This window comes from Sphingobacteriaceae bacterium GW460-11-11-14-LB5, assembly GCA_002151545.1.
Lineage (GTDB): Bacteria > Bacteroidota > Bacteroidia > Sphingobacteriales > Sphingobacteriaceae > Pedobacter.
In genome coordinates, this window is the sequence record CP021237.1 from 5,017,419 (window position 1) to 5,132,761 (window position 115,343).

94 protein-coding genes and 1 pseudogene (2 of these 95 cut by a window edge) are annotated in these 115,343 nt (G+C 42.3%); 50 read left to right on the forward strand and 45 right to left on the reverse strand.

The window, feature by feature from the left end; all coding sequences use genetic code 11:
• The 3 genes from CA265_20310 to CA265_20320 all read right to left on the reverse strand — a co-directional run.
• Positions 1 to 2,622: the 5' portion of a SusC/RagA family TonB-linked outer membrane protein gene (locus CA265_20310; protein ARS41869.1), read on the reverse strand. The gene continues 546 nt to the left of window position 1, outside the view; 2,622 of the gene's 3,168 nt are visible here — the first part of the coding sequence; the start codon lies at positions 2,620 to 2,622; its stop codon lies beyond the left edge, outside the window.
• 630 nt (positions 2,623 to 3,252) lie between these two features.
• Positions 3,253 to 4,737, reverse strand: a complete 1,485-nt coding sequence (locus tag CA265_20315; GenBank protein ID ARS41870.1) for a hypothetical protein — start codon at positions 4,735 to 4,737, stop codon at positions 3,253 to 3,255.
• Between the two features lie 17 nt (positions 4,738 to 4,754).
• The gene (locus CA265_20320; protein ID ARS41871.1) at positions 4,755 to 7,688 is read right to left on the reverse strand and encodes a hypothetical protein; all 2,934 of its coding nucleotides are present in this window, start codon (positions 7,686 to 7,688) and stop codon (positions 4,755 to 4,757) included.
• Between the two features lie 603 nt (positions 7,689 to 8,291).
• On the opposite strand from CA265_20320, the pseudogene CA265_20325 reads away from it, so the two are divergent.
• Positions 8,292 to 9,066 (forward strand): annotated as a pseudogene (locus CA265_20325) (hypothetical protein).
• A gap of 211 nt (positions 9,067 to 9,277) precedes the next feature.
• On the opposite strand, the gene CA265_20330 reads toward CA265_20325, so the two are convergent.
• From CA265_20330 to CA265_20340, 3 genes are all read right to left on the reverse strand, one after another.
• Positions 9,278 to 10,753, reverse strand: coding sequence for a SusD/RagB family nutrient-binding outer membrane lipoprotein (locus CA265_20330; protein ID ARS41872.1), 1,476 nt, complete (start codon positions 10,751 to 10,753; stop codon positions 9,278 to 9,280).
• Between the two features lie 11 nt (positions 10,754 to 10,764).
• Entirely contained in the window at positions 10,765 to 13,980 is a 3,216-nt protein-coding gene (locus CA265_20335; protein ID ARS41873.1) for a SusC/RagA family TonB-linked outer membrane protein, read from the reverse strand.
• A 173-nt stretch (positions 13,981 to 14,153) separates the two neighbouring features.
• Positions 14,154 to 16,649 carry a zinc carboxypeptidase gene (locus CA265_20340; GenBank protein ID ARS41874.1) on the reverse strand — a complete coding sequence of 832 codons (2,496 nt, stop codon included), beginning with the start codon at positions 16,647 to 16,649 and terminating at the stop codon, positions 14,154 to 14,156.
• A gap of 87 nt (positions 16,650 to 16,736) precedes the next feature.
• Between CA265_20340 and CA265_20345 the strand changes: the two genes are divergently transcribed.
• Positions 16,737 to 18,035 carry a UDP-N-acetylmuramoyl-tripeptide--D-alanyl-D-alanine ligase gene (locus tag CA265_20345; GenBank protein ID ARS43074.1) on the forward strand — a complete coding sequence of 433 codons (1,299 nt, stop codon included), beginning with the start codon at positions 16,737 to 16,739 and terminating at the stop codon, positions 18,033 to 18,035.
• A gap of 27 nt (positions 18,036 to 18,062) precedes the next feature.
• Here the strand turns inward: CA265_20345 and CA265_20350 are convergent, their stop codons facing one another.
• The 3 genes from CA265_20350 to CA265_20360 are packed head-to-tail and all read right to left on the reverse strand — an operon-like array spanning position 18,063 to position 21,196.
• Positions 18,063 to 18,545 (reverse strand): gliding motility lipoprotein GldH, encoded by a 483-nt coding sequence (locus CA265_20350; GenBank protein ID ARS41875.1) that lies wholly within the window; start codon positions 18,543 to 18,545, stop codon positions 18,063 to 18,065.
• A complete protein-coding gene (locus CA265_20355; GenBank protein ARS41876.1) occupies positions 18,514 to 20,046 on the reverse strand; it encodes a hypothetical protein in 1,533 nt (510 codons plus the stop codon). Before CA265_20355 ends, CA265_20350 begins: the two co-directional genes overlap by 32 nt.
• Before the next feature lies 1 nt (position 20,047).
• Positions 20,048 to 21,196 carry a hypothetical protein gene (locus CA265_20360; protein ID ARS41877.1) on the reverse strand — a complete coding sequence of 383 codons (1,149 nt, stop codon included), beginning with the start codon at positions 21,194 to 21,196 and terminating at the stop codon, positions 20,048 to 20,050.
• A gap of 166 nt (positions 21,197 to 21,362) precedes the next feature.
• Here CA265_20360 and CA265_20365 point away from each other — a divergent pair, with 166 nt between their 5' ends.
• From CA265_20365 to CA265_20400, 8 genes are all read left to right on the forward strand, one after another.
• Positions 21,363 to 21,548 carry a hypothetical protein gene (locus tag CA265_20365; protein ARS41878.1) on the forward strand — a complete coding sequence of 62 codons (186 nt, stop codon included), beginning with the start codon at positions 21,363 to 21,365 and terminating at the stop codon, positions 21,546 to 21,548.
• 188 nt (positions 21,549 to 21,736) lie between these two features.
• Positions 21,737 to 22,153 (forward strand): Holliday junction resolvase RuvX, encoded by a 417-nt coding sequence (locus tag CA265_20370; GenBank protein ARS41879.1) that lies wholly within the window; start codon positions 21,737 to 21,739, stop codon positions 22,151 to 22,153.
• A gap of 7 nt (positions 22,154 to 22,160) precedes the next feature.
• On the forward strand, positions 22,161 to 22,799 hold the full coding sequence (locus CA265_20375; protein ARS41880.1) for a methyltransferase: 639 nt from the start codon (positions 22,161 to 22,163) through the stop codon (positions 22,797 to 22,799).
• Positions 22,800 to 22,877: 78 nt separating this feature from the next.
• The gene (locus tag CA265_20380; GenBank protein ID ARS41881.1) at positions 22,878 to 23,555 is read left to right on the forward strand and encodes a hemagglutinin; all 678 of its coding nucleotides are present in this window, start codon (positions 22,878 to 22,880) and stop codon (positions 23,553 to 23,555) included.
• 73 nt (positions 23,556 to 23,628) lie between these two features.
• Positions 23,629 to 24,471 (forward strand): hemagglutinin, encoded by an 843-nt coding sequence (locus CA265_20385; GenBank protein ARS41882.1) that lies wholly within the window; start codon positions 23,629 to 23,631, stop codon positions 24,469 to 24,471.
• A 48-nt stretch (positions 24,472 to 24,519) separates the two neighbouring features.
• Positions 24,520 to 25,272: a hypothetical protein gene (locus tag CA265_20390; protein ID ARS41883.1), complete on the forward strand. Its 753-nt coding sequence runs from the start codon at positions 24,520 to 24,522 to the stop codon at positions 25,270 to 25,272.
• A complete protein-coding gene (locus CA265_20395; protein ID ARS41884.1) occupies positions 25,269 to 25,592 on the forward strand; it encodes a hypothetical protein in 324 nt (107 codons plus the stop codon). Before CA265_20390 ends, CA265_20395 begins: the two co-directional genes overlap by 4 nt.
• A 94-nt stretch (positions 25,593 to 25,686) precedes the next feature.
• Positions 25,687 to 26,691, forward strand: a complete 1,005-nt coding sequence (locus CA265_20400) for a hypothetical protein (protein ID ARS41885.1) — start codon at positions 25,687 to 25,689, stop codon at positions 26,689 to 26,691.
• 2 nt (positions 26,692 to 26,693) lie between these two features.
• On the opposite strand, the gene CA265_20405 is transcribed toward CA265_20400, so the two are convergent.
• Positions 26,694 to 27,425 (reverse strand): hypothetical protein, encoded by a 732-nt coding sequence (locus CA265_20405; protein ID ARS41886.1) that lies wholly within the window; start codon positions 27,423 to 27,425, stop codon positions 26,694 to 26,696.
• Positions 27,426 to 27,522: 97 nt separating this feature from the next.
• On the opposite strand from CA265_20405, the gene CA265_20410 reads away from it, so the two are divergent.
• Positions 27,523 to 28,512, forward strand: coding sequence for a hypothetical protein (locus CA265_20410; GenBank protein ID ARS41887.1), 990 nt, complete (start codon positions 27,523 to 27,525; stop codon positions 28,510 to 28,512).
• Positions 28,513 to 28,577: 65 nt separating this feature from the next.
• Here CA265_20410 and CA265_20415 read toward each other — a convergent pair whose 3' ends face one another.
• Positions 28,578 to 31,001, reverse strand: coding sequence for a hypothetical protein (locus CA265_20415; GenBank protein ARS41888.1), 2,424 nt, complete (start codon positions 30,999 to 31,001; stop codon positions 28,578 to 28,580).
• Positions 31,002 to 31,193: 192 nt separating this feature from the next.
• Here CA265_20415 and CA265_20420 point away from each other — a divergent pair, with 192 nt between their 5' ends.
• Together CA265_20420 and CA265_20425 are read left to right on the forward strand one after the other, a co-directional pair.
• A complete protein-coding gene (locus CA265_20420; GenBank protein ARS41889.1) occupies positions 31,194 to 32,531 on the forward strand; it encodes a signal recognition particle protein in 1,338 nt (445 codons plus the stop codon).
• 372 nt (positions 32,532 to 32,903) lie between these two features.
• On the forward strand, positions 32,904 to 33,959 hold the full coding sequence (locus tag CA265_20425) for a magnesium chelatase (protein ARS41890.1): 1,056 nt from the start codon (positions 32,904 to 32,906) through the stop codon (positions 33,957 to 33,959).
• Here the strand turns inward: CA265_20425 and CA265_20430 are convergent.
• Both CA265_20430 and CA265_20435 read right to left on the reverse strand, forming a co-directional pair.
• Complete coding sequence (locus CA265_20430; protein ARS41891.1) at positions 33,931 to 35,415, reverse strand: hypothetical protein; 1,485 nt, start codon at positions 35,413 to 35,415, stop codon at positions 33,931 to 33,933. The genes CA265_20425 and CA265_20430 overlap by 29 nt on opposite strands.
• Positions 35,416 to 35,597: 182 nt before the next feature.
• Positions 35,598 to 36,194, reverse strand: coding sequence for a hypothetical protein (locus tag CA265_20435; protein ARS41892.1), 597 nt, complete (start codon positions 36,192 to 36,194; stop codon positions 35,598 to 35,600).
• Between the two features lie 129 nt (positions 36,195 to 36,323).
• On the opposite strand from CA265_20435, the gene CA265_20440 reads away from it, so the two are divergent.
• From CA265_20440 to CA265_20450, 3 genes are all read left to right on the forward strand, one after another.
• Entirely contained in the window at positions 36,324 to 36,776 is a 453-nt protein-coding gene (locus tag CA265_20440) for a hypothetical protein (GenBank protein ARS41893.1), read from the forward strand.
• 156 nt (positions 36,777 to 36,932) lie between these two features.
• A complete protein-coding gene (locus CA265_20445) occupies positions 36,933 to 38,501 on the forward strand; it encodes a hypothetical protein (GenBank protein ARS41894.1) in 1,569 nt (522 codons plus the stop codon).
• A gap of 46 nt (positions 38,502 to 38,547) precedes the next feature.
• Positions 38,548 to 39,906, forward strand: coding sequence for a hypothetical protein (locus CA265_20450; protein ID ARS41895.1), 1,359 nt, complete (start codon positions 38,548 to 38,550; stop codon positions 39,904 to 39,906).
• 27 nt (positions 39,907 to 39,933) lie between these two features.
• Here CA265_20450 and CA265_20455 read toward each other — a convergent pair whose 3' ends face one another.
• Both CA265_20455 and CA265_20460 read right to left on the reverse strand, forming a co-directional pair.
• Positions 39,934 to 42,705, reverse strand: coding sequence for a hypothetical protein (locus CA265_20455; GenBank protein ID ARS41896.1), 2,772 nt, complete (start codon positions 42,703 to 42,705; stop codon positions 39,934 to 39,936).
• Between the two features lie 6 nt (positions 42,706 to 42,711).
• Complete coding sequence (locus CA265_20460; protein ID ARS41897.1) at positions 42,712 to 43,806, reverse strand: hypothetical protein; 1,095 nt, start codon at positions 43,804 to 43,806, stop codon at positions 42,712 to 42,714.
• A gap of 263 nt (positions 43,807 to 44,069) precedes the next feature.
• Between CA265_20460 and CA265_20465 the strand changes: the two genes are divergently transcribed.
• The 7 genes from CA265_20465 to CA265_20495 all read left to right on the forward strand — a co-directional run bounded on the left by CA265_20465 (position 44,070) and on the right by CA265_20495 (position 53,350).
• Positions 44,070 to 44,228: a hypothetical protein gene (locus tag CA265_20465; protein ARS41898.1), complete on the forward strand. Its 159-nt coding sequence runs from the start codon at positions 44,070 to 44,072 to the stop codon at positions 44,226 to 44,228.
• A gap of 33 nt (positions 44,229 to 44,261) precedes the next feature.
• On the forward strand, positions 44,262 to 47,153 hold the full coding sequence (locus tag CA265_20470) for a DNA ligase D (GenBank protein ARS41899.1): 2,892 nt from the start codon (positions 44,262 to 44,264) through the stop codon (positions 47,151 to 47,153).
• Positions 47,154 to 47,218: 65 nt separating this feature from the next.
• Complete coding sequence (locus CA265_20475) at positions 47,219 to 47,659, forward strand: hypothetical protein (protein ID ARS41900.1); 441 nt, start codon at positions 47,219 to 47,221, stop codon at positions 47,657 to 47,659.
• 283 nt (positions 47,660 to 47,942) lie between these two features.
• Positions 47,943 to 49,340, forward strand: a complete 1,398-nt coding sequence (locus tag CA265_20480; GenBank protein ID ARS41901.1) for a restriction endonuclease subunit S — start codon at positions 47,943 to 47,945, stop codon at positions 49,338 to 49,340.
• Positions 49,330 to 50,946 carry a hypothetical protein gene (locus CA265_20485; protein ID ARS41902.1) on the forward strand — a complete coding sequence of 539 codons (1,617 nt, stop codon included), beginning with the start codon at positions 49,330 to 49,332 and terminating at the stop codon, positions 50,944 to 50,946. Before CA265_20480 ends, CA265_20485 begins: the two co-directional genes overlap by 11 nt.
• Positions 50,943 to 52,481, forward strand: a complete 1,539-nt coding sequence (locus CA265_20490; protein ARS41903.1) for a hypothetical protein — start codon at positions 50,943 to 50,945, stop codon at positions 52,479 to 52,481. Before CA265_20485 ends, CA265_20490 begins: the two co-directional genes overlap by 4 nt.
• Positions 52,478 to 53,350, forward strand: a complete 873-nt coding sequence (locus CA265_20495) for a hypothetical protein (protein ID ARS41904.1) — start codon at positions 52,478 to 52,480, stop codon at positions 53,348 to 53,350. The genes CA265_20490 and CA265_20495 overlap by 4 nt, the downstream gene beginning before the upstream one ends.
• Before the next feature lie 59 nt (positions 53,351 to 53,409).
• Here the strand turns inward: CA265_20495 and CA265_20500 are convergent, their stop codons facing one another.
• The 7 genes from CA265_20500 to CA265_20530 all read right to left on the reverse strand — a co-directional run bounded on the left by CA265_20500 (position 53,410) and on the right by CA265_20530 (position 64,362).
• A complete protein-coding gene (locus CA265_20500) occupies positions 53,410 to 56,640 on the reverse strand; it encodes an error-prone DNA polymerase (GenBank protein ID ARS41905.1) in 3,231 nt (1,076 codons plus the stop codon).
• Positions 56,641 to 56,652: 12 nt separating this feature from the next.
• Positions 56,653 to 58,161 (reverse strand): nucleotidyltransferase, encoded by a 1,509-nt coding sequence (locus CA265_20505; protein ID ARS41906.1) that lies wholly within the window; start codon positions 58,159 to 58,161, stop codon positions 56,653 to 56,655.
• 5 nt (positions 58,162 to 58,166) lie between these two features.
• Complete coding sequence (locus tag CA265_20510; protein ID ARS41907.1) at positions 58,167 to 58,904, reverse strand: Error-prone repair protein ImuA; 738 nt, start codon at positions 58,902 to 58,904, stop codon at positions 58,167 to 58,169.
• A gap of 157 nt (positions 58,905 to 59,061) precedes the next feature.
• Positions 59,062 to 62,859 (reverse strand): hypothetical protein, encoded by a 3,798-nt coding sequence (locus tag CA265_20515; protein ARS41908.1) that lies wholly within the window; start codon positions 62,857 to 62,859, stop codon positions 59,062 to 59,064.
• Positions 62,860 to 63,062: 203 nt separating this feature from the next.
• Positions 63,063 to 63,884: a hypothetical protein gene (locus CA265_20520; GenBank protein ID ARS41909.1), complete on the reverse strand. Its 822-nt coding sequence runs from the start codon at positions 63,882 to 63,884 to the stop codon at positions 63,063 to 63,065.
• 4 nt (positions 63,885 to 63,888) lie between these two features.
• On the reverse strand, positions 63,889 to 64,137 hold the full coding sequence (locus CA265_20525; protein ID ARS41910.1) for a hypothetical protein: 249 nt from the start codon (positions 64,135 to 64,137) through the stop codon (positions 63,889 to 63,891).
• Positions 64,138 to 64,164: 27 nt separating this feature from the next.
• Positions 64,165 to 64,362, reverse strand: coding sequence for a hypothetical protein (locus CA265_20530; GenBank protein ARS41911.1), 198 nt, complete (start codon positions 64,360 to 64,362; stop codon positions 64,165 to 64,167).
• Positions 64,363 to 64,577: 215 nt separating this feature from the next.
• Here CA265_20530 and CA265_20535 point away from each other — a divergent pair, with 215 nt between their 5' ends.
• Complete coding sequence (locus CA265_20535) at positions 64,578 to 65,012, forward strand: hypothetical protein (GenBank protein ID ARS41912.1); 435 nt, start codon at positions 64,578 to 64,580, stop codon at positions 65,010 to 65,012.
• Positions 65,013 to 65,114: 102 nt separating this feature from the next.
• Here the strand turns inward: CA265_20535 and CA265_20540 are convergent, their stop codons facing one another.
• The 23 genes from CA265_20540 to CA265_20650 all read right to left on the reverse strand — a co-directional run bounded on the left by CA265_20540 (position 65,115) and on the right by CA265_20650 (position 94,110).
• Entirely contained in the window at positions 65,115 to 65,750 is a 636-nt protein-coding gene (locus CA265_20540; protein ARS41913.1) for a hypothetical protein, read from the reverse strand.
• 22 nt (positions 65,751 to 65,772) lie between these two features.
• Complete coding sequence (locus CA265_20545; protein ID ARS41914.1) at positions 65,773 to 67,035, reverse strand: 2-amino-3-ketobutyrate CoA ligase; 1,263 nt, start codon at positions 67,033 to 67,035, stop codon at positions 65,773 to 65,775.
• 200 nt (positions 67,036 to 67,235) lie between these two features.
• Complete coding sequence (locus CA265_20550) at positions 67,236 to 67,865, reverse strand: hypothetical protein (protein ID ARS41915.1); 630 nt, start codon at positions 67,863 to 67,865, stop codon at positions 67,236 to 67,238.
• Between the two features lie 138 nt (positions 67,866 to 68,003).
• Entirely contained in the window at positions 68,004 to 69,095 is a 1,092-nt protein-coding gene (locus CA265_20555) for a galactose-1-epimerase (protein ID ARS41916.1), read from the reverse strand.
• A gap of 47 nt (positions 69,096 to 69,142) precedes the next feature.
• A complete protein-coding gene (locus tag CA265_20560) occupies positions 69,143 to 70,231 on the reverse strand; it encodes a hypothetical protein (protein ID ARS41917.1) in 1,089 nt (362 codons plus the stop codon).
• Between the two features lie 207 nt (positions 70,232 to 70,438).
• Entirely contained in the window at positions 70,439 to 71,515 is a 1,077-nt protein-coding gene (locus CA265_20565) for a metallophosphoesterase (GenBank protein ID ARS43075.1), read from the reverse strand.
• Between the two features lie 26 nt (positions 71,516 to 71,541).
• Positions 71,542 to 71,751, reverse strand: coding sequence for a hypothetical protein (locus CA265_20570; GenBank protein ID ARS41918.1), 210 nt, complete (start codon positions 71,749 to 71,751; stop codon positions 71,542 to 71,544).
• Positions 71,748 to 72,806, reverse strand: coding sequence for a 1,4-beta-xylanase (locus CA265_20575; GenBank protein ARS43076.1), 1,059 nt, complete (start codon positions 72,804 to 72,806; stop codon positions 71,748 to 71,750). Before CA265_20575 ends, CA265_20570 begins: the two co-directional genes overlap by 4 nt.
• 210 nt (positions 72,807 to 73,016) lie before the next feature.
• Positions 73,017 to 75,974 carry a hypothetical protein gene (locus CA265_20580; protein ARS41919.1) on the reverse strand — a complete coding sequence of 986 codons (2,958 nt, stop codon included), beginning with the start codon at positions 75,972 to 75,974 and terminating at the stop codon, positions 73,017 to 73,019.
• A 22-nt stretch (positions 75,975 to 75,996) separates the two neighbouring features.
• Entirely contained in the window at positions 75,997 to 76,227 is a 231-nt protein-coding gene (locus CA265_20585; GenBank protein ID ARS41920.1) for a hypothetical protein, read from the reverse strand.
• Entirely contained in the window at positions 76,224 to 78,548 is a 2,325-nt protein-coding gene (locus tag CA265_20590; protein ARS41921.1) for a hypothetical protein, read from the reverse strand. Before CA265_20590 ends, CA265_20585 begins: the two co-directional genes overlap by 4 nt.
• 1 nt (position 78,549) lies before the next feature.
• Positions 78,550 to 80,055, reverse strand: coding sequence for an alpha-N-arabinofuranosidase (locus CA265_20595; protein ID ARS41922.1), 1,506 nt, complete (start codon positions 80,053 to 80,055; stop codon positions 78,550 to 78,552).
• Entirely contained in the window at positions 80,052 to 80,915 is an 864-nt protein-coding gene (locus CA265_20600) for a hypothetical protein (protein ID ARS41923.1), read from the reverse strand. Before CA265_20600 ends, CA265_20595 begins: the two co-directional genes overlap by 4 nt.
• 20 nt (positions 80,916 to 80,935) lie before the next feature.
• Complete coding sequence (locus tag CA265_20605) at positions 80,936 to 82,195, reverse strand: hypothetical protein (GenBank protein ID ARS41924.1); 1,260 nt, start codon at positions 82,193 to 82,195, stop codon at positions 80,936 to 80,938.
• Positions 82,113 to 82,592, reverse strand: a complete 480-nt coding sequence (locus tag CA265_20610) for a hypothetical protein (GenBank protein ARS41925.1) — start codon at positions 82,590 to 82,592, stop codon at positions 82,113 to 82,115. Before CA265_20610 ends, CA265_20605 begins: the two co-directional genes overlap by 83 nt.
• Positions 82,593 to 82,663: 71 nt before the next feature.
• A complete protein-coding gene (locus tag CA265_20615) occupies positions 82,664 to 85,279 on the reverse strand; it encodes a hypothetical protein (protein ARS41926.1) in 2,616 nt (871 codons plus the stop codon).
• Positions 85,273 to 85,920: a hypothetical protein gene (locus CA265_20620; protein ARS41927.1), complete on the reverse strand. Its 648-nt coding sequence runs from the start codon at positions 85,918 to 85,920 to the stop codon at positions 85,273 to 85,275. Before CA265_20620 ends, CA265_20615 begins: the two co-directional genes overlap by 7 nt.
• 80 nt (positions 85,921 to 86,000) lie before the next feature.
• Positions 86,001 to 86,726 carry a hypothetical protein gene (locus CA265_20625; protein ID ARS41928.1) on the reverse strand — a complete coding sequence of 242 codons (726 nt, stop codon included), beginning with the start codon at positions 86,724 to 86,726 and terminating at the stop codon, positions 86,001 to 86,003.
• 22 nt (positions 86,727 to 86,748) lie between these two features.
• Positions 86,749 to 87,525, reverse strand: a complete 777-nt coding sequence (locus tag CA265_20630) for a hypothetical protein (protein ARS43077.1) — start codon at positions 87,523 to 87,525, stop codon at positions 86,749 to 86,751.
• A gap of 701 nt (positions 87,526 to 88,226) precedes the next feature.
• On the reverse strand, positions 88,227 to 91,607 hold the full coding sequence (locus CA265_20635) for a hypothetical protein (protein ID ARS41929.1): 3,381 nt from the start codon (positions 91,605 to 91,607) through the stop codon (positions 88,227 to 88,229).
• Between the two features lie 182 nt (positions 91,608 to 91,789).
• The gene (locus CA265_20640; protein ID ARS41930.1) at positions 91,790 to 92,917 is read right to left on the reverse strand and encodes a hypothetical protein; all 1,128 of its coding nucleotides are present in this window, start codon (positions 92,915 to 92,917) and stop codon (positions 91,790 to 91,792) included.
• Between the two features lie 212 nt (positions 92,918 to 93,129).
• On the reverse strand, positions 93,130 to 93,708 hold the full coding sequence (locus CA265_20645) for a hypothetical protein (protein ARS41931.1): 579 nt from the start codon (positions 93,706 to 93,708) through the stop codon (positions 93,130 to 93,132).
• A gap of 150 nt (positions 93,709 to 93,858) precedes the next feature.
• The gene (locus CA265_20650) at positions 93,859 to 94,110 is read right to left on the reverse strand and encodes a hypothetical protein (protein ARS41932.1); all 252 of its coding nucleotides are present in this window, start codon (positions 94,108 to 94,110) and stop codon (positions 93,859 to 93,861) included.
• Between the two features lie 75 nt (positions 94,111 to 94,185).
• On the opposite strand from CA265_20650, the gene CA265_20655 reads away from it, so the two are divergent.
• The 26 genes from CA265_20655 to CA265_20780 form a co-directional block, all read left to right on the forward strand.
• Positions 94,186 to 94,455, forward strand: a complete 270-nt coding sequence (locus CA265_20655; protein ARS41933.1) for a transcriptional regulator — start codon at positions 94,186 to 94,188, stop codon at positions 94,453 to 94,455.
• A 91-nt stretch (positions 94,456 to 94,546) separates the two neighbouring features.
• The gene (locus CA265_20660) at positions 94,547 to 95,419 is read left to right on the forward strand and encodes a hypothetical protein (GenBank protein ID ARS41934.1); all 873 of its coding nucleotides are present in this window, start codon (positions 94,547 to 94,549) and stop codon (positions 95,417 to 95,419) included.
• Between the two features lie 317 nt (positions 95,420 to 95,736).
• Positions 95,737 to 96,714, forward strand: a complete 978-nt coding sequence (locus CA265_20665; GenBank protein ARS41935.1) for a hypothetical protein — start codon at positions 95,737 to 95,739, stop codon at positions 96,712 to 96,714.
• Between the two features lie 529 nt (positions 96,715 to 97,243).
• Positions 97,244 to 97,795: a hypothetical protein gene (locus tag CA265_20670; GenBank protein ARS41936.1), complete on the forward strand. Its 552-nt coding sequence runs from the start codon at positions 97,244 to 97,246 to the stop codon at positions 97,793 to 97,795.
• Positions 97,796 to 97,805: 10 nt separating this feature from the next.
• A complete protein-coding gene (locus CA265_20675; protein ARS41937.1) occupies positions 97,806 to 98,753 on the forward strand; it encodes a molybdopterin-guanine dinucleotide biosynthesis protein MobB in 948 nt (315 codons plus the stop codon).
• Positions 98,754 to 98,894: 141 nt separating this feature from the next.
• Entirely contained in the window at positions 98,895 to 99,926 is a 1,032-nt protein-coding gene (locus tag CA265_20680; protein ID ARS41938.1) for a hypothetical protein, read from the forward strand.
• Positions 99,927 to 99,984: 58 nt separating this feature from the next.
• Positions 99,985 to 100,620 carry a hypothetical protein gene (locus CA265_20685; protein ID ARS41939.1) on the forward strand — a complete coding sequence of 212 codons (636 nt, stop codon included), beginning with the start codon at positions 99,985 to 99,987 and terminating at the stop codon, positions 100,618 to 100,620.
• Positions 100,617 to 100,997 (forward strand): hypothetical protein, encoded by a 381-nt coding sequence (locus tag CA265_20690; GenBank protein ARS41940.1) that lies wholly within the window; start codon positions 100,617 to 100,619, stop codon positions 100,995 to 100,997. The genes CA265_20685 and CA265_20690 overlap by 4 nt, the downstream gene beginning before the upstream one ends.
• Entirely contained in the window at positions 100,994 to 101,326 is a 333-nt protein-coding gene (locus tag CA265_20695) for a hypothetical protein (GenBank protein ID ARS41941.1), read from the forward strand. The genes CA265_20690 and CA265_20695 overlap by 4 nt, the downstream gene beginning before the upstream one ends.
• Before the next feature lie 11 nt (positions 101,327 to 101,337).
• Entirely contained in the window at positions 101,338 to 101,640 is a 303-nt protein-coding gene (locus tag CA265_20700; protein ARS41942.1) for a plasmid transfer protein, read from the forward strand.
• A gap of 33 nt (positions 101,641 to 101,673) precedes the next feature.
• A complete protein-coding gene (locus CA265_20705; GenBank protein ARS41943.1) occupies positions 101,674 to 101,985 on the forward strand; it encodes a conjugal transfer protein in 312 nt (103 codons plus the stop codon).
• Entirely contained in the window at positions 101,985 to 102,290 is a 306-nt protein-coding gene (locus CA265_20710; protein ARS41944.1) for a DUF4133 domain-containing protein, read from the forward strand. Before CA265_20705 ends, CA265_20710 begins: the two co-directional genes overlap by 1 nt.
• A complete protein-coding gene (locus CA265_20715; GenBank protein ARS41945.1) occupies positions 102,262 to 104,712 on the forward strand; it encodes a conjugal transfer protein TraG in 2,451 nt (816 codons plus the stop codon). Before CA265_20710 ends, CA265_20715 begins: the two co-directional genes overlap by 29 nt.
• 5 nt (positions 104,713 to 104,717) lie before the next feature.
• Positions 104,718 to 105,380 (forward strand): hypothetical protein, encoded by a 663-nt coding sequence (locus CA265_20720; GenBank protein ARS41946.1) that lies wholly within the window; start codon positions 104,718 to 104,720, stop codon positions 105,378 to 105,380.
• The gene (locus CA265_20725; GenBank protein ID ARS41947.1) at positions 105,377 to 106,033 is read left to right on the forward strand and encodes a hypothetical protein; all 657 of its coding nucleotides are present in this window, start codon (positions 105,377 to 105,379) and stop codon (positions 106,031 to 106,033) included. Before CA265_20720 ends, CA265_20725 begins: the two co-directional genes overlap by 4 nt.
• Positions 106,030 to 106,695 (forward strand): hypothetical protein, encoded by a 666-nt coding sequence (locus CA265_20730; protein ID ARS41948.1) that lies wholly within the window; start codon positions 106,030 to 106,032, stop codon positions 106,693 to 106,695. Before CA265_20725 ends, CA265_20730 begins: the two co-directional genes overlap by 4 nt.
• A gap of 5 nt (positions 106,696 to 106,700) precedes the next feature.
• Entirely contained in the window at positions 106,701 to 107,480 is a 780-nt protein-coding gene (locus CA265_20735) for a hypothetical protein (protein ARS41949.1), read from the forward strand.
• A gap of 13 nt (positions 107,481 to 107,493) precedes the next feature.
• Positions 107,494 to 108,636: a plasmid transfer protein gene (locus tag CA265_20740; protein ARS41950.1), complete on the forward strand. Its 1,143-nt coding sequence runs from the start codon at positions 107,494 to 107,496 to the stop codon at positions 108,634 to 108,636.
• 3 nt (positions 108,637 to 108,639) lie between these two features.
• Positions 108,640 to 109,257, forward strand: a complete 618-nt coding sequence (locus CA265_20745; protein ARS43078.1) for a conjugative transposon protein TraK — start codon at positions 108,640 to 108,642, stop codon at positions 109,255 to 109,257.
• 163 nt (positions 109,258 to 109,420) lie between these two features.
• Positions 109,421 to 109,648, forward strand: coding sequence for a hypothetical protein (locus CA265_20750; protein ID ARS41951.1), 228 nt, complete (start codon positions 109,421 to 109,423; stop codon positions 109,646 to 109,648).
• A gap of 2 nt (positions 109,649 to 109,650) precedes the next feature.
• Positions 109,651 to 110,859, forward strand: coding sequence for a hypothetical protein (locus CA265_20755; GenBank protein ID ARS41952.1), 1,209 nt, complete (start codon positions 109,651 to 109,653; stop codon positions 110,857 to 110,859).
• A gap of 9 nt (positions 110,860 to 110,868) precedes the next feature.
• The gene (locus CA265_20760; protein ID ARS41953.1) at positions 110,869 to 111,690 is read left to right on the forward strand and encodes a hypothetical protein; all 822 of its coding nucleotides are present in this window, start codon (positions 110,869 to 110,871) and stop codon (positions 111,688 to 111,690) included.
• A gap of 3 nt (positions 111,691 to 111,693) precedes the next feature.
• On the forward strand, positions 111,694 to 113,727 hold the full coding sequence (locus CA265_20765; GenBank protein ID ARS41954.1) for a mobilization protein: 2,034 nt from the start codon (positions 111,694 to 111,696) through the stop codon (positions 113,725 to 113,727).
• A 31-nt stretch (positions 113,728 to 113,758) separates the two neighbouring features.
• Complete coding sequence (locus CA265_20770; GenBank protein ARS41955.1) at positions 113,759 to 114,190, forward strand: hypothetical protein; 432 nt, start codon at positions 113,759 to 113,761, stop codon at positions 114,188 to 114,190.
• On the forward strand, positions 114,187 to 114,657 hold the full coding sequence (locus CA265_20775; GenBank protein ID ARS41956.1) for a hypothetical protein: 471 nt from the start codon (positions 114,187 to 114,189) through the stop codon (positions 114,655 to 114,657). The genes CA265_20770 and CA265_20775 overlap by 4 nt, the downstream gene beginning before the upstream one ends.
• 22 nt (positions 114,658 to 114,679) lie before the next feature.
• A protein-coding gene (locus CA265_20780; GenBank protein ARS41957.1) for a hypothetical protein crosses the window boundary here: on the forward strand, positions 114,680 to 115,343 show its 5' portion. Its footprint extends 116 nt past the window's final position; only the first 664 of its 780 coding nucleotides appear in the window; it begins with the start codon at positions 114,680 to 114,682; its stop codon lies off the right edge, out of view.

The following is a 115,343-nucleotide window of genomic DNA, read 5'->3' on the forward strand; positions in this document are numbered from 1 at the left end:
GTTAGCAGCAGTACCATCCAAGTAAGTCCAGGCATTTACACCACCTTGATGTAAGTACTGAACTTCCCTGCCGTCTTTATTAACAAAGATTCTTCTTCCATTTGCTGGGTTTACGCCTCTTGTTTCAACAGCATAAATTCCCCCAATCGATTTGCCTTCTACAGTTATACTTGCTGTTTCAAGACCTCCTGTAGATTCAGTTAACTTAGGAAGTGATGGATCAAGTGCTGTAACCATGTTTTTGATTGTGGTAAAGTTAAGGCTCGAAGTCCAAGTTAAATCGCCGCCTTTAATTGGCGAACCACTTAAAGCGAATTCAAATCCTCGGTTGTACATGGAACCAACGTTAGTATTGATTTTGCCATCTGTATTCGGAATACCTTTCGATGGTGCTTGAGTAACACCTAAAATCAGGTTATTAATATCTTTATAGAAATAATCCATTTCAAAGGTAATGCGGTTATTTAATAAGCCAACATTTAAACCTATATCTGTTTGTTTACTGGTTTCCCATTTAAGTTCTTTGTTTGCTGCATTGGAAAATGACCATGCTAATGCTCCCTCCCCATAAATACCAGAACTATAAGTGGTGTAGCCTTGATAAGGCCCAACGTTAGCATTACCAACTTTACCATAACTCGCACGTAAACGTAGAGAATTAATGGTTGACCCTAGCGATGAGTTTTTGAAGAAGTCTTCTTGGCCTATTTCCCATCCAATAGATCCACCTCCAAAAGTTCCCCACTGGTTATCAATATAAAATGCTGAATTACCATCTCTTCTGATATTACCGCTTAGGAAATATCGCCCTTTATAGTTGTAATTAATACTTCCAATATATGCCTGCCATGCCTGTTCAGAGATTGAGTTACCACCAGCTACATTTGTAAAGAAAGTTCCCTGGTATTGGGTGAAAAATGAAGGATCCGCCAATCCTTGCCTAACAGACCCCCAGTTTACCGTTCTGGTATTTTGAATATCAGAACTGATATTCAAATTTAAATTGTGTCCTTCGCCAATCGTTTTATTATATGATAAGGTACTGATCCAGTTCCAGTTGTTTCTTCTTGCCGAATTATTGTATGCATAACCAGGATAAGAAAAACCGTCGCCATTAATAGGGTTCCAAAACTGAATATTTTCAGTATTACTTCTATCCCAAGAGTAAGTACTTCTTGCCGTTAATCCTTCGACAATCTTAATTTCAGCTCCTAAATTAGTAAGAAACCTGTTCGATTCCGATGTATTTACATCTTTGTCAATAATTACCTGAGGGTTAACGTAAGTAATAGGTACCAAGTTGGCTCCGCTTCCAATATTATTACCAGATACGCTGTAACTACCATCATTATTAAATGGTTTAATATTCGGAGCCATTACTACAGCTATTCGGCCCAAGCCTGATGAGTTAAAGGCTGCTCCGGGTATAGAACCACTATTCGGTGAACTATTTAAGCTGTTATTATAGTTAATATTTGCATTTAATTTTAACCAACTTGTTGCCTGGTGGGTAAGATTTGCCCGGGCTGAATATCTTTTAAATGAGTTTGCCTTTAAGAAACCGTCTTGATCAGAAAGACCACCAGATAGATAGTAAGTAGTTTTGTCTGTTCCTCCAGAAACGGTTACAGCATGGTTTTGAGAATAGGCAGTACGATAAATTACATCATACCACTTTGTATCAACAATCGATCCATCAGGATTTAATGTTGGAAAGAAACTCTCGCCATTTGCATTTCTCTGAGACGCAGGAACTGTATTGGGGTTCAAAGCCAAAGCATTTTTCATCGCTGTGTTTTTCGACTGGATATATTGCTCTGCATTTAATAACTCAGGTAATCTAACAGCATTATTAACACCTGCCCATCCATCATAACTTACTTTTGCAGATCCTGATTTACCTTTCTTAGTGGTAATCACTAATACGCCAGCAGCAGCTCTTGATCCATATAATGCCGTTGAAGCAGCATCTTTAAGGATGTCTATAGTCTCAATATCAGCAGGATTGATATCGCCCAATGGATTATTTGCTGAAGAGTTGGCAGAAACATCGCCTGTTGGGAAAGGAATTCCGTCAACAATAACCAATGGGAATGAACTTAAGGAGATTGAACTCACACCCCTCACACGAATAACTGGAGGATTATTCAATAAACCATTTGGTTGCACAATACTAACACCAGCGGCCTGGCCAGTTAAACCCTGGGTAAAACTTTGAACAGGTTTATCTTTCAGATCATCGCCTTTAACCGTTGAAACCGAACCAGTGAAGTCTTTCTTTTTCACTATGCCATATCCTGTTACCACAACATCTGTTAATGTTTTAGAGTCGCTCTCTAAGGCAACATTAATTGTTGACCCTCCACCGATCGCTCTTGAATGAGTAATATAGCCGATGTAAGAAAATTCTAAAGCCGTTGCCTTCGAAGTTACACGAACTGTGTATTTACCATCTGCACCTGTTGTGGTTCCGCCTGTTGTACCTTTAATTTTAACACTTACACCTGGAAGTGGCATCCCATCTTCCTTACCTGTAACTGTTCCAGTGATTGTTCTTTCTTGCGCTATTGCCGAAGTAGCAATAAATAGCAATATGAACAAACTTTGTAGAAGTTTTTTCATGAAAATAATTTAGTTTAGTTAATAATAATACAATATAGATTAAGTATTTTGTAAAACAAATTTTACAACAGAAAAATATTATTTTTTTGTTGCATCCCAATTACATCGCACTAAATAACTGATATTAGAAACAAATATTGACCCGACCATAAAAATCCATAACATGCAACTAATGTAGTTCTCGAAAGCTGCATTTTTAGTTTGGTATTTATTTGGAACTGGTAATGGACATCAGAGTCCATTATTATTATTCTATGGTGATACTGCCCCGGTTGCAATAAACAGCAAAGAATAACATCTCTACATGAGTTTTTTCATAAAAGTTAGTCTAGTTTCGGTTAATGACACAATATACAGGTATTCAATCTATAATGCAAGTACTACGAGATTAAACTACTAGATTTCTGCTTTATTTTTATTAAAAAACCATATCAAAGAAAAAAAAAGAGCTTTTTAATTCATTCAATAGTGGTCTAATTCCTAAATTAAATTTTTATTTATCAAACATGATACAAATAGATTAAAAAGGCATTAGAATATGTGCAAAAATTTAGAATCTAAATGGTTTTAATAATAAAAAAGCCTGAATGCATAAATACATTCAGGCTTTTCATAAAAAAATTCGATTAATTAGTTTGCATATCCAGGATTTTGCTCTGCTGCTTTATTCGATTCTCTTTCAGCCTGAGGAATAGGCCACTGGAAACGATAATTCGTAGCAGGAACATCACCAATAGCATTTTCTGTTGCCATATAAGTGCCATCCTTAGGACGTGAAAACCCTAGTCCCCATCTCTTAAGGTCGAAAAATTCGTGTCCTTCAAATGCTAACTCCCTTCTTCTTTCGATCCTAATTTCATTTAGTAAGGTTGCATCATCATAGGCATCTACCAAGGCTGTATTATATCCGGTTATACGCGCCGATCTTAGTGCTTTTAGAAGTGTTTTTGCATTTGCTTTGCTCAGATAGTACTGAGCTTCCATTTTATTAAGAGCAACCTCCGCATATCTTAATAATTTAGGGGCATTAGCTTTATCAGAATAAGCCTTATAGCTAGGGTTACCTGGATATTTCTGTACCAATGTAAGAGGGGTAGCAAATTGTCTTACCGTATAGCTCTTCAAATATTGAGCTGTTCTAAGATCAGTAGCAGAAAATAGATCAACAACAGATTTAGACGGAATATAATCAGGGTTCGGCAATAAAGATCCTCCATTATCATTGATAAAGAACACTCCATAATTAACTGCACCAGATTCCTGAACCGCTTCGATACCAATTTTGAAGATAATTTCTTTGGTACTCACGTCATTTGTCCAAAGGCTTGTTAATCCTGCCGCTGTAGTTTCGTAACCAAAGCTACCAGCCATTACTTTATCTGCTGCATCAGAAGCCTTTTGGTAATCTTTGTAGTATAGATAAACCCTTGACTGAAGTGCTGCAATGAAGTATTTATTTACCTTAATCTGTGAAGTTAGATTTGTTTCTCCGATTAAACTTTCTGCCTGATTAAGGTCGCTGATGATCTGATCGTAATTTTGCTTAACCGTTTGACGCGGGATCTGAATTTCTGTTGTAGGCTCTAATACCATAGGTACGCCTAGTCGGTCATTCAAATCGATTTTAGAGTAAGTACGTAATAAGTCGAAAAGATAAAGCGCTCTCAAAGCGTAAGCCTGTGCTTTGAATGACTGTTTTGATGCCGCAACCGTAGTTGCATTTTCGCCAGCAATCGGAGTTACATTATCAACATTTTTCAAAAATGTGTTAACCCTGTGAATAGCATTGTATACGGTTGACCAGAAATCTCTTGTTTCGTATGTGGATGAATTGTAAGTATTTCTTTGCCAATCTGAATAGTTATTACTAAACCAGGACGTGGCGATAAGGTTATCGGTAGTAATATCGTTCATCACAACAAAGTTACGACCATAGTAACTACCAGATCTTAAAGGTGCATAAGTACCATTTAACACTGATTCAGCAGCAGTAATGTTAGTAAACACCAAATCAGATGTTAGAGCTTGAGGGGGCAACTGGTTCAGTTGTTTCTTGCAGCTAGATAAAGTTAATGCAACTGCTAGCGTACATATAATTGTCTTATTTAATTTCATTTGAATTTTCTCCTTTCTTAAAACGTTACATCAACACCAAAAGTGAATTTTTGAGAAACAGGATAAATACCCAGCTCAAGGTTGTTAAAATACTCTGGATCGTAACCGCTATATTTTGTTATGGTTACTAAGTTATTGGCTCTAGCATAAACTCTGGCTTTATTTAAGAACTTGGTTTTACTCAACAAAGATTTGTTAAAGTTGTAGTAAACAGTAAGATCTCGCAGCCTTAAATAAGAAGCATTTTCAATATAACGATCGTCGAAATTTGTACCTGTACCATACTTACCGTATTTGGCATCATTGTCACCAGGTTTTTTCCACATTCTATCATAAAGATCTGCAACCCTGTTGTAGTTACTCCAAGAAGCGTTGTTCCACTCCATCCATGCCCTGGTATTGTTGATCGTATATTTACCAACTACATAATTCCATTGCATAAATACACCAAAGCCTTTATAAGAAAAATCTACAGAGGCTGCACCATTATATGGCGCATAGAAGCCTTTTCCGTCCAATACTACAGCGTCGCCACCGTCGAAATTTGTTGTTTGATTACCGTTTTTATCTAAGTAGACTTCATTACCCGTTTGGCCATCGATATGTGAAAATCTGTTATATTTTAACTGACCATACATGTAGCCTACAGCAGTGTAAACACCTGTACCAGTTCCTAACAGCTCATCTCTGAATCCATAAAGTTCCGTAACCCGATTTTTATTATACGTAAAGTTTGTATTAAAGTTTAAAGTAATGTCTTTAGATTTAACGATCTGTGCACCTAAGCCCAATTCAATACCCCTATTGTACATTCTTCCCATATTTTGATAGATCGAAGAGTAGCCAGTAAGATACGAAACCGGAACATTGAGTACCATATCATATGTTACGTCATTATAAAAATCAGCAGTGAAGGTTAATCTGTTTTTAAAGAATGCCGCATCAAGACCAACATTAAATTTACGTTTGATTTCCCATGATAGATCTGGGTTTCCTGCCTGGGTAGGAGTTAAACCCGCAGCGCCATTATAGGTTGTTGAGCCGAAAAGATCGTATGAAGGATAATAACCGATACCATCATTACCAGTTGTTCCGATCGATCCGCGGATTTTTGCAAGTGATAACCAGCTAACATTTTCTAAAAATTCCTCTTTTTTGATGTTCCATCCTAAACCTGCTGACCAAAAAGTACCCCAGCGGTTATTTCTTCCGAATTTAGATGAACCATCCCGTCTGATACTCAAATCTACATAATACTTATCTTTATAACCATAATTTACATTTGCCAATGCAGAGAACATCCTATATTTATTTAAAGAACCGCTAGTTGCTGACGGGGTTTGAAAAGAACCGAATTCCAACAATAGTGGTGACGAGGTGTTCTTTGCAGTTGCACTAAACACAATATCGTTATGGAAATTGTATTCAGAACCAATTACGGCTGCGATTGAGTGATCTCCAAAAGTATGGTTGTAGTTTAAGGTATTCCTTTGGATGCCATCCATCCATGATGAATAATATCTGTTGGCATTACCATTATCAGCTGCAGCAATTAGAGGTGCATTATACCCACCGCCATAATAACTGGTATAATTTGCTCCATAGCTAGACCTGAATTTGATATCTTTCGTTACATCAGCTTCTATGTAGGTATTTCCAAGTAATTTTAAGTTTTGATAATCCGTATGCTGATAATCATTCGCGCGAACCCAAAGGTTATTATAAGCACCTGAATATCCACCATACTGTAGCCTTTGTTTAAAATTACCTTCAGCATCGCGAACATTTTCATATGGCAATAACAGATAAGCCATCATACCAGTGTTGGCAGTACTATTCCTGGTCTCATTTGGCTGACGCTCATTGGTATTACCAGCATATAATGAGATACCTAATTTCAACCAGCTTTTTGCTTTGTGATCAACAGTTACACGGGCACCATACCTTTCCCATTTAGAATCGAAATAGATACCATTCTGTTGCGCATACTCTCCAGAGAAAAACGCTTGGGTTTTTTCGTTACCTGTTCTGATACTCAAAGAATGCGATTGTGTTTGAGGTTTTTGGAAAACTTCGTCAACCTGGTTAAAATCCGATTTTAATAATTCAGGAATAGCAGGATCATTAGCAGCACGACGGCCAATTGCAACTTCATAATCCAATCTTTGCTGCGTGTTCATCATCTTAAATTTTTGGTTATTAATTTGCTCATAACCATAATAAGCTTGATAATTGATATCTGTACCTGATTTTATGCCTCTTTTGGTTGTTACCAAAATTACGCCGTTTGCACCACGCGAACCATAAATTGCCGTTGCAGATGCATCTTTCAATACATTGAAAGAATCCATATCCTCAGGATTAAGCTGTGCAAAATCACTCGGATCAACGGGCTGCCCATCAACAACATAAAGTGGAGCTAATGAAGAGTTGATCGATCCCTGACCACGAATAAAAATTTGCGGAGCCGCACCCGGCCTACCGCTTCCAGCTGCTACTACAACACCCGGAACCTGCCCCTGTAAGTTGTGGAGCATATTTCCTGAAGGCCTCGATGCTACTTTATCTCCATCGACTAAAGATACGGAACCAGTTTCAGCACCCTTTCTTTTAGTGATATAGTTATTGCTGATTACGACCTCATTAAGCAGAGTTGCATCTGGGCTCATCGATACGTTGATATCATTTGAGCCTGTAATCTGTCTGGTTACGGTATTATAACCGATAAAAGTAAATACCAATACATTTTGTCCTGAAGAGACTGTGATTTTAAAGGTTCCTTTACTATCTGTTGAAACACCAGCATTGGATCCTTTGATTTTAACACTTACACCGGGAAGAGGTTGGCGATCTTCAGACGATGTAACTGTTCCTGAAATTGTTCTGTTCTGTGCTATTGCGGTTGATGCGATTAACAAGAACATGAACAAACTTTGTAGAAGTTTTTTCATGAAATTTAAGTTAGTTAATGATATAGTTATTTGAAGCGCTAAATATAAAAGAGTTTGCTAAGAGTTTAACAAATTTTAACAAAACAAGCCTTTATAATGACTTTGTTTTGACAATAAACCTGTATGATTAAAAAGGCGTTTGGGGGAATTTTTCCACAAAATGTAGAATATTATGAGCACTTATAATCATATTTAAACCCTAAATAGGCTAAAATTGTCATTAGAAGGCAGTAAACGACAGTTTATAAAAAAAAAAACTGTGCCAAAAAGCCTAGACCAGAACAAATGTTTTATACTTAAATTAAGCTTTGCACATAGAATAGGTTTTTTTAACAGGAATCTACTTATACATTGTTAAAACAGCTAATGAGATCAACCCAGGCACTAGATAGATATAAACGGTTGGTAAGTTCTCGTGTGAACACATAAAAAAAGCGGTGTTCTGGGAGAGGACACTAAAAAGTCTCCATGAAGATTAGGTAAAAAAGGAATAAGAATAATTTCTGCTCCCTTTTTTTTGATTCCAAGTGCGTATTAGAACCGCTTTTAAGGTGCTTCCTCAACAACAAAAATTCAATTTAGCGAGTTTACAGGCTCAACGATCTGATTGTCCCCAAAGATAACCTTTTTCGCAGGATCAAGGAGTTAATAGATTTCAGTTTTAGATATAATAAGATTTTGGATAAATATTGCCCGGATAATGGCCGTTTGGCCAGGAGTTTTGTACGTATGTTTAAATACCTTCTTTTGAAAACTATATTCACCATTTCAGATATGGATGTTGAAGAACGTCCCCGGTATGATATGTCCTTTAAATACTTCTTAGAGATGCCCCTTAAGAAGATGTTATCAATCCGAGCTCTCTGACCAAATTCCGGAAAGGATAGTAATGGTGAGAACATCAAAATAGCAGCAAAGCTGAACCCTTCGATAACGCAAGCCTTTAGAAAGGATGAGGGTAAGTTGGTCATAATAAAGATGTCGGTATGTTTGTGCCCAGCAGGGCACCTGGCCTTAGAAAAGCACAGCATGGGGGAAAAAGAAGATGCGACTAACCAGGTTGACACCTACTATTTTGACGTTGAAAAGTGTAAGGTCTGCCCATTACAGGATAATTGTTATAGGCCTGGTGCAAGACTAAAAGCTATTCGGTATCTATAAAGTCAGATGTACACATAGAACAGATGGCCTTTCATGAAACCGAATATTATAAGAAGAAGCAAAACACAGGCATAAGACAGAGGCAAAAAATAGCGAATTAAAAGACGGTCCATGGATATGATAGGGCAATATCTGAGGAATTTATGGTATGCAGATGCATTGGCGCATTGGCTATTTCGCTGTAAATCTAAAAAGAATCATTAAATTGAGCATATAACTAAACAAAAAGTAGCTATAAGTCTATTATAGCATTGCTTTCCAAAATTAACTAATAATAGTTGTTAGCCAGCGCATAACAAGACTTCCAAATAAAAAAACGATCAAGTAAGAACATGTCTTACTTGATCGTTTTTAAAGTTATCTGTAAAAGGCCAACTTTTTCAGTGCCCTCCGAATTGGCAACCCTTTTTATGATAAATCTAACTTGATTAATTCTTATCCCACCAAACTGGGGTATCAATAGTTACTACACCTGGAAAGTTTTTATTTGATGTAGCCTCTGTATTGGGATATGCCATACGAAGCGGAAACTTACCTTGGGGCAAACCACGTGAAGGAGCAATTGAAACCACAAAGAAATCAGGATACCCTGTTCTGCGCCATTCGGTCCAGGCTTCAAAGCCCTGAAAACCACACATAGCATAGTATTTTTGAGTAATAATAGCTTTTAAGGCATTGGTTGCTAAAGCAGCAGCTCCATCAGGTGCGGTAGCTATATATGAAGTTGCATCGCCAGCACCTACAGCGGTAAAACTTGCTTGTATACCTTTAGCATAAAGTGTAGCAACTGTTCCCACTCCATTAGTCCAACCTCGCGATACAGCTTCAGCTTGCAAAAAGTAGCTTTCTGTTTCAGATATAAATTTAACTGGCGCAACAGCAGATGCTGAATTACTAGCTCTCGCACCTACTAATGCTGAAGGAGGAGAAACCGTTTTGCCCGTATTAACATTATAGCTGCCTTGTATAATAGAACGTTCAGTTTTAGCTGCGACATCAGTTGCAATCAAATCATAAAACTTTGCCACCCTAGGGTCTGAATTTGCATCAAAATGACTAACCGCGGTTGTACTTGCTACTACATTTTGAACTCTGCTTAAACCTACCATTTCATTATATAAAGGATTTTCATTTCCTCCAGTGCTTAAATATTTAATAGAAGCATCAACCGTAAGAAAAGTAGGATTTGTAGCATACAAAGCTTTTACCCCTGCTGCGGCTTTTGCTGCATCAACATATGCCAACCTAAGATAAGCTTTTAGTTTTAAGGTATTAGCAAAGGCTTTCCAATTAGCCATGTTTCCTTGAAACACCATATCCTGAGCGCCAGGTGATGCTGAGTTAGCCACGCTTACCAAAGCCAGGCCTTTATCAATATAATTAAAAACGCTATCGTAAACTACTGCCTGTGTGTCATATTTAGGTGCTGGAAAAAGCTCCGGCTTTAATGCTTCAGTATTAGGAACATCGCCAAATGCATCTGTAACTACCTGTAATGTGTAAGCTTTCATCAAATAAGCAATACCTTTTGTGTACTCTAAGCTTGAGCCCTGAGCTTTTGTAATTAGGTCTGCATTAATTAATGCATTACGGTATAATATCAACCATGGCCTATCAAATGCTGTAGCAGCAGGGTTATACTGGTCAACTGTTCTGTATTGAGATGAAGTTGGGTTTTGCGTCCAATATTGCCCCCAAATATTACCATAAATTTGGAAAAAATTCCCTACAATTTGGCCAGTTGCGGCCTGAGATACTGGTAAAAGCAAATTAGGTGCTGCGGAATCTGGGCTATTGGGGTTTTCATTTACATCTAAAAACTTTTTACATCCAGATAAGCCAATAGTGGCAATTATAATTGTAAGCAATAACTGCTTAGTTATATATCTATTTTTATTATTCATGTCTTTTACAATTAAAATGTAACTTTTAAATTAAATCCATAGTTACGAACAGATGGTTGAGCGGTATAGTCAAATCCTTGCTCGTTTGTTGCACCACCTGAATTGACTTCAGGATCTACATATCTATTTTCCTTAGCAGTCCAAATAAATAAATTATTTCCAAATACGCCTAACGACAATGCGCTAAACGGAAGAGATTTAAGCTGAGCCTTGTTAAATGAATACGATATGCCAGCACTACGTAACTTTACAAACGACCCATCGATAACATTCACCCCAGGGTTTAAATCAGGAAAGTAATCTTGTTTATTGTAGAAAACATTTGTGTTAACCACACTATTGCCATTCGCATCTAAATAAACTGAATTTGGAAATGGCAAACCGAATCTTTGTCCGCCGGTTTCAGCAGAAACACCTACAAAGGCAAGAATATCTTTGGTTCTTGAAAAAAGTTTGTTTCCTTGTTTCGTATCGAACAATACGTTTAAATTCCAGTGCTGTTTAAAGGTAATGTTTGCTCCCCATGATGCTTGAAACTTAGGGTTATAACTTCCTAAATATTGAGCAGTAGGTGTTGCCAATGGCAAACCTGAAACAGCATCAACAATAGTACGACCCTGAGCATCAGTTTGGTTTGTTACTGCATAAAATTCACCATATGGCCTTCCTTCAGCAGCTACAATAGCCATACCACTTACACCACCAAGAACTACTTGACTAACATCTCCAAGGTCTACAACCTTATTGCGGTTTTTATAGTAAGTACCAAACAGTTCTATATTCCAATCAGTTGATTTTACAGCCGTTCCTTTTAGGGTAAGCTCTAAACCATTGTTTTGAACTTCACCAACATTAATTACGCTAAATCCATAACCTGTAGAGTTTGGAATCGGTATAGCTAAAATTTGATTTTTGGATTTGTTTTTATAGTAAGTAAAGTCAACACCAAACCTGTTATTAAAAAATGATAATTCTGTACCAACCTCATAAGCAGTAGTAATTTCAGGTTTAAGATTAGGATTACCAAGGGTTGTACCAGCTTGAAGAGCAGCAACGTTTCCGAAAGGGAATATTGTGCTACCAAAACCACTTGCTATGGTGCCCTTTGCAAAAGTTGTTAAAAGCTGATAAGGATCTGTATCGTTACCAACCTTTGCTATACTTGCACGTAATTTACCATAACTTAAAATATTATTTGGTTTAATCAATTCGCTAAAAACAAACGACCCGCTTACACTTGGATAAAAGAATGAATTGTTTTGCGTTGGTAAAGTAGACGACCAATCGTTACGAGCTGTAGCCTCCAAAAATAAATAATTTTTGTATGCTAAATTTAAGTCGGCATAAACACCAACAAGTCTTCTTTGCGAAATATTATCTGTAATAACATTCAATGGGCCGTTACTATTTTGAAGATTGTACCAATCTGGAACTACCAAACCAGCACTCGCGTTAGTTGCTGTTCTGTTTGTTGAGGTTGTTCTTTGACGTATGTTATGACCCACCATTAATGATCCTTTAAAATCATCGCTAAACGTGTGCGATGCTGTAGCCATCAAATCGTTTACAATTTCAGTTACGTTGTATTGGTCAATTTGATATCCGCCATTACTAACGTGAGTACCTTGGTTAGTAACCTGATCAATAGGTGAGAATGAGAATTTTGGTGTTAATTGTCTTCTACGCTCAGAATAGGTATCAGTACCAATACGATCCTGGAAGGTTAACCAAGAAAGTGGTTTGTAATCAAGATTAACATTTCCTGTTATTCTGTTAATGGCATCATCATTGGTGAAGTTTTCAAGTATATAATATGGATTTAAAGTATAAGATCCATAATAACCATATTGATCTGCATGAAGAACACCATTTGCATCAGTATAACCAAAACCGTTGTATTTATTGTTTAAGTCACCTAATTTATCCAAAGGAATATCACGGGGTGTTTGTAATACGTTATCAAAAACAGAGTTATCATTCTGTCCACCCGCAACCTGTCTGGCATTTATTTTATTGTAATTGAAAGATATTCCGGCACTAAATTTATCACTAAAATCAGTTTTACCGTTAAATCTTACGCCATATTTATTGTAAACATCTTGAGCTCCAGGAAATATGCCATCTGAATTTAATGTATTTAAAGCAAGATAAAATGTCGATCTATCAGTACCACCAGAGAAACTTACATTATTGTCTGTTACAAAGCCTGTTTTAAAGAAGTTTCTAACATTATCTGTTTGGGCAGAATAAGGTTTCGATTGTCTAACACCATCAATGCTTTGTCCCCATTCTTGACTTATGCCAGTAAAGGGCGCTCCCCAGCTCCAGTTTTCTTGACTATCGTTAAAATACTCTTTCACACCACTGCCATCATAATCGGTCGCATACCCTTGTCCATATTCATTTTGGAAATCAGGTAATTTAAGTATCGATGAAAAAGTATTTGAAGTATTAAATGTAATTTGAGTTTTTCCTTTTTTACCAGATTTCGTGGTAATTTGAACTGCACCATTTGATGCTCGTGAGCCATAAAGCGCTGCCGCTGCCGGACCCAAAAGTGGTGTAATGCTTTCAATATCATCTGGATCAATATCATTGGCCCTGTTACCAAAGTCAACACTTGAACGACTATCGGCACCACCAATTACACTTGAGTTATCAACAGGAACACCATCAATTACAATTAACGCCTGGTTATTCCCTGCGATAGAAGTACCTCCGCGGAAAACAATCCTGGTTGAACTACCTGGAGTGTTTGAGGATGATGAAATATTCATACCTGGTACGCGACCAACCATTGCGGTAAGCGGACTTGTGCTACCACTCTGTGATAAAGCTTCAGAAGTAATAGTAGGTGCAGAGTATCCAAGAGTTCTTTTTTCTCTTTTAATTGCATTTGCAGTTACTACTACATCGGTTAAGACTTTCGAGTCTGAAACAAGAACTACATTAATTGAATTTGCACCGCCAATTGTCTTACTTTGTAATACATATCCAATATAAGAGAATTCTAAAGCGGAACTGCCCGAAGGAACATTAATAGAATACTTTCCATTTGCATCTGTAACGGCACCCACCTGTGTGCCTTTAACTCTTACACTTACTCCAGGGATTGGTAATTTATCCTCCGCTGAAGTAACTGTACCTGTAATCGTCCTTTCTTGTGCTATTGCAGAAATTGCAACAAACATAAGAATGAACAAACTTTGTAATAGTTTTTTCATAATTTAAAATAGGTTAGTTAATGTGTTTACAAATCTAGGCTTTGATACTGCTCAAGCCAAGATATTTTTAACATTTTTTAACACAACCACTTACCGAAAGCATATCTCATTAGTAATCAAAAAGATACAATTGTATTATTTTAGTGGTTATTTTTGGTAAAATTGATTAAAAATGATTAATATCCACAAAAAATTATATTCCCGAATAAGGTTTTTCCACCCTCCCAGAAGTTTCTGAACAGGGGATCGTTGGCCAAATAAACTACCTGGCCCCGGCCGAAATCTTGTACACCAATTAAAAGCCCCATTTTTAGTTCTTCCCTGGCTTTTTTGCCTACTACACCCGCCATCAAACTTTTTTCGTTAATCAAACCCACATTCCAACCTTTAACAAATGGCTCATAAATCTTACGGTCTGTTTTTAAACTATAATAGGTTTTACCCAAACCATAAGAAAAGGGGTGACTAGCGTCAAGATTGATCCGATAAATTGCACCTGGTATCGTTGTTTCGAAATCATCTCTGTTCTTATCTTTGAAAAGAAGTTTGTTTGCCTCTGGCTTTTCATCTTTTTTTACAACAGCTTCTTTCTTTTTAATATCAAATCCTTTTTTCTCGAATACACTTTCAATAGCATCTTCCATTAAAATCAATCTTCCTCCTTTATTTAACCATGCAGTTAAACCATCACCTATAAAAGGGCTATAACTTCCATCTGGTAAAATCAAGGTATTTACTTTATTAATATCCAGGTTATTTAAATCTTTAGCATTAATAATACTGGGTGAAAGATTCAGATCGTGTTCAAGAAAAAACCAGGCTTCGCCGAACGCAAGAGAAGAAACCTCCATACCCGATACAATGGCAATTTTAGGCTGTTTTAACAATGGATAAACGTTAGAGCCAAAATCCTTACCTTTTTCTACAAAGCCACTGCTTATGGCCTGGATTGGCCTGTTCAAGGTTTTTGCAATTGATGCTACCTTATCTTTCATCCCTTTTATCAGCCTTTCGTTTTCTGCCCTCAACACAATTAGGGTTCCGGCAGGATAGTCTTTACCGTTTACAGCAAATGGCTGATCGGCCTGTCTGACTTTTATATTTTCCTTTTGCAGCGCAGTTAATACCTGAACATCTTCGCTTGTTCCCCAGCTAAACAACCAGGCGAGGGGTTTCTCCACCTCATTATTGATTATTTTAGGTTCTTCAATCGCTGAGAATTTTCCTTTGATACTTTCTTTACTGGCATAACCTTTTAATCCATACACGTAAGGAAGGGCCCATGCTGTAATATCGTAAGTATTAGAATCGGTTACCAGGGTTTGAGGCTCTAATAAAACATTAGCCAAAACTGCCCTTGGTTGCTGAATATTCACAATTAAATCGTTGCGGGTTATGCTAAAATTTTCTTCTTTTTGGGTATCGTAGTCATAAGCTCTACCAGTTTTATCCCCGCCAAAAGCAAATTCGATTTTATTTTTGGTGAGCAGTTCAGCCAGTTTTTTCAAGCGCGATAAATTAGTTGCTTTTATGATATAACTTTTATAAATGCCTGGACTATTAGCCAGCTCTTGTTGGAAATATTTTTTATACTCTTCTAATAATTTATTATGGTTTAGAGCGGTTACTTCAAGGGTAGACATTCCTGTGGTAAAGTGATGCGCGATACGATCTTTTAAAGTTAAGGTATCGCCATCGTTGGTTACCACCGATAATCCTGCCCTGATTCCGCCCTGTTCGTAGGTCATACCGATTGATCCATTATATAAAGGATAGGTATCGCCATAAGATGGATAAAGCAGGTCGAAGCGCTCTTTGGTAAAATATTGCCAGCCCTCTGCATCAAAATATTTAGCGTTGTTTTTACCCACTACCACCTGGAAACTTTTTTGCCAGGAAGTAATGTCCTGATGAACCGGTTCTGCTGCTGGTGCAAAATAATATGGTTCATTATAGCTTTGCTCATGAAAATCGACGTGTACCTGAGGCATCCATTGGTTGTACAATGCCAACCTTTGCTGACTTTCAATTTGTGTTTGCCAGGCCCAATCGCGGTTTAAATCGAAATAATAATGATTTGGTCTGCCGCCTGGCCATGGCTCTATGTGTTCTCTCGATAATGGATCAGAATTGGGTGTTTTGCCCACCACGCTATTAAAATAATTTACGTAACGGTCTCTTCCGTCGGGGTTTAAACAAGGGTCAATCACTACTACAGTATTTTTTAACCAATCTGTTGCAGGTTTATTACTGCCCGAAACTAGCGTATAAAGCATCTTCATGGAAGTTTCGGTCGAATTTGCTTCATTACCATGTACATTATAACTTAACCATAGTATAGCAGGTTGATTTGTTAAATCGACACTGTTATTGGTGCCCGTTGCCAAAACTAAATTGTTATTTCTAATTTGTTCCAGTTTCGCTATGTTTTCTGCTGAAGAAACAATGGCCACCATTAACGGTCTGCCTTCATTGGTTTTACCATATTCGATCAGCTTCATATTTTTTGGGGAAGCAACAGCAGTTTGCCTGAAATAATCGGCTACTTTATGATGTGGCGTAAAATGCGAGCCCAACTCGTAGCCTAAAAAATCATCAGGAGATTTTAGCTGCGCTTGCACAAACAGAATTGAACTTAAGGAGATCAGGCAGAACGTTAAGAGTCTTTTCATAGGAAAATAATTTTACCTAATGTACTAATTTTGTTTTTTGTTGATGCGAAAGCTTAATTTTACATCATATTTTTTACCATAGGCATGATTACAACCGAAAGATTATACGATTACTACCAAGAAAACCCTGTTATTTCTACCGATACCAGAAACATTAGCCCCGGCTGTATCTTTTTTGCGCTTAAGGGAAATCTTTTTAATGCCAATGAATTTGCTGCTCAGGCTATTGAAAAGGGTGCCGCTTATGCGGTTGTAGATGAAGAAAAATATGCAACAAATAATCAATGCCTATTGGTTGAAGACGTATTAAACACTTTGCAGGATCTGGCTCGCCATCACCGTAAAAAACTGAACATCCCTGTTATTGGCTTAACCGGTAGTAATGGTAAAACAACCAGTAAAGAATTGGTAAATGCTGTGCTGACCGAGCGATATAAAACCTTTGCCACCTTTGGCAACTTAAACAATCATATAGGTGTTCCATTGTCTATATTATCCATTACTGATGAAGTTCAGATTGCGGTAATCGAGATGGGGGCAAACCACCAAAAAGAAATAGAACTTCTTTGCACCATTGCCCAGCCCACCCATGGTATTATTACCAATGTGGGCATGGCGCATTTAGATGGTTTTGGTGGATTTGAGGGCGTAAAAAAGGGAAAGGCTGAACTTTATGCTTATCTAAAAGAAACCCAGGGTTACACCTTTATTAATAGAGACAATCCTTATTTAATAGAAATGAGTGCTGCCGCTGGTTTAAACAAACTCATTTATTATGGAACAGAAAATGGCAATACCATTAAAGGCTCGTTAAAAAGCAGCGATCCTTTTATCGAAGTCGACTGGACCAACCATGAAATTTTTTCATCAGTAAAAACCAATTTAACAGGAAGTTATAATTTCGAAAATATTCTTGCCGCCATTTGTATCGGCGATTTCTTTGATATGAATCCTGAAGAAATCAATGCCGGTTTAGCGGACTATCAGCCCAAAAACAACCGGTCACAGTTAACAAAAACCGAAAAAAATACCGTGATATGCGATTTCTACAATGCCAACCCAAGCAGTATGACGGCAGCATTGAAAAATATTGCCGCACTATCGGCCAATAAAAAGACTGCCATTTTGGGCGATATGTTCGAATTGGGCCCAGAATCTCCTGGTCAGCACGAAATAATTGCCAAACAGGCCGGCGAAAGCGGTTTGGATCAGTTGATTTTTATTGGAAAAGATTTTTATGCTTTTAAAAATACAATTAAAGGCCTGTTTTTCGAAACGCCTGCAGAGGCTGCCCAATATTTACAAGATAATCCTGTTCAAGATCATTTAGTGTTACTGAAAGGCTCAAGGGGAATGAAACTAGAAAGTTTGTTGCAATATTTGTAGGCTAGGCGCATGGCGCAATGTGCTTTACTATTCTACCAACAATCCAACATCGCTTACTTCCAATAATGGATTATCGCGCATATTCTGCTCGATTTCGATATCAAACTTGCCGTTTCTTGGAAAACGATAATTGGTAAGCATGGGCAAATTATAACTGAACACGTTTCCTGAACCGCTACCCAGCCATTCGCCATCATTTTTAGCAAGTTTATACTGATAACGTTTGGTTACCATCTTTTTACCATCCTTAAAATGGGCAAGGATAAATATATTGGCGTATTTATAATCTGCCGTATGCCTTAGCTTGAAATAAACATTATAAGCCCTGGTATTGTCTTTTATTTCAAATGTTGTCGAAATATGGTTACGATAAGTCCACCTGCGATCGGCAATTTCTACATTGCTATCGATTACGCTGGTCGTACAGCCCATAAATAGGGTAACCATAAATAAAAAGCCAAGCAAAAAAACTTGTCTTTTATTCAGCAGCAGGTTTATTTTCTGAGCCATTATTATTGTTTCGGCGGTTATTATTCTTCCTACGGTTATTTCTATTCTTGTTCTTGTTTTGTTCTGGCTTAACACCCTCTGCAGCTACACCTCCTTCAGGTTTTTGCACCTGTGGCTGTTGCTGTTTTGGCTTATTGTTTTGAGGTTTTGGCCCATTAACATGCTGTGGTTTTGGTACTGCCTGTTGCTGTGGTTTCTGTCCGCCGTTTTGTTGCGGCTTTGGTCCGTTAGGCTGTGGTTTTCCGCCTTGCTGGTTTTTTTGGCCACCTTGTTGAGGCTGTTGCTTATTATTAGGCCCAGCATTCTTCTCTCCGGCAGGTACTCTTTCTCTTCTGTTTTGATTGTTGTTGCGGTTATTTTTCTGATTATTGTTTTTGTTCTGGTTGTTTTTACCCCGCGAACGTTCATCCAGACGGGTTAAACTATCCTGACCAACCACATTTTCATAATCGAAAGATTTCTCTACCACCACAGGGGCTGCAATCTGCACCGCTTCCTCTTTTAAATTTGGTGCTTTTTTACCGGCCTTGTTCATGGCCATGATTTCTTTTACCCGTGCAGCTTTAACCGGAATCCAGTTTTCATCGCCCTGGTAACTAAACCACATGATTTTTTTAAAAATATCCGTTTTTTGGTGACGGGCGTAACCCGCTTCGGTATCTAAATTTTCGATTCTATCGGGAATATCTTTTAAGGCATCCAGATAGGTATCCAGCTCATAGTTCAAACAACACTTTAATTTGCCACACTGGCCGGCAAGCTTTAATGTATTTAACGATAAATTCTGGTAACGTGCTGCAGCTGTAGAAACGGTTTTAAAGTTGGTTAACCAGGTAGAACAGCATAATTCGCGGCCACACGAGCCAATTCCACCCAAACGGCCAGCTTCCTGGCGCATCCCAATCTGGCGCATTTCAATCCTGATGCGGAAACTTTCCGCCATTTTTTTGATCAGCTCGCGGAAATCGACACGGCCATCAGCAGTATAAAAGAAAGTCGCTTTGGTTTTATCGGCCTGATAATCTACATCACTGATTTTCATCTGTAAACGGAGATCTAAAGCCAACTTACGGGCTTTGTGCATGGTTTCCCACTCCATTCCCTTAGCGGCATTCCATTTCTCCACGTCGGCCTCTGTAGCTTTACGGTAAATCTTCTTCACCACCTGATCGAGCGTGGTTTTACGGCGTTTCATCTGGATCCGCACCAATTCGCCGGTAAGCGAAACATGCCCTACATCAAAACCACCGGTTGGTCCTTCAACAGCCACCAGCTCGCCAATTTCGAGGTAAATGTTGTCGCTGTTTAAGAAAAACTCTTTCCGAGAACCTTTAAATTTTATTTCTGTAACCTGAAAAGGTTTATAATTAGAAGGCATATCCAAATTAGACAGCCAATCGTGAACTTCCATTGTTTGGCAACCACCGGTGCCGCATGAGCCATTACTTTTGCATCCATTAGGGGTGCAACCACCACCTGTTGAACAACTTCCACATCCCATATTAATTGTATATATATTGAGTCCCCGCAGGGAGCGTTTTAAACTTGATAATTTTTACCAATTGTAAAGATACATCTAAAAACAGAATTTTTGGGTTTGCATTTCTTTCAATGTGGTAATGTGCCTTTTCCAGTTCGCCAATTATGGCCTCTGCCATAGGCAAGGTAAGTACGTGTGTGCTGAGTTTTTTGGCGGTTTCGAAGGTTAAGGGGGGTAATTTCACCAATTCTTCAGCTCCGCTTAAAATTAAACAGCATTCGCGTAAATAATTTACGCCATATTTTAAAAAATTCTTCTGGTTTTCTCTTCCCCACTTCGCCGCTTCATCTGTAAACTCGATTAGATCGGGAACTTTGTTTCCAAAACCCATCCTCAGCCAGGCCGTAAACGTACCCGAACTGTCGCTTTGCGTATCTGCTGCCAGTGCTTTTGCTTCAATTAAATTTCCGTCGGCCAAAAAGGAGTAATCAATGGCCTGATGCTCGGTTAATCCACTCGCATTTAGTAAATATCCGGTGACCTCTTCTGATGAAAGTTTCGGAATCTTCACAATTTGCGTCCGGGATAAAATGGTGGTTAAAATCTGATCCTGACTTTGTGCGATTAATATAAATAAGGTATTTGCAGGTGGCTCTTCAATTAATTTAAGCAGCGCATTCCCGGCCTTATCCAGGTATTCGGGCAACCACATAATTAAAACCTTGGTTTCGGCTTCGAAAGCTTTATAACTTAGTTTTTTAATAATATCGTGGCATTCGGCAATGTTAATATTGGCCTGTTTATTGGCCGCATCGAGCTTCGATCGCCAGATATCCATATCAAAATAAGGATCCTGCATCAGCATTGCCCGCCATTCTTCCAATACATCTATGGCCGTTTTTACACTTGCCGAGGCAAAAAAAGGATAAGAGAAATGCAGGTCGGGATGAATTAAACGTTCGTACTTTCTACAACTCGAACATTCGCCGCAACTATCATTTTCGCCTTTATTAAGGCAATTGATAAATTGTGCATAGGCAATAGCGAGGGGTACAGCGCCAGAACCAGCAGGCGACAAAAACAACTGCGCATGGCTAATGCGGTTTTCTTTAACCGTTTGCACCAATTGTTGCTTCACTCTTTCCTGTCCGATGATTGCTTTAAACTGCATTTGGTGCAAAATAAGAAATAGATATGATATTCACAGCCTCGTCATTCTGAACTTGTTTCAGAATCTCTATTTTTTAGATTAAAACGACATTTTATTTTTTTAGAAAAGCAAGGCCTTGTGCGTTTCGGTTCCGAAAGTCCTGCTATTGCTTCAAGTCCTCTCCCGAATGAAAAATCGGGATGTGGGCTTTACGCGCGATCAGGTTTATTTAACTAAGTCAGTAATTCTTCGGAAACATCCAATTTACGCCCTGCAAATTTACCCAAACCGTACGGGCTCTGCATCAAAAAACCTGATGGAAGCGGCAGCCCCGAAGCATGAGGGCCAAAGCATACAGCAGGACTGGACATAGCCACGCACTACAGGTTTTGCTTTACAAAAAATGGAACGAATCAAATTTTTAGTCACAGACACTAATAACACACCCCTTACTAAAGCATTACCTGTAATATTTATCGATTATTTCAAAAACCTTACCTTTGGCTTTTTAAAAATTAAAGATGGGCCAACGCTTTACGCTAAGTGCCCGGCGCTTAACTTATGGCCAGAATCCTCGCATTTGATTACGGAACAAAACGCATCGGCATCGCAGTAACCGATCCTTTGCAGATTATTGCAACAGGCCTCGATACCGTGCACCCGAAAGATGTGATCGAATATGTTAAAAAATACATGCTTAGCGAACAGGTAGAGGCCTTTGTGCTCGGCGACCCGAAACAAATGGATGGCTCACCATCCGATTCGGCACAACATGTAAAGGGTTTTGCTACCTTGTTAAAAAAATCATTCCCCGATATTCCCAGGCACTGGGTTGACGAGCGTTTTACCTCTAAACTTGCCCATCAGGCCATTATGCAAAGTGGTTTAAAAAAGACGGACAGAAGAGACAAAGACCGGGTTGATACTATTGCTGCAACCATCATTTTACAATATTTTATGGAAAGTAACCGTTTATAACCAACAAATGAGCCTGATAAACGACGATTTACAAGATTTATTAATCGCCTACTGCGAACCTGAAAGCGAATTGCTTCAACAGATAGACCGCGAAACCAACCTTAAAGTTTTAATGCCCCGAATGCTATCTGGCCACTATCAGGGCCGGGTTTTGAGCATGCTCAGCAAAATGATTTCCCCTAAAAGGATTTTAGAAATCGGCACTTTTACCGGTTATGCCACTTTATGTCTTGCTGAGGGCTTAACCAGCGATGGCCTGCTGTATACCCTTGATATTAATGAGGAACTGGAAGATATGGTTCGGCATAACTTTGCCCAATCGGCCTTTAACCATCAGATCAACTACATCCTGGGCGATGCCACCCATACGATAGCTGCTTTAGACGAAGTTTTCGACATTGTTTTTATCGATGCAGATAAGAAAAACAATGGCACCTATTACGATCTCATTTTTGATCGCGTTCGCCCTGGCGGAATTATCATTGTGGATAATGTACTATGGAGTGGAAAAGTACTTCAGGAGAAACAGGATAAAGACACCAGAAATATTACTAGTTTTAATGATAAAATAGCTGCAGATGAACGGGTTGAGAAATTGATTTTACCTGTTCGGGATGGTTTGTTTTTGATCAGGAAGAAAGCTTAACATATAATGATTAATCGGTTAATTGTTTAAATCGGTTAATCGCACAGTTAACCAGATAAACAATTTGTACAGTTAACCATGACTAAAAAAATCTTTACTTTTTGTCTGCTCCTTTTAACAGGGATTGTTGCCAGTGCACAAGATACAGACGAGTATATTGCAGAGCATGTAGAATATGCGCAGGATTTAATGCGCGATCATAAAATCCCCGCCAGTATTATCCTGGCTGTCGCTATTCACGAATCGGCTGCAGGAAACAGTAAAATTGCACAACACCTTAACAATCATTTCGGCGTAAAAGGTCCGAATAATAATACCGAAATCCGTTCATCCTATCGCGATTACTTAAATGCAGATGAATCTTACAGCCATTTTGTAGAAATTATGGAAACCCGCGAACCTTTTAATAACCTTTTTGGAAAATACGATCAGTACGATTACAAAGGATGGGCTTACGGAATCCGCCGTTGTGGTTACGCCAGCAGCAGAAGCTGGGCCAGCCAGGTAATCGGGTTGATCAAAAAGTACGAACTTTACCAATACGATGAAAGACCAGAGGGTTATGAAGAGCCCGTTTATGCTGCACCAGCTCGCCACCGCTCAAAAAGCAGAAGAACAACAAAAAGTTATACCGTAAAATCTGGTGATAACCTGAGCATAATTGCCAAAAAGAAAGGAACCACCGTTAAGGCCCTCATGCAGAAAAACGGCATAAAAAAAGCGAATTTAAAACCAGGACAGAAGTTGAAGTTTTGAGTCTTGAGTCCGTAGTCATCAGTCCCAAGTCTATTAACCTACAGTTAAACAATTAACCCTATATACCCCACCAATGCGTTCATCCATTCAGTACTTCCTTATTGTAGCAGCCCTCCTTTTTTTTAGTTCTTGCGGTTCGCGGAAATTTTCTAAAAACAACAAGCAGATCGAAAAAGCAGCCAACAAAGCCAATAACAATTCGTACAAAAGCTACAATACCTTAAGTTATATTGATGAGTTTAAAGGCGTAGCGGTTGAAGAGATGAATGCAAATGGTATCCCTGCAAGTATTACGCTGGCGCAGGGAATTTTAGAATCGGGCAGTGGAAACAGCGATTTGGCTAAGTACGCAAACAACCACTTCGGCATTAAATGTACCTCAGACTGGAAAGGAAAAAACTATTTCCGCGACGATGACCAGAAAAACGACTGTTTTAGGGTATATAAAGATGCCCGCGAATCTTTTAGGGATCATTCTGAATTTTTAAAACGCAAACGTTACAGCTTTCTTTTCCAATTAGATAAAAATGATTATAAAAGTTGGGCACAGGGATTAAAAACAGCGGGTTATGCAACCAATCCGAAATATCCTGATCTGTTAATCAACACCATCGAAAAATACCAGCTTTACCAATACGATCAATCGGAAAACGAAAAGCAAAAGATTGCCCGTGAAGATCGTGTGTTCGCAGAAATCAACCAGAATATCCCTCAGGAAAAGGCAAAGTTTACACCAGTTGAAACGCCGCCAGCAGGCGCCAAACCCATTCTTGCCGATGGCACTTATACCGTTGTTAAAGGAGATACACTCTATAATATTGCAAAACGCTTTAATTTAACGGTCGATCAGTTAAAAATGCTGAACGAAATGAGTACCGATGCCATTAAACTGGGCCAGATACTTAAGGTTAAATAATGTTAAGTACAAACATAGCCTGCCAGATATTTGTAGTTTTGTAGCTTAATGAAATTTTTTATTCCCTTTATATTTGTTTTCAGCTTCTCTACGCTGCTTCATGCACAGAATAAACCTGTGCAGGGAATTGTTATTGATAAAGAAACCAAGCAGCGTTTGGCTAAAGTTTACATCTATAACCTCCGTACAGGCGATGGTTTATACAACAATACGAAAGGCGAATTTAGCACCTTTGCGCTGCCTGGCGATACGCTGGTTGCCGCTTTATCGGGCTATGGGGTAGATACAATTGTTTTTAAAGGCCAAACCGCTGCATACTTTCAACTCAGATCGCTGGGCATCAGACTGCGCGACGTCGTTATTCAGCAAAAAAGATTGAGCCCGCAGCAGCAATACGAAAAAAACGTTCAGGAATACCGTTACCAAACCATGAAAGGAAGCAGTAAAGATTTATTGAATTTAGGTAATGGGGGTGTTGGTTTAGGTATCGATGCCATTTACAATCTGTTAAGCAAACAAGGAAGAAACGCCCGTCATCTTCAAAAAATCCTCGAAAAAGATTATCGTGAAGATTTGATCGATTATCGTTTTAGCGCCAGTCTGGTTAGCCAGGTATTGGGCATAAAAGATGCTGAACTGACTGATTTTATGCAGCAGTATCGTCCTACTTATCAATTTGTATTGGATGCAACTGATTATTCCTTTAATCTTTTCATCCGGAATGCCTATAAAAGCTACAGGTTAAATCCTAAAGCCTTACAATTGCCTAAATTGCCGGCAATAACCATCGATAAGTTGTGAAAGCGCCCATTCTGATCGTTAAAAAACTCCCGGCAGCAGGTATGGCCATCTTTCCATTTATCCTGTTAAAATCATCAGGACTTAAAAACGATCCAACAATCATTAATCACGAAAAAATCCACTTACGTCAGCAATTAGAATTGCTTATTTTTCCTTTTTATCTCTTATACTTAATTAACTACCTGGTTAACCTGATTAAATACCAAAACCACGATTTAGCCTACCGCAACATCGTTTTTGAACAGGAAGCCTATGCGCACGAAAGCGAGCTAAACTATCTAAAAAAGGGGAATTGGTATGGCTGGCTTAAAAAGATCTGAAACAACAGTTTTTGCCTCCAATTCAATTGTCAATCTGACAATCATTTTGATAAATGCTTTTTATCTCTAAATTTTTTCTTTTTCTTTGTAGGTAATGAAGAACTGTTTAGCTGCCATAATCCTGATTCTAAGTTTCTGCTCTACAAAATTATATGCACAGGAAATTGATACTATTCCGATCAATACAAAAGACCTGAATATAAAGTTAAAGCGTAGTCCTTTGCCAAGCAGACAAGGGCCATTAAACTTTGAGCCCGTAAAAATTAAACCTTTGGTGGTAAACGCCAAGATTAATTACTGGAAAACAAGAACCAACATCGGCATTAATGTTAACCAGGCCCAATTCAGTAACAACTGGAAAGGTGGGGGTACCAACTCTGTGGCCGTTGGCGGATTGTTAAACTGGAAAGCCGAATACAATAAAAACAGCTATAGTTACATCAGTGAGCTGGTTTTACAATATGGTAAAATCAAAAACAAAGATCAGCTGCAAAAGAAAACCAACGACCGTATTTTTTGGGATAATAAAGCTTCTTTTCAACTCTCTAAAAGCTGGTTCTTTTTCGGATCGATCAGCTTTGAATCACAGTTTGATAAAGGCTTCAGGTACTTTAGAGATGGTAATGGTGATGAGCAACAAGTTTTGATTTCACAGTTTATGGCACCAGGGTACCTAACAGAATCTATCGGTTTCGAGTATAAACCAGTTAAATATTTCTCTACCCGAATTGGCACAGGTACTGCAAGACAAACTTTTGTTCTCGACACAGCTGTATACGATAATAAAAAAGAAGTTTACGCTGTTGAAAAGGGAAAAAAAATTAAAAATGAACTTGCTTTTCAGATTGTTAGTGCTTTTGATAAAGACATTTTCACCAATACAAATCTAAAAGCGCGGTATGCCATGTTTATTCCTTATAAAGATTTTAAGGCAAGTAAAATCGACCACAGGTTAGACATTGCTTTAACTGCAAAAATCAACCGTTTTATGAACACCAGTTTAACAGGTGTTCTATTATTTGATGACGATACCGGCACAAACAAAATACAGGCGAACCAAACTTTAGCATTGGGTTTTGGCTTCACCTTTCCCAGATAGGTTTAGCCGCCACCAACTTTACCGATTTCCCAATATGGCATCGTAATAATCTGCCTGAAGCTTACGCCCCTTTGCTTTAGGTACTTTTTAAAATACTGTATCGATTTTGCCCTTCCGGTTAAGTAAAAAGTAGCATTTTGCCACATTTCCCAGCAGATCGGATGCATGTTTTCCATCCAGTTGATGGCATTTTTAGCCGGAGTATTGGGGTCAGAAGGTACCACATCGATCAACAAATTGAGCTGTTCAGCAGCGCAAAGGTTTTCTTCCTGTAGCTCTAAAATTCCAAAATATTCCACATCCTCATCCACCACTTTTCTCCCAAGCGATTCATATAAACCCAGGCTGGTTTCATCACCAAAAAAGAAATGCTGGTTCGATTCTTCCATGTATTTAACTCTTGCACGGTCTAGAATAAGCTTTAAAGAATCTCCTTTTTGAATATTCACAGCAAGGCTGTGTCCGGGTCCCTGCCTGTTTAAATAAAAGATAACTTCGCAGGTTTCCTCCGTTTGATTAAAGGCAGACAGGGTATAATGGCGGTACTCGTTGGCGTTAACCCTAAATAGCACCTCCATTCCAGGAATAAATTTGGCATCAAAAAAATCGCCTTTAAAGGTAACACACTTTAGGTTGCTGCTTAACATTCTAGTTGCTACAACTTCTACCTGATATATTTTATTGCTGATCACTTTTTCCATTGTATTGGCCAGCCATGACGGTAATTTTGGCATCGTTTTCTTTTTGTTTAGTAACTTTGAACAAAAGTAATTGTCTAACAACCGCATCTTTTTATATCAAAGGGATTAAAGTTTATATCAAAAGGATTTTATGGCTTTAAACATTTATGATGGTGATGATAAGTATTATATTGTTGGAAGCAAATTCGACAATACCGAACTTAATCAGGCACTGGTCACCGAAAGAAGAGACAAGTACAGCTTTCCCTTTGGCGATGCAGAAATCGTGCAGATATCTTTTTCCGGCATTTACATTGTTTACGGCGATATGCTGGTGAAGCAGAACCGTTTGCGTATTAAAGCTTTTGACGAACCTGAATTGGTAGAATTACATTTTTCGCTTATAGGTGGTGGAATAATGGAAAATTACCTCACCAATAAGCGGCTCGATATTAAGGCAAACCAGCATAATATTATCTACAGCCCGGATTTTGATGGGATGGCAGAATTCCCCACCAATGGCCCGCATAAGTTTTTCGAAGTAAATTTTGAAAGGAGCCGCTTTATCGATCTAACCAGCGAAAGCAGCACTTTGTTAAAAAACTTTGCCGAAAAAATCATGAACAACCATTCAGTAGAGCTTTCATCAGAAAATCTACCCATCAGTCTGGCGATGCACAGTTGCATAAATGATATTATGAACTGTCATTTTACAGGGGGCTTAAAACTCTTGTTCCTGCAATCTAAATGCCTCGAACTTTTGGCATTGCAAGCCCAGGCTTTTGAGCTCGCAGCAAAAAAAACCGACACCTCTGCCATTAAATCAGCTTACGATAAAGACCGTATTTATTATGCCCGTGAATATTTGTTGGCCAATGCCAACCATCCACCATCTTTAACCGAGCTGGCAAAAACAGCAGGAATAAACGAGTTTAAATTAAAACAAGGCTTTAAAGAGGTTTTCCAGAATACTGTTTTTGGCTATTTAAGCGATTATAAATTGATGCGGGCCAAAGAGCTCCTGGCCGATAACAGTAAAAACATTAAGCACATTTCTGATGAGTTGGGCTATTCTTCGGTACAACATTTCAGCAGTGCCTTTAGTAAAAAATTCGGCATCAGTCCCGGGAAAGCACGTTAGTCTAGGGTTGAGGATTTGGAGTTGAGTAGCCTTGGGTTTAAACCCAAGGCTAGGACCGACCAAACTTAATCCTTTTTCCGCTTTTTCTTTAAATCGAGATAATCAATATAATATAACACCTTTACTGAAAGGCTGTTATTTTGGGGCGCATTTAAAATCCCGCTTAGGTTTTTATCGTAACGCTGTGTGTAAAAGGTATCGTAAGTTTCGGCTGCATCCTTGTACGAAACAGAAAGGGTACTCCCCGGTGCAAATTGCCAGGTATAAATTAAATCAATATTAAACACATTATAGTTCCTATCCATTCCGGTTAATGTTGCCCCTTGATATGCTGTTAAGTTGCCATCAGGTTTAAGCAAATAAAATTCTTTATTTCTTCTATCACTCCAATAATGTCGTAGTACCACCGTTAGTCCCATTAAATTGGTAAAAGTGTATTTAGCATCAAATGAGTTTTCTACCGTTCTGCGGTCGTATTTAGAGAAAATAGCTTGATCTCCCTGTGCAGTTACCCAGTTTACATAGTTATAATTCGGGTTGAAATTCAGGTCTAGTCCAAAAGCAATCTTATCATTTAACCTCAGATTCTGGAAAAAGTAAAAGTTATATTGTTTGCCACCGAAAAGCTGTTGCTCAAAATAGCGAACGTTTCCGCCAAAATTATAGGCCTTGGCACGGTTGGGGTTTATATACAGGCTAATGCCGTAGTTTTCAGGTGCACGGTACAACTGTCCGTTTCGTGCCTCATAAAAATCGTTACTTTTTCTATCCCAGCTTAAGTCTAATTCTGCCGACCATTGATTTTTAAACTGGACCCAATATCCTGCATTTGTACCGATTTTTTGATAAGCACTCGGTATTGCCCTGCGGGAATAGGTCAGATTAAGCCAGCTTTCAAATTGATTATACCATTTGCTTGGCTTGTATACGTTGTAACCAATGCCTATCCGCTGATCTAAAAAGTTGTTATTGGTAAAGAAACCCATATCTGATGGGTCAAATTTATCATCAGCATACACCTGATTGTAGCTCCAGGTAAAATTGCCACTCTGTTTCCCAAACCGTAAGGTATAACTATAACCCGTACTCGACTCCTCACCCCGTAAATAGCTCATTTTACCACCACCGTTTACGAAATATTTATTGCCTTTATTATTTAAATTGAAAAGCAAGGCACTTACATTGGCATCGTAAGCAGAACCCTGCCTCAGCACGTTTGTATTGATAAAAGTAGCCGAACTGTTGTTTTTTAACGACTGATCGAAAACCAGAATATTATAATTGGTAAGTGGTTGCGTTTCGACCATACGAAGGTTACCCTGCGCATCTTCTACCTCGGTTTCCATGCGATTGGTAATGGCATTAAAAATACCAATGCCCAGCCCTTTAGCTGTACGTCCGGAAATTTTTGTCGCATTTAATACCTTGGCCTCCGTTTGATCTTTTACAATTTTATCGCCGCTGACCACCTCACTATAATTATAATAAGAAGGTATGGAGCCAATCCGCTTGGAATAAAACAGGTCGCCTTTGTTAAACAGCTCTGTTCCTTCGGTAAAAAACTGTCGGTTTTCATTAAATTTCACTTCAAAAGGCGTGAGGTTTAATATCCGGTTATCAGATTGTACCTGCCCAAAATCGGGCACCAAAGTCATATCGAGTGTAAAACTGTTGTTGATTCCATATTTAACATCCATGCCGCCGTTAAACCGTGAGGTTGTATTTTTTACGCCGGGTAAATTAACCGGATAATGGTTTACATAGGCCGAAATATAGGGCGAAAAGGATAATCTTAACGGCGGTTTAACATCTTTTATACCCATCCACAAGCCTTCCTGATTGATAAAGCCGTTTACCTTAGGATCTACAAAATTCCAAAAGGTTTGAAGGTTTTTCCGCTGCACCCTGCGGCTAAAATTCAAACCCCAGTTCTGAATATCCTTACTGGAAAAACGCAGTGCCGAATAAGGAATCTTCATTTCACAAGTCCAGCCTTTATCATCAATTTTAACTGCACTTTCCCATACTGCATTCCAGTTTGAATCTTCATCACCAACCTGCGAGTATTTGGCATCGAACTGAACACCCGCAGCGGTAACGAAAAAGCCATTTCCGTTCATCTTATCATAAAAGGGGTCGACAATAATCGAAATGAAATCGGCATTGCCAATATTATCTCTCGAAACCAGTTCGTGCGAAACGCTGTCAGGATGATCATACATCCGGGCATAAACATATATCGCCACATCATCGTAAAGCACCTTCATTTCGGTGCGCCGATCTGGAGTTTCTATTTTTCCAGGATTTGGTCTGATCTGAATAAAATCAGTTGCTATGGGAACATTATTCCAGCACTCATCATCTAAAATACCATCTATTTTGGGGCTTAGAGAGGTTCTTTTTGCTGCTAACTGGCGCTGTTTTGAAATATCCTGTGCTCGAGAAAAAGCACAAATAAATATAAAAAAGAGGAGGATGCAGCGTTTCATTCGTTTAGGTTAGTTAGGTATAAGACCATGCCTTTAGCAAAATGTTGCATCAAAAGAAAAATTTAATATTCATCTTCCTAAAGTTTTGACTTTGAGTTGCTAAGATTTACAAGCAAAATTTGATACATTTGCCTTTTATTAAAAACAAGTAGCTTTTTGCCTTTCGGCATGAAGCCTTTAGCTTAAAAAAAGATGTTTGATAATTTACAGGACAAGCTAGACAGAGCATTTAAAGTACTAAAAGGACAAGGCAGCATTACGGAAATCAACGTGGCAGAAACCATGAAAGAGATCCGCAAAGCATTATTAGATGCCGATGTTAACTATAAAACAGCGAAAGCATTTACCGATGATGTAAGGCAAAAAGCTTTGGGGCAAAACGTGCTTACTGCCGTTTCTCCAGGTCAATTGCTTACCAAAATAATGAACGATGAACTTGCAGCCTTAATGGGTGGCGAAGTTACAGAGTTAGATACTAAAGCAAATCCTACCATTATTTTAATTGCAGGTTTAAACGGTGCGGGTAAAACTACTTTCGCAGGTAAACTGGCTTTGCATTTAAAAGGCAAGGGTAAAAAACCTTTATTGGTTGCAGGCGATATGTACCGCCCGGCGGCTGTAGATCAATTGGAGGTTTTAGGAACTTCAGTTGGTGTTTCAGTTTACGCTAACCGTGCATCAAACGATCCGGTAGGCATTGCTTTAGAAGGTATTGCACACGGTAAACAAAATGGAAATAACGTCATCATTATTGATACCGCAGGTCGTTTAGCGATCGACGAATCTTTAATGAACGAAATATCGGAAGTTAAAGCTAAAACGCAGCCACACGAGATTTTATTCGTGGTGGATTCGATGACTGGTCAGGATGCAGTAAATACCGCCAAAGTATTTAACGACAGGCTTGATTTTACAGGTGTGGTTTTAACCAAATTAGATGGTGATACCCGCGGTGGTGCAGCGCTTTCAATTAAATCGGTGGTAAACAAGCCGATTAAATTTATCGGTACCGGCGAGAAAATGGAAGCACTTGATGTTTTCTATCCAGACCGTATGGCATCGCGTATTTTGGGTATGGGTGATGTGGTTTCACTTGTTGAGCGTGCACAAATGCAGTTCGATGAGAAAGAGGCAGCAGAACTTCAGAAGAAAATCCGTAAAAATAAATTCGATTTCAACGATTTCTACAACCAGATTCAGCAGATCAAGAAGATGGGTAACATGAAAGATCTGATGGGCATGATACCAGGTGTAGGTAAAATGATGAAGAATGTAGATATCCAGGATGATGCATTTAAATCAATCGAAGCGATTATCAATTCGATGACCCCATTTGAAAAAGAAAACCCGGATGCGATTCAACAAAGCCGCCGCTTACGTATTGCGAAAGGTTCGGGCAGTAAAGTAGAAGAAGTAACCAAGCTGATTAAACAGTTTGAAGATATGCGTAAAATGATGAAGCAGTTTTCGAACCCGGCAGCAGCTGCAGCCATGATGAAAGGTATGCCTAAAATGCCATTCGGCAGATAGTAGAGAGCTTTGAGGCAGAAGGTTTAGGGCGTAAGGCCCATAGGCACGTCATGCTGTCCCGAGTCTTCGGGGTCAGCATCTCAAAAAATACAAATCCTGATCAGTAATGATTGGGATTTTTTTTATTTAAAGGTTTTTGGAAATCAGCGTGTTGTATTTCATAGGAAAGCAGGTTTAATTAACAAAGTTTGCTGCAAGTGATACAAAAGTATTATTCGCTCCACCTACCATTGTCTTTGGTTTCAACCAAAGCTATAAGCATATAAGTTATAACACCTAAACATTGCTTTTATTTAAACAATTACTATCTTAGTACAAATCAATATTCATTCCCGAATAATTTACATCCCGCTTTATTTTAATTAAAAATTAATGCTTGTAAAAACATACGGGAGTGCTGTTTATGGGGTAAATGCACTGACCATAACAATCGAAGTGAATATTAGCTCGGGGACCAAATACTATATGGTCGGCTTGCCCGATAATGCCGTAAAAGAAAGTTTGCAAAGGGTGGCTAGTGCCATCAAGGTTTCAGGTTATCACATGCCCAGGCAGAAAATCGTGGTCAATCTGGCACCTGCCGACATAAAAAAAGAAGGCTCATCTTACGACCTTCCCATTGCCATCGGCATTTTAGCCGCTTCAGGGCAAATTCCTGCCGAAGAACTGGAAGATTATTTTATTATGGGTGAACTTTCTTTAGATGGAAGTATACAGCCCATAAAAGGAGCTTTACCGATTGCAATACAAGCACAACAGGAAAGTTTTAAAGGATTTATCTTACCCAGGCAAAACGTTCGCGAAGCAGCCATTGTAAACGATTTGGTTGCCTATGGTGTAGAAAACCTTGCTCAAGTGATTGCTTTTTTTAATAAAACTGAAACACTGGAACAGGTTAAAGTAAACACCAAAGAAGAATTTTTAAAAAATATCAATAATTACGAGCACGATTTTGCCGATGTTAAAGGCCAGGAAAATATAAAAAGAGCCTTAGAAATTGCTGCTGCAGGTGGACACAACGTGATATTGATTGGTCCGCCGGGGGCAGGCAAAACCATGCTGGCCAAGCGCCTGCCCACCATTTTACCCCCCTTAAATTTAAATGAGGCTTTAGAAACCACAAAAATCCACTCCGTAGCCGGAAAGCTCTCTGCAGCGGATGCTTTAATGACCATCCGCCCATACCGCTCCCCACACCACACCATTAGCGATGTAGCCCTGGTAGGCGGCGGGATAAACCCGCAGCCTGGTGAAATATCGCTGGCCCACAATGGTGTGCTTTTTTTAGACGAACTACCTGAGTTTAAGCGTACCGTTTTAGAGGTGATGCGTCAACCTTTAGAAGACCGTAAAGTGGCCATTGCAAGGGCAAGGTTTTCGGTAGAATATCCAGCCAGCTTTATGTTGGTGGCCTCGATGAATCCCTGAGGTTGCGTGGACAATTATGCGCAGAACCGGGAAGATAGGTGAGCGCCAAATCAATATCTCCGGCATTGACAATTAGGTATTCAGTTATGGTTTCTGCAATTGCTTTCTTCTGGGGCAAATCCATTAAATCCCATTTTTCAGACAATGATTTAGCTTCGTTGAGTATATAGTCGCTCGACTTTAATTGAATTTTAGTCAGGTCGATCTTCGCCTCCAGTTCTGGTATTGATTGGTTGAGTTCATTAAACTGTTTCTCGAGTGGCTTGTACAAGTTCGCAAAATGTTCTTTGTCCAGTTCTTTACTTATTCTTAATTCAACGAGTTCATCCATCTTTTTTTGGATCCTACTTAGGCTTTTAACCGAATTTGCCAATAATAATTCATCTTTTTTGATTGCCTGTTCTATCTCATCTATAAACATTTGTGGAGTAACTCCTTCAAGATATTGTTTAAGAAGATCCTGAAATATTTCATTAATATCAATCTCTAGGATAATATTCTTACATTTCCTGCAACTGAAACTTTTAGTATTTGCATAAACATACATTGCTGCACCACAGTGACATTTGACTATACCAGCAAGAAGATTTTCTGATGGTTTTCCGATTTTTACTCGTCTCACTTTCTGCTCATCAAGAACCGAGTTGCACTCTAGCCAAAGCTCTTCTGATATTATGGCAGGGCATGGTCGTTGCACCCATTCGTCTTGAGGCTTTACAATCCATTGCTTCCCGTTACCCATGCTTTTCGTGTAATTAGCGAGGCGAACACCTTTTGCGGTAGTATCGCGTAATAAACGGTCGACTGTCGTATCGCTGAACTGGCTACCGTTACGGGTACGATGACCAAGAGAATTCAATCTGTCGGCAGTAGTTTTCTTCCGTTGGCACTCTTTAAATATCTCATAAACCAACTTTCTAACAGGAGCTTCATTTTCGTCTATGACGAGTTGTTTATTTATCCATTGGTAGCCGAAACTAGCTTGTCCACCAAGCGGCTTACCCATTTCTGCTCTAACTGGAATAGAAGCGGCAACCCTACTTGAAATTTCTTCGCGCTCCCATTGTGCCATCGCAGAAATAATTGTAAAAAAAAGCCGCCCAGCTGGTGTGCTAGTATCTATTTGTTCTGCCAGTGATATGAGATCAGCTTTCTCGTTTCTAAAAATTTCTGCGAATTCGAGAAGCTCCTTTGTATTACGCGCGAGTCGTGCAAGTTTTGAGAAAACCAAACCAGTTATGCGTTTACTTCTAATATCGCTCAGCATCCTTTGGGTTTCTGGATGTTCCATGACCGTTTTCCCAGATATAGCGTCCAAACGATATACCTCAACGACCTCCCAATCTTTGGACTTGCAATAATACATCGCGCGCTGTTCATGATGCTCCGGACTTTCATCCTTCACTTGATAATCTGTAGATACCCTAATCCAGATACCAACTTTCTTTGTGTTCATAGCTATGTTTTTTAAAACTAAAAATATAGATGACAGGCAAATGTGAATATACCTATGCAAACATTATGCGTCCAAAATCATTCCTGTATCGGTTAAAATGAACATTTTAATGCTATTACATTTAAAATTTGCATTGTTATTAGATTTGTCTCAGAGTTCAAAAAACCGACCGTAAATTTTTCTTAAACAGTTTTACGATTTAATAGATTTTTAAAACCAAATGCCCTTTTGCCAAGTTCAAGAGCAGAAAGTACTGCACTGGATTTTGCCAGTCCCATACCTTTAAATTTCGCTAGTTCCGTATGACTTAGTTCAGAGAGTTTAGATAGATTATTATCTACGGAGTTTAGAATTTTTTCTCCTAGTTCAATTGCATTGGCATCCGCAGTTCCAGAGCCGATCAACATTGCAATCAATTCAGCCAGTGTCATCTCTCCCGGTCCACTGTCCAAAAACTTTTCCCGCGGCCGCTTTTCAGGCTCCCATGACTTTATTCCACTATCTTTCATTTGTTTACTCTGGTTGAAAAGGTCAAACACGGTGACGTCTTTCTCACTTGCATGCGCTGCAGATTGAAAAAGCGATGCAAACGCGGAAATCCATAGTTCGAAATCTTCCTGCCAGATATACATTCTGGCTTTCCTGGTACTTCCATCCTCATATCTGACCAAATTAGTAATGCGCATATAGTTGCTTTTGTTCCTGGCCAGTTTAAAATCCAAAAAGAAGCTCTTCCTTCCCGATGAAAAAGACTCCGATGCAATGGTGTTGTTTCTCATAACCTGTTCATATTTAAATCCCTATCAAATCTCAATATTGAAAATCAATTAGTCGGTTGTATATTAGCCAATCCGATTTAAGCGCTTTTAAATCGGTTAAATAACTGGAAGACAAGAAGATTAATTTTTATGGAATTAGCTGTGAATGAAGACACCGACCGCAATTGTGCTTATTCTGGATGTAGTCGACTATTCGAAGGGCGCAAGGATAAACTCTATTGTAGCGACCAATGCCGGAATGCCGCAGGCAGGGAGAAGAAGAAGATTTCAAAATGGAAGGAACCTGAACATTTTGGACAGGTTAACAGGATTATTATGCGTAATTACCAAATTTTGAAGCGCCTTTTCAATGAAACTGGCACTCCCGTTAAGAATTGGCAGCTCAGCGATGAGGGATTTGAATTTAAATTCATGACTGGGATCTACAGGCTAGACGAAGGCATTGATATCTATATGTGTTACGAATATGGCTGGCATCAACTCCTAGAGAATAAAGTCAGGATCTACTTCATCCCACCATTATTTCTTACAGGGATCGCAAAGATTGCCAAGGATTTTAATCAATATTCTTCAAAGGAATAGCGTCATTTTGCAACTTGATAAATAATTTGGGCTCAAAATAAAATATAAATTATTGCTTAGCAGGATTTGCTAACATCTTGGTTTATAAGTCCGTCGTCATTTTTGATATTCAATAAAAATTTAAACGTAACACCTCAAAATTTCATAATTTTATGAATGCAAAAAATTCCTGGGCTGGGCTCAATCGTTTTTATTAATCCACATGCTGCTCTCAAGGCAGCAAAGGAAGTAAGTGCTGGAAAAATTGCAACGATAACTTCTGATGACTTTGGGATTGATGCCTTTGAAGTACCGGCGTTGGAAAATGCTGAAATTCCCGAGAATTTTCCTGATTGCTGTAAAGGCCACCAATCGCTCTATACCTCATTGAAAGAAGATTTTAATCGTTTTCCAGACTGCTGTGATAACCATCGGAAGCTATACAAAGCCCATTGGTTTGATAAGTCACAGTACCTATATATTCCGACAAAGGTAATGAACAGTTACATTTTCACGATAGACTGTATAAGACAGAACATGAATAAGGTCGACTGGAATAAACGGATCAAAGATTATGTCGACTTAACCATTAAAAGTTTTGGTCAATTGCCCCATGGTTTTGGGCCACCAGTTGGACTTTCCAATTACACTTCAATTGTCAAAAGCAACCTCACGTCCATTGACGACCTAAGTGCCGAAAAACATGCTGCAATCGCTGAAATGTTTTCGAATCAAACTATTAATCAAACCACCAACAATGAATATGATTTGGGGCTTCTAATCCAAATTTACCAGGAGTGGCTTCGTGTTTTCCCGTTTGATATACCTTATCTTTCGGCTGCAAAAAAACAATTTGAAAGTGCAATACCAGTACTCAAAGGGCCAGGGGAAACCAACATGTACTCAGGGGTCACCGCCGTCGGAATGAAGTCAAAAAAGGAAATGCTCGATTTTGTTAAAGACGCAACCCTTGCTATTATTACAACACTCAATGCGGCAAATTCATTTGAGAAAGGGCACCTGACCGACACAGCATCAGCAGAACTAAAGCTATTGACGGCAAATAGAAAAGTAGAAATTGAACAATTAAAATTATCTAATAAAGCTGACGCGAATGGTTATTTAAAGATCTTAAAAAAATGGCTGAAAGGGGAAAAAAAGTTCGTGAGTGAACTGAGGATAAAAGCCGGGGGGGCAACTTATGATGAACAATTCCGTCAGTGCTTGACAGATGCGATCAGCCATTTCCAGCGTAATAACATCAATGAACCATGTATCGCCAATGTTTTGAATGGCGGCAAAAACAAAGAATCCATGGTCCGCTATTCTTTTAAAAATTTCCTCTCAGCCAGATTTCCCGATGCGGCTGTTGTAGCCGAAGAAGAAATGGGAAAAGGGTATATGGATTTGACCTTCTATCAACCGTTGCTATCCCGAAAGGTTATTGAATTCAAGGGCTGGTGGAACTATGACAAAAAGGAAATTGCTTTTCAAGTATCCAAATATCTAACGGATTTTGAGCATGAAGGCTATATCCTGATGATCAATGACCAGGTCAAAGATATCTCTGCGCAATATAAAGACCTTCTTATGCGAGAGAATATGAACTTCATTTCCAACAGTTGGACGGAACATTTGGTACCCAACGGAAAATTCACATACTATAGTTCAATGCATCAATTTGGCATAAAACCCAAAAAGATTTATCATCTAATTTTTAATATACAACCTATTTCAAACAAATAGGTCGTCATCGTTCAATATAACTGGTATATGAATTAAACCTCTCATCATGACAGAAAATGAATTTGATTATCACAAAGAAATAAGTCAGCTTCCAGAATACATAGGAGCAAGCTACGCCATGGAAAATGCAAACCAAGCAGTACCCATTTTCGAAGGACAATTCTCCATCAGGCAAGCAGAAATCAATATCACCGTTCTTGGTACGATAGCATTTAATTGGTTTCCAGAAAAAAGGGCTAAATTTCAGACCAGCCAAATACTTGAGGAGTCCCATCCTTCTGTGCATATCAACATGGCAAAACCTTGCCAAATTATTATTGATGATTTACTGTTCGGCGAAGCTTGGGTAACGAGCTTCAAAGACATGAATTATCTCAGCGGATTTTGTGGTAGGGCAGTGTTGGGCGATCCAAGAATAAAGGTTTCAAGAATACATTTCTCCATCCCGAACCTTTTAATATCTGACGGTGAAAAAATTAAAAGGACCCACCCCGAGTCTATTTACTTTTTTAATGGCAGACAGGTTTTTGAACATGGTCCTTTCAAGATAGTCATAGACAAATCTGATAAATACGAAACATTGTATGAAGAACTCAAAAAATCCGGGGGATATCTACTCACCTGTGGTGGTGAGATAACGAGTAAAAAAGGGCCGTTTTCATTGAAAGACGTTGAAGAACTCCTCTTGTCTTTTCATAATTTTATAAGTTTTATCAACGGCAGAGAAACTTCTCTTTATTTTTTGAAAGGAGAGCATGAGAATGAAATCATTTGGCAAGACTTCTCGAGCTACTTTTGCGAACCGTTCAAAGAAGTAACTCGTTGGTCAAATATTATAGGTCTAAACAGACTCAACGATATTTGGGTGAATTTCTCTGAAATGTGGAAAGATCCTGATAAAAAGGATTTTCTCCTTTATGCAATTCATTGGTATTTGAACGGAAATGCAAACAATGGTTCAACCGAAGGCTCAATCATTTTCGTGCAGACAGGCTTAGAGTTAGTATACAATTGGTTTTTAATAGAACAGAAAAAACTAATCCTCGGCAGTGACGCTAGTAACATTGCAGCTTCGAACAAGATAAGATTATTACTATCACAACTTTCGATCCCCAGGGAAATCCCTGTCGAGTCAGAGAACCTAATGAAGTTGGCAGATATGGAAGATGGAGCTGAAGTATTTACCGTGATAAGAAACGCTCTTGTTCACGGTCAGGAGAAAAAACGGAGAGACTTGAGAGATATTGGTAGTATGGAAAGGTTTGAAGCATTAGAATTAGGCCTTTGGTATCTAGAGCTTTCTCTCCTGCACATACTGGGATATAAAGGAAATTACAAGAACAGAATTAAGCGTGGCTGGTTCGGTTTAGGCGAACCATTGCCATGGCAAAAAGATGCTAGCTAAACGAATAATGTTTCATTGTCTGGAACTTTATGATTGATGGTATTTATTGTATATTTCAATCGCACTAAAATTCCTTCTTTCAACGGCACCAATAGCAAGACGATCGGCATATTCTTGTTTTCCATTCTTGTAAAGCTCTTCAATAATTTCATTCATTTTACTTTCATCGAAATAGGCATCAGAAGGAAGCTTTTCCAACAATACATCCATTAATTTCCCTGTTATTTCATAATCCCTGCTTCGAAGTTTTGATTCAACTATTTTCAAAAGCCTGTAGGTATTAACATCTATCTTTTCGAGCGATATCGTCCTTTTAAAACGATCTAGATCTGCTTCCGTAAAATCTCCCAGCAACTCAGCGAAGTAAAGCATTTCGAATGCTTTTTCTTTTAGGTATTTATCTTCTGAGTTTTCTGAAACAGCCAGTAACCTTTCCCATACATATCTTATTTTTTCGTCCTGATGGAGAACATCCACAGTTTTTATCCTATCAATCAGATAACCCAGCTTTTGCACATCGGCGGAGTCTAAAAGGCCATTCAACAATACATCGGAATTATCGAGACCAATTGCAAAAGCAATCCAGATGTGTTCAACCAATCGGCGTACAATCACAGCATTTTCTATCTTTTCATAGATTTCAGAGTGATAAACTGGATAAAACAGCTCGTAAAGATTTGTGTATAGCTGCCCAGAGAAAATCAAATACCCATAGAAAACAGGCAACTTGTACTTGCCTTCTTTTACTTCAGTTAGTAGATCTACGTATTTCTTCAGCCAACCCATGTCCAAATAACTGATCTGTGGCACATTGAATCCTAGTGACCAATAAAACTCGATACTTTCAGATTTCTCCGAAAGGCGTTTGGTGAAAACGTCTTTTACTTTCTCATCCCAAAACGGTTCACCGCCCTGGACCTTGACCTTTCTCATCGAGCAAACAATCATTGCGTCATAAATATGCCCACGCGTCGAATTCATGATGTCATTTAACGGATCGTTATTGAGCCATTCAAAAGTACCACTGTAGGCCGCTTCCATAAATACTAATATGTTTACTGCGCTTTCGATCTGTTCAATCGAAATACTGTAGTCATTGCTTTTGATGAAAGTACGAACCGTCCAGGCAATCATTCCCACCGATCCAGATTTGTCACGTCCGTCTGTTGAAAGATCCCAAATATCTGCTCTATTCTCCACTAACAAAGTTAGGAAAGCTAAAAATCGCGAAACATCCACGGTCGCACCTTTTTCTGCAAGCCCACGAAAACCATCCACGAAAGTATAGATGAACGGTATCGGCAATGATTCGAATTTATTGAGCTGTACTACCACTTCGGAATTGGAAGTGACCACATATTCCCTTAGGTCCTGTTGCAGTCCGTAAATATTGTACCCGTCCCATTTATCTTTATTTGCAAGTAGATTAAGTACGTCTAAAACCGATTTCCCCAATATCCTATTGGAACTGCTATAATCGCCGCCAGGTCTTATCGTAAAGTAGCTATCATATCCAGGGTGGGATGGTTGCGAGCCTTCGGTTATTTCTCTTAGCTGATTGTATGGCTTGATTACCTGCTCATAATATTTATAATGTATTGGTTCCAAAGCCAAATACCATTCCAACTGGCGATATGCTCGGTATTTTTGATGCTGTTCGTCCGGTTCATTCTCTGATCTATCTACATCCAAATCGTCTATCCAGCCGGTAACGGTATTAACCTCCTCAATGGAAAAATGGTCGCAGTGCCGCCAGATCAATCTATAGATTTCAAGTTTGGCTTCGAATTTATTAAGAGGATTTGCCTGCTTCCAGAAAAGACTGCAAAACTCCGTATAATATCGATCTATTAGAAAATATGCGATGCGAGAAAGGATATGATCGTCTAGAACGATAAAAACTGATAATTGCTCCCCCAATTTGTCCTTTTGCATCTTTGAAAGCAGTTCTATCACTAACCTTGACAAGGAAAAGTTCAAGTTTGTTTCATTAGAATTTTGTGGATCTGGCTCCAGTGAAGTAAGCTCGACTTTGCTAAACATAAATTTATGCTCCTCACTTACGCTTTTCAGCTTATCAATAGACCATTTTACCACATCATCTCCCAAGTTTTCATATAGCATATCTGGTGCAGTCTTGGAAAAGCTCTCAAGGGCATAATCATCAATGACTGAATGTGCCCGATGCTGCCTTTTCTCAAAGACAGGTGTAAAGAACCTGTTAAGCAAATTCATCGCCATCCCTTTATTGGCTTGAAGGACACGTGGGAAAAACGAACTGACCATTTCTCTGGATAGTAACGAACGATCTCGGGTCAAACCAAAATCAAATACAAATTTTAGGTGGCTGCCCATCAGAAGGTCAATAGGTAATAAAAGGATCGATTTCGCAATATGGTAATCAACTGTAAAATTACGTGCATCGTCATTTTGTCCCTCATTTGCTAAGCCAATATATTCATCGATAATATTTAGCAGCAGGCCTGTAAGTTCTGGAAACTTTGACAGAGCTTTTGCCGCCTCAACGATTGGAAAGGCACCTTCCCAGTTTTTAAAGCCTCGCACCGGCTTGCCATCAGAATCTTCGGACATAATAACTTCCGGTATTTCCGAAAATGAAAGTAGTCCGTTTTTGATGGCAAACGTAAACCAATCCGGGTCAAACGCTCCGCTTAGCTTCCTAATAAAATAGGACCTAGTTACAGATTCATCCAAGCACTCCAACATTTCAGGCCCATTTTCCAGCACTGCCCTGTCAAATAGCTCATCAATCCTATTAATTTTTTCTATAATATTCATCACTATCTATGGGGTAAATGCAGCGGAAGATGTCGCCACAGGTTCATTCAATTTTCTTAAAATGTATTCAATTTGAAGATAGTTTCTTCCTTCAAAATAGATTGGCTCGATATTCAGCCTTGAAAGTAAGGCGAGTTTTTCCTTATTATCTTCCAGACTTCGGGCTAACGAACTCAAATGCTCTTTTGCTGAATCATCTAAGTCGGTCCCATCAATTATTGCCAAAGCATCTGGATGGAATGTGAAAACTGTCTTTCCCGGTATCTTGGCGCTATCTTTTATTAATATCCCTTTGGCATTCCAATCCTCGATTACAGTTGCATCTCGTCCTAGTTCTTTTATAGTGAAATAATCCTTACTCAGATTATCACTCATAATACAATAGTGTTTTTGTGTGGCAACACCGGCGCCAATTTTTTCGGCACGAATTGCCTCGATAGCCTTTTCGAGAAAGTTTATAAAATCCTTGTCCGAAAAACTAAATCCAACAAATACGGTAGTATAAGCTGAAAAGACTGCGGTAATGAGTGTTTGAACCCCGGAAAGGGCTTTTTCGTACTGGCGAAAATAAGATTCCTCTGTTAATACTACGTCCCCAGTTGAGGAAGATCCATGTATATGATAAATATGTCTTTCAGTCCCCATTCCCCGATATTCAAAATTTCCCAAAGTTGAAGGCGTATATTGCCAATCACATGCGGCATGAAATCGGCCAAGTGCATTCAATGTCTCTTCAAAACTCTCATCATAATTAGTGGTTAATATGGTTTTAGACATTTTGACAAGTTCGATGTGCAGCGAAGTAAAATGACATGCAACAGGTCGGGTATGCTGCCGCACTAGTTCCAAATATCTATCTTCTACTGAAAAACTCTTGATATTCGATGCCACTTTTGGATAACCATCTATTTTGATGGCACTTAAAACCGCTTTATCATCTGGATAATATTTAAACTCTTGGTTGAGCCTGATTAGTAGATCATCCCACAGCGGGATTTTGAGCGCGGAGGAACAGCCAGCGCCAATGAACACTGCTACGCCGTATTTCTGATTGACAATTTTTTTAAGATCGTCAATTTTGGGATCCGTCAAATATCGCATTAATAGAGAGCTTAGGAATGGATTTTGAAATATAAAATGTGAAAATAATAATAATTGTCGACCACGCAAACTATATCTAAAACCCTTTGTTTTCGTGTCTTCAATTTACTTGAAATTCCTGACGCAATTAATTATTCATTAGTTAGCTCCCGACTAAAGGTGCGAGATAAATGTGTTATCTAAATAAAAAAAAATCATATGTATGAGTGGTGGAAACTAATTTTTGTAAAAAGTGTTATTTACTAAACTAAAAAGATATCATTATGGCTAGAGGAAAAAAAGTTGAACGCAATTCGGTATCCAATCAGGACCACGAAATCAAATACGAAGCTAATAAGCTAGATGTGAAACCAAGTAAAGTTAAAGACGCCAAATCGAGCGCCGGTAACCAACGAAAAGACATTGAAAAAAAAGTGAAATAGAGAAAAGCTCCGAAAGGGGCTTTTTTTAGCCGCATGAAGATTGCCACCTATAATATAAACGGCGTAAATGGGCGCATAGATACGCTTCTAAAATGGCTGAAAGAAGCCGATCCGGATATCGTATGCCTACAGGAACTCAAATGTGAGGACAAATCCTTTCCTGTGAGAAAACTAAACGATGCCGGCTATCACGCCAAATGGCATGGGCAAAAGGCATGGAACGGAGTTGCTGTACTATCCAAAAAAGAAATCAAGGAACTCAGGAATGACCTGCCAGGGGAAGATAATGAATATACCCACAGCAGGTATCTGGAAATTTTTACCTATGAAACCGTCATTGGCTGCATCTACCTTCCCTTCGGCAATCCATATCCGGGACCAAAATATGAATATAAAAAGCGCTGGTTTTCTAGGCTGGTAGATCACGCCCAAACCTTGATCGCAACTGGCCTTTCCGTAATGCTGATTGGCGACTACAATGTTATGCCGACCGACCTTGACACCTATAAGCCCGAGAAATACAAAAACGATGCACTTTTTAGGCCAGAGATTAAAGCCAACTATCAATCACTTTTGGATCAGGGATGGACGGATGCCATTAGAACCCTGTACCCAACATCAGCCATTTACACCTATTGGGATTACCTGCGAAAAGCCTATGACCGAAACGCCGGACTTAGATTAGACCACTTTTTATTAACCGCAGATCTTGCAGAAAAGCTAAAGGCTGGTAATGTTGATAAACACGTTCGGGGCTGGGGAGGGGCTAGCGACCACGCGCCCGTATGGATTGAGCTTTCTGGCAGGTCACTAAAGAAAAACATAAAAACGCAGAAAACCACGTCGAAAAAAGCCAAGGGATTTCTAGATACTCTTTCACCCGAAATTCAGGAAATTGTCCGCTCTGGAGAAAACGCCACAATGCCAACTGGACTAAAACCTATGAAAGCAACATTAGTGGATGAACCTTTTGATGAACCGGGATGGTTATATGAGATCAAGTGGGACGGCTACCGTGCGATTTCATACTTAGAGAAAGATGGAACAAAAATTTATTCCAGAAACAATTTACTATTTACACAATTTTCCAGCGTAGAAGAATCGCTAAGTGTGCTTAAAACCAACGCCATATTGGATGGAGAAATAGTTGCGCTGAAGAATGATGGCTCGGCAGACTTCGGCGCCCTACAGAACTGGAAGAATACCCAACGCGCCAAACTCCATTACTATCTTTTCGATATTGTCTGGCTCGAGGGGTATTCACTATTATCGCTGCCCCTTAGCCAGCGCAGACAGATACTGGAAGCCATCATACCCAAATACCATGAAAGCATAAAATTAAGCCAGGCCTACCTGACCTCGGGCATAGATTTTTTTGATGCCGCAAAACGATTGAAGCTAGAGGGTATTATAGCCAAACGGGCAGACAGCTTTTATTCCTCCGACAGCAGGTCTAGGGAATGGCTGAAAATAAAGGCCAAGAGAAGGCAGGAAGTTGTAATCGGCGGCTACACGCGAAACGAAGGCACCGAAAAATATTTTAGCGCCCTCGCCTTGGGGGTTTATGATGTCAAAGGGAAGCTGAACTATATTGGAAAAGTTGGCACCGGATTTAACCAGGCCACCCAAAAGGAACTGATGGCGGAATTTGATAAACTCGCCACCAAAACCTGTCCTTTTGAAACCACGCCGGATGTAGATGAACCATCCCAGTTCCGGCCTCAGCGGCTTGGCGCACGGCCAACCTGGCTGAAACCAAAGCTCATCTGCGAAATAGAATTTGCTGAGCTGACCGGCGATGGCAAGGTACGCCAGGCTTCCTTTAAGGGATTAAGAAAAGATAAAGATCCAAAGGAAATTATCTTGGAGCTTGAAGCAGATACTCAGACACTTGTGCAGGAAGTGAAACTGGACCACAAGCTGTCTGAAGAAAATCCGGCAAAACCAGCCAAGGCCACAAAACCTGCTAAGAGCAAAAGCCTAAAAACAGCAAAGCCCCTGCTGGAAGGAAGTTCTCAGGTCCAGGAAAAGAAAATTGACGGCCATATATTGAAATTTACCAACCTGGATAAACTCTATTGGCCGGAAGATAAGGTCACCAAGCGCGATATGTTCAACTACTATGATGCAGTAGCGCCGTTTATGGTTCCCTATCTTTTGGACAGGCCGATGTCGCTGAACCGGTTTCCTGGCGGAATCCACGGGGAAAGCTTCTACCAGAAGAACGTAAAGGAAACCGCTCCTTCTTGGGCGCGCACCATGCCGCATACCAATGAAAAGGGCGAGGAAAAAAGCTATTTATTGGGCAGTGATAGAGCAACACTTTTATGGATGGCAAGTCTGGGCTGCATTGAAATGAACCCATGGTTCAGCAGGGCAGCTTCTCCGGATTATCCAGATTATTGCGTGATTGACCTGGATCCCGATAAAAATACTTTTGAGCAGGTGATCAAGGCCGCGCAGGTAACCAAGGATGTGCTTGATAGCATAGGCGTTCCAGGCTTTGCCAAAACCTCCGGCTCAACCGGCATCCATATTTACATACCTTTAGGCGCAAAATACACCTATGAGCAATCGCAATTATTTGCCAACCTTATTGTCCGGCAGGTGCACCGGGAACTTCCGAAATTCACCACGCTGGAGCGTAGCATTTCCAAACGGGGCGGAAAGATGTACCTTGACTTTCTGCAGAACAGGCCCGGTGCGACCATTGCGGGCGTTTACTCGCTACGGCCAAAAACAGGAGCGACCATATCTATGCCGCTGCTTTGGGAAGAAGTCAAGCGGGGATTGAAGATGCGCGATTTTACCATCTTTAACGCTATCGACAGATTAAAAGAAACAGGCGACCTATTTACGGGAGTACTGGGAAAGGGAATAGATATGCAAAAGGTGCTCTCATCTGCCCAGGAAAACTTCACCTAGTTTTTAAGGTTATTTTATCGCTAAAACAAAAAAGCCTACAAGCATTTATTATAAAAATTACCACCATGGAAAGATATGTTTTTGACCTCCCTACAGATAAGGGAACTATAAAGGCAACGGTTGAAGAAGCTGGCGAATGCTATAGCGTTATGCTTGACGGAAAGTTTGCGGGCAGCATGTGGCAGGATGAACAAAGGGGTATGCAGTTGAAAACCAATGACTCCGAGCTTGAGCCCCATATGTGGGAGATAGCGGTACATCTTTCCGAAGCTTTTTCCAGAAAAGAATTTCCTTCGCTATTGATGGGTACTTATCCTGAAATCGTTTCCAACGAATGGAAGACCAGCGAAACCCTTGAACTGCTGGTAAAAGCTGATACCGATATGGAAGTGTTCACAACCTTTTTTAAGGATGAGGTGTTGAACCTGGTGACATTCGAGGAACATCTGGATCTGATGGTAAAAAAAGAAAACGATGCGTACTTTATTATTGTAGGGATAAATTAGACATTGGTAGAAACTTTCTAGGTGTAGTGCGTTCTATTCCAACAGCCTCCGGTTGTATCTTCACTTCAATACAAGGAGAGTTTTGAGGATCATATAATAAATTAAGTGACGGTTTTATGTATGCTTGGGAGCAAATCCGTGAAAAAAGTAACTAGCGCAATAAATCTTGTTTTCGTGTAGTTCTTCATTCTTACCCCGCAAAATTTTTGTTTGACCTAAAGCATGTTACAATCATTTGGGATGTAGTATTGTGCATACCAATTTTTAAGTGATATATTTATGGATGGATTTAGTTAATAAACTTTGGAATTTTTGCCATACATTACGTCATGAAGGAGTTGATTATAACGACTATATTGAAGAGTTAACATATTTACTATTTTTGAAATTAGCCGAGGAGATTGATACGAAAATCCCTGATGGTTGTGACTGGGCTACATTAATCCAAAGTCCCGACAGTGACCTTCTAAGTAACTACAATTCTATCCTTCGAGAATTGAGTAACCAAAGTGGTATTTTAAAGGATATTTTTAGTGAGCCTATCGCGAAGATCCATAACTCATCAAGTCTTCGAAAATTACTTAATTTAATTGATGAAATAAACTGGCACAGCTACAACCAAGACGTGTTAGGTGCTACCTTCGAGGGTTTATTAGAACGAGCTGCAAATGAAAGTAAAAAGGGAGCGGGTCAGTACTTTACTCCCAGGCCTTTGATTCAAGCTATAGTAAAAGTAATGAAGCCTGATCCATTTGAGTCACCAAATTTTAAAATTTCGGATATCGCATGTGGAACAGCTGGTTTCTTGACAGAAAGTTTCGCATGGTGGAAATCATCAAACGAAATCAACAAATTGACAAATTTTCAAAGAGAAAAGCTAGTTAACAACACATATATCGGGCAGGAACTCGTAATTAGGCCAAGAAGGCTTGCTTTGATGAACATGTATTTGCATGGCCTCGAACCAACAATCATCTTGGGCGACACTATTTACGAACCGATTCCTATTAACGAAATCACCTGCAGTTGCCTTTTAACAAACCCCCCGTTCGGAACAAAAGGCTCAAACCAAATACCTGATCGAGATTTTGCCATAAAGACTAGTAATAAGCAACTAAATTTTATTCAGCATGCCTACGAAATTTTAGAACCCTCGGGTAGAGCTGCGATAGTACTCCCAGATAGTGTGTTATTTGAAGATAAAGCAACAGAATTGTGGGAATACTTAATGAAGAATGTCAACATTCATACTATTCTTAAGCTTCCACTTGGCACATTTAGTCCTTATGCTCAAGGTGTTAAAGCAAATGTTATTTTCTTTCAAAAAAATGCGATTACGGAACAGGTGTGGATATACGACGCTCGTACAAATATTCCTGGAATAACGAAAAAAGACCGTCCATTAAGCCCATTTCATTTTGAAGATTTTGAAAATTGCTATGGAGATGATCCCAATGGAAAGGGGGTACGTCTCGAAACAGAGAGATTTAAAAAATTCGATATTAAAAACATTGAGGAAAGAAATTTTAATCTTAATATAAGTTGGATTAATCCTAATACCGACGAATCGAACAATCACCTAGCACCGGATGATTTATTATCGGAAGCGATCGCAGAGACGGAAAGCTTGCTTGAAGAACTGAAATCCATTTTCGACAGCCTAGAATCAAATGACAAATAACACGCAATCATCTTGGAAATATAGCACCTTAGGAGAGGTTGCCAATTGGGCATCCGGAGGCACTCCTACAAGTAGTAACAATGATTACTATGGCGGAGAACTTCCTTGGGCGATTATCGGAGACCTCAACGATGGTAATGTTACCCAAACATCGAAGCACATAACTGCGCTTGGTCTAGAAAATAGTTCTGCTAAAATCGTCAAGCCTGGATCATTATTAGTCGCAATGTATGGAAGCATCGGAAAGCTAGGTATAGCTGACGTTGAATTGGCAACCAACCAAGCAATAGCATTTACAACTCAAATATTTGGAGGTATTCCTGTAAAATATATTTACTATTATCTAATGTTCAAGCGCCCTAAGTTACTTCTCCTTGGTAAAGGTGGTGCTCAGTTGAACATAAGCCAGTCCATTTTAAAAAATTTTGAAATACCAATTCCGCCATTGCAGGCACAACAGCGTATTGTAAAAAAGCTCGATGAACTTTTTCAAAAAAGTGAAAATATAAAACAACGTCTTGATACAATCTCGCAAAAAATAAACTTGTACGAAAGATCAAAAATCGCCGAGTTGTTACATGGAGGTAACGGCCCTCAACAAGATCTGCAAGAAGCACAAAATCAACAAGCCTCAAAACAGAATGTTAGCCTGCCACTTCAAGCATTGACTACATTACCTTTGGGATGGAAATGGATTCTTTTGAAAGATATTGCCAAAATACAAGGGGGTGTAACTAAGGGCCGAAACCTTAAAGAATCTCCAACAATTGAAGTGCCTTATTTGCGGGTGGCTAACGTGCAAGACGGTTTCTTAAATTTAGATGAGATTAAAACCATACATATAAAAAGTTCAGAGAAAGATAGGTATATGTTACGAAACGGCGACCTTCTCTTAACTGAAGGAGGAGATCGCGACAAACTAGGAAGAGGGACTATATGGCGTGAGGAGATAAAAAACTGCAGTTATCAAAATCACATATTTCGTGCAAGAATAGATTTAGAATTAGCTTCTGCTGAGTATGTATCCATGATGACTAAAACTGCCTTTTCAAGAAAGTACTTTTATGAAAACGCTAATCAAACAGTTAATTTGGCATCAATAAACATTACCGTGTTAGGTAACCTGCCAATTCCCTTAGCTCCTCGATCACAACAAGATCTTTTGGTAATAAACTATGATCGAACAAAAAAACTGAATGTTTCTTTACAGAATAAACTTGACTTAATACATCAAAGGATGAGAATGCTTACAGCAAATACTCTGGAAAGGATCTTTGATGGAAAACAGATAGAATTAGATAAACACGACGAACCTGTTGAAAAATTATTTCTACGAATCGAAAAAGAAAAGTCTTATCTTCTCAAGAATTCATTCCAAGAAAAACGACCAAAACCATCAACTTTGAAAACACAACCAATTACGACTTTGCAGGAAATGGTTTCCTGTCTGAACAAACTTGGCGGCGAGGCACCCGCAAATACATTGTTGAGCGCCACTTCATTGGAGGAAGAAATCGATGTTTTTTTCGAATTACTTCGCCAAGGGAGAGATGAAGAAATATTGAACGTTCCTGTCGGGAAAACAGGTTTAATTAGCCTAAAATGAAAATCATTAAGCTCTCAATAAATTCCTCTTGGAAAAATCTAGAGGGATTCACAATCGAATTTGATAGTTCTCGAGATATTACCGTGTTATTGGGAAAAAATGGCTCAGCGAAAAGTAATCTCTTGGAAACAATCATAAAAATTTTCAGAGACATTGACCTGAAAGAACCTTCTCCTTTTAGTTATTCATTATCATACTCACTAAATGGCGCATTTGTATCAATTGAGGCTGAAAAAAATAAAAATCCGAAGGCGAAAGTTGACAATAAGACGATTAGTGCAAATGAATTAAAAGCGGCTTTTATTCCAAGATATATCGTTGGATATTATTCCGGGGCGAGCGACAGATTTGAAGAACTTTTTAAAGTTCATGACCGGGCAGCATTAAAAAATACCTTGACTCCTATCAAGTCAGGTGAAAAACTTGCTTTTCGACGGTTTATTTGTGCTAGACCAGTACACGGACTATTTGCACTACTGGCTTTTTATCTTTCTGACGATAAAGAAATAGTTAAATTTTTAAATGATTATCCACGGATTGAATCATTCGATTCAGCTTTAATCGTTCTCAATCGTCCAGAATGGGCCAAGAAAGGTGCAACTCCTGATGATTTTTGGGGCGCAAAGGGACCAGTTGGTGATTTGCTCAACAATATTAAAAAACAAAGTCTAGCTCCATTTTCTCGTACCACCCAGGTATCTACGGATTTTCGTCATAGAGAGAAAAAGGAATTTTTTTATCTTCATTTGCCAGATTTAGCAGCTTTACACAACCTTTCCTCTGAATACGGAAGTGATCCAAAAACCTTCTTCCAAGCGTTAGACACAATGAGATTAAGTGAACTGATAGCGGATTTCAGAATCAGGGTAAAAGTTAAAGGAGCGGGAAGCGCTATTCATACTCGACAACTAAGTGAGGGTGAACAGCAGCTTTTGACCGTTCTAGGACTAATGCGATTTACTCAAGATGCTGGTTCACTATATATTCTGGATGAGCCTGACACACATTTGAATCCAGCTTGGGGGTTAGATTATTTAAATCAACTTAGAAACATTGGAGGAATTAATAAAGATAGCCATACAATTTTAGCAACACACGACCCTCTATTAGTGGCCGGGCTGGTGAAGCAAGAAATCAAAGTCCTAAGTCGATCTGCTTCTGGGAACATTTCTTCTACCGAACCAGACGAAAGTCCTAGAGGAACTGGTGTAGCTGGAGTGTTGACTAGCGAGCTATATGGGTTGGAAAGTCAGCTTGATACATTTAGCTTGAAGGTTTTAAAACGAATATATGAGGTGTCACAAATGGAAGAATATGCTCCAAAAAACAAACATCTTTCGAGGCTGAGAAAGATAGTACCTGGGTTAGCCGCGACTGACACTTCCCCTGATCCATACAGAAATATAGCCAAATTGGCCTATCAAGAAACATTAGACCTCATAGTAAAGTCCGATACTGATCTCGATCTAAAATATCAAGCAATTCAAAACCTAGCATCATTACTTTATACCAAGGCCAACGAGACAAAAAAATGATATATATAAATCCAAATCGTATTCGACCATCAGCACAATGGATAAGCAATGCTACTCGTTTAAAAGCAGAACTTATGTTAAAGACCCCTGCGGAACGTGCAGCGTTTATCAATAGTAAAAGGGCAGAAACGTGGGGAAATCAACACTTAGTCAATACGTTGAGAGGGGTAGTTGGAAACAAATGCTGGTATTCTGAGGTTGATCTCACTGGTGGCGATCCAAATGTGGATCATTTCCGCCCAAAAGGTCGGGTCAAGGAGATAGATCCTGATGCTTTGATTGGCATAAATTCGGAATCTGAAGGATACTGGTGGCTGGCATTTGATCATGGCAATTTTCGTTTTTCAAGTATGCATGCTAATCAACGTAGGGTTGACGAAACAACAAATGGAGGGAAATGGGATTATTTCCCCATAATTGGTAATAGAGCAATTGAAGGAACGCAAATTAGTTTAATCACTGAAACTGTTTTACCCCTTGATCCATGTTCTCCTACTGACGTCGCCTTAATGTGGTTTGGTCCTGATGGCGTTCCAGGATTTACAGGCTGGAAACGGAATCCAACTACACATGAACAGAGGCGGATGAAAGTCACAATTTGGTTGTTTCATTTAGACAAACAGGAACTCATGATAAAGAGAGCCAACGCTATGGAAGAGCTTCGAATAGTTATTAGGACTGCCAATGCGATTTATCAGATATGGGAAGCTCGAGGGAAAAATGATTATGATCATGAAAAGACGCTATTTGATAATTCTATCGCAGATATCCATATGAAAATATCTGATGAAGCCCCTTATGCTGGCGCTAAGCGTTGCGCACTTCAGATAGCAAAATCCGAGTTTCTGTGGCTAAATGAATATTTCTAACTTGATGGAACCGCCTTTAAATTACTTGACTTCTTATAGATAATCACCGTTTGAGGATTTTATTTAAAATTCCTTCCACCATGGAATGCCTCTTTCGGCACATCCTCACGAACCTGCGTCCGTTTATTCTGCGAGGGATAAGGTGCTGTTTTTTCATCGCCCCGGGCCATGGTCAATACCGGCAGCTCATCCACCTCCCGCTGTACCAACTTGCCCAGCATCTTCGTGAAATCAAAACATTTGCTCACGATCACGTGCACCACCTTTCCCTCGCGCTGCAACCGGCCTTCGACCATTAACAGCCTTGCGTGCAAGATTTCCTTGCGGTAGGTATCAAACAATTTCTCAAAGACTACCAGATTAGAATATCCCGTTTCGTCTTCAATGGTGATGAAACAAACGCCGCCCGCGGTCCCGGGACGCTGGCGCACCAGTACCAATCCCGCAACTTTGACCAATTGCCCGTTGGTAGAATCATTGTTGATATGATGGCAACTGCGGATATTGAGCATATCCAATTGCGGCCGCACGAAACTACCCGGATGCGCTTTGAGTGAAAGCCCAACCGTTGCGTAATCCTGCACTACGTGCTCGCCCTTTCCCATAAGCGGCAGCTCAACCTGCGTTTCAAGCACGCTTTCAGATGCCTGTCCCTTGAAAAGTTCCACCGGCATATCCTGCAATGCTGAAACCTCCCAAAGCGCCTTGCGCCGATCCATTCCCATGGATCGAAAAGCATCCGCATCGGCCAGTCTCTCAAGCGCGGCTATTGAAACCCCGACATCTCGAAGGGCGGTGATGCTTTTATATCCTTCGCCACGTCCATTCACTAGGGTATCGACATCATCGGCCCGGATGCCACTGATCTGCCGAAATCCCAAACGCATCGCAAAATATTTGCCCGATTTTTCTTCGAGCTTATTATCCCACAGCGAATGGTTGACATCGACCTCGCGCACCTCAACTGTATGTTTCTGTGCATCGATAACAATCTGCGCGGGCTGGTAAAAGCCCATCGGCATACTGTTAAGCAGTGCCGCAGCAAAAACATCGGGGTAGTAATGCTTAAGCCAGCAGGACACATATACTAGCAGCGCAAAGCTTGCCGCATGGGATTCCGGGAAACCATAGCTTCCAAACCCTTCGAGCTGCTTGAATATCCGCTTTGCAAACTCTAAGGTATATCCCTTAGCCAGCATCCCCTCAATGAGTTTTTGCTCATACTGGTTCACCAATCCCTTGAACTTAAACGTTGCCATACTTCTTCGCAATCCATCGGCTTCAGCCGGGGTAAATCCAGCTGCGACTATAGCAATTTTCATCGCCTGTTCCTGGAACAGCGGAACGCCCAATGTCCGACCCAATATTTCTTCAAGCTCCGGCGAAGGGTAGACTACTGGCTCTTCGCCATTTCGCCTGCGCAAGTAAGGGTGCACCATATCTCCCTGTATCGGCCCAGGCCTAACGATTGCCACCTCGATCACCAGATCATAAAATTCCCGGGGTTTTAACCTTGGAAGCATGGACATCTGCGCACGGCTCTCGATCTGGAACACGCCCAACGTATCCGCCAGACAGATCATGTCGTAAACCTCCGGGTCGTCCTGCGGTATATTAGCTAAAGTAAAATGCTTCCCATAATAGTCGCGACAAAGGTCGAACGCCTTGCGTATGCAGGTAAGCATTCCAAGTGCCAGTACATCCACCTTTAAAAATCCCAGCGCATCGATATCATCTTTATTCCACTCGATATTCGTGCGGTCCTCCATCCGGGCGTTTAAAATTGGGCACAAATCGGTGAGCTTGCCTTGCGTTACCACAAATCCCCCCGTATGCTGGCCGAGCTGCCGCGGAAAGCCCATCATCTGGGAAGTAAGCTCTAGCGTTTTTTTTAGGTGCGGGTCGTTTGGATTTAGGCCCTGCTCAGTAACCCTTTTTCCCTCGAACCATTCATCGGTAAACTCCCAAATCGAACTTGACAACCTGTTAATGGTATCCACCGAAAGCCCCATGGCTTTTCCCACATCGCGGATTGCACCCTTTTGGTGCTGCTGGGTAACCGTTGCTACGATAGCCGCCCGGTCGCGCCCGTATTTGTTATAAATATATTGGATGATCTCTTCCCTTCGCTCATGTTCAAAATCCACATCGATATCAGGTGGCTCGTTTCTGGCAGGGGAAATAAAGCGCTCAAAAAGCAGGTCGAATTTCATGGGATTAACGGAGGTTATGCCTAAAACAAAACATATCGCCGAATTTGCCGCCGAGCCCCGACCCTGGCAGAGGATCCCGCGGGATCTGGCCTCGCGCACGATATCTTCTACAAAAAGAAAATAATTGGCGTAATCCATATGCCTCACAAATTCCATCTCATGGTGGATCATTTTAACCACCTTTTCAGGAATCTCTTCTCCGTAAAACTCATGCGCCCCTTTCCATGTAAGAAACTCCAGTTCCTCCATCGGACTTTTGCCGCTCTGATTGATTTCTTCTGGGTAAACGTACTTCAATTCATCCAACGAAAAATTACAGGCCTCGGCAATGACCATCGTATTTTTGATTGCACTTGGATATTTCCTGAACAACCGCTCCATCTCGGCCACCTCTTTCATATAGCGCTCGGCATTCTGGTGCAAGCGAAATCCGGCTTCCTGGATGGTACATTTTTCCCGTACGCATGTCAGCACATCCTGCAGTTCCCTGCGCGAAGGATTATGGTAATGGATATCGCCCGTTGCTACAACAGGAATCCCGTAAAAATCCGAAAGCTGCGACGTCCGGAAGATTAGCTTATCATCATTTCCCATATAGGATCTGGTAGCTGCTAGATATAATTGACCATTCAAGGCCTGCTTGTATTCCGCTACCGCACTGATAAAACTTGCCTCGTATTCAAACCTGCGGTTAAGCTCTCCGGGCATCACTAGGCAAAAGATTATCCCCTTGCTATGCGCATAAACATCCGCCCTTGAAATATGGCATGAACCTTTTTCTGCCCGCATATTGCCAAGGGTGAGCAGCGCCGATAATCTGCCGTAAGCGTCCTTGTCAGTGGGATATGCCAACAGGCTCGGTCCATCCAGCATATCCAGCCGGCAGGCAGGAATAAGTTTCACGTTTTTTTCCCTGCAGGCCGCATGGGCGCGGACAATTCCGGCCAGGGTATTGCGGTCTGTGATCGCTATTTTTTGGTAGTCAAAAGCCTCCGCCTGTTCCACAAGCTCATGGGCATGCGATGCACCCCGCAAGAAACTAAAATTCGATGTCACCTGTAATTCGCTATACGCCATAACTAGTCTCCTTTATGCAAAAAATCCATGGATAAACCATTTGTATTTATTTTCCCCGCCATAGTGGCCCGAACGGAACAGCCAGTACCGGCCGCCCTGCTCATCCTCTACCTGGTAATAATCCCTATGCTCGCCTTGATCTAACCACCATTCCCGCTCAATGCGCTCCGGTCCATCGGCTTTTGCAACGATATGGCGAACTCCCTTATAGATAAAAAACTTAGGGGGATGATCTGGGATGATTGCCATTACCTCTATCGCAACAGGGATTTTAAGCAGTTCGGTAGGCCTTGGTTTATCCAACCGCCAAGGCCCATTCGGTTTTTCGGTTACCGAAACCGCTTTGAGTATCGCCCTTTCCGGCCAATACCTTTTGGCAGGCAGATAGCGATGTATCACCTGAAAACCGACCTTTCCAGCCACCCGGTCAAGCAGTTTGATAACACTCTGGTCATCCAGGCCCGGTTTTGATGTCCACATTTCTTCCTGTGGAACCTCCACATCATCCACTTTAGGCGCATCCAGCACAAACAGCTCAATGCCAAGGGCGGGCCTGATCTGATCGATCTTAAGCTGAAAAAGCTTGAATAGGTGGCTAACGCTATGTGATGCTCCGCTTGTACCGATATCCACCTGTACCACTTTGCCGTCGATCCGGTAGCAAGTAAGCACACCGAAGCGCAGTCCTTTTCCCTCGGCCTGCATCCTCTTGCACAAGTTTTCCAGTAATTTATTGATGGCAATTTCAATTCCGTTTCTTGTTTTGATGGGTTCTAGACAGGCCAGCCTTTCGCTGAACGGCACCGGCACCTGGAGGGGAGCAAGCATTTCGATTTCTGTGCCAATTGCCTGGCCCAACCGCAGCAGAAAATCCTCACCAAACCTCCTGCGCAAAACCGACCTGGGCATCCCGATAAAACTCTTAATCTGATAGAATCCAAGTTTTCGAAGCTTTGTCAGCACCGATTCCTCAAGTCGCAGTGCGTCAGGCACAAGATTAAGCAGGGCATCCACATGTCCGCCCACGGGAATCAATGGGGTCACTTTTCCATAATGCGATATTGCCCAGGCAGTCCCGGGCGTATCGGCTATTGCTATGCGAACGGTATAGCCCTTGCTTTTTAGCCTCGAAACGATTTCCTTTAGATATCCACGTTCACCGCCCCAAAGATGGCTACATCCCGTTGCCTCGAGCAGTAGCCCATCCATCGCAAATTCATCGATGGCAACTATTGGCGAATAACGCACGCACCACTCGCCAAGTCCTTTCAGCAGTTTTCTGGGCCTTTCAGGTTTATCATCCAGCACCTCAAGTCCGGGGCAAATGGCCTTTGCATCTGCCGCACGCATTCCGACCTCCACGCCAAATCCATGTGCCAGCTCGCTCACGGCGGTGATCATCATTCGGCCACGGTCGGGCGCCGCAAAAACAAAGGGCACACTGGAAAGCTCGGGCCTGCGGATAAGCTGCCAGTCAGCCAGCAGCTGGCGGAACCATATGGAAACAAAACGCCTTTGCATGATATCTATCCAATCTGCCTGCCCTCCATTTCAGACCAAACACTCTGTTTTTTGACTTTCTTAACTTCCTCGAATTTTTCTCCGGCCCATTCCAGCACGAAGTTTCCAGGATTACCGTTGCGCACCTTCAGCAGCTCGACCTGCCAGCGGGGGAAACCCAAACCCGGCATACCGTCCTCGGTCTGAGATGGCAGAGGACTGATCCTCCACCTAGCCGTGGCCACTGTACTTGCGGTTTTATTTTCATCTTTTCGAAGGATAAAACCTGTAACGCCACTTGATTCTACGGCAAGCTGTAGCCTGCGCGATTCGATAAGCGAAAGGTTATTAACCTCGGCCACTACGGCCGCAAGCCCCTCGCACTTTAGCGCTTCCTCAGTAATCCATAGCACATCTTTTTCGGTCTTTACATCCATAAAAATAATGCGTTCTGGCTCGACATTAAAAAGGCCAAGTGATGCCGGGAACAATCGTCGCGATGTACTAGCCCATACGCATGCCGCACCATTTTCCATAAGCACGGCCAGTAGACCTGCGATAAAACCATCGCTAGCCGCCGAATGCTCGGGAACTACGGTAATGAACTCATGGATTGCCTTTTTGGGGAATACCCCACCTGGGAACGCATCTTCGATATCTCCAAGGCCGATGCGCTCAGCCTTGCCCGAGGCTACGGGCTTAAAGCCCTGCCACAACAGGATGTCCTGCTGCAATTTTTGAAACAATTCCCTTTTTGCATCCATGATAATCGAGTTAATTTTATACTATTATTTTTAGTATTATAAAATTATACAACAAACATAAAGCTAAAATTGTTAGTAAAAAATGAATTGTGGAAAAGATTGTGTTTTTGGTGGAGAACTCGACATGCGTACACGACTAATCGATGTCGTATTTATATTATCCGCCTGGGTAAATATTCTTGCAAAAATCTACAACGGTAGCTTTAATTACCGCATAAATCTTACTGTCGGTATGCACCTTGGTTGACAGGCAATCCAGTATATATCCCACAAACTCATCGATCAGGAATTTCTCTGAAAGAACTTTTAGTGTATTCACCATCAGATCGCGACGAAGTATGTCCTTCTCGGCTTCAGGTACAAAATCTATCGGCGCACGATATAGGGAAATAAAATAGTCGCATACCACATGGATTGTAAAATTATCATTCATCATCGGGGACAACAGCCCCCTGGTTACCTGTGGAAGGGGATGGACATAGCGGTATCCGGCTCTTCTTGCGGCTTCTAGCATCATGTATTTATCCGACGGAATATGCTTATAATTTACCCCAAGCAGTCCGATAGTAAGATCGACGTATCTTTCCCTAGTGATTTTTTTATTCACAAAAAGATAAACCCAAATAATGAAACTGGCGGTGCTATGTACTCCATCCTGAGATTTGGCCATTATCCTAATAGCCGTTTCCTCTGCAAGTAAAAGGCTTGCCTGTTCCTTGGCAGTTAGAATGGAATCAATGGTCGATTCTCCAATGTTCTTGTTTAATACCTTCTTTCTCTCGGCATTCATTTCAAGGGCCGCATTGCAGGGAAGGCTTTTACAATTTTCCCGGATCCAGGATAGCAGATCGGTGAACAGCGATATTTCGGACTGTATCAACTCCGGAGAGGCAAAACTTCGGACATATTTGTCGCCTTCCTTTCCAAGAATAAATTTTCCGGTATGGCTATCTGACTTTAGCTCGTGGAGAATTTCATGTGTAAGCAGCACAGACGACTCGGCCACAAAAAGTTCGAGGCCCAGTAGTTTGAGCTCATGAAGTCCCCCGATCTGGGCTATTGTACAGAGGCTTATTGCGTCAATCATCAAAGATCGATGTTTTTTCAGGGCTTCAAACGAGGTGGTAACATCGGCAACGTCCCAAGCGGTAAATATTCCGAGCCTATCATCTGAGATAAAGTTCTTCCATACCATGATCAGATTGGCATCGCGTATTGATGCAATGGCAGAAATTGGGAGCATATCCTTTCGATAGGCATCGGCCATTCTATTGTCTGCGGCAGATCTCCGGTCTAGTGCTTCGAAAAGCGCTTTAAAATCCTTCTCCGGATCCCCGGTATCACCGACAGCCATCTGGCGGAAGCTGGTCTGTGAGGCAAAGATGGTGCTGATCATTTGATAGCTCTCCCGAAGGGCCGCATTAAAAATATGCTGGATTTCTACGATTGTATATCTGATTGCCTGAGGTCCAAGTATAATTTCATCCCCGACCTTTTTGCCCAACATCACCATTGCCTCGGGACTGTCCGGGGACAGCTCTCCATGGCTTCTGCTAAGATCAGCCCTACCTTCGATACGGTAGGTTACCATCTGCTCTCCGGAACTGATGGTAACCTGGCAATCAATGCCAACTATCAGAGGATTATCAGGATGCTCCCTTTCTGGAGAGATGACCGTTCCCAGATGGATAAAGTTCTCATGCGCCGATACCCGGTCTATAAACTGCCTTCTTGCCTGCAGCGCAAAACGGTGGAATTTTTCCATCCTTCCAGAATCATGGCATGATATTGCAAGCTTAAATTGCATATCTATTGCCAATGTCCTATCCAAATGGTCTATAGAGTCAATAATATCACCAACCTTATCCCATTCTTCTTTTCTGTAATAAAGAAGTGCCAGCCTGCCTTGTATCGCCTGATCTTTAGGATAAACCTCCAGATATTCCAGGCAGGTAGCAATCGCCGCAGGAAAATCATTGATCTCTGCCTGGACATACGCTTTTAGCTCGGTCACCATCGCTATAGGTCCATTTTTTTTGGTAAGCACCTGGCATGCGGAAAGCAGTTTTCCATACTCGCCAGATCTGAAATAGAGCTTTAGCAGCTTTTGCGTGTTGGAAGAGTAGCTCTCCAAATCCGTCACCATTTCCATTAGCTCTATGGCCTCTTTATTCATCTTCAGTTCTTCGAACTGAAGCGACAGATCAAAGATGTCAACCTCTGGAGTGTTTTGATTGATTGTAGAGAGGATATGGCCGAAGATTTCCTTAGCCTCTTCATCTTGTCCCTTTTTTAAGGCTATCTTTCCCTTTAGCAATTGCGCGGTAATTGCGTTCTGATCTATGGAAAGTGCAAGATCATTATAACTGATCGCCGCTTCGATATTTCCGTGATCAATCTCTCTCTGGCACAGGTAATCGATGATGAAAAGCCGAAGACTCTGGGAAATATCCTGGGTCAGCAGTTCCCCGAATATATCGAGTGCTTTTTCCACCTCGCCAAGCTGCAAGTACAATTGGCCATGAAAATGTTCAAGTTCGTGGAGGTCGCTGCCAGATAGCAGAGACTTGAGCTCATCCATTAGGGCCATAGCTTCGTTTTCGCGCTTGGTCCTCGCTGCTGATATTGCTACATGTCTTAACGAAAAGCTGTCCCTTCTGTAGCTCAACGCTTCTTTGGCATCCTGATAACTTCCCTCAAAATCCTCAAGGTATGTCTTAGCAACGGACCTATTGATCAGAAACCAGACCCTGGACTCGCGCAGGTCGGTATTTTTGATTTCATCCCACGCCCTACTGTACAGCTCGACGATATATCCAGCCTTGCTTCTTGTATCATGGCTGATCTGTGATGTCACGACATGGTAAGGGCTCCTGATACTATCCAAGATAATTGTGCCCAAGACCGCCCTAAGCTCGTACTTGTTATCGGAGGCATTGTCAAGGGCAATCTGTCCCCAGGTGATGGCCATATCATATTCCCCCTTTAGCTGCGCCGCACGGGCAATCTCAAAGGAAACTTCCGTATGTTGCCGTATATCGACAGGCACCATTTCTATGATTTCCTTTAAACTAAGGCTTCTATTCAATCGGATAAGGGCGCCATAGATGCCAACATCATTGGGATTGATCTCCAGCCCTTTTTTTATCAGTCCCTTGGCATTCTCGCCATCTCCGATAAGTGAATAGCCCAGTATTGCCCAGCCAATTGCCTTTGGATCGTCTGGCTGATGTGCATGGGAATCGATGAAGTTCTTTGCTGCCTCTTCATCCTCAAGGAGATCCAAGTGAAATATGCCTAGATTGGCCTTTACCCTATAGCGTTCTCTCGGCGATAGGCTTTCCCAATCTTCATCAATCATTTTTTGAAAAAGCCTAATTCCCGCCTTCTGCTGGAAAGATTTCCGCAGGGAGTTTATTGCGTCGATCTGCTTATCAAAATCAGTCTTTGAAAACTTATCAGCATTTTCATTCTGAACTGCTGCCAAGACCTGTTTGATGAGCTGGGTCTGCTCTTCTTGACCGCTCAATATTTTTTCCGTGGTGTTCTGGATAGTTGCCAGTGATTTTTGAAGTTCTATTTGAGCGACCCTATCAATCTGATCAGGTGTAGCATAGGTTGGCGCGGCCCTGAACTTGTTTTCATGACTAGCTTTTATCAGGTGCATTTTTTCTGTGGTATAAATCTCCACATTATCCGTAACCTTATGGTGCTCATAACACATCAACATAAGGTTACTATACTGCCGCCTATCTTCGTTGCTACTTTCGGCATTAAACCTTTCTCCACCTTCCTTGGCACTCTCGATGTGGCATACCTGTCCAACGAAAATATTGTCCCCACGGAAAAGTGCATTAGAACATCCTGGGAATGCACACACATTCCCGCTTAAACTAAAAAGCAGTGTAAGCGTATCCTTCGTAGGAGCTAATCTTTTAACAATTTCCTTTTCCATTGAGCGCCAGAGTTGGTGGCAGCTCCTAAATTACCGAAATTCCTGCTCAGATTTAAGGATGTCGAAAACTAAGCTATGTAACCAATATCCATTGACAGTACAGTAGGATAGAAATCATATATTTTTGGCCTCATGTTCTAAAAGAAAAACCGGTCTATAGTTGGACAGGTCGTGTAAAAAAATTTCCAGTAGATATTAGCTGGTTAACTTCTCCAATGGTCAAAATCAAGCTGCTCCTGATCGACGAAGCTAAGGTCAAGTGCAGGGTGGTCTGGATAATCAAGCGGCGTGGCCTCGCCCGCAAAACGGTAATCCTTATCAATGGTGCAAGCCTCCATTAATTTTGACGGGATCTGGGTAAGGGCAATTTCGGTCAGACGTTCTTCGCTCGGTTCTTCCATGAGCCATTCCCAGGCAAGATCATCTGTAAGTATGGTAGGCATCCGTTTTTTAGAATTATGGATCTGCTGCATGATGCCATTGGCCGCCGTCGTTCCAAATGCAACGGTACGTACCCACTGCCCAGCTTCTTTATCGAACCAATCGTTATATACTCCAGGAAACCAGAAATATTCCTTGCCAACGATTCCAATTTGATATGGCACTTTATCGGTAGCCTTCAATAACTGCCCCTTTTTGCCATAGGTAGGCACATGCATGGATTCGATGATTCCGGTAGAAAGCACCAGGCATCTGCGCTGGCGTGCAGCCTCGGCCCACATGGATTTTTTTCCCACTTCGTTCTTAAACAGGTTTTCTGCCTTGAAATTTAGCGTCGTGTACATTCCCCTGAATTTCTTTGCCTCTTCGCGGTCTTTTGCATAGCCGGGGATAAATCCCCATTCGGCCTGCTGGATTTCGAAATCCCTGCGATCATCAGTAGCTACCACTATTGCGCATGGCGCATAATTGAATCCATTATGAACCCCGGTATCCAAAAAATCGTAATTCCTTACCGCTTTCTCTAACTGCTTAAGCTGTATAAATTCAGCCCTAGTCACTTTCTGTCCGTTGTAGTAACACATAATCCTATTTCCTTTTAGCGCGGATGTGCTCCGCTATTAATTTTCCTATATCGGTAGCCTCTTTCTGACGGCCCTGGGGGATAGAGGTCCAAAACTTATCTCCCGAAACGCCAACGCCAATTGAGATTACCAGTGGCCTTGCGCCTTTGCCAAAATCCACATGGAACACCCTTTTTCCCCCCAGCTCATGCTCTGCGATTCGCAGCTGCCGGCCCAGGTATTCAACATCAAACGGCGGTTCGATTTCTCTCATTACCTAAAGTTAGCGAAATAATCCAAATTAATCTTCGCTCTCCTCTTCGCGTTCTTCTGGATGTTCCTCGAAATATTCCCTAGCTTTTTTAAGTCCCGTTGCGATTGCAATGCCCTCATCACCAGATTCCTCCAAAACCCCATTTGCAATTTCTGTAGCCTTGTCCCTTAGATATTTGGGCTGGTTTTTATATGATGGCGGGTAGTCTCCGTTATACCATGGCATAATTCCTCCTTTTTTACCATAACACTCGCAAAATAGATTTGTTTCGGGCTGACATGCAGCTGAGCAAGCGGGCACATTATGACTAAAGAAAAAAATTACGCCAAGGCTATTATAATGCAGATAGAATAGTCCGTTAAGCGCATTTGATTCTTCCGGACCGTTTGCAATAGTTGCATCTGCTTGTTACCTTGTAGGAAAGTTAACTGTTGCGCAACATGAAACCTACCGATCCAAAGCTGACCAATATGCTAAAAATAGTGAAAGCCTATGAAGGCCAGGGGGAACAAAGCGTCATCGATAAGCTATTCGCAGGTGCGTTTTCGGCCAAATATAAGCCAGGGATCCGCGCATTGCAGGTGAGGGTTCCCATGTTGAGGCAGGAACACGGCAAAAATGCCCATGCTTTTCTTAGTGAACTTCCACCGGACACCTACTTTAATGCAACCCTTGAGTTTTTGGAAAGGAACAAGCTGAACCTGAAGCTCTACTATGGCACTGGGTCAACATCAGTTCCCAAACTAGAAGCACACTATACCTTAAAGGAAAAAATAACAAAACAGTCTCCTGAGGAAATAGAAATCATGGTCTATTCAGACAATATTCTTGGGACTTTCCTTTCCAGGAAGTTCAGGCTGGCAATCATCGGGTGATTACCAAAATATTTCTGATCGCTAATCCACAAAAAGAAAACGGCCCACATCCATGGGCCGCTTCGCTAAAATAAAAAAACCAATATTCTGGGCAACCAATGGCTATCCTGCTGCCTCCCAGATCAGCCGCAGGAGTTTCTTTAAGGTGTCGCGGAAGATTTCCCTCTCTTCTGGGATATTGATATCAATTCCGCATACACTGCTTTTATTTGTTTCGGCATGCCATACGTTATAATAAATCCCGCCAAGGATGATGGCAAAACATGCGCGCAGGGAAATATCACCGTTGTTTGCAGATTTATCGGCAAGCTCCAAAAGGATAGATGCCTTCCTTTCGCGCTGCTCGGAAACATCCCTCATCGTGGCATTTGCCGCCGAGATCTGCCAGAGAATGAACTTCTGCATTTCCACATTACTACTGAAATAATCAAACTGGCTCTGGTAGATGTTGGTGATAAAATCCTTTAGCTTGGACAGCTCCGGCAGCTCGCCTTCCTCTAGGCCGGTAAACACCGGCACCCAGAAATCCGTTGAGTGTATATATTCTTTTAGCAGGTTATCAAAATCCCCGAAATAAACATAGATATTCTTTGGATCGACATCGGCCTTGATCGCCACTTTGGTGACCGAAAGCCCATGATGGCCCTCTTTTCTTAAGATATCTCCGACCGCGCCGAGAATCGCAGCCCTTGTTTCTTCGGAATTCCTTTTCCTGAATTTATTCTTTCTGTTTTTCATCGATGAGCGCAGGGTCTATAAGTTATTGGTATTGACTTCCCAGTTGAAGCTTCTTTGCAATGTCGCTGAACGCATTGAGCACCTTATCCAGCTGGGGCCTGGTATGGGTAGCCATTAAACTCATCCTGATCCTGGAATCCTTTTTTGCTACCGCAGGGTACATGATAGGATTTGCATAAACACCTGCTCTAAGCAGCAATCTGCCTACCTCTAAAGTTTTAGGAATGTCCCTGATCTTGACCGGCACAATGCCAGATGCCGTTGTGCCGATATCCAGGCCCAATCCCTTTAGCCCATCCTGAAAATAGGTGATATTTTCCCATAGCATATCCTGCCACTCGGGCTCTTCATCGATAAGATCAATTGCCTTAAGTATGGCCATTGAAGCAGGGGATGCGGTAACCGAGAACAGGTGCTGGCGCGACTGGTATTTCAGAAACTGGATAAGCTCTGCACTTGCCACCACATATCCGCCCACATGCCCGAACGTTTTACTAAATGTCCCCGAGATGATATCCACCTTATCCAGCAGATCATAATCCTGGATCAGCCCTCGTCCGGTTCGTCCCAGCACTCCTATGCCGTGCGCATCATCTACCATAAGATATGCGCCGTAGAAATGGGTAAGCTCCAAGATTTTATCAAGCGGGGCAAGGTCGCCATCCTGCGAATACACCCCATCTACCACCACGATCCTTGTTCTATGGGTATCCCTACTTTCCCGCAACGCCCGCTCCAAGGCATCCATGTTATTGTGCAGGAACATCTTGATATTGGTATTCATGCAGCCTTCATAAACGCTGGCGTGGACGGCCATATCAAGGATTGCCATATCCTCTTTCTTAAGCAGGCAAAGTAGGCTCGCGCTATTTGCCGTGTACCCTGTTGTGTAGGTAATGGCCGCCTCCCTTCCAAAGAATGCTGCGATTTTTTGCTCTAGCATCTCGTGAAAAGAAAAATGGCCGCCAATGGCAGGGGAGGCACCAGCGCCCGTCCCGAACTTTTTGATGCCGTCGATTGCCGCTTTTTTGACCAGATCATGCTGGGTAAATCCGAGGTAATCATTGGACACCAGGCTGACGTATTTTTTCTTTCCGCCATAGCCCGCAATATCCAATTCTACCTCAGGGCCGCAGCCGCTCATTGTCTCCATACGGTAATTCAAATGACCCCTGCTTTTGAGATACTCCAGGTACTCTGCAAAGTATCTCGCACGCTGGTAGGCATCCATTCCCTCGATGTTTTCGAAGTCCTTAAAACTTGCTTTTTCAAAATTTATATCCATAATGTTTTTTGCTTTATGGAAGTAAAAGTATCAAGCCAACTCAAATGCCATTTTGAATTAGCGGAGTATTTGAAAAAAAGTTTTTTACGAGAAAAAATGTGCATTTTTATACTTGTAAAGCCTGTTATTTCAAGACCCATTGAATTAGATTTTATAACTCTCACCATTGGCACTTAACAAATGTTAAGCGAGATTTTGTTCTAAACCAGGCTTTCAAGGAGCTCATGTTTCAGCCGCGAGAAGGTAACCGAATTCATGTGGAGATAGGCAGCGATCTGCTTATCCAAAAACTGCAGGTTATTTTCCCTCTCGAGCATCGGAAACTGGGCATAGAATTCCCTGATCCTATCGATGCCCTTAAGCCCCAAAAGAATATCCCTCAACCGATCTTTATCCATAATGCTCGAAAGTATATTTGCCGCTAGCAAACTGGCTCCTGGATTTCTGGCAAATATCTGCCTGAGCGAAATCGTATCGATTGAAAGCAGCGTAGTATCTGCGCATGCCATAAGCCCTGTTTTAGATCTTCGTTTGTTAAAGAAGCTATCGGCTAGTAGCGCGATCTCGCCTTTCTGAAAAATACGAAACGGAACCCTCGCGCCAGCTGGATCGGTATAGAATGCATACGCCATGCCCTTATGGATGAAGAATGCTTTATTTGCAACCTTGCGCTCGGCCTGTAAAAGCGTAGGCTCGGCATATTCCTCATATTCCATCTCCGAATCAAGGGAATTCCTAAAGGTATGGTCATCTATCCGCTTGAAACTATCCAGAAAAGCCATCAGGTTATGGAATGCCGTTCTGGGTAGCCGTAATTTATTGGTGTTCATATTATGTATTGAATAGGGTGATTGGATAATTAATTCTTCTTTTTATTGGTCACTTTGTTTTACAGCTTTTAGTGAAACAAAAAAGACAGGCTTCCCTCCGGGAAGACCTGCCTGTTCACTATTAACTGATCTTGAGTATTAATTTTCTGTTGAAAAAGCATAAATGGTTTTTGTTCGATAGATTTCTCCGGGCCTAAGCAAGGTGCTCGGAAACTTTGGGCGGTTAGGGCTGTCGGGATAATGTTGGGTTTCCAGGCAGAATGCGGTTCGCAGACTATCAGGCCCTGTTCGCAGCCTGTTCTTTCCCTCCATAAAATTTCCAGAGTAGAACTGAAGTCCGGGCTGGTCGGTAAACACTTTCATCACAATGCCGGACTTTTCTCCCTTGACCATTGCGCTGGGAATGATTTTACTTTTGTTGAGCACATAGTTATGGTCATAGCCCTTGCCGAACCTGAGCTGCTCGTCGCTGTTACCAATTCTGCTTCCAATGGTCGTAGCGCCCCTAAAATCAAAGACCGTTTCCTCTACATCCCGGATTTCCCCGGTTGGGATTAGCGTGCTATCCACTGGCAGGAATGCATTGGCGTTGATCATGAGCACATGGCCCAAAATACTGCCCGTTCCATTGAGATTAAAAAAGGCGTGGTTGGTAAGATTGACGACCGTAGGCTTATCCGTTGTGGCTTCATAGTCTATAAGCAGCCTATTATCTCCCGTTAGCGTATAGGTAACTTTTGCAATTAATTCTCCAGGAAAACCATTCTCTCCATCAGGGGCCTTTAAGCTGCATACCAATACAGAATCACTTGCTTTCTCCAGCGACCACTTTTGATACTGGAAACCATCTTTTCCGCCGTGCAAAGCATTTACTCCATTATTAATGGTAATCTGGTATGGCTTGCCGTCTATGGAGAATTTACCCTTTGCGATCCTGTTGCCATAGCGTCCGATGGTTGCTCCAAAATAGGGTTCTGTGGAAGCGTCATAATCTTTTGGGTCATCGAATCCGACTACCACATCGACAAGCTTTCCGTTTTTGTCGGGCACTTTCAGCTCCATTAGCCTTGCCCCATTTTCGCAGAATTTTGCAGACGAGCCACTGGCGCCATTAATGGTAAACACTTTATATTCCGCCGTACTTTTGCAGCCGAAACTTGCAACTGCCAATAGGCCGATGGCGGAGATGGCCACCGCCTTTAAGTTTAAATTGATGTTTAAGATTTTCATAGGTAGATATTTCTAAAATTTCAATTATTTATTTGTGAAGGCTATTTTCACACCGAGCCACGGAGCAGCACCTGCATCGGGTTTCTCTTAGAACTGAACATTTTCCTCTGGATCATATCGGCTATAAAATTTCCCATCTGGGAAAAATCCGTACTTACAACGGTAATATCCAGCACCTGCTTCAATGCAGTATCATTAAAGGATATTACTCCAATGTCCCTTCCTAAAATCAGCCCAGTATTTTTTGCCAGTAATAGCACCTCGGCCAGATCCTGTTCGCGAAGCACAATATATACACTGCCCGAAGTAAGCGAAATAGCTTTCCCCAATCCCGAAAAAGAAACGTTGAAGGCTTTTGAGTCAAGCTCGCAATAATAACGTACACCATCAATGATCTCTTTGGGGTGATGGCTTCCTGAAGGGAACACTAACTCAAGAGCATTGTAGATGCGCAGCATCTCGCGCATCGCGCAAAGCCCCTCGCAGATGTCGCAGAAAAAATCCTGAAACACCGCACCAAGGTAGTTCGCGCCCTGCACCATTTTATCCAGCAACAACAGCTGTTCAGATGGGATGCGTTCGAGTAATTCCAAGACCATCGATTCGGGCGTTCCCTCAAAGAAGTGAGGCATCAACACGTAATAGTGGTATCCCCCAAGGTGCCTGTCTAGGAGCTCAGAAAATATTGCGGGATCGTAATGATGTATGCACAGATCTACCGATGCACCAGATCCAAGGCCAGTTACTATCCCATCATACACCATCTGTTTATAGGCACTAAGTTTATTGAAAAGCAAAAGCACCCGAAGCCTTGTATCCGGGACACGCTCCACAAATACTCCTTTGCCGGGAATCGAACTGATAAGTCCCTCCCTTCGTAGTAGAGCATATGCCTTTTCAACGGTGTCCCTTGCCACTTTGAATGTTATAGCTGCTTTGTTTACCGACAATAACTTATCTCCAAAGCCATACTCCCCACGTTCTATCTGAAGACGTAGCCGCAACGCAAGCTGTGCCGGAAGACTTATCACTCTTGAGGCATTTGACGCTAGGTTATTTGAACTCGAATTCTTCATTAGCCAAAAATCCAGTCCACTATTAATATGTTTTTTGCTATTACCATATTTTGTTTTCAATTATTAAAGTAAGCGGCTGGCCATCCAACCAAGCCGCTCTACTATCATTAACTAACCAACTATATACTAACCTAAAACAAGTACTAGTCGGCCACTTATTGTTTGTTAAACTCTATGATCATTTGTAAGAACAGCATATCAAGCCCAATCGGGCGGACAACGTCCGCCCGGGACCATCTATTAACTATTTAACCTAAACTATTCCATTTAAAGCTCTTTGCTCTCTCCCTTATCATTCACCTTATACCATTTTCCGCCCTCGAAAAGCGCTGCCTGATGGTCGCCTGCATGGCGATTGACATCTATACCAAGTACCTTTCCTTCATAATAAAATGCAATGTTTTCTGGAACTATTGTGTGTCCTGCTACAATGCGCTGTACCCCGAACACTCGGAGGGTTTCGGACACTTCAGCCTCGGTTGCCTTTGGGTCAAAGAAATATCCTCGGTACCAGAACAGCGAACTCTCGCCCTTAAAAAATGGATCGATCTTAGCATCGCCTACTCCCTTAAGTACCTTCACCTTATCATAATATGGCCTGCAAAGCCTGTTGATGTCCGCGACCGAAAGTCCAAGAGAGTTGATAATGGGAGATACCCCCGCGTGCATACATAGATTATCACCAATTTTTTCAATCGTATTCTTTGTGCGAAGCCATCTACCAAGCTCAGCGTCCGTACCGTAAAGCGACAGGTAATCAACCCCTAAGATTTTCGCCGACTCTATATATTTTTGCTGTACATAACGCAGGTCGCCGGAAAGGTTCATGATATCATGGTTTCCAAGTATCGTATGCACATATCCTCCGGCGGCTCTGGCTAAATCTTCAAGTTTATAGATCAGCCATATACTCTCGGGAACCGAAAGGCCGCGGTCGAAAAGGTCGCCGCATATAACAAGGTGTCCCCTGCCGAATGTCCACTGGTATTTTTCATTGATGACCTTGTTTGCGATTAGTAGCCTCCTAAATCCCTCGAACTCCCCTTCGATATCTGATACTATGAAAAGTTTTTCTGGCTGTACATACTCGGAAGCCTCGACCTTAAGCTCTAGGCGCAATGGCACCTTAAAATCCCAGTCGCTGTGTCCATCAAAATTTACCTCGATTTCCCTTTGTGTCTTTTTATCGCTCGCAAAACTTTGAATAACCGCTTTTCCACTTACTACCGACATCACCTTTGTACTGTCGCCCGCATACTTTGCATATGGGCCATCATTGATCCCTTGCGCAAATCCATTAAGGGCTAAAAGCGCCAACAGAAAACTGCCTATAATTTTTTTCATCATCATATTTTTAAATTCTCCTCTAATCATTCACTTAATTTTTTTACCGGAACCCAGATCTGCTTGAACTGCATTATATCGCTATCTATAAGGTAGCGCAGGATAAACCTTGCCTCCGAAACGGATATCTTGAGCTCTACCGCCACCTCTTCCAATACAAATGCTTCCTCGGAAACCACCATGATAAAAGCATCAACTGTCTCATTTGGTATGCCCAGCTCTTCCAGCGCCATCATTTTTTCTTTTTAGTTAATGACCTGATCAATTCCGTTTCTTTTGGATCATAGGGCGTTCCGTCCTTTCTGAAAATATCATGGAACCATAATGCAGGTTCCTTCTCGCCCCAATCTTTTTCGTCCCAGGCATATTTGGTCTGTGTCTTTCCATCGACCAGTCCCCAGTTGATTGCACCAATATTCTGCTTTTTGAGCATTGGGAGTATGGCCTCAAATGTGGACCCCCGCTTTCGAGCCATGTACTCTGTACATATCAAAGGCCTGCCTCCGGACACTCGGTTCAGAGAATCAATTCTTCTCTGGTGGATTTCGGGCTTATCGTAACTATGGTAGGTAATCACATCCGAATTCTCGATCTGAAATTTAGTTATTTCCCTTTCACCATCATCGTAGATACCAGAGGTCAGTGGCTGGGAAGGGTCAGCTTTCCTTGCCCAGCCGAAAGCCTCTATCATTAAGGGACGACTCTTGTCATGTTGATCGAACTGACCAGGTTCATTGTAGATATCCCACATCAGCACTCGCCTGTCTGTTCTAAAAGTTGTAAGGATATCGGTCAGATAGGCTTTAAGCGTATCGAGCAATGGCCCACCTTTCTGCACGATGTTCCCAGGATCTTTAAGCCATCCGCTGTTATGGATTCCAGGCTTGGGGCTTGGCTGCTCGCCTATTTTGTATGTATCATTCCAGCAGTCGTCAAAGAAAACGAATATGATCTTAATCTTATGTTTACTAGCTGCCGCTAAGAATTGTGACATTCGGTTCTTAAAGCCATTTGGATCTACTTGCCAGGCCAGATGGTGCAAATATACCCTCATCGAATTCATACCAATTGCCTGCGCAAGGGCCAGCTCGTGATCAATGGCTTTCAAATCGAAAGTGGCCTCCTGCCAGAACTCTAACTGGTTGATGGCATACGCAGGGCAGTAGTTCGCACCAACTAACCAGCCCTGTCTGCTATACCATTTTTTTGCTTGTGCTAATTCATACCGCTGCGCAAGTGCCAATTGTTCCAGCAGCATCAGGCAGATAATTATTGTAATATATTTCTTCATTTGATCAAAATTTATGTATTCTGTTAGCGTGAACCCAACCATTTTTCCTTTGGCCACACATAACACTTCTAAATGTATTTTCTAGGTCCAAATCTCCAATCGCTGTCACTAAACCTATCTAAAAAAACTTCCGCTTATTTGCATATTATACATTCTCAATTTAGGTTGACGTCCTAACCTTAAAATCTTATAATCGGGTAAAGTAACTCCTTATCTCCATTTGGGGGCAGGTCGTCTTTTGGGCCATAAGGTCTCTAAGGTGTTACCATCGTAGAGCACTCCGTCTTTCATCACATATCTGATCTCCCTCGTGTTATGTATATCCTCCAAAGGATTTTTTTCAAGTATCAATAGGTCAGCTATTTTGCCCGGCTCTAAACTGCCCAAATCTGCCTGAAGTCCGAGCGCCTGGGCGCCGACAATGGTAGCTGCCTGCAACACTTCCGTGTTGCTCATTCCACCCATCTGCAATGCCCAAATCTCATTATGCATCCCAATCCCCTCATTATTTCCATGACTACCAACTCCTATCTTCCCACCACTTTTAAATATCCCATAGTCGATCTTCGCTGTCGATAGAAAACCTGGCTGAATTGAATCTTTCGGGATCGACATCCGTATCGTTTCTAATGTCTCTGCACCGTTAGTTGTTGGACGAGCAATCGTTTGAGTAGGGTCACTATAGGTGAAACGTTCAAGCTTTACATCTTCTTCATGCCAATATTTGTATTTAAAAAATTCTTTTGCCGGTTCGATACCGTATCCCACTTGTAACGCAGGCGTCAAATAGGTCTCTGATTTTGCATAAAACTGGATGACGTCGTCATAAACGTCCCCCCATTCCGGGTTATGTTCTATCCCCGGACTACCATCCTTGATCATCGCTATTTGGCCGATTAAATCGCGATCTCCTTCATTGGTCATATTTAGACCTGCTTTATCTGATGCAAGTAATGTCCATTGTCTTTGCAAACGAGTTTTTAAACCATATTGCTTAATCGATATTCCACCCATTTGTTTTCTTTTGTTAATCGTATGCTGCACATCTGACTGGCTGTCCATTGAAACAGTTCCATCATAAGAACCCTCTGCCATACGCACAGCGCGGCCGACTGTGATGAGCCTTGGTCCAAGCATGTGACCGGATCTCAACAACTCTGCATAGCCAAAGCTGTCATAATTTTGGGATGGATCGCGGGCAGTTGTGACACCATACGCTAAGTTCGCCAACATCATCCAGCTCTGTTGGGGGAACACATTGGATGGGACACCTATATGGCAGTGGAGATCGATCAAACCAGGCATTATGGTTTTGCCAGCCAAGTCTATAACTTTAGCGTTTTTTGGTATATTGGGTTTACCTCGTTTTCCAATCGTCAGAATCTTTCCATCCTTGATCACCAATGTGCCATTTTCAATAACCTCCCAAGCACCCATGGTAATGATTTTTGCATTTGTCAGTGCTATTGTGCCCGTTCCAATCATTGAAGGCACAGTAAGGTTTACGGCAAGTGATTTTTCTGGTTTAACGATTGAAGTAACAATTCCCTTAGCTGGAATAAGCTTAGCTATTTCAGCAAGACTTGCACTATGGAATTGATTTGCAAATACCCAACAAATCATTTTACCATCACTGCTCCAAATCGGGTCTACGCCTGCAGCGAACCGTATCGCTGCTTTTGGCAAGCCATTATCAAATAACTCGGTTTTTGTGGTAGTTTTGTTTGCCTTAAGCAGCATTACATCATCTCCTTGTGAATAGATTAAGTAGTTCCCATCGGGAGAAAGCGAACACCCTGTAAGATGCCGGGGTCTCTGTTGCTTATCCGTTATCAACACTTCAATAGAATCTGACACAAGCGATTTGCTTATCAGTACTTGCGTCTGAGGTTTTGAACCGGGGATATAAGGTACGTAATAAATAGCTTTTCCATTCCTTGAAAACGAAAGCTTGTTCCATAGCTGAACATCCGTGTCTAGTATTCTTTGTTTCCCATCTATCAGTGAAATTAGCAATAAGCTTCCTTTGCCGGCATCATCGCGATCACCCAAAACAGGCTCACCCTTGATCACAGCAATATATTTTCCATCCTGAGAAAAACAGGGGTTTTGATACTGGCCTGAAATATCTGCCAGTTTTTTTTGCTGTCCATTCCTTGCATTTGTCAACCAAAGCGATCCTCCATCTTTGTCGTCCCAGGTTACGTATACAATCCAGTTTCCATCTGGCGACCATACAGGTTGATATTGGTTGATATTTTGTGTGGCTAGAATTTTTGGCGTCCCCTTTGGTATTTCCATTGTGTAAATCTTGTTCATAGCCGAAAACACCAATTTTTTCCCGTTGGGACTAATGCTAGCATTTCGGATATATTTTGTGTTGAAGTCGTTCTGTTTCAATTTGAATGTATGGTATGCCAAGGGACCACAAGAAACACTAACCCTTGCTTCAAAAGGAACAACTTTATCTTCACCTGTAAGTTCTACTTTATGTATCTTTCCTCCATAGCCGATGAAGATGGAAGAGTTGTCGGCTGAAAACGCAAAATTTTGCCGATAATCCTTACTCGTATCTTGTACTGAAAGAAATTGAACAAGCACTTTTTCTTTTCCTCTTTGGGTATTCATGAGATAAAGGCTCGTTCTTCCCTGTTTTTTACCAATACCCTTTTCCTTTCTCTGTTTTGCCTGTTGCCAAGCAACCCATTTTCCATCACTGGAAATGCAGTTAGCGTCTTTTGGCACCCCACCTGGTAACTTCACATTGGTGAGCAAAGTTGAGAGTCGCCGAAATGGGTCCTTATAAACCATTTCCTTGATTTCAATATTTCCATTTTCAATATTGCGAATATGAGTTTTCATTGTACCGGTGCTATCACACTGATAGGCAATGAATTTACTGTCGGGCGACCATACCGGATTGAGATGAAGCGCAACGCCCTTTGTGAGCTGTATCGCTGTTCCTCCTGAGATAGGAAGCAGATAAATATCCCCAAGCAGGTCGAAAGCCAGCATCTTTCCATCTGGGGAGGGATTCACATTCATACAACTACCTTCGGTAACAACGAACTCAATGTTCCGCGTAGGCTTTATAGGCAACTGTTGCGCCCTTGTTGTTAAAGTGCCAACAACTAGCCATACAAAAAAATTTAAATTTCTGATTATCATATATTTAGGATAATTTCTTTGTTTAAGTCTGGGCGGATTGCGATTTAAAATTAAGTTGCTTGATAGAGAGGTTCAACATTTCGGCCTGACGAAACTCAAACTGCTTGATGGCATACGCAGGGCAGTAGCTCGCACAACTAACCGGCCCTGTCTGCTTCACCATTCTTTTGCCTTTTCCATTGTCTATTGTTTGCGCAAAAAGTCCCGAACTCGCCATTATTACAAAAAGAAAAACTATTAAGTATTTTTTCATCTTATCAAAATTTTATGTTTTCCAGCAGTAAGCTGTCTTTCAAATTCTTTTACTCCAACTTCGGCTTTTGCCCCTTCTGGGATATCTACAGTAAGTTCAACTCCTCGCTGAACCCTTTTCCATTTAACCCCGAGTTCACCAAATGGGCTTCTATATGTCCCGCTGGCCCAGTCAAGATTTTTTGGAAAAACAGGCGCTATGGTAAACCGGGAAAAACCTGCGAAATCTTCATTGGGTTTTATCCCCACAAGGCTTCGATAGCACCATGCATTAAAATCGCCGAAGAACACATGGTTCAGGGACTCATCCTTTGGCTCCCATCCCTCGTACAATGTAGTTGCCCACCCAGTAATCCATTTGCCCCAGCCAGCGTTCGGATTAGTAAGAAGGGCAAAAGCCTCATCAGGGTAACCGTTATCGCTAAGTGCCGACAGGACCCATTTTGTTCCGAGCACCCCAAAATCAGGTACAAATTCTCTATCAAGCACGCCTTTTGCAAGCTCCGCCGCAACTGTTTTTATCGATTGCTCGGGACATAGCCCATTTACCAAAGCGCCGCTAAGTGCAGTAAGCGTTTTCACTTTGTAGGTTCCTGCCGATAGATCGAAAAACTCATCATTAAATGCCTCCTTTACGCTGTCGGCCATTTTCATATAACTGGCTGCCTCGACATATCCCAGCACTTTAGCCATTTTGGAAAGCACGACCAGATCGCGGTATAAAAATATTGTTGAGGTACAGGCTTTTGGCGTTTTTTCCACCGAAAGGAAATCGTCCAATCCTGTCCTGTAAATATTTCCGGATGCCTTAGCCTTTTCGGCCAAATAACCTACGTAGCGCTTTACCGCTTCATAATTTTCCTTTAGCACTTCTGTATCGCCCGTGTGAACATATACTTGCCAGGTTATCAGCGGTAATGCCGAACCCCAAGCTGGACCAAAATCCCTGTCCGATGGGTCGATCCAATGATATCCAATTCCTTTGGTTGGCGCTACCCCGGGCAGGCTTCCGTCTTCAAGCTGCACATCCCGGATATCTCCCAAAAACTTTCTGTAACTCGAGGCTGCATCAAAATTCCAAAGTCCAATCTCGCAAGCTACATGTGCATCGGCAAGCCACCCCATTTTTTCCCTTTGCGGACAATCTGTTGGGATGCCCACATAGTTTGAACGGTAGCTTTGAAGCGCTGCCGCATTAAGCTGGTTGAGCATTTTGGATGAACTTTTGAAACTTCCAGCTGTAGTAAAATCTGTGCTATAGAACAATCCAAGTATAGAGGATTTAGAAAGCTTTACCTCTCCCTGGACTTTTACCTGAACATACCGAGATCCATGGTAAGTAAACCGCGGGGTATAGGTTTCCACATTTCCGCCCCTTAAGATATAAATGTCGGTAGCAAATTTTGGATCAGATTGTGGCCCGATCATCTGCCCGGCATTATGTAGCGAGTCCAGCGAGCCGTCAGGATTCAACCGCTCACTGTACTTGATTATTGCTTTGTCACCAGAATTGCCCTTTATCTTTAACCTAACTACGCCCGCAAAATTTTCTCCCATATCGTAGAGGTAAACTCCAGCGGACAACTCCCTATAATCTTTTGGCTTGATATAACGGATGACCTTAACGGGCGGCATTGAAACCTGTTCCATTATACCCTCAGGTGATATCGCAGGCAACGCCGCTTTCCAGCCGCTGTCATCAAAACCAACCTTGTTCCAACCAGGCATCTCTTTTCTAGCATCATATATCTCGCCCGCTGGAAGGCTGTTGAACTGACTGGCTCCGTATCCGGTTTTCCAAGATGGGTCACTTGAAATCACTTTTTGAATGCCACCATTATACTCTAGCACCAGATCCATGATCACTCTAGGCGATTTTCTCCAACCGATCTTATCAAAATTCCAGATCGTCTTGCTCTGCATATTGAACCAGCCATTTCCAAGCTCAACTCCTATAGAGTTTTTACCAGTTCGCACCAGATGGGTGACATCATATTTGCTGTAATGCAACCGTTTATCGTATCTGGTAAATCCAGGTTCCAATACCGCACTGGTAACTGGTTTTCCGTTGAGCGTAGCATGGTGATATCCTACTCCGCAGATGTACAGCGTTGCCTTATTGAGCCGCATTCCGTTTCCATAATGATGCAGGCGAGAAGCGGTTGTAAATTCTTTCCGAAAGAGAGGGGATGGGCCAATGTTTATGTTTTCTGTTGACGTAATCCACGAACCCTTGAAATGGTAAATATCCTGCGCATCTGCAGAACCTATTCCGATCAGAAATGCCAAAAGTACTACCAGAAAAATCTTAATCCCGCTCATTTTATTTAACCGCTAACTGGACTACGCTTTTAGGTGGTAACACTACCATAAGCTTTCCATCTTGAAATTTCGCTGCTACAAACGGTGCCAGTTTTACCTCTGGACTTTTTCCAAAATCATTGAACGAATTTATTTTTGGCGCCGTAAGCAATTGCCCATTTATACTTGTTCCATGTATATCGATCTTCACAGTAATCTCTTTTGTAGGATCGATATTCACCATTGTGATGTTTATGGTTGAATCTTTTGTTGATGCAGATGCATTTACCGCTTTCAGGGACTTACCTTCGAAACTGTAATCTGGTGAGGAAATAGTCAAAGGAAGTAGTTTTGCATCTTGGTGAACCTTCATCATATCAAACACATGGTATGTAGGGGTAAGCACCATCTGATCTCCCTTGGTAAGAATGACCGAATGGATGACATTAACGGTTTGCGCCAGATTTGCCACTCGTATACGGTCTGAATGGTTATTGAAAATGTTCAATGTAGACGCAGCAATTAGCGCATCGCGCAGAGAATTCTGCTGGAACAGCCAATCCTTCGGCTGCCCAGGTTCCTGCGCAGTCCAGATTCCCCATTCATCTACCAGCAATGCCGCCTTTTTTTGGGGGTCATATTTATCCATAATGGCGCTATGTTTACTCACTACTTCCTCCATTTTTAGGGCATTGGCCAGTCCTCCGAAATACTGGTCCTCACCAAATGAGGTTGCAGATCCAGAGGGCGGCCAATGACCTGTGATGAGTGTATAGTAATGCAATGATAGACCCCACATTTGGCTCCAGTGAATATTTTTCATGCATACCTCTGTCCAGTTATAGTCCTCGGCATTTGCACCGGAAACAATCTTTTTAAGCTTAGGGGCACCAGGATAGGTTTCACAGAAACTAGCATATTGCTTATAAAGGCCTACGTAATGTTCAGGGGTCATATCTCCTCCACAGCCCCAGCTTTCGTTTCCCACTCCCCAAAATGAAATTCCATAAGGCTTTGGGTGTCCATTTTTTCTTCGCTCTTCGGCAAACGTTGATTTGGAATCTGAGTTCAGGTATTCGATCCAGCTTGCCATTTCCTGTGGAGTTCCAGTTCCAACATTGCCAGCAATGTAAGGCTCACAACCAATCCGCTCACACAGATCTAGGAACTCGTGCGTACCGAAGGAATTGTTCTCTTCGACCATTCCCCATGTTGTGTTTATTCTGACCGGACGTGAAGTTTTCGCTCCGATTCCATCACGCCAGTGGTATTCATCAGCGAAACATCCGCCAGGCCAGCGCAGGTTTGGCACTTTTATTTTTTTTAAGGCCATTACAATATCCTCACGGATTTTTCTATTCCGGTAAAATCCATCATAGATACTTCGCCCAAGGTGTTCTGCAAACTGTCCGTAGATATGCCTGCTTATAACTGGTGCATCAGTTTTAGATTCCAACTTGATTTCGGCTGTTTGCCCGAGGGCATAAGTTGAAGCTAGGAGCAATAAAAATGTCAAAAAGCGGGTCATTTTTTTGGCTTATATTTTTGTTCCAAGATCCAACTTATGCAGTCATCAATCCACTGCACCTTCGCTTTTTTATTGTTTATACCATATCCATGGGCTCCTCTTTCATAAAGGAAAATATCCATCGGCACATGATGCTGCTTCAAAGCTGCCGCGAAATAAAGGCTGTTCTTTACGTCAACTATCTTGTCATCCATACCAGAAGTCATAAATGTAGGCGGGGTATTTTCGGTAACCTGAAGTTCATTTGAATAATATTTGATCTGCTCGGAAGTAAACGACGGTCCGATCAGGTTCATCCTCGATCCTTGGTGGGTAAGCGAATCAGCAAAACTGATGACTGGATAAACTAACACCAAAAAATCTGGTCTCAATGAAGTCTTTCTTGGATTTTGAAGTTCTGTTTTGTCATATCTAACGCCTACCGTAGAAACGAGATGTCCCCCTGCAGAAAAGCCCATAATGCCGAGTTTATTTGGATCTACTTGAAGCTCTTTAGCATTTTCCCTGACATATTGTATAGCACGCTGTGCATCTGTCAAGGGCACTATCTCTTTGTGATCCATACGCAGATCAGAAGGCACACGGTAATCTAAAAGGATGGCGGTAATTCCCGACTCGCTAAGTTTCTTCGCCGCTGGTATTCCTTCGACACCGTTAGCTCTGCCACCATAGGAACCGCCTGAACAAACTATGACCACTGTTCCCTTGGCTTTTTCTTTTACGGGCCTGTAAACCGTAAGTTTTGGCACCTCTGTTTTCTCTTTTGCAAATGGTATTTTTCCTTCTGGGTAGAGGGGAATTATTTGTTGCGCTCGAGCGCTATAAGCGAACAGGAGCAAAGCCCATATTAATTTTTTCATATTTGGTTTATTCTGTTTGGTTAGGGATCTAATGGATCAAGCGGATCTCGGAATAAGGCGTCAACGACCGGATAAAATGAAAATTCATTTTCTGAAAGCCTTTTAAGCTCTCTATACGGAAGATACCCAAGCTCACGTTTGTTTCTGAGCTCAAATTTTGGGTCAGCTATATAATCTGCCTGATCCTTTGTCGTTAGCAGGAGGGCGGCCTTAGAAACTGGAAATCCATAATTTAACAGATACCTGCATGCGTTGCGAAAATTGGTTGTTGTATGCCTCGCATGTGGATCCATAATTATAGCTTTTTCAGGTATACCGAAGACCTTCATTAGGTAACGTTTCATTTCAAAAGCTTCGCAGTATCTGGTTTTAAAGGGATGGCAATAGCCTCCGCTAACGATGATAAAAGGGGCCTTCTTTTTGAAGTACCATTCCGCTGCCAAACCACATCTTGCTTTTCCCCCATCAGAAAGCCTTTCACCATATTTGTCTGGTCCTTCTCCAGGAATCACAAGTGCAGAAAATGCAAAATTTGAAAATCCGATTCTGCTAACCTGCATTTTGGCTGCCCGATTCTCTTTCTTGTCAAGAGGTTCGAATCTAGCAGCTTCATCCCTACCATTAATCCGGAGCAATCCAAGCGCCACTTCCAAAGGACCTTCGTAGAAATACTTTGGTGCGTTAGCATTCGTAATCTCAGCTAGCATACCTGAAATCTTTAACTGGTAGTTCTTGCTGCCGATTGGATAATTTGCACTATCTATTGAGGGATACCTTAGCCTACCAGTAAGTCCATATCCTGAAATGATATAGTTGACCCCATTGAAATAATGCCTCCAACAGCTTTGCCACAAAGCTCTGTTAGGTAATTGGCGATAAACGTTATAATTTCCTGAAGGCCGAATCACGTTATCCAAAAGTTGATCGATAATTTCTTTATTTAGATCGTATGTAACTAATAACTGGCTATCTAGTTTAGCACAGTATTGTAGCGAAAAAAGATAGTCAGCTAAATTATTATGCTGGAGAGTAGGCTTTGGTAAAAGGACACATATACCCACGTCTTTCTCCACTGCCGAGACTATAAAAAAGTTCTTTTCTATAATGAATTTCTCAGAGCGGATTAGCGTTTTTTGAGCACTTACCTCAACTGTACACAACCAACAATAAAGTTGTGCTACAAAGTATATTTTTGACCTAAAATTTTTCAAAATATGCCTTTGTGGTGTATTTAATATCCCCTTGCTCGACATCGCGTTTGACAAATAGCGTCTTCCCATCGTTTTCTAAGCTCCAGGTCTCAACTGTCGTTCCTATACTTTGTCCATTAGCGTTGGTAGATTTTCTAGTCAAAATGAATATTTCGCTGTTTGTCCATTTCAATGTGCTTGACACTGTGTTACCACTGGGCATCTTTTTAACGAATACTTTACCATCAAATGCAACAGTGTCAATAACAGGCGTTTGTTCTTGCATTTTTGCGTTTAGCGGTGTTCTTGCAATGATGAACCTGTCCTGCAGTTGTACAACTTTAATGAACTTAGGCAAAATGTAATTGGGAGCAGGTCCCCAGTTGACTTTCTCTTCATTAACTTTAAAAGTGCCCGAAAAATTAGCTTTTTGAGCGAATGCATTTGTTGATGCGCATAACAGCGCGAATAAAATTAATTTTTTCATATGTTAAATCTTTCTTAATTAAGTGCGTTTGCATCAAAATCAAATTTCCAATGTGGCGCTAGGCGTTTCATCTAATCTTTAATTCTTTTCAGCTTTTGACTTAGTGGGATTTTGGAATATTCTTCTATGCGTTTTTGTTCTGCTGCACTAATCAAAGGGCTTCTATCAGGTGTGCGACCAAGTGTATCTAGTTCCAATCCAGTATTTCCCAAGCTTTCCACCATCCATAAAGGAACTGATGCACCTTTCAAGTAGTGATCGAAGAATTGCACAACTCTGGTAGTTAAGTCCCACTGGTTTTCAATATTCCGATCTACCAGATGGTCCTCTTTATCGTATTGCAAAAGCCATGCTGGTTTACCTAACCGTTGTAGAGCAATAAAAAACTCAGCCCCTTGGCTGAATGGTACGTGATTATCAAGTCTATTATGTAATAATAAAATTGGGGTCGTCACTTTATCAACGTAAAATATTGGCGAGTTTTGAATATACCACTCAGGTCTATCCCACATGGATTTAAAAAGATTTTGCTGCCCCATTTCAATCCAATTACTTGGTCCTCCTTTCGAAAAGGAATTATTGTTTGGAAGCCAATCATTTACACGTTCGACAAAATTAATTGTAGGTGCGCCGATTAGTGCTGCTTTGTATCTTTTCGAATGTGTTACAAAGTAAGCAGTTTCCCAGCCTCCATAACTGTGCCCGCTAAGTCCCAGACGCCCCTCATCCACGTATTTCCTTGTAAGTAGCTCATCGACTCCAGTTTCTAAACATTCTAGTGCACTTTTGCCGCTATCGCCTACCCGATATTTCATATCTGGAACAAAAACAATATATCCGCGACTTACCATCCACGGAATCTCAATATCCGCACTATGCATCAATTTCGGAGAAATATATTTGAATAGATTTTGTGACTTTTCTCCATAGTAGTTAACGATTACGGGGTATTTCCTATTAGTATCCAGGTTTTGGGGCTTGTACAGAATTCCCTGCAACTCATCGCCATTTGTATTTTTCCAGTTTAACAATTCTACTGTTATCCAGTTATAAGCTTTTTCAGGATAAACGAAGCTAACCTGTTTAACAACTACTCCATCACTCACAAACCAGTTTGGAAATTTATCCGCAGTAGATTTTCTAAACAACCACACATCGGCATTAGTAGCTTTAACTACTTTTTCTATGTCAGCGCAATCTTTGACAATAATTTTTCTGGGTAAGGAAGAGGCTGTTAAATCGATTTCAAATATACTTCTACATTTGCTAGAGTAATTATATCCCGATACTATTATCTTGTTTCTATCAACGTCTTCATCTAAGCCTATATCTAGTATCGAGAATTTAATCCTATTATTCTTTGCATAATGTGAGGTTAGACATATTGGCGCTTCATTACCAGTAGGATCTATCTTCCATAAATCATCAAACACATCTTTAACTATAAGTTGATCGTTTTTTAGCACTTTGAATATTTTCAATTCCTTATATTTCATAAAAGGGAACGAGAGCTTTATGAACTCATCATCCTCATACATTTTAAAGAATTCATTTTGACTGGTCAAATTAACAGTAGTGCCCGTTTTTGTGTTATAGCTGTGGAAATCGCCATGTTCCGTATCAAAATAAATAAAAAATCTACCACCCCGTGTAACATGAATACTTGTTTTATTGGAAATAGAGTCAAGCCTATCAAGAGGAATTTCACTGCCATTTTTGTTGGAAATCAAAGAAAAAAACTTAACGTTGGTCGAGGGCTGTGGTCCAAAAGCAAATTTGCTCATAGGGCGTTCCCGCTCACCGATTAGCCAGAAATTTTCATTAATCCTTTTAGCGTGTCGGAACCGATCATCTAATATTTTTATTTTTTTTTGCGAGTTGAAAATCAGCCCGATATATTTTAAGGGAACATCTACTGCTAAAATATTGTCAAAAGGCTGAACTTGCCAGCTTTTATAGCTCCATATCGTTACTTTAGATTTATTCTGCGGTAAACTATGTTTGCTTGCCTGGTTTAACTGCAAAAGCGTCAAACAAGTAATTCCATTTGGGGAATTGTCATTAAGAGATGAGATCTTAATTTGCTTTTCTTTTTGTAGTTTCTCATCATCGAATATAAAATCCAGTTTTCCAGCCTTACTCTTAACCCAAATAGAGTTGACACCCATTTTATCAGATTTTAATAACGTCTGATTATCCTTGACCTCTTGTGAAATCGAGCGTTTATTCGTTTCTAAATCCATTGTAACAATCCTGATGTTCCCGTTGGACGACTGAACCTGAAATTTCAAATCCTTCCCACTAAGTATAGAGCGGACATTAGATGCTAGAAATGTCAATTTAAACTTCGGTAACTTTAGTGAAAATAGTGAATCACGTTGTTGAAATACAAAATGCTCGTCCATAATAAACCTAGCCTTGATGGGGTCAAATGGTCCTTGAATGATATACTTAATACCGTTATTTTTTACCATTTGGACAATTCCAACAGAAGTGCCAGATTCTGAAACTTTATAAGCGACATATTTTCCTGTAGCACTGATACAAGCGTTTTTTGACATAGAAGGCCAATTCGTTGTACTCGCTCTATCGACGATGGCTTGATTCTGAGAAAAGGCAAACTCTAGCCCTACTGTAAAAACAAATATGGATACAGCCAGTAAACGCCTAAATATGTTATTTACCATGTTTTTTCACCCCTTCTCATTCTCTCTAGATTCGTACTGAACTCTTTTAAATTAACATTGTAATCCACAGCTTTGGTTTGCCATTTAATAGCACATTTAACTTTGCCCGCTTTGTATAAAAGATTGGCGTATGTGTCAATTGGATTCGCAAGCTCTAACTCTTTGATTCTACCGGGTCTAGGAGTAAATGGGTTTTCAACTATCTTTCTTGATTGAAAGGCGGCTCTTTTTAATATTTTACGATCGGTGATGTTTTTGAAAATCTTATCATACAGTACATTATTAATTCCAACTACCAGTGTAAAATGATCCGTGACATTTTCGATTGGGTGATATCTCTCCAAATCGGTAAGGTAGGCTTTCGCAAAATTGATCCAGTCTTTTTTTAAAGTATAGTAACGAATCTTTGCACCGACGATTAACTTTGGGACATCAACAGAACGATACTTCTTGGCGACACTTTTTTGTATTATCTTCCAATTTGGCTCTACATTTATAGGTTGTTTAAGTGCATCGTCTAAATAGATAGCTTTATTGATTTCCTGGTTTAGAATTTTCTGCTCACTATATGTATTTTTACCCTGAGCAGATGCTATGCTTGGTAATAGAAATAAAAGTAATATGATATTTAATTTTGCCATAATTAATAGATTAATTAAAAAAAGCAGTATCTAATGGCAGGTCAAATTTTACCTGTCATTAAATTATCTCTGCTGATTTTTTAGTAGTGTGGTACTCCAATTACTCCCAAAACGTCTGTGCCGCTCCCACCTAATATGCCCTTTAAAGCCAACGTAATATTTCGATGCCTAGACGAAGCGATGCTAATTGTACCAGTGGTAGGAAGCGTATACGTGAAAAGAACCGTACCTGTGGCATTTCGAAACTGAAATACGTTTGTGCCACTTGGTATGACGGCAGGAAGGGGTAGGGTAATAAAGTCAGTAACCTGTTTATAGGCTACATTAGTGAAAAGGTTAACGTTTGGAGTTGATGCCAATGTCACATTAATAACTCCCGCGTTCGGAGATAAGTTTACTAATCTTACATTGACTACATCATCACTAGGATACGGTGGAATGTCATCCTTAACAAATACTGCTTCCGCGGTTGCATTTGTTCCAGTGAGATATAGGGAATAAATTCCACCTTGAGCAATATTTAAACTTTGATGATAATATGGCGTATTTGGAGCACTGCTGGCGAATGCCTTAATTGGAGATGGATTTCCTGCAACGATCGTAAATATCTTGTAATTATTTAGAGCACAACTATCAATGACATTACTGTTCAAGCGAACAAATTTGCCTTGTGAAATTACATTGGTAATGGTCAAGGCGGCCAAGGGTTTTATTGGAATATCATTTGGGTCGTTTTTTTTACAAGCCATAATTGATATTGTTAGCAGGAAAAAAATCATTATTTTAAAATTTCGTTTCATGATCATTATAATTATTATAAATGTGCATTTAGTAACCTGGGGTCTGAGTAATATTCTGGTTTAACAGCATTTGTGATGGCATAATTGGATAAAAGGATTGATATGGCTGCCAGTCCAGCCCTCCCTTATTAGGCGTAGCAACCCTCATAATATCGTCGATTTTCCCTGTACGCTTCAGATCGAACCATCTATGACCAAATTCGCTAAACAATTCTATCCTTCGCTCAGCAAGAATGGCGTCCAAAAGCTCATCTTTCGTGCTCGCTGTAGTATTTCCCAATCCTGCGCGGTTGCGAATAGCATTTAAAAACCCTTGTCCTTCAGATATTTTATTATTTTTTACACAGGCTTCGGCGCAGATTAAATATTGCTCCGCTACCCTAAGTACCATCGAATATTCGGTAACGGGAGAATTTAATGTTGCACTTTTATATTTAAACGGGTAATAACAAGTAACACCGTTAGCTATAGTGCTACCTATCCAAGAATTTCGGCGAAGATCTCCGCTCTCAAAGGCCGAAACAAGTGCGTTGTTTAGGTAATAAACCTTAGTTCCATTAATTAATTCAGCCCCGGTGGCAATAAATGCCCATGCTTCTTGCGTATTCCGTCCAGTAACTACCGGTTGCAGTTGCCAAATGGCTTCTCTGCTATTTGCCTTAAAAACATTCTCTAAGGTTGTGAGAGAATATAGGTTTGTATTATTTATTACCTCTTTAGATTCAGTCTCAGCAGCTGCAGTGTTCCCAGTGAATATATATACCCTGGCAAGTAAAGCTTTAGCTGCCCATTTTATGGGTCTGATCCTAGGGCTTGTAGCAACCGATGTCGTTAGGTCACTTTGTAAATAAGCATCTGAAAGGTTATCAACGGCATACTTTAAATCACTAATAATCTGCTGATAAACTATTTCCTTACTTGTCCGAGTGGCCACGGAATTGACTGCATAGTTACTACTGGTTAGCAACGGCACATCACCGTACAATTGTACAAGATAAAAATAGGAAAATGCCCTAATAAACTTCATTTCTCCCAACAGTTGCTTTTTAACCTTACCACTCAATTTTGAATTTGAATCCTCACCAGAAGTTTTTTGTTCACTAAGTCCTTCTATAATTCTATTACTATAATACACTTCGGTCGAGTAGAACCTATTCCAAAACTGGTTCGCATTACTAGTTGCAGTCAACGCGGTAAGTGCGTTCCGATTAAACTCGGCCATGGCAGTATAAGTATTTGGCAGATATACCATCAATTCATCAGAACTAAGCCCAGGAAAGCTTGACAATCCTAGAAAACTGGCTTGAAGGAGATCTGATCCTGAAGCGTTTGCATATACTTGGTTTACTGCAGCAATAGCACTTTCATCGTTCGAAAAAACAGCCTCAGCAGTTAACGAAGTTCTAGGGGGGGCTATTTCTACAAGCTTTTTACAGGATAATGAAATCACCAAAAATATACCCATATATAATACTGTTCTTATTTTCATTTTTTAAATTTTTGAGATTAAAAACTTGCGCGTACATTGAGTACGATTACTCGCATTGGAGGCATAACGCCAGAGGGGCCTGTAATAGGATCAGGTCCAGAGTATTTAGATAAGGTGAAGAGGTTCTGGGCATTTATTCCAATACGACTACTTTTCATACCTATTATTCCTGTCCAACTTTTTGGAAGATTCCAAGAGATTGCAATATTGGTCAATCTTAGGTAAGTAGCATCTTCGTAAAACGCCTCTGTTTGCGTAAGCAAACCTGACCCAAGTAAGGTTGAGTATTTCTGAATTACAGCGATGTCACCTGGGTTTTCCCACCTATTTAATGAATAAGCTATTTCAGGCTGATTGTAGGCATCACGCCCTGGTCTACTAGAAACAAAGAAATAACGTGGTTTTAACTGCTTATTGAAATCAAATGATAAATTCATACTTAACCCCTTATACTCAAAAGAACTCTGCAATCCCGCATAAAAAGGCGAGGTGTAAAGATTGCGCAAAGTAGTTTTCATATTGGCAGTGCTACCTGCTGTTGCAACAGGATTTCCATTGATATCTTCCAAAACTTCGAGGCCTGTGAGAGGATTTACTCCCATGTAGGTATTCATTGTTGTAGTGCCAAGCGGTAGACCAATATGATACCCAAAGCCTGCTACCCTGTTGACTTTATCAAGGCTTGGCAAACTTAAAAGTTTATTTGTTGGAACAGTGAGGTTTGCATTTACATTCCATTTAAACGCCTTGGCGGCCAAGAGCTTAACCCCAATCGTATATTCCCATCCTGTATTTTGAACTAATGCATCGAAATTTACGTCGACAGATGCAAATCCAGCGGTTACAGGCAAATTGAGAGATTGTAAGAGATTGCTACTTCTGTTTCGATTGTAATTTATGCCTAAAGTTACGCGATTGTTTAAGAGGTTTGCATCGAACCCAATGTTCAAAGATCGCTTTTCTTCCCACTGTAACTTTGAGTTCAATAGCCGCCCAGGTGCAAAACCTACAACGTTTTGATAAGGTAGATAAAATGTATTAGCAGAGTAGAGATCCATAAATGTATAATCTCCGACACCATCACTTCCAGTAAGCCCATAATTAGCTCGAAGTTTGAAGAAATTTAACCACGGGAGTTTTTCCTTGACCAAGGTTTCTTCAGAAACAATCCAACCTACTGCGGCGGACCAGAAGTTGGCAAATCGATTATCGGGCCCAAATCGTGTACTTCCGTCTCGTCTGGCTGACAATCCCAACAAGTATCTCTCTTTAAAATTATAATCTAATCTGAAAAACCCTGCATTATATCGGTATTCATAAAAACTCGAGCCCGTTTGGTTAAAAGATGATGATGCAGACAAATTTTTGACCTGTGAATCACTACTCTGTCCTGAACCAGTAATACCAGAAGTTTCGCCCTGACTTTTGTTGTAGGTTGCCCCTAACAAGAAATTAAGTTTGTGTCCAGAAAATTGGTGATTATATAAAATTTGTGGTTCTATAATATAATTATTTGTATTGGTGAACCGATAGGAACCCGATCTAATGAAAGTATTTCTAGCGGTGGGTGCAACTGATTCCGCAAGGTTAGAGGTAAATTCCTGTTGATCCAACCTATTGTAACCAAAGCTTGTTTTAAAGTCAAGTCCATTAACTATGTTGTAAGACGCAGTTATATTACTTGTAAAATTATTTGTCTTAACTTCAAATGGATTTGTGAGGTAGGTCGAAAGCGGATTTCTAAATCTACTAATAGTGCCTGTTGGATCCATATCCCAATTCAACGTTCCATCTGTATTATAAAGGTTTGGTGCATTGGGTGGTAGTAAATATAAAAAAGAACCAGCAGTAGTTTGATTGAGACTTGGTAAGTTATTGAAACCGTTTAAATAATTTCCTACAATACCTAGTTTGAATTTTTGATTTGCAGATGCTGTGTTTAAAGAAATACTTAATGCAATATTATCGTTCCTAAAATTCCTCGCATATGCACTATTTTGACGATTCCCTGTAAGATTTAATCGGTAGCTAGAATTTAGCGTGCCTCCAGATACACTTAGACTCGCGTCATCATAGCCCGTTGTCTTGATAAGTTCCTTTTGCCAATCGGTAAATTTTTCCTTATCCCAAATACCGTTTAGGTCGTAATTTGTAGCTGATATTACAGCGTTGGAATTTCTGTAAGCCTCATTTCTAATTCCTAAGTATTGTTCGGTATTCAAGAAATCAGCACCAAAAGTTGCTTGATTCCATCCATTTCTCGAACTGAAATCAATTTGTAAGGTTCCAGGTTTGCCTCGCTTAGTTGTAATTACAATAGCACCATTAGCCGCTCTCGAACCATAGATTGCGGTTGCATCAGCATCCTTTAACACGTCGATGCTCTCAATATCGTCTGGGTTTAGGAAGCTTAGTGGATTGCCCGAGCCATAGGAAATACCAGCATTGTTGCCTGCAACCCCTAAAGCAGTAGGTGTCGCTTCCCCCCAAAGATTGATATTACCCGTACCGACCATCGTAGTAGATGAATAAGGTACACCATCGACAACAAAAAAAGGCGAACTATTTCCTCTAAAGCTACTAACACCTTGAATTTTAACATTTATAGTGGCACCGGCATTGCCACTGACTTGCTGAATCTGAATACCAGCAACCTTGCCCTGCAAAGCAAGCAGGGGATTGCTTACAATTTGGTCTTCAATTTCTTTCGCCCTAACCGAAACAGAGTTGGATAAACTTAATCTTTTGCTAGTCGTAGTATATGCTTGGATTTGCACAGCGTCAAGTTCACTTGTTGCAAGGTTTAACTTAATTGTTCCAAGTTCTCTTGCTGCCTTAACCTCCTTAGGATCAAAACCAATATATTTTATCACAAGAATTGCTCCATCGTCAACTCCACTCATTGTGAAGGTCCCATCAACAGTTGTACTAGTTCCTTTGCCGTTTGCTTTTAATACAACGGATGCCCCAGAAAGGGGTGAGCCATTCTCATCTACAACCTTTCCACTAACGACAATTTGGTCGTTCAATTCATATTTATCTTTGGGTTGTATAACGATAGTTTTTTCATCAATTAGATATGAGTATTTGTCAGAATTTATTATAAAATTTAGTACTTCCTTTAAAGAACTGTTTTTAAATTCAACCGAAACTTTTCCGTTTGCGTCGAATTTCTCACTCTCCCATAGAATGGAGTAACCTGTTTGTTTTCGAATTTCTTTAAATACCTGAGCTAGGCTTACATTTTTTTTATTTAATGTAAGGTGTTGTGCCATTCCGGCTGCACTTACTTGAAGCAAAGCAGAAATCAATATTGTTGTGGTCAGCTTCATAATCATTAGCATTCTTCGGATGCAGGAAAAGTGGCTGCACCAAAATTTTGTAAAATTTTTGTACATTCGTTTAATGGGTTTTAGTCCTTAATAAGTTGTTTCACGCATTTGATTAGGTATACCCAGGATATTGGCCGGGAGTGTTAGAGCACTTCCGGTTATTTTTATCTAGATAACCTTTGCTAAGATTAAGGCCCTAAGTTTCTATGTATTTTCATGTTTGTTTGGTTTTGTTGTTTTAACTTTGGTTAATTGGCTTTTCTTTCGGCGATTATTTTTTGGTCCTTGATCTTAAAGACCACAGATTTCGTGAACTCTAGTTTTCTTAGGACTTGTGACACTTTTGCATATCGAGACACTGAGCCCGAGAATTTCTTGGTTTTAAGACTTTCGTCCTGATATTCAATTTCTACGTTATACCATCTAGAAACCTGTTTCAAGATATCGGAAAGCGGTTCGTTACTGAAAACAAAAAAACCATCCTTCCATGCAACTTCATCATCAACGTCTACATCTGAGATTGTCAACTTATTATTTAATAAAGTAGATTGTTTGCCTGGTTCCAAAATTTTATTTCCGTTCCCATTTCGTATGGAGACTTTAACTGAACCTTCCAATAAAGTGGTCTTGGTGGCCATCTCATCTGTATAGGAGTTGATATTGAAATGCGTTCCCAAAACTTCTACTTCCTGTTTATCTGTTGAAACTATGAACGGATGGGCTCCGTCCTTTTCAATTTCAAAATATCCTTCTCCAGTAAGCTCTACTCTTCGGTCTTTTGATGAGGCAAATGACGCTGGATACTTTAAGGAGGAAAGCGCATTTAACCACACCTTGCTACCATCAGGGAGAACAACCGCTTGAGTTTCGCCTCTGTATGTGGTAAGTGTTTGCATCACGCCTGGTCCATTTTCGCCGCCAGCCATCCCGTATACCAGCTCACCCTGTTCGTTCTTGGTAATTGTAACTCCGCTCTCTTCTGCAACCTTTCCCTTACTGGCATCGGCGATATATATTTTCTTTCCGCTGGAAAGTGTAAGGGTAGCAGCGATCCTTCCAGGTTCGATGTCGTTCGCTGCGAACTGCTGTTCGGTTTTGTTCCTGTGCTGCTGGTAAAAATAACCTACGGTGGCAACTGCTAATGCAATGGAGGCGGCAACGGCAATTTTTGGCCAAAGTCTTGTTTTCTTATCTCCCTTCAAATAAGGTTTTAGCGCTTCGCGGCCACGGGCAATAGTCTGCTCATGATTTTCTTCGCTATAGATTACTGGCTCGTTCCCGCCAAGTTCATGCACCCAGCGTTCGAGCAGTTCTTTCTCCTTGTCGGTTGCCTGTCCGTTACGGTATTTTTCGAGAAGTTTTGATGCGTCCTTCATATAATTTTGATGGAAATAAATGATTTCAACTTGTCACTATTTACCACATTTTATAACTAAGCCGATTAACTTGACAAGTACTGTACAAAATATTTTAAAATAACTTCAATCCATTGACATTCAGTGGTTTAAATTACCATCAAAAAAATTTAATTCCAAATCATTGACCTTTTTTGTTGGTCTTATGGCTTTGTTCTGGCTATGATTTAGCTTCAGAAGCGAAATAGCATATATAGGAATATGAACAGCCCAAGTTTGGTGCGCAGGATCTTAAGGGCGCGTGTAATATGACGGCTTACGTTTTCTTCTGTTGTACCGAGTACCTCTGCGATTTCCCGATGGCTCAGGTTTTCCTTGCGGGACAGGAGGAATACTTCCTTCATCTTTGTAGGGAGTAGATCTATTTGCTTATTAATGATTTCGATGATCTCTTTTTCCCTCACGCGGTAATCGGCTTGTTCGCTGAAGTTCTTTGCGTAGGTGTCCAGCGACTGGAGATATTTGTCTTCTACCTTCTGGTGGCTGAAGATGTCTAGGATTTCATACCTAACTGCGCGGTAGAGGTAACTAGCTAGTGAGGATTCTATATTGATGGACTCATGTCGATTCCAAAGGCTTACGTAAACCTCCTGAACGACATCTTCTGCTTCCTGTCTGTTGCGCAGTTTTTTGTCGGCGTAAATGATAAGCAAATTATAGTACCTCTCGAAGATTTCCACAAATGCGTTTTTATCTCCCTGCTTGAGCAGGTCATAAAGTTCGGAGTCCTTATGGGTACTATAGATTAACATCGAATAAAAGCTGTTAACGGAATTTACCGTCAGTCTAATTTAAGAAATTTTGTTGCAGCAATGATAAATATATTTTCTTTAACGAAATGTTAAATCTTCCATGAGATATTTATTGCACATCTGGAAAGCTCAAATCGGATTTACGGAAATTCAAAAATCTTTTTGGGATGACTGGAGATTATTTTCGATTAGGAATTTTTTGTATTCGCTGAGATGCTTCAAATTTAAACCAGGAATATTCATAATTTCTTCGGGCGACAGTTCAAGTAATTGCTTTAAATTTTGGTATCCATTATTCATAAGAACCGCCTTTAATGGTTCACTGAGATTAAGTTCGGCTATCTTTCTGTTTTGCAACTCTTCCACTTTGAAGAAATATATTTTATCCAAAGATAAAACAATTTATTCAATAGTTCCTTATATTAAGGGTTATGATGTGCGGTTGTGCATAATAAGGCTGTTGATTTGTTTTGCAATATGCCTAAAGGAGTCGATCTTTCAGAGAAAAAACATATCAAGTCACCAGACATCTACCTCAAGAAGTTTGGCGAAAGAGTACGCGCCCTTAGGATTGCCAAAGGTTATTCAAGTTATGATATGTTCGCCTATGAACATGATATCAACAGAAGCCAATGGGGAAGATATGAAACCGGCAAAGATGTACGCCTTTCTTCTATTCTGCAAATCGTTTCCGTTTTTGACATGACCCTCGAAGAATTCTTCAGCGAAGGTTTTGAGGATAAATAATTTCGCTTTTTATTTTTTTAGTTAATTCAAGACTGCCTGTTACTTGATGTTTTAAACTTGCTGCCAATCAAGTTTAAACCTTTTATACGTAATGGACAGAGTTTATATCGGGAAACTGTATGCTTCGATGGAATCGGAGCTTGCGGGCATCTATGAACTTCCCGAACAATTTTCTAATTCGCTGGGCATCGTGTCATCAGCGATGCACCAGCTGCACCGGCATATTTCTTCGTCTGGTTTCTTTGGGACTGAGGAAATCGAGTTCTTCAAGGAGATCAAACCCAAATTCTACCACTGGTACATTTTTCTGGTGGAACGGCACAATGTGATAAAGGGGCTTTCTATGGGCACCGAGCATATGGCAAGGGACTACTACCTGCAGGAGCTTTCATTTATCAAACGGTTTTTTGACCAGAACGCGTTTGTCTACCAGTATTTCCTGGCGCAGGAGATATCAAAGGATGAGGAATATTTTCTGCGCTCCAATTTTGAGCCGGCTTTTGAGCGGCCGATATTTCAGCTCGAGAACTTTTCCACCAACCAGGATTATTTGTTCGCCAAGTTTATGGCCTACGAACGCTTGCAGGAATTTGTGGTGACCAGGCTCCGCGCCACTTACGTATCTGATGCCAGTACAATATTTGGCGAACTTAGTTCTGCAAAGAAACGTACCTGGACGGACGGAAAGATCAAACTGGTGGAACTTGCCTACGGGATCTATTTTATGGGCTCGGTAGATTTTGGGAAAGCAGAGATCTATGATATCATCTCTGCGCTAGAGGAAAGCTTCAACATCCATCTGGGCGTGGCTTACCGCAGGTTCGTTGAGATTTCAAGGCGAAAGTCAGAAAGCCATACCAGTTACCTTGATGCCATGCGTGCTGAAATCGTCAGGCGGATTACCGAAAAGGACCGCTACAAACCTTTTGTTCCCAAAACAAGATCCGGAGAATCTCCCGGATAAAATATCTAACTGCCTAAATGTTGTCAATCCCCCTTCCCGCTACTTTGGAATTTTGCTGCCAGTATCTGTTAGATCTTTGACATCTGGGAACGAAACATTATCCGAACAAGCTTCGGAAATTTTGCGAAGGCAGAGGTGAGAACCCCGAGCTGAAAGCGCATTGGCAGACGAGAGTCCGGGTCGTAGGACCTGACGTGAGAAGTTCCGAAAAATATAGAGGCCATTTTCAGCGGGTTGATACCGCGCTGTTTAGGGCCAGCTTAAAGGGGGGCGTTTGCCCCCTTTTGCATTTGATAACTTTTTTAACTTAATAATGTATGGCCGCCTATATCGACGCAGCAGAACTGCTCTCTGAGATTTCCATTCTGGATTTTTTAAGGCGCCTTGGGCATGAGCCTGTAAAGTATTCTGGAAACGAGCATTTTTATTTGAGCATGTTAAGGGAAGAGAAAACGGCATCGCTGTGCGTAAACGATAACCTCTCGGTATGGTTTGACCATGGAGGACCGAACAGCTCGGGCATTCGGGGCGGAAACCTGATCGACCTGGCCATCTCGTATTGGCATCCGGTAACCTATGTAGGGGCGCTCTCTAAAATCAAAGAACTTATGGAAAACACAATCAACTCTTCACATTCTATAGCTATTGGAACAAGGGAAAGGAAACGGCTGCCGGTAAAGCTGCCGCACTATAAGATTGAAAACATCAGGTCGCTTGGCACCAATGATGCGATTACCGGCTACCTGCAGCAGCGCGGGATCTGGGCAATGGCCGAAGGCCATATCCAAGAGCTTTATTATTTTGTAAGGGACGACAAGGGCGTCCAGAAAAACTTCTTCGCTGCCGGGTGGCAGAACGAGAACGGCGGCTGGGAAGTTCGTAACAAATATTTCCAGGGGTGCCTTGGGCACAAGGGGCTGAGCGTCGTCCCTGGGCGGGAGGATTCTGTTGTGGTATTTGAAGGCTTCATGGATTACCTCAGCTGGAAATACGAACACGAGGAACTTTCTCCAAGCGTGATCGTACTGAATTCCCTTTCGCTGTTGCCGGCTGGGATTAACAGGGCACGAAAGTTCGACCACATCGAAACCTATTTTGACATGGACAAAGCGGGACTGAAAGCGGCTATCGATTTTAAGCAGGCGCTCCCACAATCCAAGGATTGCAGCCCAGTTTATCTGGGCTACAAGGATTACAACGAAAAACTGATGGCCGATCTAGCAGTTCTGCGTGGAAATGTTTTCAGTCCGACTGCACACAATACCTCTATAGGTTTTGGGCAATCCCGACGTTGATTTTTGGTTTTGGTATAACCTGATATCTGTATAACTGGATATCCAGACATTCGTTTATGGGAATATCTAGTTATTGGGATATCTAAACTTGCCTTTTAACCTTGGCATAGCCAGCTATCTAAGAGTATACATATATATTAATATTTGTATGCATAGATATGTAGGTACGTTGGTATGTCTAGATATCGCAAGGCAAGAAAGTAACGTTTCGGTTGGTTGTCCTTTTAAGTGAATTGGATATGCTAATTCCCTTTCGATTTAAAAATTATGTTTTTAATGTTCGATTGGCCTTCGCCTTTTTTCTATATGCGTCCGAGGGGAATCTGCGCTAAGCGAAAAGGTGCATTTTTTTTTAATGCAGCAAGCCGAAGTTGGGCAGAGCCCTACTTTGCTTGCCCCACACGCTGCTGTGGGGATTTCAAGTATCCTCCGGGGATACTTGTCCGCGCTTTCGCGCTAGTCGGGGGAGAAATCGGGAACCTGTGCGGGAACCTTTGGATTTATTTAAGCGTTTTTTTCAGTTGGCGGTATGGAAGATCTGAATATCCGCTCGGTAAGGTTTACCGTTGCAGTGGACGAAAAATTTGAGAAGGTTGCCAGAAAGCTTGGCCGAACCAAGCGATTGCTGTTTGTCCAGATGGTGGATTATTTCTATAAGAGCAAAAAGGACCCGGTCGACTTAAACGATGAGCTGCTAAAAAATTCGCTGGTGAAAAACCACCAGCAGTACATTAGCTTTATCCGTGCGCAGGAAAATATGTTGCTCGTTCCGATCAAGGCGGAGGTGGACAGGGTTTCCAGGTCCCAGCGTGATATCATCGAGCGGTTCAATTCGGAAATCTTAAAGCACAATGCACTGTTGCTCGGCGGACAGAAGTCGCAAGGTTCTGCCATTGGTGTGATGGAAAAAACGCTCGGGCAGCTATTGAAAAAGACAAAAGATGTCGATGTGCTAAAAGCGCAGTTCCTATTTTTGTTTGAGGAATATTTGTTGGCAAGGGAATCTCTGGGGCAAAGGGCTTCGGCAAAGGAAAAACAGGAACTTGGCTCCAGGATCAAAGACCAGGTACGAATGCTCTAACCCGTTATGTATGTTCATCAGTATTACCGATAAAAAAGAAGCGGAGAACAAAGGTAGCAGTGTGACGCTTGTACATTACCTTGAAAAAGAAAACCGGACGGCTAAAAAAGCGAAGCAGGAACTTTGGTTCAATGCAGTGCGCTCAGACATTTCGGCCTATGAGGTCATGAGAAGGATCGATGATAATGTGGCCAAGCTCGGAAGAAACGATCCAAAGTTCTTTCTCATCAATATCTCACCGAGCAAAAAGGAGGTTGCTTTTCTGCTGGAACGGTTTGGAAGGGATGGCGCTAGAGAAGAACTCAAAAAGTTTACTTCTAATGTAATGGACGAATATGCCCGAAACTTTAAGCGCGATGGCATCACTGGGCGAAAGGACCTGCTATGGTATGGGAAACTGGAAGACTACCGCTACTATTCCCACACTGACCGGGAAGTAAAAAATGGCGAGAAAAAACGTGGCGAACGAAAGGATGGCGAGCAGATGCACATTCAGGTGATCGTAAGCCGAAAAGATATAAGCAATAGGATCAAGCTTTCTCCGCAGAATACCTCTAGGGGAAAAAACATCGAACATTCCAAAAAGATGGGGCAGTTTGACCGGCTGGCTTTCAAGCAGAGCGGGGAATCGGTTTTTGATGAACTCTTTGGCTTTGATAGGCAGCTGAAAGAAACCCTGGCCTTTGCCAATACGCAGAAGAACGGCAGCTTGTCCGAGCGCACCGAAATGGCCGCACGCAGTTTGGAACCAGATCTCGTGTTGCCGACATCTTCCTTGGGCGAAGAACGTGAGATTCATCTATCAGAAAATTTGGGCGAAGATTTGGACATCGAGGTGGTGGAATACTTGCCTTTGCTGAACGAATTCTCGATTGATATCTCCGATGACATTGACGATGAAGCCATTCTGGGCAGGAACCGCCATCGCAAAAGAAAAGCCCGGACCAATACCAGGTAGGTGTTTTCGGATGTGTATTTGCTTGTTGCGCGAACCTTCGCGTATTCCGTTTTATTAATTGCCACTATAACCTGCTTGTCTACTTGGTGCTTTGTGCACTTCATTCTAACCAATATCCATTCACCCTTTAACCCATTGCCTATGCTTAAACACGGAAGCCTGTTCATCGGGATCGGCGGTTTTGATATCGCCGCCAGCTGGGTGGGCTGGCAAAATGTTTTCTCCTGCGAGAAACATCCATTCTGCCGACAACTATTACACTATTACTGGCCAAACACAGCTCATTATGACGACATCTTCCAATTCAGCGCAGCTCAGTATCACCGATCAATCGACATCATCTCCGGAGGCTTTCCCTGTCAGCCCTTCAGCCAGTCCGGGCGGAGAAAGGGCACGCAGGATGACCGCTACCTCTTCCCGCAGACTGTGCGAATTATTAAGGAAGCAAGGCCCAAATGGATTGTTCTTGAAAACGTATCTGGACTGTTCAGTATTCTCGAGCCCGGAAGTCTTTCTAAGGTGGAAATCAAAGAGGTCGAGCTTTTTTGTGAGGATCTCGACCAGGTACCAAACCGTACGATCATCCGACTGCAGCGAAGGGTCATCGCCAGTATCATCTCAGAAATCCGTGCAGCAGGATACCTACTTCCCCAGCTTAAGGACGGCACACCAGTCATTCTGTGTGTTCCGGCTGCTGGTGTTGGTGCCCCGCACGCGAGAAACCGGGTCTGGTTTGTTGCCCACGCCGACGGCCTCGGAGATAACCTCGATAAAGGCAACAATCCGGACGGCCAGGGCGGGCATGCCGCTGAAATCGAGAAGAAACGAAAAGGGAAATGGCGGGCAGATTTCGCTGACGGATTTTCTGGTCTACCTTACGATAAGGGCATCCTTGAAACCTGGTCAGAGCAGTGCGGGAGAATCGCCAGCTTCTTTCCTGGGCAGGCTGCACCGGGCGCTTCCGCAACTGGGGGATTCGGTATTCCCAACTGGGAAAACTGGCCAACTCAGTCCGCGTTTTGTAGCGGAGATGATGGGTTTTCCCCTGGACTGGACGGAATTACCTTTCCGAAATGGCGGGAGGAAAGCATAAGGGCCTACGGCAATGCCATCGTTCCGCAGGTAGCGCTCGACATTTTCCGCACGATCGCATCAATTGAGGCTGCCTGCTGATAAGGGTGTGATTTGAGTTCCCTGATCTGCTGCTTTTCAAATTTTAATCACAATTACTATGGTCATACTACTCGGAAACCAGAAGGGCGGGGCGGGAAAAAGTACGCTCACGCTGCTACTGGCAAACTACCTTTCGCTGGTAAGAAAGAAAAAGGTAACGGTACTGGACATGGACTATCAGGCCTCAATTTCAGCCAAGGCCGAAAAAGCCAAAGTCCCGGAAAGCGAGCCACTGTATGAAGTCATCCCCTGCGACCTGAAAATCTATCCCGCTGTTTTCTCTACGCTAAAGGCAAATATGGATGAACTGATCATTATCGATATGCCGGGAAAAATGGACGACGATGGTCTGATCCCGGTTATCCTTTCTGCGGACCTGATCCTTTGCCCTTTCAACTACGATGAGTTTTCGGTGGATTCCACGCTGCTTTTTGCAATGGTGTGTGCCAAGCTAAATCTCACCAAAGGTATGCTTTTCATTCCCAACCGCATCAAGACCACCGTGAAATATGAAACCAAACTGGAGGTGGACAATGCGCTAAGGAAGTTCGGCACCATATTACCAGCGATCAGTGACCGGGTGGACTTTCAGCGACTGACCACTTCTCACATTCCGCTTTCCCTGCTGCCAGTAGTTATTCCAGTGCTTGACCTGGTGTTTGAATCCTACATCATGAAAGGGAACCTGCGGTGAGCAAGATCAGATCGATTGCCGATGAGATCAGGGAAAAAATCAGGGCGGAAGTCGCTTCTGAGCCTGCGGAGAAGTCGGTGCGGGAACATGTTGCGAAACCGAAATCTTCGCCTAATAAAATTGTTGGCGGCGAGGTTTCTGAAAGCCAGATCCACGATTTTTTTGAGCAGATTTCCGCCTTTCGGATGGTAGGCAGCCAGAAAATCATGATCAGGCTTGACCCTGCCAGCATGAAACTACTAAAGCAGCTGAAGTTTACCCGCGATATCGATATGACCAAGGTCATTGTATTTGCCTTTTCCAAATTTCTTTCCGACCACCACTGGCTGCACGGCTACGTGAGGGAACTACTTACAAAAACAGAAAATGAACTATGAACTGGACTGAATTTATGATGATCCTGATCGGGATCTATTTTGCCTACTATGGGCTGAACCTGGTATTTGACCTATTGAACTCTGGAGATCGGCCAAAGCCCAGCCACGAAGATGAAGGGGTGCTGCATTTTACGGGGGATGAACCCGAACTGATCATTCCGGCAAAGGAAGGCTTACAGGTTGCAAGTGATGCGGTTGAACCTGAGCCTCCTAGTGGAAATCCTTTTACCTCATCGGGACTGATTTCCAGCGGGACGGCGAGCCTGAAGCAGCTGTTTGAACTGGCCAAAGATGACCTGATCGAATATACCAAGGCCATTTCCTATTAGCACCTGGGTTTATGCGCCGCTTTACTTGTTTTTTTATCTTATGGCTGAGCCTACTGCTTCCATTATTTGGCTATGGCCAGCCAGGTATCTCGGATTTTTACCAGGCCTCCTCCGAGGTCCGCCACTGGTACTTTGCGCTTTCTGACCTGGTACTGGTGCTGGGCGCCATTGCGGGGCTGATTGGTGGACTGCGCGTCTATACCAACTGGCAATCGGGCAGGCACCACATCGATGCGCAGGTAATGGCCTGGTTTTTTTCCTGCCTGTTCCTTGCTCTGGTGGGCACTTTTCTAAAAGGGCTGTTCGGCCTTTGATTTTAATTTTTATTCTTTAACACCATTTATTTTATGACAGCAAAACAGAAAAAACTGTTTTCTCTTGGCCTCGCTATGGTTTTAGCGGGGCATTCTTTTGCGCAGACCGCTGGCGGTACGACCGGCATCAATGCCGCCACCTCTTCGCTTACCAGTTACGTGGATCCGATTTCCACGCTCACCCTTGCCATTGGTGCCGTTGTCGGGATCATAGGGGGCGTGCGCGTGTACATCAAATGGAACTCTGGCGACCAGGATATCAACAAGGATATCATGGGCTGGGGCGGCTCCTGCCTTTTTTTGGTACTGGTTTCGGTATTCATCAAGGCGTTCTTTGGGGTTTGATGCAAAGTTTTTCCATATACAAGGGGCTCGATCTGCCCCTTGTATATCGCGGTTTCAAGGGAAAATTCATCTACTATGGGATCGGCTCGCTAGCAGCAGCGCTGGTACTGGGCGGCCTATCGGGCGCACTATTTGGCATGTATGCCGGAGGCTTTATCACAATCGCCACTATTGCAGGCGGACTGTTTTTTACTTTCCAGAAACAGAAGAACGGCCTTCACGACAAGACCCGCAGCAGGGGCATATTTATCCATCCCACTAACCTAAAGCTAAGCCATGCAAAAAGAAAAGAAAACAGCATTTGAGCTGCCCTTTGCAGGCATCGACCGTTACGGGGACCTCGCGCTGCTGTACGGATCGGGCGGGGATTTTTCGGTGGTGATGCAGGTATCCAACCCGGTGCTGCAGTACTGCGCTGATGGGGAAAGCTATGCAGGGTTCCAGAACATTATGCTCAACGCCATTAAGATCCTGGGCGAAGGGCACATCATCCAAAAGCAGGATGTATTTATAAGAAAGCAGTACAAGGGAAGAGCGGAAAAGGGATTTTTGCAAAAGAAATACCATGAACATTTTTCCGGCAGGGAATTTACCGAACTAAGGACCTACTTTGTGGTGACCCGCCAGGTAAAGCGCAAGGCCTTTTACACCTATGATAAAAAGATACTTGCGGATTTTGCCCATTGCATCGAAAAGCTTTTTGACCTGTTCACTGGCGCTGGACTTCGTCCAATATACCTCGAGGAAACCGAAATCAACCACTATGTGACAAGGATCCTTGGGATGGAGTTTGCAAGTCCCAGCCTAGCGCTTGATAACCTGCGCTGCAGCGATGAACAACTGTTCATTGGCCCCAGGGCAGTTAAATGCATCAGCCTGATCAATACCGATTCCATTGACCTTCCGGAAAAGGTAGCCCCATTTACCTTTAGGCAGGATATCAAGGGGGTAAAGGATTTTCCAGCCGATAACCTCACTTTTTTGTTCAACGTGCCCGGTTACAGCTCAATCATTTATAACCAGCTGATCGAAATCCCCGCGCAGCAGATGACTCTGCAAAAACTGACGCTCAAGCGCAAACGCCATTCTGGGATTCCAGATCCAGCGAACCTGTTATGCGTAGAGGATATCGACCGGCTGCTCTCGGACGTGGCCAGGGATAACCAGCTGTTGGTTCATGCGCATTACTCCATTATTGTTGCAGCCGACAGGGAAAAGATCGGCAAGGCGGTAAACTTCATCGAAGCATCGCTTTTCCAGCAGGGCATTATCCCTTCTAGAAACGCCTATAACCAGCTTGAACTGTTCCGCTGCGCAATGCCGGGAAACGGGATAGAGCTGAAGAAGTACGACTGGTTTTTGACTACCGCCGATGCTGCACTGTGCTTTTTCTTCAAGGAATCGCTGATCACCGACGATCCCTCGGATTTCCTGCTGTACTTCACCGACCGCCAGGGTACTCCGGTTGCCATTGATATCTCCGATCTGCCCATGCAGACCGGACGGCTAAAAAATAGAAACCGCTTCATTTTAGGCGGGTCGGGAACGGGAAAGAGCTATTGCGTTAATAACATTGTCCAGCAGTACCTTGGCTACAATATGGACGTGGTGATTGTAGATGTTGGTCATTCCTACTCCGGTCTTTGCGGTACCTATGGCGGAAAGTACATCACCTATTCGGAAGAAAAGCCGATCACGATGAATCCCTTTTCTATCGAGGAATCCGAATACAACATTGAAAAAAAGGATTTTCTGATTACCCTGATCTGCCTGTTATGGAAGGGGGCCGATGGCAGCGTGAGTACGATTGAACGCGACGTGATCGCGCAGGTGATTTCGGCCTACTATGGGGATTATTTCGGGCAGCCCTTGCCAAGTGTGGAACAGCTCGACTTTAACTCGTTTTATGAATTTGCATTGAAAAAGATCCCGGATATCAAGCAGCAGGAGCAGATTCCGTTTGACCTGGAAGAATTCCGCTTCGTACTGAAAAAGTTCTACCGGGGCGGAGAATTTGATACCATTTTGAACGACGCAGCCGACCAGTCGCTTTTCAGCGAACCTTTCATTGTCTATGAAATCGACGCGGTGCAGGAAAACAAGGTGCTTTTTCCCATCGTTACGCTCATTATCATGGATCTATTTATCCAGAAGATGCGCCATCGTACCAGCCGCCGCAAGGCGCTGATCTTGGAAGAAGCCTGGCGTGCAATCTCTTCGCCGCTGATGAGCCATTTTCTATTGTACCTGAACAAAACGGTAAGGAAATTCTGGGGAGAGATCATTGAGGTCACCCAGGAAGTTGGCGACATTATGGGAAATCCCATTATAAAGGACAGTATCATCAATAATTCTGATACCGTCATCCTGCTCCAGCAGAAGGAGGCCGACCTTAGAAAGGTTGCCGAACTGCTTTCGATCAGCGACATCGAGTTGCGCAAGATCCTCACCATCAATCGGCTGGATAACCGGGAAGGCCGCTCCAGGTTCAATGAGTTCTATATCCGAAGGGGAACGGTTGGTGAGGTATATGGCGTAGAAGTGAGCATGTACCACCACCTTGCCTTCACTACCGAAAAGCCGGAAAAAAATGCACTGGAAACCTATGTGGAAAGGCTGGGCAACTATTTTGATGCCATTTCGGCTATGGTAAAAGACCTAGAAGCTTCCGGCCTCAGCCTGCCCGCGTTCGTTGCACAGGTAAACTCAAAACTTAACATTCAATAATTATTATGTACAGACTGATCATTATGTTAGCGCTCGTTTTAGCGCAAGGCATCTGCCGCGGACAGATTTACGTGGATCCCACAACAGCTGGGGCCATGGCGGTACATTCCTCTGTGATCAACGGGCAACTGAACAAAACCAATGACAACCTCACGCTGATACAGCGCGGACAACTGGCGGTGACCGGGCAACTGGTGATCGTAAACGACCTTCAGGCTACCATCTATAAGGGGCTTTCTGAGGTTTCTGGGATCATGCGCTCGCTACTTGCCGTTCAGGATATCTATGAGATTTCTGAAGATATAGTAACCGACGTGAACAAGGCCATTGGCATTGCCCAGCAGAACCCAGCGCTATTGCTTTTTGCAGAGGGCGGTGCGCGTGAATTCAAATCAAGGGCCACCAATCTGGCAGTAGAGGTAAGCTCTTTTGTGCTGAAAAGTGGAAAGGAGGCGCTGATGGACTCGGGCGAGCGGGCAAAACTGTTGAACCGGATCGTGACCGAACTGACCATACTGCAAGGGGTCGCATACGGGATGTACCGCTGCATGTACTGGGCGCAGCAAAGGGGATTTTGGAATTCGCTGAATCCCTACTCAGGGTTTATCAATATCGATAAGCGCATTGCAGATGATATCATCAGGAACATGAAAATGCTTAAACCATGAGAAGATTGCTTATGATACTGCTGCTGTTGGGATTAGTATTTCCCTCAGCAGCGCAGTTGAACGTTGAGCTACTGCACCAACTTGTTGCCGAAAGCAAATCCGAACACCAGAGGCAGGCGGAGGCACGGACCAACCAGGGCCTGACGACAACTAACGAATCGGTAAACAAAACTGCGCTCACCAGGCTAAAGGAAAAGTACAGAGATATCCAGAGCCGTTTTAAGACTTTGGGGCTTGCGATTTCCACAGCACAAATTGGACTAGAAGCTTACCCGATTGTATCGGACATTATTGTGCAACAGGGAATCATCTTTGACATCTGTAGTTCCCAGCCGCTGTTATTGCCACTTGCCGTTGAAACCGAAGCGGATATCGGCGACCGTGCCTATAGGTTATTGAACTACCTGTATGGCCTGGCCCTTGTAGCGGGTGACCTCAACCAGATGAAGTCTGCTGATAGGAAAATGCTGTTCTCATTTGTGGTAACTGAACTTAGGGCCATTTCAGGAGCATCAAGGGGACTTGCATCGACACTTTCCTATGCCAGTAGAAAAAAGGCGATGGATTCGCTTAACCCTTTTTCAGGGTTTATCAACCAGGACAAAGCGATTATCGATAAGATCATGGAACGCGCAAAACAACTTGGCCAATGATGAAGAACATTATTTTACCTTTTCTACTGGCCTTGGCAATTTCAGGCTTTGGCCAGCGGGTAGTTTTTGACAGGAACCATTTTAACATCGTGAACGAAAACGGAGCGGTAAGACTGGCCGCTGAAAATACCCACAACTCCTACCTGAATACCATCAACAACCGGCTGAACGATATCAACGTCAACCTTTCTTCTGTTGTGCTCGTGCAGAACATGATCTTAAGCTCCCTTGCGCAGGTGGACGGAGCGCTACGCCATGCCATTGCGGTAAGGCAGATTGGGGAAATCTGTGATGATATATTTAGTGAAAGCAACGAACTGGTCCAAATGGCTAGGGACAACCCTGCGCTTTTGCTTTTTGCCGAAGATGTAGCAAGGCAGCTCAAGGACAGGGGCGTAAGGCTTGCTACGGAAGTTTCCTCATTTGTGCTAAAGGAGGGAGAAAATGTGCTGATGGATTTTGAAAAGCGCGATGCGCTATTGAAAAAGATTGCCCTGGAGCTCCGCGTCATGCGGGCACTGGTATTCAGCATGAAAAAATCCATGTACTGGGCGCGGGTAAATGGCATTCTAAAAACGGCCAATCCATTTCGTTTTTATATCAACCAGGATAAATGGCTGGTGGACGAGATTATCAGAAAGTACAATCTACTTAAAAACTAAACCTTATGAAAAAACTGCTTTTGCTCCTGGCGCTATTGCCACTGGCCGTTCCGGTCTTTTCCCAAAAGAAGATCCGCGACAAACATATCACCCACCAGCAGGAACGCATGGTGTTCAAACAGTGGGACGAAGACCTTTTTACCCCGACCCCTGGCTTTTTATGGCTCAACCCGGAGTACTGGATCACCTGGGCACTGCATCCCAATTATCCAGATACTGACCTGCGTCCCTTGGGGCCTATAGGTCCCCAGACCCAGCGGCTGGCGCTAGTCGCTGCCATGCAGTCTACTGATAATGCCTATAAACTTCAGGCCGATACGATCAGGGGCCTTGCTACAACAGAATTGCTGAACTACGCAGGGGCTGTTTCTTCGGTAGACCCTCTTTGGATCCTGTTCTATAGCAGGGAGTTTGAGCCGCTGATCTCTAATGAGGATTCGCAGGTTCTAGCCGGGCTAAGCCCAAGGGAAAAAGATTACCTGGTCTCTTCTGGCGCCTATGGCTGGTTCGTTGAAGAATCCCATGCGCTTTTGGAACGCCTGCAGGCTGCACGGAATACTACTATGGACAGGGGTTCCAGGATATTGGCCTATCACCGGATGCTAGAAGAATACCGAAAACTAAAGGCCACCTGGGAGGACAAAAAACAAAGGGCAAAGCTTTACCTTTCTTTGCGCGATAAAAACCAGGCGGTAAAGAAAAACAATGTGCCGCTAAAGCAGTCTTCGGGCAAAAAGACCGACAAGCAGATTGCCGAAGATATCCTAAAGGCATCCAAACTCTAAATTTTATTCTGTTATGCTAGATAAGCTATTCGCCGGCACTGCCGGCTTTTTTGTGCAATCTGCTCCCGTTGATGTTCCCGATTCGTTTCGGGATACCTTTAATTTCCTTCAGGGAAATGGGGTCTACGAGGAAGGCACGATGCACTTTTTAAAGGAAATGAAGAACACAATATGGACGCATTACGATGCCTTCATTGCCGATGCGCAGGCGCTTTGCGCGATTTTTATGCTCATTTTCTTTGCGATCAAAAGCTATGAGATGATCTCTGGCGACAAGAAACTGGAGGTCATGCCGCTACTGCGTCCCTTTGCGCTGGTGATGGTAATCTTATGGTGGCCGACCTTTACCCGGGTGGTGGCGTATCCGACGGACCTAGTTGCGGCAAAGACCGAGGCGATGTTCGACGGTAGCCAGACGGTGGTCAATGACCTGCGCATCCAAAGGGCAAAGCTGATGGTGGAACTGGCCGACCAGTTGCTGACCGTTCAGGCGCAGACCGAAACGGCCAAACAGGAAGCCGATACCTGGTACGAAAACGCTTGGGAGTCGGTAAAATCTTCTGTAAAGGAAGGCTTTAGCGAGGTATGGAACCCCATTGTCGAAATGCGCAACCGCCTGCAGGTTGGGCTCCAGCTACTGGCCACTTCTTTGGTAGAAACCCTTGCGATCTGGATACTGCGGATTGCGGTGTACGTAATATTTATCATCCAGATCATCTTTTCTACGATACTGATTATCCTAGGTCCGTTTTCGGTGGCGGTGAGTATCCTTCCCGCATTCAGGGATTCCTTTACTACCTGGATTGCCCGGTTTATTTCGGTAAACCTGTATTCGGGCATCGCTTACCTTGTGATGTACGTGGCCTCGTTATTTCAGCATTATGCGATGGAGGCCGAGATTACCCGTTATCAGGAACTGGTGGGAACCTCGGGCGCGGACATGGAAAAACTAAGCGTATTCGCAGGTAATGGGCTACTTTCCTTTGGGATCGTCGTGGGCACCTTTGTCATCGGGGCCCTTACGATGCTGACCGTTCCGAGCATTTCCACCTGGATTGTTTCCACCTCGGGTATCAGTTCTGCCGCAAGTTCAATGGGACGTGGCGCGTCGACTATGGGAAGAATGGCAGCTGGGGCAATGGGGGGAGGACATTAGATGATCATCAAAAACATTGAATCCAAGATCCGCCTGGCCAGTTTTCTGTGCCTGGCCAGTTTCCTGCTCTCTTTTTCCATCAGCGCGACCGTTTCGTTTTTTGCCTTCAGGCAGGTAAGCGAGGCGCGAAAGAGCATCTACATTTTATCCGATGGACAGATTCCGGTGGCTGCTAAACAGACCGATATCATGGTGAACAGGGCCGCGGAATATAAGGCCGATATCGCACGGTTCCATTCGCTGTTCTTTTCGCTTACTCCTGATGAAAAGTTCATCGAATACCAGATGAAGCAGGCCATGTACCTAGTTGATGAAAGTGGCGCGATGCAATACGCGAACTTAAAGGAACGCAGTTTTTTCAGCTCCATCCTTTCTTCTTCTGCCGTGCTGACCATCCGCACTGATTCTATTTTCCTGGATGAGCACCGGAAATATTTCCGCTATTACGGCACCCAGAAGATAGACCGCAGGAGCTCTGTTGTTACCCGTTCGCTGGTGACCGAAGGCTATCTGCAGGACCTGGAACAGCGGAGCGAAAACAATCCCCATGCGGTGCTGATCACCAGATGGAAAACCCTAGAAAATAAAGACAAAGAAAATGTTCAGAAAAATTCATTCTAAAAACCCTGCCACAGGACTTGGGGCAGCGATGATGGAGGCATTTGGCTCTAGACTGTCTGTGCTAGGATGTCGCTTTCGCTGTCTCTGCCAGCGGCATCCCAAAAAGATATATGCCCTGATGGTTTTTTTGATGGCCGGATCCATGGTGCTCTGCTTTAGCATCATGCGACTGGAAGACCCGGTCTACACCAAAAACGTAGTTAGCCCCGTAAAGGTGGCAGGCTCCAGTGCGGGAAATATAGGATCGACCATCGACAAGCTCCAGCGGATAATGGCGCTGCAGACCGAACTTCAGGCACTATCGAAAAAGGATTCGCTTACCAGAGCGGACAGCATCCGCTTTTCAATGATGCTAAATGAAATCAGGCAATTAACCTCAAGCAAAAAATAAAGATGAAAATAGATGTTAAAAAACCAAGGTATGTACTGCCACTGGTACTTTTGCCCTTTATCTGTCTCCTTTTTTACGCCTATAAATCTGGGCCGGGTAAGGAAACGGTAAAAGTGGCCGGAGGAGATTCCCTTCAGACCCAGATTGCCCAGGTCTCTGAAAAAGTCCAGAAAGAGGGCCTATCGGATAAGCTCGACGCCTTTAGGGACAAGTTCAAAAAGGGTGATGGCTATACTGCTGTGGGGGGCATAGCTGAAGAGAACCTGACCGTCACCACTCCGGGAAGCCTTTACAATGAACGCGAAAAACGTATGCTGGATTCCATTGATGAGGCCATGAAGCGGAGGTTTTCTCCCGTGGCCGGTAATACCGCAGCAAGACAAACTCAGTCTACCAAAATCCCTAGCCGCGCATCCTATTCCAAACTTGACCAGGACAGGGCATTGGCACTGGCGCTTTCCAAGTTAAATGCCCCCCAGAATCCGAAAAGGGAAAAACTGCCACTGCAAACGCAGTCAGATCCCATGCAGTTATTCCGTCAACAAATGGCACTGGTAGACAGCATGGGAAAGGCGAATGACCCAGAGTTCAGGGCAAAAAAAGAAAGGGAACGTTTGGCCTCGCTAAAAGCCATATCTCCACCTGTTAAACCACTGGCGGTGAGAAAAGCAGAAAATGGGGACGGCGCCTTTAACACCGTGATGCCGGAAAAATTCCAAACCCCGCTGTCTGCGGTGATCGATCAGGACATTACCGGATTCTCGGCCTCTAGGCTCCGCATCAGGCTACTGGACGATATGCTCATCGGTAAAAGACTGGTCAATAAGGGTATGTTCCTATATGCGGTGATCTCCGGATTCTCTGGCCAGCGCGTGCTGCTTTCGGTGAACAGCGTGTTTGTTTCCGGAGAGATTTTTCCGGTAAAACTGGACATCTACGACAACGACGGCCTGCCAGGCATTTATGTTCCCGCGTCTGCCTTTCGGGAATTTACCAGAGACCTTGGCGGCTCTTCGGTTTCTGGGATCAACCTCGAACAATCGGAAAACAATAACCAATTGGTGATGGGGGTACTGGGCAAGATGTTCCAGTCCACTACTACCGCGGTAAACAAACTGATCCGTTCCAATAAGGCCAAGCTCAAGTACAATACCATGGTCTATTTGATAGACCCCAATGAACTCAAATCAAAACAGAACCAATTGCAATAAAGAAATATTATGAAAAAATACCTGCTGATCCTTTTAACCTGCTTCTATTATCTTGGCACGCTGGCGCAGGGGACCGACACGCTTCCGCTCATCGGCCTGTCCAGAAATGCGACGCTGCATTTTGTTTCCCCTGAAAACATCTCCTATGTGGATATTTCTACCGCTGCACTAAAGGGAGATCTGCCGCTAAAGAATATCCTGCGCGTAAAGATTTCTACCGATTCGGCATCCAGGATCGTAAACAATGCCGACGCAGGCATTCTCACCATTGTGGGGGAAACCTTCATCGCCCAGTATCGCATCTATTTTCTGCCCACATGGGAAAGCTCTGGTAAACCTACTGTTGTAGATATTTTGCCAGGCCACTGTAGACCGGTTGTAGCGGGCACTGAAATGCCGATGGCCGACCTGAAATCCCATGCGCTTTCCTTGCTCAAAAACCGAAATGTCTTGGCTTTGAGAAAGGAAGAAAAGTACGGGATCTCGGTTTCACTAAAACAGCTGTTCACCGCTGGCGATTACATTTTTTTTGACCTGAACCTTGAAAACTCGACCAATCTGCCCTTTGACATCGATGCGCTCTCTTTTAGCATCGATGATAAAAAGATTACCAAGGCGACCAATGTACAGTCGATAACTGTGGAACCGGTTTTCCAGCTCTACCAGAGGGACCGTTTTAAAAAGAACTTCCGCAATATCTACGTGCTAAAAAAACTGAGCTACCCGGAGAACAAGCTGCTGAGCATTTCGTTAAAAGAAAAACAGGTTTCCGGGCGCAATCTGGTACTGCAGGTTCCTTACAAAGACATTTTAAGGGCCGACACATTCTAGCTTATGGAAGAAACAAGGGAACAGCAGCGCTTTCACCGCTTTCTCCAGTTTTTTGTCTACTTCTCCCTGTTCCTAGATTTTTTAGTGTTTGTATATGGCACCAAGATAGGCAGCATCCCCCAAGCCGAGCGGATCGGATTTTCAAGGTTTATGGCTAGACTTGCCAGGCTGCCGATGTACCAGGATCCGTTTTTTAGTAAGAGCTTTCTTTTGTTGCTATTGTGCCTGACTTCAATCGGTACGCTCAGCAGAAAAAACAAGGATATCGATATCCGAAAGTCCATTGTATTCCCTTTGGTCTTGGGATTGATCTCGCTTTTCGGCAGCACCTATTTTCTAGGTTCTAAAGGAAAGGAAATCCTCCCCATGACCACTTGGGACAATATTATCTATGTTCTGGGCTCTTTTTTGGGAACACTACTGGTCCACATTTCTCTGGACAATATCTCCAAGGTGATCAGGAGCAAACTGGGAAAGGACAAATGGAACGTGGAGGGAGAATCGTTCATGCAGGCAACCAAGCCAATTGATTCCCCTAGCAGCGTCAACATCCCCTCGCTTTTTTATTTTAGGGGCAAGGTGCATAGGGGCTTCATCAATATAGAGAACGTTTTTCGAGGCACGCTGCTGATCGGAAACCCGGGCTCGGGAAAATCCTTTGGCGTGGTGATGCCCTTTATCCGCCAGCTACTGGCCAAGGAGTTCTGCATCTGCCTGTATGATTTCAAGTTCCATGACCTTGCCGAAGTGGCCTACTACCACTACCTGCTTGCCAAAAAGAAAGGCAATTGCAAAGACCATGATTTCCACGTCATCAACTTAACGAAAGTGGAAAGGTCAAGGCGGATAAATGTGCTCAGGCCCGATTATATCCGTACGCTGGCCGATGCTTCGGAAACTGCAGAAGCGCTGGTCGAAGCGCTGAAAAAGGGAGATAAATCCGGGGGCAGTGACCAGTTCTTTACCCAAAGTGCGGTGAATTTCTTGGCCTCGTGCATCTACTTTTTTGCCCAGCACCAGAGCGGCAGGTATTCAACTTTTGCCCATGTGCTATCGTTTTTGAACTGCAGCTATGATGAGATTTTTGGGGTACTGTTTACCAATAAGGAACTCACTTCCCTTCTGTCACCATTCTACACCGCTTATAAGGCCAAGGCCTTTGACCAGCTAGAGGGACAAGTGGGAACGCTGAAGATTTTCATCTCGCGCCTTGCCACAAAGGAAACTTTCTGGGTGTTCTCCGGCGATGACTTTGACCTTAAGATCTCTAGGCCCGAAAACCCGTCCATTCTGGTACTGGCCAATGATCCAAACACCCAGAACATCAACTCGGCATGTTATTCTGTGGTGCTAAACCGGCTAACTAGGCTCATCAACTCTAAGGGGAACCTACCTTCTGCGCTGATCATCGATGAGCTGCCGACCCTATTTGTCCACCGGATCGAAAACCTGATCGCAACGGCCAGGAGCAATAAGGTGGCCGTTCTAATGGGCCTTCAGGAGATCCCGCAGTTCCAGCAGCAGTACGGAAAGGATACGGCAAACACCATAACAGCGGTAGTGGGCAATGTGCTCTCGGGAGCTGTGAGAAACAAGGAAACATTGGAGTGGCTGGAAAGGCTTTTTGGAAAGGTGAAACAGCAGAGCGAAAGCCTGTCCATCGACCGCAGTAAGACCTCGCTCTCGCTGAGCGAAAAACTAGAGCCGTTGATCCCGGCCGGAAAGATAGCTTCGCTCCGAACAGGTGAACTGGTAGGCGTACTGGCATCTGATGCGGTGAAAGAGTACAGCGGGGAATTTGAGACTTCTGCCATAAATTGCAGGGTGAACCTGGACATGAAGGCCATTGAGATTGAAAAGGAAAATTATCCGGAGCTCCCGATCTATTATGATTTTGGTGGAAACAAGGAAGCCATTCTCCGTGAGCATTTTTTTAAGATCACTGCGGACGTGGCCGCTATGGTTGCATCCTTCAATTTGCCCCAGGCACCTGCAAAACCAGCCGCAGCGAAGGCCTCAATGAAGGCCACACAATAAACAATTCATTTTTAAATTTTAATTCAACATCATGGAGGAACTAACAGGTACCCTTGTAGCGGTACATCCTGATCTCACCCAAGACCCTGTATCTAGGCAGGGCCAGATTGGTATGGTGGTCGCCGCCGATCTGAAGACCGATACCATCAGTGTCGGGTTTGGAAGCACGGAACTTGGCCATTATTCATCTGATGCGCTACTGGTGCTAAAGGACAAAAATGAGCTGTTCAAAGATGCGATGGTCAATGCAAAGGAACTAGGTCCGGAAGTCTTTAAAAAAATGCTGCTGATCAATATGATCCAGGACAACAGGCCCGAACATAAGTACATGATGCAGGCCATGGAAATGGCCATCAGCAGCGAGCGGATAATGGAGAGCAGCATGACTTCGCTGGAATCAAAACTTAGCCAGCAGATCGCTCAGGCGCAGCAGCAGACCCAGCACGCGAGCATTGGCAGATGACCAAAAAGCTAGGCTTTTTGGGATTGCTGATGATATTTTGCCTTAAGGCTACGTGCCAAACGGACTATTCATTGCCCCTGAACCATTTGAAACTGACCAGCAATTACGGTACACGGATACATCCCATTACCAAACAAACGGATTTTCACCGGGGCATAGACCTTTCGGCAAGGTGCGAGCCGGTAATGGCGGTGCTTTCCGGAAAGGTTTCCTCCTGTGGATATGATCCGATCCTTGGCAATTTCGTAAAGATTGACCACGGGGAAATCCGTACCGTTTATGGGCACCTGCGAATGGTTGCTATTTTTCCAGGAGAATCCGTGCAGGCCGGAACTTTTATCGGTATCACCGGAAGTACCGGCCGTTCCACTGGCGAACACCTGCACTTTGCCGTAAGCGTTTACGGCAGCTATGTAAATCCCCTTGCTTTTTTATTGGGACTGACCAACCTCTGCACTACTGAATGAACCTCAACTTTAAACCCTTTTTATGAAAACTTTATTTGAACCTCACCAGCTGCCCATTTCCGAATTTCAGCGCCTCGGCCTGGTTTTCGAAAACCATATTCAACTAGATCCGGTAGACCTGAATGCACTTTTGCTGGGGCGACGAACCGGGCTGATCACCTTAAGGAACCTTGAGGCCAATGGCCTGAAACTGGAAAAGATAGACCTAAAGCTATCACTGGAAACTAACCGTGAAGGCAAGCTCTCCCTCTCGCTTCATCCCATCTTCCGCAGCCCGCAGCAGCATCCGCTGCTTCAGGGATATGACGCAGATCCTTTGATGGACGGTACAGCTGCCAACATCCACAAAGTTTACAACAAAAACAGTAGGCAGGAATATGAAGCCGTTATTGAATATGACCCGCAGACCAGATCATTTATTGCCTATGACCCCTTGCAGGTGGCCGCACCGATTGCTATCAACGGCATTACGCTCACCGAGCCGCAGGACTATCAGTTTAGGCGGGGCTTGTTGGTGGATTTAGGGGACGGCACCAAGTTCCAACATCGTGCCAGCGAGCCCTTGGGCATTGTAGCCAACCGAAGTGAACTGATCCTAACCTTTGAAGATCCGGGTCCTTTTCAGCATGTGTACATGCACGGCATCCGCAATATACCATTGACCAGACAGCCCCAGCTATTTCCTG

What these genes read in the sequence shown, in the direction of transcription:
- CA265_20315 (ARS41870.1), bottom strand. Translation starts at nt 4,737, where the DNA reads ATGAAATTAAATAAGACAATTATATGTACGCTAGCAGTTGCATTAACT.
- CA265_20320 (ARS41871.1), bottom strand. Translation starts at nt 7,688, where the DNA reads ATGAAAAAACTTCTACAAAGTTTGTTCATGTTCTTGTTAATCGCATCA.
- CA265_20330 (ARS41872.1), bottom strand. Translation starts at nt 10,753, where the DNA reads ATGAATAATAAAAATAGATATATAACTAAGCAGTTATTGCTTACAATT.
- CA265_20340 (ARS41874.1), bottom strand. Translation starts at nt 16,649, where the DNA reads ATGAAAAGACTCTTAACGTTCTGCCTGATCTCCTTAAGTTCAATTCTG.
- CA265_20350 (ARS41875.1), bottom strand. Translation starts at nt 18,545, where the DNA reads ATGGCTCAGAAAATAAACCTGCTGCTGAATAAAAGACAAGTTTTTTTG.
- CA265_20355 (ARS41876.1), bottom strand. Translation starts at nt 20,046, where the DNA reads ATGGGATGTGGAAGTTGTTCAACAGGTGGTGGTTGCACCCCTAATGGA.
- CA265_20360 (ARS41877.1), bottom strand. Translation starts at nt 21,196, where the DNA reads ATGCAGTTTAAAGCAATCATCGGACAGGAAAGAGTGAAGCAACAATTG.
- CA265_20365 (ARS41878.1), top strand. Translation starts at nt 21,363, where the DNA reads ATGAAAAATCGGGATGTGGGCTTTACGCGCGATCAGGTTTATTTAACT.
- CA265_20370 (ARS41879.1), top strand. Translation starts at nt 21,737, where the DNA reads ATGGCCAGAATCCTCGCATTTGATTACGGAACAAAACGCATCGGCATC.
- CA265_20375 (ARS41880.1), top strand. Translation starts at nt 22,161, where the DNA reads ATGAGCCTGATAAACGACGATTTACAAGATTTATTAATCGCCTACTGC.
- CA265_20380 (ARS41881.1), top strand. Translation starts at nt 22,878, where the DNA reads ATGACTAAAAAAATCTTTACTTTTTGTCTGCTCCTTTTAACAGGGATT.
- CA265_20385 (ARS41882.1), top strand. Translation starts at nt 23,629, where the DNA reads ATGCGTTCATCCATTCAGTACTTCCTTATTGTAGCAGCCCTCCTTTTT.
- CA265_20390 (ARS41883.1), top strand. Translation starts at nt 24,520, where the DNA reads ATGAAATTTTTTATTCCCTTTATATTTGTTTTCAGCTTCTCTACGCTG.
- CA265_20400 (ARS41885.1), top strand. Translation starts at nt 25,687, where the DNA reads ATGAAGAACTGTTTAGCTGCCATAATCCTGATTCTAAGTTTCTGCTCT.
- CA265_20405 (ARS41886.1), bottom strand. Translation starts at nt 27,425, where the DNA reads ATGCCAAAATTACCGTCATGGCTGGCCAATACAATGGAAAAAGTGATC.
- CA265_20410 (ARS41887.1), top strand. Translation starts at nt 27,523, where the DNA reads ATGGCTTTAAACATTTATGATGGTGATGATAAGTATTATATTGTTGGA.
- CA265_20415 (ARS41888.1), bottom strand. Translation starts at nt 31,001, where the DNA reads ATGAAACGCTGCATCCTCCTCTTTTTTATATTTATTTGTGCTTTTTCT.
- CA265_20420 (ARS41889.1), top strand. Translation starts at nt 31,194, where the DNA reads ATGTTTGATAATTTACAGGACAAGCTAGACAGAGCATTTAAAGTACTA.
- CA265_20425 (ARS41890.1), top strand. Translation starts at nt 32,904, where the DNA reads ATGCTTGTAAAAACATACGGGAGTGCTGTTTATGGGGTAAATGCACTG.
- CA265_20430 (ARS41891.1), bottom strand. Translation starts at nt 35,415, where the DNA reads ATGAACACAAAGAAAGTTGGTATCTGGATTAGGGTATCTACAGATTAT.
- CA265_20435 (ARS41892.1), bottom strand. Translation starts at nt 36,194, where the DNA reads ATGAGAAACAACACCATTGCATCGGAGTCTTTTTCATCGGGAAGGAAG.
- CA265_20440 (ARS41893.1), top strand. Translation starts at nt 36,324, where the DNA reads ATGGAATTAGCTGTGAATGAAGACACCGACCGCAATTGTGCTTATTCT.
- CA265_20445 (ARS41894.1), top strand. Translation starts at nt 36,933, where the DNA reads ATGCAAAAAATTCCTGGGCTGGGCTCAATCGTTTTTATTAATCCACAT.
- CA265_20450 (ARS41895.1), top strand. Translation starts at nt 38,548, where the DNA reads ATGACAGAAAATGAATTTGATTATCACAAAGAAATAAGTCAGCTTCCA.
- CA265_20455 (ARS41896.1), bottom strand. Translation starts at nt 42,705, where the DNA reads ATGAATATTATAGAAAAAATTAATAGGATTGATGAGCTATTTGACAGG.
- CA265_20460 (ARS41897.1), bottom strand. Translation starts at nt 43,806, where the DNA reads ATGCGATATTTGACGGATCCCAAAATTGACGATCTTAAAAAAATTGTC.
- CA265_20465 (ARS41898.1), top strand. Translation starts at nt 44,070, where the DNA reads ATGGCTAGAGGAAAAAAAGTTGAACGCAATTCGGTATCCAATCAGGAC.
- CA265_20470 (ARS41899.1), top strand. Translation starts at nt 44,262, where the DNA reads ATGAAGATTGCCACCTATAATATAAACGGCGTAAATGGGCGCATAGAT.
- CA265_20475 (ARS41900.1), top strand. Translation starts at nt 47,219, where the DNA reads ATGGAAAGATATGTTTTTGACCTCCCTACAGATAAGGGAACTATAAAG.
- CA265_20480 (ARS41901.1), top strand. Translation starts at nt 47,943, where the DNA reads ATGGATTTAGTTAATAAACTTTGGAATTTTTGCCATACATTACGTCAT.
- CA265_20485 (ARS41902.1), top strand. Translation starts at nt 49,330, where the DNA reads ATGACAAATAACACGCAATCATCTTGGAAATATAGCACCTTAGGAGAG.
- CA265_20490 (ARS41903.1), top strand. Translation starts at nt 50,943, where the DNA reads ATGAAAATCATTAAGCTCTCAATAAATTCCTCTTGGAAAAATCTAGAG.
- CA265_20495 (ARS41904.1), top strand. Translation starts at nt 52,478, where the DNA reads ATGATATATATAAATCCAAATCGTATTCGACCATCAGCACAATGGATA.
- CA265_20500 (ARS41905.1), bottom strand. Translation starts at nt 56,640, where the DNA reads ATGGCGTATAGCGAATTACAGGTGACATCGAATTTTAGTTTCTTGCGG.
- CA265_20505 (ARS41906.1), bottom strand. Translation starts at nt 58,161, where the DNA reads ATGCAAAGGCGTTTTGTTTCCATATGGTTCCGCCAGCTGCTGGCTGAC.
- CA265_20510 (ARS41907.1), bottom strand. Translation starts at nt 58,904, where the DNA reads ATGGATGCAAAAAGGGAATTGTTTCAAAAATTGCAGCAGGACATCCTG.
- CA265_20515 (ARS41908.1), bottom strand. Translation starts at nt 62,859, where the DNA reads ATGGAAAAGGAAATTGTTAAAAGATTAGCTCCTACGAAGGATACGCTT.
- CA265_20520 (ARS41909.1), bottom strand. Translation starts at nt 63,884, where the DNA reads ATGTGTTACTACAACGGACAGAAAGTGACTAGGGCTGAATTTATACAG.
- CA265_20525 (ARS41910.1), bottom strand. Translation starts at nt 64,137, where the DNA reads ATGAGAGAAATCGAACCGCCGTTTGATGTTGAATACCTGGGCCGGCAG.
- CA265_20530 (ARS41911.1), bottom strand. Translation starts at nt 64,362, where the DNA reads ATGCCATGGTATAACGGAGACTACCCGCCATCATATAAAAACCAGCCC.
- CA265_20535 (ARS41912.1), top strand. Translation starts at nt 64,578, where the DNA reads ATGAAACCTACCGATCCAAAGCTGACCAATATGCTAAAAATAGTGAAA.
- CA265_20540 (ARS41913.1), bottom strand. Translation starts at nt 65,750, where the DNA reads ATGAAAAACAGAAAGAATAAATTCAGGAAAAGGAATTCCGAAGAAACA.
- CA265_20545 (ARS41914.1), bottom strand. Translation starts at nt 67,035, where the DNA reads ATGGATATAAATTTTGAAAAAGCAAGTTTTAAGGACTTCGAAAACATC.
- CA265_20550 (ARS41915.1), bottom strand. Translation starts at nt 67,865, where the DNA reads ATGAACACCAATAAATTACGGCTACCCAGAACGGCATTCCATAACCTG.
- CA265_20555 (ARS41916.1), bottom strand. Translation starts at nt 69,095, where the DNA reads ATGAAAATCTTAAACATCAATTTAAACTTAAAGGCGGTGGCCATCTCC.
- CA265_20565 (ARS43075.1), bottom strand. Translation starts at nt 71,515, where the DNA reads ATGAAAAAAATTATAGGCAGTTTTCTGTTGGCGCTTTTAGCCCTTAAT.
- CA265_20570 (ARS41918.1), bottom strand. Translation starts at nt 71,751, where the DNA reads ATGATGGCGCTGGAAGAGCTGGGCATACCAAATGAGACAGTTGATGCT.
- CA265_20575 (ARS43076.1), bottom strand. Translation starts at nt 72,806, where the DNA reads ATGAAGAAATATATTACAATAATTATCTGCCTGATGCTGCTGGAACAA.
- CA265_20580 (ARS41919.1), bottom strand. Translation starts at nt 75,974, where the DNA reads ATGATAATCAGAAATTTAAATTTTTTTGTATGGCTAGTTGTTGGCACT.
- CA265_20585 (ARS41920.1), bottom strand. Translation starts at nt 76,227, where the DNA reads ATGAAAAAATACTTAATAGTTTTTCTTTTTGTAATAATGGCGAGTTCG.
- CA265_20590 (ARS41921.1), bottom strand. Translation starts at nt 78,548, where the DNA reads ATGAGCGGGATTAAGATTTTTCTGGTAGTACTTTTGGCATTTCTGATC.
- CA265_20595 (ARS41922.1), bottom strand. Translation starts at nt 80,055, where the DNA reads ATGACCCGCTTTTTGACATTTTTATTGCTCCTAGCTTCAACTTATGCC.
- CA265_20600 (ARS41923.1), bottom strand. Translation starts at nt 80,915, where the DNA reads ATGAAAAAATTAATATGGGCTTTGCTCCTGTTCGCTTATAGCGCTCGA.
- CA265_20605 (ARS41924.1), bottom strand. Translation starts at nt 82,195, where the DNA reads ATGGGAAGACGCTATTTGTCAAACGCGATGTCGAGCAAGGGGATATTA.
- CA265_20610 (ARS41925.1), bottom strand. Translation starts at nt 82,592, where the DNA reads ATGAAAAAATTAATTTTATTCGCGCTGTTATGCGCATCAACAAATGCA.
- CA265_20615 (ARS41926.1), bottom strand. Translation starts at nt 85,279, where the DNA reads ATGGTAAATAACATATTTAGGCGTTTACTGGCTGTATCCATATTTGTT.
- CA265_20620 (ARS41927.1), bottom strand. Translation starts at nt 85,920, where the DNA reads ATGGCAAAATTAAATATCATATTACTTTTATTTCTATTACCAAGCATA.
- CA265_20625 (ARS41928.1), bottom strand. Translation starts at nt 86,726, where the DNA reads ATGATCATGAAACGAAATTTTAAAATAATGATTTTTTTCCTGCTAACA.
- CA265_20635 (ARS41929.1), bottom strand. Translation starts at nt 91,607, where the DNA reads ATGTACAAAAATTTTACAAAATTTTGGTGCAGCCACTTTTCCTGCATC.
- CA265_20640 (ARS41930.1), bottom strand. Translation starts at nt 92,917, where the DNA reads ATGAAGGACGCATCAAAACTTCTCGAAAAATACCGTAACGGACAGGCA.
- CA265_20645 (ARS41931.1), bottom strand. Translation starts at nt 93,708, where the DNA reads ATGTTAATCTATAGTACCCATAAGGACTCCGAACTTTATGACCTGCTC.
- CA265_20655 (ARS41933.1), top strand. Translation starts at nt 94,186, where the DNA reads ATGCCTAAAGGAGTCGATCTTTCAGAGAAAAAACATATCAAGTCACCA.
- CA265_20660 (ARS41934.1), top strand. Translation starts at nt 94,547, where the DNA reads ATGGACAGAGTTTATATCGGGAAACTGTATGCTTCGATGGAATCGGAG.
- CA265_20665 (ARS41935.1), top strand. Translation starts at nt 95,737, where the DNA reads ATGGCCGCCTATATCGACGCAGCAGAACTGCTCTCTGAGATTTCCATT.
- CA265_20670 (ARS41936.1), top strand. Translation starts at nt 97,244, where the DNA reads ATGGAAGATCTGAATATCCGCTCGGTAAGGTTTACCGTTGCAGTGGAC.
- CA265_20675 (ARS41937.1), top strand. Translation starts at nt 97,806, where the DNA reads ATGTTCATCAGTATTACCGATAAAAAAGAAGCGGAGAACAAAGGTAGC.
- CA265_20680 (ARS41938.1), top strand. Translation starts at nt 98,895, where the DNA reads ATGCTTAAACACGGAAGCCTGTTCATCGGGATCGGCGGTTTTGATATC.
- CA265_20685 (ARS41939.1), top strand. Translation starts at nt 99,985, where the DNA reads ATGGTCATACTACTCGGAAACCAGAAGGGCGGGGCGGGAAAAAGTACG.
- CA265_20695 (ARS41941.1), top strand. Translation starts at nt 100,994, where the DNA reads ATGAACTGGACTGAATTTATGATGATCCTGATCGGGATCTATTTTGCC.
- CA265_20700 (ARS41942.1), top strand. Translation starts at nt 101,338, where the DNA reads ATGCGCCGCTTTACTTGTTTTTTTATCTTATGGCTGAGCCTACTGCTT.
- CA265_20705 (ARS41943.1), top strand. Translation starts at nt 101,674, where the DNA reads ATGACAGCAAAACAGAAAAAACTGTTTTCTCTTGGCCTCGCTATGGTT.
- CA265_20710 (ARS41944.1), top strand. Translation starts at nt 101,985, where the DNA reads ATGCAAAGTTTTTCCATATACAAGGGGCTCGATCTGCCCCTTGTATAT.
- CA265_20715 (ARS41945.1), top strand. Translation starts at nt 102,262, where the DNA reads ATGCAAAAAGAAAAGAAAACAGCATTTGAGCTGCCCTTTGCAGGCATC.
- CA265_20720 (ARS41946.1), top strand. Translation starts at nt 104,718, where the DNA reads ATGTACAGACTGATCATTATGTTAGCGCTCGTTTTAGCGCAAGGCATC.
- CA265_20725 (ARS41947.1), top strand. Translation starts at nt 105,377, where the DNA reads ATGAGAAGATTGCTTATGATACTGCTGCTGTTGGGATTAGTATTTCCC.
- CA265_20730 (ARS41948.1), top strand. Translation starts at nt 106,030, where the DNA reads ATGATGAAGAACATTATTTTACCTTTTCTACTGGCCTTGGCAATTTCA.
- CA265_20735 (ARS41949.1), top strand. Translation starts at nt 106,701, where the DNA reads ATGAAAAAACTGCTTTTGCTCCTGGCGCTATTGCCACTGGCCGTTCCG.
- CA265_20740 (ARS41950.1), top strand. Translation starts at nt 107,494, where the DNA reads ATGCTAGATAAGCTATTCGCCGGCACTGCCGGCTTTTTTGTGCAATCT.
- CA265_20750 (ARS41951.1), top strand. Translation starts at nt 109,421, where the DNA reads ATGCGACTGGAAGACCCGGTCTACACCAAAAACGTAGTTAGCCCCGTA.
- CA265_20755 (ARS41952.1), top strand. Translation starts at nt 109,651, where the DNA reads ATGAAAATAGATGTTAAAAAACCAAGGTATGTACTGCCACTGGTACTT.
- CA265_20760 (ARS41953.1), top strand. Translation starts at nt 110,869, where the DNA reads ATGAAAAAATACCTGCTGATCCTTTTAACCTGCTTCTATTATCTTGGC.
- CA265_20765 (ARS41954.1), top strand. Translation starts at nt 111,694, where the DNA reads ATGGAAGAAACAAGGGAACAGCAGCGCTTTCACCGCTTTCTCCAGTTT.
- CA265_20770 (ARS41955.1), top strand. Translation starts at nt 113,759, where the DNA reads ATGGAGGAACTAACAGGTACCCTTGTAGCGGTACATCCTGATCTCACC.
- CA265_20775 (ARS41956.1), top strand. Translation starts at nt 114,187, where the DNA reads ATGACCAAAAAGCTAGGCTTTTTGGGATTGCTGATGATATTTTGCCTT.